This window comes from Kitasatospora sp. NPDC092039, from assembly GCF_044756065.1.
In the GTDB taxonomy this organism is placed as follows: Bacteria; Actinomycetota; Actinomycetes; order Streptomycetales; family Streptomycetaceae; genus Kitasatospora.
Genome location: NZ_JBIVSD010000015.1, coordinates 56,440 through 171,782, shown reverse-complemented (window position 1 = coordinate 171,782; position 115,343 = coordinate 56,440). Strand labels below are relative to the sequence as shown.

Annotated in this window: 91 protein-coding genes and 1 pseudogene (2 of these 92 only partly in view); 40 read left to right on the top strand and 52 right to left on the bottom strand. The window is 73.9% G+C overall.

Features of this window, described 5'->3' with window-relative positions:
• Positions 1-436, top strand: partial view of a hemerythrin domain-containing protein gene (locus tag ACIQI7_RS27235; RefSeq protein WP_401114500.1) — the 3' portion only. 125 nt of this gene lie to the left of the window's left edge; only the last 436 of its 561 coding nucleotides appear in the window; its start codon lies beyond the left edge, outside the window; its stop codon occupies positions 434-436.
• A gap of 135 nt (positions 437-571) precedes the next feature.
• Here ACIQI7_RS27235 and ACIQI7_RS27230 read toward each other — a convergent pair whose 3' ends face one another.
• The 3 genes from ACIQI7_RS27230 to ACIQI7_RS27220 all read right to left on the bottom strand — a co-directional run bounded on the left by ACIQI7_RS27230 (position 572) and on the right by ACIQI7_RS27220 (position 3,031).
• Positions 572-1,030: an SRPBCC family protein gene (locus tag ACIQI7_RS27230; protein ID WP_401114497.1), complete on the bottom strand. Its 459-nt coding sequence runs from the start codon at positions 1,028-1,030 to the stop codon at positions 572-574.
• Positions 1,031-1,169: 139 nt separating this feature from the next.
• Positions 1,170-2,099 (bottom strand): DUF5133 domain-containing protein, encoded by a 930-nt coding sequence (locus tag ACIQI7_RS27225; protein WP_401114494.1) that lies wholly within the window; start codon positions 2,097-2,099, stop codon positions 1,170-1,172.
• A gap of 182 nt (positions 2,100-2,281) precedes the next feature.
• Entirely contained in the window at positions 2,282-3,031 is a 750-nt protein-coding gene (locus tag ACIQI7_RS27220; protein WP_401114491.1) for an ANTAR domain-containing protein, read from the bottom strand.
• Between the two features lie 334 nt (positions 3,032-3,365).
• On the opposite strand from ACIQI7_RS27220, the gene ACIQI7_RS27215 reads away from it, so the two are divergent.
• The 4 genes from ACIQI7_RS27215 to ACIQI7_RS27200 are packed head-to-tail and all read left to right on the top strand — an operon-like array spanning position 3,366 to position 5,314.
• Positions 3,366-4,253 (top strand): Rieske 2Fe-2S domain-containing protein, encoded by an 888-nt coding sequence (locus ACIQI7_RS27215; protein ID WP_401114488.1) that lies wholly within the window; start codon positions 3,366-3,368, stop codon positions 4,251-4,253.
• A 38-nt stretch (positions 4,254-4,291) separates the two neighbouring features.
• Positions 4,292-4,432 (top strand): hypothetical protein, encoded by a 141-nt coding sequence (locus tag ACIQI7_RS27210; protein WP_401114485.1) that lies wholly within the window; start codon positions 4,292-4,294, stop codon positions 4,430-4,432.
• A complete protein-coding gene (locus ACIQI7_RS27205) occupies positions 4,429-5,094 on the top strand; it encodes a HemK2/MTQ2 family protein methyltransferase (protein WP_401114483.1) in 666 nt (221 codons plus the stop codon). Before ACIQI7_RS27210 ends, ACIQI7_RS27205 begins: the two co-directional genes overlap by 4 nt.
• The gene (locus tag ACIQI7_RS27200) at positions 5,078-5,314 is read left to right on the top strand and encodes a CDGSH iron-sulfur domain-containing protein (protein ID WP_401114480.1); all 237 of its coding nucleotides are present in this window, start codon (positions 5,078-5,080) and stop codon (positions 5,312-5,314) included. Before ACIQI7_RS27205 ends, ACIQI7_RS27200 begins: the two co-directional genes overlap by 17 nt.
• 28 nt (positions 5,315-5,342) lie before the next feature.
• Here ACIQI7_RS27200 and ACIQI7_RS27195 read toward each other — a convergent pair whose 3' ends face one another.
• From ACIQI7_RS27195 to ACIQI7_RS27180, 4 genes are all read right to left on the bottom strand, one after another.
• Complete coding sequence (locus tag ACIQI7_RS27195) at positions 5,343-5,648, bottom strand: hypothetical protein (protein ID WP_401114477.1); 306 nt, start codon at positions 5,646-5,648, stop codon at positions 5,343-5,345.
• Between the two features lie 67 nt (positions 5,649-5,715).
• Positions 5,716-8,160: a SpoIIE family protein phosphatase gene (locus ACIQI7_RS27190; protein ID WP_401114474.1), complete on the bottom strand. Its 2,445-nt coding sequence runs from the start codon at positions 8,158-8,160 to the stop codon at positions 5,716-5,718.
• 351 nt (positions 8,161-8,511) lie between these two features.
• Positions 8,512-9,471: a SigB/SigF/SigG family RNA polymerase sigma factor gene (locus ACIQI7_RS27185; protein WP_401114471.1), complete on the bottom strand. Its 960-nt coding sequence runs from the start codon at positions 9,469-9,471 to the stop codon at positions 8,512-8,514.
• Positions 9,472-9,732: 261 nt separating this feature from the next.
• Entirely contained in the window at positions 9,733-10,257 is a 525-nt protein-coding gene (locus tag ACIQI7_RS27180) for an ATP-binding protein (RefSeq protein WP_401114468.1), read from the bottom strand.
• A gap of 511 nt (positions 10,258-10,768) precedes the next feature.
• Between ACIQI7_RS27180 and ACIQI7_RS27175 the strand changes: the two genes are divergently transcribed.
• Positions 10,769-11,770, top strand: a complete 1,002-nt coding sequence (locus ACIQI7_RS27175) for a PHP domain-containing protein (RefSeq protein ID WP_401114465.1) — start codon at positions 10,769-10,771, stop codon at positions 11,768-11,770.
• Here ACIQI7_RS27175 and ACIQI7_RS27170 read toward each other — a convergent pair whose 3' ends face one another.
• From ACIQI7_RS27170 to ACIQI7_RS27150, 5 genes are all read right to left on the bottom strand, one after another.
• Positions 11,771-13,441, bottom strand: a complete 1,671-nt coding sequence (locus tag ACIQI7_RS27170) for a multicopper oxidase family protein (RefSeq protein WP_401114462.1) — start codon at positions 13,439-13,441, stop codon at positions 11,771-11,773.
• Positions 13,442-13,557: 116 nt separating this feature from the next.
• The gene (locus tag ACIQI7_RS27165; RefSeq protein WP_401114459.1) at positions 13,558-14,739 is read right to left on the bottom strand and encodes an ABC transporter ATP-binding protein; all 1,182 of its coding nucleotides are present in this window, start codon (positions 14,737-14,739) and stop codon (positions 13,558-13,560) included.
• 71 nt (positions 14,740-14,810) lie between these two features.
• On the bottom strand, positions 14,811-15,644 hold the full coding sequence (locus ACIQI7_RS27160; protein WP_387747252.1) for a carbohydrate ABC transporter permease: 834 nt from the start codon (positions 15,642-15,644) through the stop codon (positions 14,811-14,813).
• Positions 15,641-16,573 (bottom strand): carbohydrate ABC transporter permease, encoded by a 933-nt coding sequence (locus ACIQI7_RS27155; protein WP_401114455.1) that lies wholly within the window; start codon positions 16,571-16,573, stop codon positions 15,641-15,643. Before ACIQI7_RS27155 ends, ACIQI7_RS27160 begins: the two co-directional genes overlap by 4 nt.
• Positions 16,570-17,847, bottom strand: a complete 1,278-nt coding sequence (locus ACIQI7_RS27150; protein WP_401114452.1) for an ABC transporter substrate-binding protein — start codon at positions 17,845-17,847, stop codon at positions 16,570-16,572. The genes ACIQI7_RS27155 and ACIQI7_RS27150 overlap by 4 nt, the downstream gene beginning before the upstream one ends.
• A gap of 274 nt (positions 17,848-18,121) precedes the next feature.
• Between ACIQI7_RS27150 and ACIQI7_RS27145 the strand changes: the two genes are divergently transcribed.
• Both ACIQI7_RS27145 and ACIQI7_RS27140 read left to right on the top strand, forming a co-directional pair.
• Positions 18,122-18,979, top strand: a complete 858-nt coding sequence (locus ACIQI7_RS27145; RefSeq protein WP_401114449.1) for a universal stress protein — start codon at positions 18,122-18,124, stop codon at positions 18,977-18,979.
• 32 nt (positions 18,980-19,011) lie between these two features.
• Positions 19,012-19,575: a YbaK/EbsC family protein gene (locus ACIQI7_RS27140; protein WP_387747244.1), complete on the top strand. Its 564-nt coding sequence runs from the start codon at positions 19,012-19,014 to the stop codon at positions 19,573-19,575.
• Positions 19,576-19,792: 217 nt separating this feature from the next.
• Here the strand turns inward: ACIQI7_RS27140 and ACIQI7_RS27135 are convergent, their stop codons facing one another.
• Positions 19,793-20,212 carry a MarR family winged helix-turn-helix transcriptional regulator gene (locus ACIQI7_RS27135; RefSeq protein WP_401114445.1) on the bottom strand — a complete coding sequence of 140 codons (420 nt, stop codon included), beginning with the start codon at positions 20,210-20,212 and terminating at the stop codon, positions 19,793-19,795.
• Positions 20,213-20,311: 99 nt separating this feature from the next.
• Here ACIQI7_RS27135 and ACIQI7_RS27130 point away from each other — a divergent pair, with 99 nt between their 5' ends.
• On the top strand, positions 20,312-21,136 hold the full coding sequence (locus ACIQI7_RS27130; RefSeq protein ID WP_401114442.1) for an SDR family oxidoreductase: 825 nt from the start codon (positions 20,312-20,314) through the stop codon (positions 21,134-21,136).
• 70 nt (positions 21,137-21,206) lie between these two features.
• Here the strand turns inward: ACIQI7_RS27130 and ACIQI7_RS27125 are convergent, their stop codons facing one another.
• From ACIQI7_RS27125 to ACIQI7_RS27100, 6 genes are all read right to left on the bottom strand, one after another.
• Positions 21,207-21,659, bottom strand: a complete 453-nt coding sequence (locus ACIQI7_RS27125) for a MarR family winged helix-turn-helix transcriptional regulator (protein WP_401114440.1) — start codon at positions 21,657-21,659, stop codon at positions 21,207-21,209.
• The gene (locus ACIQI7_RS27120) at positions 21,659-23,122 is read right to left on the bottom strand and encodes an MFS transporter (RefSeq protein WP_401114437.1); all 1,464 of its coding nucleotides are present in this window, start codon (positions 23,120-23,122) and stop codon (positions 21,659-21,661) included. The genes ACIQI7_RS27125 and ACIQI7_RS27120 overlap by 1 nt, the downstream gene beginning before the upstream one ends.
• A 151-nt stretch (positions 23,123-23,273) precedes the next feature.
• Positions 23,274-23,630, bottom strand: coding sequence for a zinc ribbon domain-containing protein YjdM (locus ACIQI7_RS27115; RefSeq protein WP_401114433.1), 357 nt, complete (start codon positions 23,628-23,630; stop codon positions 23,274-23,276).
• Between the two features lie 77 nt (positions 23,631-23,707).
• Entirely contained in the window at positions 23,708-25,426 is a 1,719-nt protein-coding gene (locus ACIQI7_RS27110; protein ID WP_401114431.1) for a SulP family inorganic anion transporter, read from the bottom strand.
• Positions 25,427-25,662: 236 nt separating this feature from the next.
• Entirely contained in the window at positions 25,663-27,756 is a 2,094-nt protein-coding gene (locus ACIQI7_RS27105; RefSeq protein ID WP_401114428.1) for a HelD family protein, read from the bottom strand.
• Between the two features lie 117 nt (positions 27,757-27,873).
• Positions 27,874-29,493, bottom strand: a complete 1,620-nt coding sequence (locus ACIQI7_RS27100) for an ADP-ribosyltransferase domain-containing protein (RefSeq protein WP_401114425.1) — start codon at positions 29,491-29,493, stop codon at positions 27,874-27,876.
• Positions 29,494-29,784: 291 nt separating this feature from the next.
• Between ACIQI7_RS27100 and ACIQI7_RS27095 the strand changes: the two genes are divergently transcribed.
• On the top strand, positions 29,785-30,471 hold the full coding sequence (locus tag ACIQI7_RS27095) for a macro domain-containing protein (protein ID WP_401114423.1): 687 nt from the start codon (positions 29,785-29,787) through the stop codon (positions 30,469-30,471).
• Between the two features lie 137 nt (positions 30,472-30,608).
• Here the strand turns inward: ACIQI7_RS27095 and ACIQI7_RS27090 are convergent, their stop codons facing one another.
• A complete protein-coding gene (locus ACIQI7_RS27090) occupies positions 30,609-31,280 on the bottom strand; it encodes a TetR/AcrR family transcriptional regulator (protein ID WP_401114420.1) in 672 nt (223 codons plus the stop codon).
• Positions 31,281-31,379: 99 nt separating this feature from the next.
• Between ACIQI7_RS27090 and ACIQI7_RS27085 the strand changes: the two genes are divergently transcribed.
• From ACIQI7_RS27085 to ACIQI7_RS27060, 6 genes are all read left to right on the top strand, one after another.
• Positions 31,380-32,393 (top strand): zinc-binding dehydrogenase, encoded by a 1,014-nt coding sequence (locus ACIQI7_RS27085; RefSeq protein WP_401114417.1) that lies wholly within the window; start codon positions 31,380-31,382, stop codon positions 32,391-32,393.
• 81 nt (positions 32,394-32,474) lie between these two features.
• Complete coding sequence (locus ACIQI7_RS27080) at positions 32,475-33,071, top strand: DUF1349 domain-containing protein (protein WP_401114414.1); 597 nt, start codon at positions 32,475-32,477, stop codon at positions 33,069-33,071.
• Between the two features lie 173 nt (positions 33,072-33,244).
• Positions 33,245-36,061, top strand: a complete 2,817-nt coding sequence (locus ACIQI7_RS27075) for a penicillin acylase family protein (RefSeq protein WP_401114410.1) — start codon at positions 33,245-33,247, stop codon at positions 36,059-36,061.
• A 207-nt stretch (positions 36,062-36,268) separates the two neighbouring features.
• Complete coding sequence (locus ACIQI7_RS27070) at positions 36,269-36,823, top strand: YceI family protein (protein ID WP_401114613.1); 555 nt, start codon at positions 36,269-36,271, stop codon at positions 36,821-36,823.
• A gap of 110 nt (positions 36,824-36,933) precedes the next feature.
• Positions 36,934-38,151 (top strand): pyridoxal-phosphate dependent enzyme, encoded by a 1,218-nt coding sequence (locus tag ACIQI7_RS27065; protein ID WP_401114407.1) that lies wholly within the window; start codon positions 36,934-36,936, stop codon positions 38,149-38,151.
• Between the two features lie 192 nt (positions 38,152-38,343).
• A complete protein-coding gene (locus ACIQI7_RS27060) occupies positions 38,344-39,729 on the top strand; it encodes a hypothetical protein (RefSeq protein ID WP_401114404.1) in 1,386 nt (461 codons plus the stop codon).
• 60 nt (positions 39,730-39,789) lie between these two features.
• Here ACIQI7_RS27060 and ACIQI7_RS27055 read toward each other — a convergent pair whose 3' ends face one another.
• The 6 genes from ACIQI7_RS27055 to ACIQI7_RS27030 all read right to left on the bottom strand — a co-directional run bounded on the left by ACIQI7_RS27055 (position 39,790) and on the right by ACIQI7_RS27030 (position 56,161).
• Positions 39,790-40,845, bottom strand: a complete 1,056-nt coding sequence (locus ACIQI7_RS27055) for a zinc-binding dehydrogenase (protein ID WP_401114401.1) — start codon at positions 40,843-40,845, stop codon at positions 39,790-39,792.
• Positions 40,842-42,506: a phytoene desaturase family protein gene (locus ACIQI7_RS27050; RefSeq protein WP_387748041.1), complete on the bottom strand. Its 1,665-nt coding sequence runs from the start codon at positions 42,504-42,506 to the stop codon at positions 40,842-40,844. The genes ACIQI7_RS27055 and ACIQI7_RS27050 overlap by 4 nt, the downstream gene beginning before the upstream one ends.
• 29 nt (positions 42,507-42,535) lie before the next feature.
• Positions 42,536-44,260: a phytoene desaturase family protein gene (locus ACIQI7_RS27045; RefSeq protein WP_401114398.1), complete on the bottom strand. Its 1,725-nt coding sequence runs from the start codon at positions 44,258-44,260 to the stop codon at positions 42,536-42,538.
• The gene (locus ACIQI7_RS27040) at positions 44,247-53,492 is read right to left on the bottom strand and encodes an amino acid adenylation domain-containing protein (RefSeq protein WP_401114394.1); all 9,246 of its coding nucleotides are present in this window, start codon (positions 53,490-53,492) and stop codon (positions 44,247-44,249) included. Before ACIQI7_RS27040 ends, ACIQI7_RS27045 begins: the two co-directional genes overlap by 14 nt.
• A 70-nt stretch (positions 53,493-53,562) precedes the next feature.
• Positions 53,563-54,420 (bottom strand): sterol desaturase family protein, encoded by an 858-nt coding sequence (locus ACIQI7_RS27035; RefSeq protein ID WP_401114391.1) that lies wholly within the window; start codon positions 54,418-54,420, stop codon positions 53,563-53,565.
• Positions 54,421-54,727: 307 nt separating this feature from the next.
• Positions 54,728-56,161 carry a helix-turn-helix domain-containing protein gene (locus tag ACIQI7_RS27030; protein ID WP_401114389.1) on the bottom strand — a complete coding sequence of 478 codons (1,434 nt, stop codon included), beginning with the start codon at positions 56,159-56,161 and terminating at the stop codon, positions 54,728-54,730.
• Between the two features lie 335 nt (positions 56,162-56,496).
• On the opposite strand from ACIQI7_RS27030, the gene ACIQI7_RS27025 reads away from it, so the two are divergent.
• Positions 56,497-59,703: a M28 family peptidase gene (locus ACIQI7_RS27025; RefSeq protein WP_401114386.1), complete on the top strand. Its 3,207-nt coding sequence runs from the start codon at positions 56,497-56,499 to the stop codon at positions 59,701-59,703.
• Positions 59,704-59,849: 146 nt separating this feature from the next.
• Here the strand turns inward: ACIQI7_RS27025 and ACIQI7_RS27020 are convergent, their stop codons facing one another.
• Positions 59,850-60,953 carry a hypothetical protein gene (locus ACIQI7_RS27020; RefSeq protein ID WP_401114384.1) on the bottom strand — a complete coding sequence of 368 codons (1,104 nt, stop codon included), beginning with the start codon at positions 60,951-60,953 and terminating at the stop codon, positions 59,850-59,852.
• A gap of 607 nt (positions 60,954-61,560) precedes the next feature.
• On the opposite strand from ACIQI7_RS27020, the gene ACIQI7_RS27015 reads away from it, so the two are divergent.
• Both ACIQI7_RS27015 and ACIQI7_RS27010 read left to right on the top strand, forming a co-directional pair.
• The gene (locus ACIQI7_RS27015) at positions 61,561-62,799 is read left to right on the top strand and encodes a cytochrome P450 (RefSeq protein ID WP_401114381.1); all 1,239 of its coding nucleotides are present in this window, start codon (positions 61,561-61,563) and stop codon (positions 62,797-62,799) included.
• 145 nt (positions 62,800-62,944) lie between these two features.
• The gene (locus ACIQI7_RS27010) at positions 62,945-63,451 is read left to right on the top strand and encodes a carboxymuconolactone decarboxylase family protein (RefSeq protein ID WP_401114378.1); all 507 of its coding nucleotides are present in this window, start codon (positions 62,945-62,947) and stop codon (positions 63,449-63,451) included.
• Between the two features lie 120 nt (positions 63,452-63,571).
• Here ACIQI7_RS27010 and ACIQI7_RS27005 read toward each other — a convergent pair whose 3' ends face one another.
• Together ACIQI7_RS27005 and ACIQI7_RS27000 are read right to left on the bottom strand one after the other, a co-directional pair.
• Complete coding sequence (locus ACIQI7_RS27005) at positions 63,572-63,943, bottom strand: TetR/AcrR family transcriptional regulator (RefSeq protein WP_401114610.1); 372 nt, start codon at positions 63,941-63,943, stop codon at positions 63,572-63,574.
• A complete protein-coding gene (locus ACIQI7_RS27000; protein ID WP_401114623.1) occupies positions 63,940-64,233 on the bottom strand; it encodes a hypothetical protein in 294 nt (97 codons plus the stop codon). The genes ACIQI7_RS27005 and ACIQI7_RS27000 overlap by 4 nt, the downstream gene beginning before the upstream one ends.
• 238 nt (positions 64,234-64,471) lie before the next feature.
• On the opposite strand from ACIQI7_RS27000, the gene ACIQI7_RS26995 reads away from it, so the two are divergent.
• A complete protein-coding gene (locus tag ACIQI7_RS26995; protein ID WP_401114375.1) occupies positions 64,472-65,380 on the top strand; it encodes a UTP--glucose-1-phosphate uridylyltransferase in 909 nt (302 codons plus the stop codon).
• An 80-nt stretch (positions 65,381-65,460) separates the two neighbouring features.
• On the opposite strand, the gene ACIQI7_RS26990 is transcribed toward ACIQI7_RS26995, so the two are convergent.
• Positions 65,461-66,747: an FAD-dependent monooxygenase gene (locus tag ACIQI7_RS26990; protein ID WP_401114372.1), complete on the bottom strand. Its 1,287-nt coding sequence runs from the start codon at positions 66,745-66,747 to the stop codon at positions 65,461-65,463.
• A 376-nt stretch (positions 66,748-67,123) separates the two neighbouring features.
• Between ACIQI7_RS26990 and ACIQI7_RS26985 the strand changes: the two genes are divergently transcribed.
• The 6 genes from ACIQI7_RS26985 to ACIQI7_RS26960 all read left to right on the top strand — a co-directional run bounded on the left by ACIQI7_RS26985 (position 67,124) and on the right by ACIQI7_RS26960 (position 72,607).
• Positions 67,124-67,456 carry a hypothetical protein gene (locus ACIQI7_RS26985; protein ID WP_401114369.1) on the top strand — a complete coding sequence of 111 codons (333 nt, stop codon included), beginning with the start codon at positions 67,124-67,126 and terminating at the stop codon, positions 67,454-67,456.
• 161 nt (positions 67,457-67,617) lie between these two features.
• Positions 67,618-69,195 (top strand): peptidoglycan-binding protein, encoded by a 1,578-nt coding sequence (locus tag ACIQI7_RS26980; protein WP_401114367.1) that lies wholly within the window; start codon positions 67,618-67,620, stop codon positions 69,193-69,195.
• A gap of 14 nt (positions 69,196-69,209) precedes the next feature.
• Positions 69,210-69,704, top strand: coding sequence for a protease inhibitor I42 family protein (locus ACIQI7_RS26975; protein WP_401114364.1), 495 nt, complete (start codon positions 69,210-69,212; stop codon positions 69,702-69,704).
• The gene (locus ACIQI7_RS26970; protein WP_401114361.1) at positions 69,701-70,105 is read left to right on the top strand and encodes a hypothetical protein; all 405 of its coding nucleotides are present in this window, start codon (positions 69,701-69,703) and stop codon (positions 70,103-70,105) included. The genes ACIQI7_RS26975 and ACIQI7_RS26970 overlap by 4 nt, the downstream gene beginning before the upstream one ends.
• Before the next feature lie 181 nt (positions 70,106-70,286).
• Positions 70,287-71,117 (top strand): glycerophosphodiester phosphodiesterase, encoded by an 831-nt coding sequence (locus ACIQI7_RS26965; RefSeq protein WP_401114359.1) that lies wholly within the window; start codon positions 70,287-70,289, stop codon positions 71,115-71,117.
• A 161-nt stretch (positions 71,118-71,278) separates the two neighbouring features.
• Entirely contained in the window at positions 71,279-72,607 is a 1,329-nt protein-coding gene (locus tag ACIQI7_RS26960) for an MFS transporter (protein WP_401114607.1), read from the top strand.
• Between the two features lie 58 nt (positions 72,608-72,665).
• Here ACIQI7_RS26960 and ACIQI7_RS26955 read toward each other — a convergent pair whose 3' ends face one another.
• The 6 genes from ACIQI7_RS26955 to ACIQI7_RS26930 all read right to left on the bottom strand — a co-directional run bounded on the left by ACIQI7_RS26955 (position 72,666) and on the right by ACIQI7_RS26930 (position 79,204).
• Positions 72,666-74,396 (bottom strand): trypsin-like serine protease, encoded by a 1,731-nt coding sequence (locus tag ACIQI7_RS26955; RefSeq protein WP_401114357.1) that lies wholly within the window; start codon positions 74,394-74,396, stop codon positions 72,666-72,668.
• 98 nt (positions 74,397-74,494) lie between these two features.
• Complete coding sequence (locus ACIQI7_RS26950) at positions 74,495-76,072, bottom strand: trypsin-like serine protease (RefSeq protein ID WP_401114355.1); 1,578 nt, start codon at positions 76,070-76,072, stop codon at positions 74,495-74,497.
• A gap of 51 nt (positions 76,073-76,123) precedes the next feature.
• A complete protein-coding gene (locus tag ACIQI7_RS26945; RefSeq protein ID WP_401114352.1) occupies positions 76,124-77,740 on the bottom strand; it encodes a trypsin-like serine protease in 1,617 nt (538 codons plus the stop codon).
• 45 nt (positions 77,741-77,785) lie between these two features.
• The gene (locus ACIQI7_RS26940) at positions 77,786-78,292 is read right to left on the bottom strand and encodes a hypothetical protein (protein WP_401114348.1); all 507 of its coding nucleotides are present in this window, start codon (positions 78,290-78,292) and stop codon (positions 77,786-77,788) included.
• 41 nt (positions 78,293-78,333) lie between these two features.
• Positions 78,334-78,780: a hypothetical protein gene (locus ACIQI7_RS26935; protein ID WP_401114346.1), complete on the bottom strand. Its 447-nt coding sequence runs from the start codon at positions 78,778-78,780 to the stop codon at positions 78,334-78,336.
• A gap of 148 nt (positions 78,781-78,928) precedes the next feature.
• A complete protein-coding gene (locus tag ACIQI7_RS26930) occupies positions 78,929-79,204 on the bottom strand; it encodes a hypothetical protein (protein WP_401114343.1) in 276 nt (91 codons plus the stop codon).
• A gap of 109 nt (positions 79,205-79,313) precedes the next feature.
• Between ACIQI7_RS26930 and ACIQI7_RS26925 the strand changes: the two genes are divergently transcribed.
• Both ACIQI7_RS26925 and ACIQI7_RS26920 read left to right on the top strand, forming a co-directional pair.
• Positions 79,314-83,381: a polymorphic toxin-type HINT domain-containing protein gene (locus ACIQI7_RS26925; protein ID WP_401114341.1), complete on the top strand. Its 4,068-nt coding sequence runs from the start codon at positions 79,314-79,316 to the stop codon at positions 83,379-83,381.
• Between the two features lie 15 nt (positions 83,382-83,396).
• On the top strand, positions 83,397-83,744 hold the full coding sequence (locus ACIQI7_RS26920) for a hypothetical protein (RefSeq protein WP_401114338.1): 348 nt from the start codon (positions 83,397-83,399) through the stop codon (positions 83,742-83,744).
• Positions 83,745-83,831: 87 nt separating this feature from the next.
• Here the strand turns inward: ACIQI7_RS26920 and ACIQI7_RS26915 are convergent, their stop codons facing one another.
• Complete coding sequence (locus ACIQI7_RS26915; protein ID WP_401114335.1) at positions 83,832-84,197, bottom strand: hypothetical protein; 366 nt, start codon at positions 84,195-84,197, stop codon at positions 83,832-83,834.
• Positions 84,198-84,684: 487 nt separating this feature from the next.
• Here ACIQI7_RS26915 and ACIQI7_RS26910 point away from each other — a divergent pair, with 487 nt between their 5' ends.
• Both ACIQI7_RS26910 and tgmC read left to right on the top strand, forming a co-directional pair.
• On the top strand, positions 84,685-85,050 hold the full coding sequence (locus ACIQI7_RS26910; RefSeq protein ID WP_401114332.1) for a hypothetical protein: 366 nt from the start codon (positions 84,685-84,687) through the stop codon (positions 85,048-85,050).
• A pseudogene (gene tgmC, locus ACIQI7_RS26905) lies at positions 85,047-86,187 on the top strand (ATP-grasp peptide maturase system methyltransferase). Before ACIQI7_RS26910 ends, tgmC begins: the two are co-directional and overlap by 4 nt.
• Positions 86,188-86,407: 220 nt before the next feature.
• Here tgmC and ACIQI7_RS26900 read toward each other — a convergent pair.
• The 5 genes from ACIQI7_RS26900 to ACIQI7_RS26880 form a co-directional block, all read right to left on the bottom strand.
• Positions 86,408-86,623, bottom strand: coding sequence for a hypothetical protein (locus ACIQI7_RS26900; protein WP_401114330.1), 216 nt, complete (start codon positions 86,621-86,623; stop codon positions 86,408-86,410).
• A 160-nt stretch (positions 86,624-86,783) separates the two neighbouring features.
• Complete coding sequence (locus tag ACIQI7_RS26895; protein ID WP_401114327.1) at positions 86,784-87,311, bottom strand: DUF6879 family protein; 528 nt, start codon at positions 87,309-87,311, stop codon at positions 86,784-86,786.
• 79 nt (positions 87,312-87,390) lie between these two features.
• Positions 87,391-88,239 carry a helix-turn-helix domain-containing protein gene (locus tag ACIQI7_RS26890; RefSeq protein WP_401114324.1) on the bottom strand — a complete coding sequence of 283 codons (849 nt, stop codon included), beginning with the start codon at positions 88,237-88,239 and terminating at the stop codon, positions 87,391-87,393.
• 14 nt (positions 88,240-88,253) lie between these two features.
• The gene (locus tag ACIQI7_RS26885) at positions 88,254-88,769 is read right to left on the bottom strand and encodes a DUF6879 family protein (protein ID WP_401114320.1); all 516 of its coding nucleotides are present in this window, start codon (positions 88,767-88,769) and stop codon (positions 88,254-88,256) included.
• Entirely contained in the window at positions 88,741-88,995 is a 255-nt protein-coding gene (locus ACIQI7_RS26880; RefSeq protein ID WP_401114317.1) for a hypothetical protein, read from the bottom strand. The genes ACIQI7_RS26885 and ACIQI7_RS26880 overlap by 29 nt, the downstream gene beginning before the upstream one ends.
• A 229-nt stretch (positions 88,996-89,224) precedes the next feature.
• On the opposite strand from ACIQI7_RS26880, the gene ACIQI7_RS26875 reads away from it, so the two are divergent.
• Both ACIQI7_RS26875 and ACIQI7_RS26870 read left to right on the top strand, forming a co-directional pair.
• Positions 89,225-89,374 (top strand): hypothetical protein, encoded by a 150-nt coding sequence (locus ACIQI7_RS26875; protein WP_401114315.1) that lies wholly within the window; start codon positions 89,225-89,227, stop codon positions 89,372-89,374.
• A complete protein-coding gene (locus tag ACIQI7_RS26870; protein WP_401114313.1) occupies positions 89,371-90,549 on the top strand; it encodes a methyltransferase domain-containing protein in 1,179 nt (392 codons plus the stop codon). Before ACIQI7_RS26875 ends, ACIQI7_RS26870 begins: the two co-directional genes overlap by 4 nt.
• Positions 90,550-90,621: 72 nt before the next feature.
• Here the strand turns inward: ACIQI7_RS26870 and ACIQI7_RS26865 are convergent, their stop codons facing one another.
• From ACIQI7_RS26865 to ACIQI7_RS26850, 4 genes are all read right to left on the bottom strand, one after another.
• Positions 90,622-91,317, bottom strand: a complete 696-nt coding sequence (locus ACIQI7_RS26865) for a hypothetical protein (RefSeq protein WP_401114310.1) — start codon at positions 91,315-91,317, stop codon at positions 90,622-90,624.
• Entirely contained in the window at positions 91,314-95,498 is a 4,185-nt protein-coding gene (locus ACIQI7_RS26860) for an NEW3 domain-containing protein (protein ID WP_401114308.1), read from the bottom strand. Before ACIQI7_RS26860 ends, ACIQI7_RS26865 begins: the two co-directional genes overlap by 4 nt.
• Positions 95,499-95,521: 23 nt before the next feature.
• Positions 95,522-97,969 carry a discoidin domain-containing protein gene (locus ACIQI7_RS26855; RefSeq protein WP_401114305.1) on the bottom strand — a complete coding sequence of 816 codons (2,448 nt, stop codon included), beginning with the start codon at positions 97,967-97,969 and terminating at the stop codon, positions 95,522-95,524.
• Between the two features lie 253 nt (positions 97,970-98,222).
• Complete coding sequence (locus tag ACIQI7_RS26850; RefSeq protein ID WP_401114302.1) at positions 98,223-99,311, bottom strand: LacI family DNA-binding transcriptional regulator; 1,089 nt, start codon at positions 99,309-99,311, stop codon at positions 98,223-98,225.
• A gap of 208 nt (positions 99,312-99,519) precedes the next feature.
• On the opposite strand from ACIQI7_RS26850, the gene ACIQI7_RS26845 reads away from it, so the two are divergent.
• The 7 genes from ACIQI7_RS26845 to manA all read left to right on the top strand — a co-directional run bounded on the left by ACIQI7_RS26845 (position 99,520) and on the right by manA (position 109,478).
• Positions 99,520-100,809, top strand: a complete 1,290-nt coding sequence (locus ACIQI7_RS26845) for an ABC transporter substrate-binding protein (protein WP_401114299.1) — start codon at positions 99,520-99,522, stop codon at positions 100,807-100,809.
• Between the two features lie 111 nt (positions 100,810-100,920).
• Complete coding sequence (locus tag ACIQI7_RS26840; protein ID WP_387747114.1) at positions 100,921-101,793, top strand: carbohydrate ABC transporter permease; 873 nt, start codon at positions 100,921-100,923, stop codon at positions 101,791-101,793.
• Positions 101,794-101,796: 3 nt separating this feature from the next.
• The gene (locus ACIQI7_RS26835; protein WP_401114296.1) at positions 101,797-102,723 is read left to right on the top strand and encodes a carbohydrate ABC transporter permease; all 927 of its coding nucleotides are present in this window, start codon (positions 101,797-101,799) and stop codon (positions 102,721-102,723) included.
• Between the two features lie 42 nt (positions 102,724-102,765).
• Entirely contained in the window at positions 102,766-104,052 is a 1,287-nt protein-coding gene (locus ACIQI7_RS26830; RefSeq protein WP_401114294.1) for a glycosyl hydrolase, read from the top strand.
• A 1-nt stretch (position 104,053) separates the two neighbouring features.
• Positions 104,054-107,095 carry an alpha-mannosidase gene (locus ACIQI7_RS26825; RefSeq protein WP_401114291.1) on the top strand — a complete coding sequence of 1,014 codons (3,042 nt, stop codon included), beginning with the start codon at positions 104,054-104,056 and terminating at the stop codon, positions 107,093-107,095.
• A 140-nt stretch (positions 107,096-107,235) separates the two neighbouring features.
• Entirely contained in the window at positions 107,236-108,168 is a 933-nt protein-coding gene (locus tag ACIQI7_RS26820) for an ROK family protein (RefSeq protein WP_401114289.1), read from the top strand.
• Positions 108,169-108,188: 20 nt separating this feature from the next.
• A complete protein-coding gene (manA, locus tag ACIQI7_RS26815; protein WP_401114286.1) occupies positions 108,189-109,478 on the top strand; it encodes a mannose-6-phosphate isomerase, class I in 1,290 nt (429 codons plus the stop codon).
• 97 nt (positions 109,479-109,575) lie between these two features.
• Here the strand turns inward: manA and ACIQI7_RS26810 are convergent, their stop codons facing one another.
• The 6 genes from ACIQI7_RS26810 to ACIQI7_RS26785 form a co-directional block, all read right to left on the bottom strand.
• The gene (locus tag ACIQI7_RS26810) at positions 109,576-109,971 is read right to left on the bottom strand and encodes a DUF2267 domain-containing protein (RefSeq protein WP_401114283.1); all 396 of its coding nucleotides are present in this window, start codon (positions 109,969-109,971) and stop codon (positions 109,576-109,578) included.
• A gap of 259 nt (positions 109,972-110,230) precedes the next feature.
• Positions 110,231-110,866: an acyl-CoA thioesterase gene (locus tag ACIQI7_RS26805; protein ID WP_401114280.1), complete on the bottom strand. Its 636-nt coding sequence runs from the start codon at positions 110,864-110,866 to the stop codon at positions 110,231-110,233.
• Positions 110,863-111,060 carry a hypothetical protein gene (locus ACIQI7_RS26800; RefSeq protein ID WP_049657510.1) on the bottom strand — a complete coding sequence of 66 codons (198 nt, stop codon included), beginning with the start codon at positions 111,058-111,060 and terminating at the stop codon, positions 110,863-110,865. Before ACIQI7_RS26800 ends, ACIQI7_RS26805 begins: the two co-directional genes overlap by 4 nt.
• 371 nt (positions 111,061-111,431) lie before the next feature.
• Positions 111,432-112,394: a DUF6528 family protein gene (locus ACIQI7_RS26795; RefSeq protein ID WP_401114277.1), complete on the bottom strand. Its 963-nt coding sequence runs from the start codon at positions 112,392-112,394 to the stop codon at positions 111,432-111,434.
• Positions 112,395-112,650: 256 nt separating this feature from the next.
• Positions 112,651-114,039 (bottom strand): NAD(P)/FAD-dependent oxidoreductase, encoded by a 1,389-nt coding sequence (locus tag ACIQI7_RS26790; protein WP_401114274.1) that lies wholly within the window; start codon positions 114,037-114,039, stop codon positions 112,651-112,653.
• 107 nt (positions 114,040-114,146) lie between these two features.
• Positions 114,147-114,644 carry a flavoprotein gene (locus ACIQI7_RS26785; protein ID WP_401114272.1) on the bottom strand — a complete coding sequence of 166 codons (498 nt, stop codon included), beginning with the start codon at positions 114,642-114,644 and terminating at the stop codon, positions 114,147-114,149.
• Between the two features lie 216 nt (positions 114,645-114,860).
• On the opposite strand from ACIQI7_RS26785, the gene ACIQI7_RS26780 reads away from it, so the two are divergent.
• Positions 114,861-115,343, top strand: the 5' portion of a protein-coding gene (locus ACIQI7_RS26780; RefSeq protein WP_401114270.1) for a LysR substrate-binding domain-containing protein. It continues 411 nt past the right edge of the window; the window shows 483 of its 894 coding nt (coding positions 1-483); its start codon is at positions 114,861-114,863; the stop codon falls past the right edge of the window.

The window sequence follows — 115,343 nt, the reverse complement described above, 5'->3', positions numbered from 1 at the left end:
GCTGGGCTCCCTGCGGCGCCTCCTGTCCCCCCACCTCGTCACCGAGGAGGCCCACCTGTACCCGCTGGCCCGGCGGTGCCTCGCCACCGGGGACGCGCTCGCGGACGCCGCCGCCCGCAGCCATGCGGCGATCCGCCGGCTGCTCGACCGGGCGGAGGACGACCGGCTGACCGCCGGCGGGCGCCGTCACGCCACGGCCGTGCTGGTCGTCCTGCTCCGCGCCCACCTGCGCGGCGAGGAGGAGCGGCTGTTCCCCGCCCTGCGCGCCCGGGCCGCGCCGCCGGACCTGCGGACCTGCGAGCGCCGGATGTGCGAGTCCCGGGCCCGGCGGCCGGGCGCGCCGCTGTGGGGGCTCCCGCCGGGGACCGGGGCGATCGCGGCGCTGCGGGACCACGTCAGCGGGCACGACACCTTCGGCGACCAGCGCTCGCCCTGACGGGCACCGCGCGACCCCGGCCGGATCGGCGGCCGGGGTCGCGCGGACGTTCGGCTGACGGACGTAACGGATGCAACGGACGTAACGGACGTACAGCGGGCGGCCGGTCCACCGACCGGACGACCGGTGGCAGACTCAACCCGGGCTGATCCGCCCCCTCCAGCCGCCCTCCTCCCGGCCGCGCTCCTCGATGAACTCCTTGAACCGCTTCAGGTCCCCCTTCACCCGGCGGTCGACCACGCCCGTGACATCGGCGGCCCGCTCCGCCATGCCCTCGGGCCGGAAGTCGATGGCCATCGCGACCCGGGTGTGGCCCTCGTCGAGCCGTCGGAAGGTCACCACGCCCTTCTGGTCCACGTCGCCGTCCACGGTCCGCCAGGCGATCCGCTCGTCGGGCTCCTGGTCGACGATCTCGGTGTCGAACTCACGGGTGACCCCGCCGATGCTGGTGCGCCAGTGGTTGTGGCGGTCGTCCAGCTGGGTCACCGAGTCGACGCCCTCCATGAAGCGCGGGAACTCCTCGAACTGCGTCCACTGGTTGTAGGCGGTGTGCAGGGGCACCGCCACGTCCACGGACTCCTTCACCATGCTCATCCCGGCCTCCTCGTACGGTGCGGCCGGGGCCGTCCCGGCCGCCCCCGCGCCTGCCCGGCCCGCACCGGCGCAACCGTCCCCGCCGGTCCCGCCTCCCGGCCGGGTCCGACCGCGGCCCGGTTGCCGGGCCCGGTGCCCGCTACGGGCCGCTCCGCTCACCGGGCCCGGACCGTGCCCGGTCGCCGTCCGCCAGGTGCCGGGCCACCGTGTCGAGGTCCGTGCCCAGCCGCTGGGCGGCCCCGACCAGCAGGCCCAGCGCGGTGTGCGGGGTGACCTCGAACCGCTCGGCGGTGAGGCCGATGGCCAGGCCCGTGGCGTGCCGACGGTCCAGCAGGTCGGCCACCGCCCTGGACAGCGCGTAGCGGTCGAGGGCGGCCGACGCCTGGAGGGCGAGCACCTCGACCAGCCCGAGGGCCGGGGTGCCGGGCTCGACCGGCGTGCGCAGGTAGGCGCTGAACACGGTGCAGCCGTGCGGGTGGGTGCGCAGGTGGGCGCCGGCCACCGCCCGTACGCCGCAGCGCCGGGCCCGGTCGGCGAACCGGTCGGTCCGGCCCGGGTCCAGCCGGACCACGACCTGGCCCTCGCCCTGACGGCGGAGCCGGGGCAGCGGGCCCGTCTCCGATCCGCGCTGGGCGCGTTCGAGGGCCAGCAGGTAGGACGGGGTCGCCGCGAAGGTCTCGACCGAGCCGTCGTCGTGCCAGGTGCTCACGGCGGCGCCCACGCAGTCCGGAACGGTGATCCGGGTCAGCTGCACCACGTCGTTCAGGGTCGGCAGGGGCGCGGGCCGCAGCCGCTCGCGGGCCGCGAGTTCGCCGAGTTCGGCCAGCAGCGCCGCGCGGGTCCGGTCCGTCACCGGGGCCCCGGCCGCCGTCCCGCCCACGTCGGCAGCCCCCTGGCGGCTCAGCAGCAGGCGGGCCCGGGCGACCGCGCGGACCGCGTCGGCCTCCCCGGTGTAGACGCCGATCGTGTAGCAGACGTCGCGCAGCCGTTGCCCGGCCTCCGGCGAGCTCGACGGGGACAGGGCCTCGTACTCCGCGACCAGCCGGCCGAGGGCAGCGACATCCACCATGGGCATGAGCACCTCCGTGTGTTTACGGAAAGTATGCGCCGATCACGCAGCGAAACCGCGCCGTCGGCCTCCTCACGCTCTACACTCCGCCCCGGCGCCCGGCGCCCCCGCTCAGCGCGCCCGGTGGTCAGCCCGCCGGCGATCCGTCCCGCACCTCACCCCGCCGTCCGCCGACGATCGGATCACCGGTCCTCCTCCGTGAAGCGCAGCCGCCGCTCCACCACGTCGTGGGCGACCTCGTCGATCTCCCGGCCGTGGGCGAAGGCATGGGCCCGCAGCCGGTCCAGCGCCTCCCCGGCGGGCACCCCGAGCTGCACCATGATCATGCCGATCACCTGGTCCACCTCGACGCCGTCGAGCGCCGACCCCTCCGGCCACGGCTGCTCCGGCAGCCCGCCGGAGGGCGCCAGGAAGGAGTCCACGATCGCGAGGGCCACGGCGGTCGCGGCGACCTGGATGTCGGCGGCCTCCGCGAGCTCCGGGACGCCCGGTCGCGCGCCGTACAGGCTGAGCACGCCGATCCCGGACGATCCGAGGTGGAGCGGGGAGGCGTAGGCGCTGCGCAGCGCAGGCCCGGGCGGGGCCGCCGAGGAGGCCAGGTCGACGGCCAGGACCGGCCAGCGCACCTCCTCGGGCGACAGCAGGTCGGCGACCGCGACCGGGCCGCGGGTACGGAAGGCGTCCACGCCCGGGCCCTCGCCGAGGCCGAACTGCCGCTCCTCGATCCGCCGGGCCCGGTCGTCACTGGCCCAGACGCCGGCCCGGTGCCCGGGATCGGCCATCAGGGTGATCGCGGCGGCGTCGGCGGGCAGCGCCGCCACGCAGGCCGCGCAGAGCCGCTCGGGCAGGGAGGGCCGCTCGGGCAGGGAGGGCCGGCCCGGGCCGTTGACGGCCTCGGCCACGATCCGCGCGATGCGCGTCAGGTCGGCCATCTCCGCGCCTCGCCCTTCTTCCGTCCTGCCGCCGTCGCCCGGTGGTCGACCGGCCGGGCCACGCCGGCCGGGCCGCGGCGCGATCCTCGCGGCCCGGGCCCGCGCGGCGGGCGGACGGCGGACCGGCTCCGCACGGACGGCGGTTCGGCGTGCCCCACTCCGTACAGCACCCGGCCGTGTGACGCCGCCTTCCCGGCCGCGGTCACGCCGCGGCCAGCGCCGGCGCCCGGCCGTCACCCCTCGGACGGCCACCGACGCGCTCCTACCCGGCCCGGTCCACGACACACCCCGGCACCCGGGTTTACCGGGCCGGTGCCCGGTTAGCCGCCCGGGTATGGACACCACATCGCTGCACACCCAACGGTGGTCGCGCCGGCTGCGCCGGGCGCTGGACGCACCGGCGCGCTGGGACGTCCTCGACGCCCCGGCCCGGCCGCTCGCCGAAGCGGTCGAGGCCCTCCCGCTCGGACCGTACCGCGACGCCCTGCACGGCGTGTGGCTCGGCCACCCGCTCCACCCGGCGCTGATCCACCTGCCGCTCGGCTGCTGGATGTCCGCCGGAGTGCTGGACTACCTCCCGGGCGGGCGCCGGTCCGCCGACGCCCTGGTGGCGGTCGGTCTGCTGGCCGCCGGGCCCACCGCGCTCACCGGCTGGGTGGACTGGGCCCGGCTCGACCCGCCGCGCCGGCGCACCGGCCTGGTGCACGCGCTGTGCAACACCACCGGCGTGCTGCTGTACGGCGGCTCGCTGCTGGCCCGCTGCCGGGGGCACCGGGCGCGCGGCCGACTGCTCGGCCTGGCCGGGCTGACCGCCGTCTCGGTCGGGGCCGCGCTCGGCGGGCACCTGACCTACCGGCTGGCCGCCGGGCCGGACCGGGCAGCCGCCGTGCCCCGGCTGGGGCCGACCGACTGGGTCGCCCTCGGCGCGGTGGAGGACTTCCCGCCCGGGAAGCCGGTCCGCGCGACGGCCGGCGAGCTGGCCGTGGTGGTGGTCCGCGAGGGCGAGGACTGCCACGTGCTGGCCGAGCGCTGCAGCCACCTGTCGGGGCCGCTGTCCGAGGGCGCCGTGGTGGACGGCTGCCTGCGCTGCCCGTGGCACGGCAGCGAGTTCCGGCTGCGGGACGGCGAGGTGGTGCACGGTCCGGCCACCGCGCCCCAGCCGGTGCTGGAGACCCGGGTGCTCTCCGGACACCTGGAGGTCCGGCTGCCCGGATCGGCCTGACCCGCCGTCACCGCCCGGCCTACCCCCCAGGAGCAGCCATGACCGTCCCCAGCCCCGTCCACCCGGGCCGCCCCCGCCCCTCCGTACCCGAGCGCCGGGACCGCGCCGGGACGGCGGCGGCGGCCGGGCCGCCGAAGTCCGGTGCCCGGCCGGCCGTCACCGCACCGGGAGCGTGGTGAGCGCCGTGCTGCTGCTCCGGCCCCCCGGTGTCTATCCGCCCCAGGGGGACACCGCGCTCCTGGCCGCCTGCGTGCGCCGGGAGCCGCTGGACGGCTCCAGCCGGGTGCTCGACCTCTGCACCGGGACCGGCGCCGTCGCGCTCGTGGCGGCCCGGGCGGGGGCGCGGGTCACCGCGGTGGACCTGTCCGCCCGCGCCGTCGCCACCGCCTGGTTCAACAGCCGCCTGCACCACCGGCGCGTCCGGGTGCGCCGGGGCGACCTGCTGGCCCCGGTGGCGGGTGGGAGCTACGACCTGATCACCGCCAACCCGCCGTACGTCCCGGTCCGCGCCGGGTCGGGCGCCGCCGGCCGCGGCGCCGCCCTGGCCTGGGACGCCGGCCCGGACGGGCGGCTGGTCCTGGACCGGATCTGCCGGGAGGCGCCCGGTCTGCTCGCGCCCGGCGGCGTGCTGCTGGTGGTGCAGTCCGCGGTCGCGGACGTCCGCGCCACGCTCGTGCTGCTGCGCGCGGCCGGGCTGCGGGCGGAGGTGGCGGCGCACCGGCGGCAGGAGTTCGGTCCGGTGATGACCGCCCGGGCCGCGCTGTTCGAGCAGCGCGGGCTGATCCGGCCGGGCGAGCGCGCGGAGGAGCTGGTGGTGGTGCGCGGTGTCCTCGAACGCTGACCGGGGCGCGACCCGGGTGGTCGTCGTCCCGAACGGTCCGCTGCTGGTGGAGGGGCCGGTCGAGGTGGTCCTGCCGGACGGCACGGTGCGGCTCTCCGAGCGCCCGGTGGTGGCGCTGTGCGCCTGCCGCCGCAGCCGCACCTACCCGTTCTGCGACACCAGCCACCGGCGGCACAGCCGCCCGCAACGGGGCCCGGACGGGGTCGCCGGGCAGGCGTGAGCGTGGCGAGCCGCGACCGGCGGTACGTTCACCGCTCCTCCCCGCGGCCGTCGGCGCAGCCGCGGAGCACCGCGGAGGCGGCCGCCAGCGCCAGGGCCCAGCAGGCCGTGAGGCCCCACCGGAACGGGGCCGCCGACACCCCGAGGCCGGCGGCCAGCAGGCCCAGCGACAGCAGGGCGAGCCCGAGCACGGTCCGCGGCCGCAGGCCGCGCACCAGGTCCCAGGCGCGGCCGCGCAGACCGAGCCCGACGGTGCGCAGCAGCGGCTCCGGGGCCGGGTCGCGGCGCGGCCGACGTCCGGTTCCGTGCGCCTGCGCCCGCTCGTGTCCGACCATGCCGTCCGCCTCCTCGCCGTGCCGTCCCCCGTGATCCGCCGCAGCGATTACCCCGGATGCGCGATTGCTAACGCGCCGGGCGCGGCCGCAGCCGGACGGCCAGCAGGCAGCCGTCCCCGTCGGGGTCGGGGCCGCCGAGGCGGGCGGCGAGGTGGTCCAGGCAGTCCGCCGGCGCGCGGCCGGCGCACTCCTCGGCCGCGCGCAGCAGCCGGTCCGGGTGGACGGTTCCGTCGTCCCGCCGGTTCAGCAGGCCGTCGGTCCAGAACAGCACGGTGTCCTCGGCGGGGCGCAGCGGTAGCACGGTGTCGGAGTAGCGGGTGTCCGGCTGGGCGCCGAGGGCCCTCCCGGTGGGGCCCTCGACGAGGACGGCGGTGGCGCCCCGGACCACGGCGGGCGGCGAGTGCCCGGCCGCGCTCCAGGTGAGGGTCGCCGACCCCGGGTCGAGCAAGCCGCACAGCACGCCGGCGGTCCGGCCGCCGCCCTGGTGGCAGAGCATCGTGTTGAGCCGTCCGAGCATCTCCCCCGGCCCCTGGCCGGTGCAGCAGAGGCCGTGCAGCGCGTACCGGAGTTCGGCCGTGCCGACGGCGGCGGTCAGGCCGTGGCCGCCGACCTCGCCGACGGCGAGCAGGATCCGGCCGTCGGCGAGCGCGGCCAGGTCGTACCAGTCGCCGCCGAGCCGGGGGCGGTCCCCGGCGGGCAGGCGGCGGGCGGCGTGGTCCAGGACGCCGGGGTCGGGCTCGGGCGCCTGGGGCCCGGCCACCAGCGCGTTCTGCAGGGCGCGCACCGTACGGTGCTCTGCCCCGGCCCGGCGGCGCTGCTCGGCGAGCCGGGCCCGCGCGCCGGTCAGGGCCAGCTCGGTGCGGTGCCACCGGCTGACGTCCTGCAGGACTCCCCGGATCACCCGGGGGCGGCCGCTCTCCGGGTCCCCCGCCGCCTCCGCGGAGACCCGCACGGTGCGGGTGGCCTCGCCGGGCCACTCGGCGTCGAACTGCAGGGCCGGCGTCCGCCGCCCGGCCAGCAGACGGCGCAGGAACAGCCGGGCCGCCGGGCGGTCGGCGGGGGGCACCCGGGCCACCAGCTCGGCCGGCCGGACCGGGTCGGTGCGGTCGGGGTCGAGGCCGAGCAGCCGCAGGGCCTCCCCGGACAGCTCCGGCGGCGCTCCGGGCGCCCACTCGAAGCTGCCCAGGCCGGCCAGCCGCTGCGCCCGGTGGAGCCGGGCCTCGCGCTCGGCGCCGTGGTCGGGGTGCCAGGTGAGCAGTACGCCGTCCAGGAACGGTTCCGCCCGCAGGGCCAGCGTCCGGTCCGGCCCGGCGCCGGTGAAGTCCTCGGTCCGCCCCTCGTACCCGGTGCCGGTCGTCGCGGCCTCCAGAATCCGCGCGAAGTGCCCCGTCGCGACCAGTCCGGGGTGGAGTTCGCTCAGCCGCCGGCCGTCCGCCGCGCCGAGGCCGGCCGCGGCGTTGGCGTACCGCACCCGCAGGTCGGTGATCGCACCGCCGGGGACGGCCCCGCGCACGGCCGTGAGCACCAGGACGGGATCGAACACGGCGTCCAGCACGGCGCGGAACCAGTGCTCGCCGCCGGGCACCGCCACCACCGGCTCGTCCTCGCCCGCGCCGTTGAACCGCAGCAGGTGCTCCGCGACCAGCCCGGACAACGCGTCCACGTACCGGGTCGCCGCGCGGGCCCGGGCGGCCGGTACGTCCCAGCCGAGGCTCATCGCGCCGATGACCCGCTCGCCGGAGCGCAGCGGCACGGCGCAGGCGCTGCGACCGGGGACGATCCGTCCGCTGCCCGGGGCGCGGCCGCCGCGGTGGCCGCGGTCGAACTCCCAGACCAGGCTGCCGCCGTGGGCGGCGGCCACCAGCGGCACGCCGGTCTCCGGCGGGATGCGCTGCCACTGGCTGACCCGCCGGGGCTCCACGCCGTGGCTGCCCACCAGGAGCAGCGCGCCGTCCGGCTCCAGGCGGCCCAGCACCACGGCGACGACGCCGACCGGGGCCAGGGCCACCTGGTGCAGCAGCCGGGCCAGCTCCTCGGGCGTCTCCGCGCTGGCCAGGGCCGAGGCCGCCAGGTGGTAGCGCGCGGCGAGGCCGGGCACCGCGGCGGCCGGGGCCGCCGTCGGTGGTCCGGGGACGGGCGCGGGAGCGGGGGCTGTCCCCGGGGCCGCTGCGGGCGGCTCCGGCCGCGCCGAGGCGCCGGAAGCCGTACGCCCGGGCTCCCCCACCGGCCCCTTCGGCTCCGACAGCGGGGCGGCGAGGCCCACCAGTCCCGCGGCGATGTCCGCGAGCCGGCGGTTGGTGTCCTGCGAGAGCTGGACGAGGTGGTCGAACGCCTCCTCGGGCGTGCAGTCCAGCCGTTCGGCCAGCATGCCCTTGGCCTGTTCGATGACGCCCCTGGTGCGCATGGCCCGCCGCAGGCCTTCGGCCTCGGTGCGCAGCCGGTCGACGGCCTCCCGCAGCACGGCCGCGTCGTCGGGCGGGGCGGGCTGCTCTGGGCTCCGGTCCTCACGCACGGGCCGCCGCCACGTCCGGGCGGCGGCGCCGCACCGCGCGGGCCGAGAGGTCGTCGAGGTCCCCGCTGAGCGGGACCGCCGTCCACCCGCTGGCCGCCAGAAAGTCCTTCATCCGGGCCGTCCTCGATGCCGGGCCCGGCCGCCCCCGCCCGGGCATCCCCCCTCCCAGGCTAGGGGGTGTCCGACCGTTCCCGCCGGGTACGCGACACCGGGCCGCGCATCGCGCGGCCCGGTGGGTGGGGAGAGGGGCACGTTCCGGGGCCCGTCGACCTCCCGAAACCGCCAGAGCTGCCCGACCTGCTCAAGGCCGGCGACGGGCGGAAGCAGGGCCGGCCTACGGCCCGCTCGGGCTCAGCCGGCCTCCTCGGCCCCCTCGGACTCCTCGGCCCAGCCGGGGGCGTCCAGGTCATCCAGTTCCTGGCGCAGCCAGGCCAGGGTGGCGCTGAGCAGCCGGGAGACGTGCATCTGCGACACGCCGATCCGCTCGGCGATCCGGGACTGCGTCAGGCCGTCCCAGAACCGCAGCTTGAGGACGGTCTGCTCGCGTTCGGGCAGCCGGGCCAGCAGCGGGCGGACGGCGATGCGGAAGTCGGCGAGTTCGATGCCGGGGTCGCAGCCGCCGAGGCGGTCGAGCAGGGCGCTGCCCGACTCGTCGGTGTCCTGGTCGCGCAGCGCGTCCAGCGAGTTGGGGCGGTAGACCCTGCCCGCCGTCAGCCCTTCGGTGGCCTGCTCGACGGTGATGTGCAGGTCCTCGGCGATCTCCTCGGGCTGCGGCAGCCGGCCGAGTTCCTGCTCCAGGCGGTCCGAGCCGCGGGCGACGGACAGGTAGAGCTCCTGCATGCTGCGCGGCACCCGCACCGGCCACGAGGTGTCGCGGAAGAACCGCTTGATCTCACCGGTGATGGTCGGGATCGCGTAGGTGACGAACTCGACGCCGCGCTGCGGGTCGTAGCCGTCCACGGCCTTGATCAGGCCGATCGTGCCGACCTGGAGGATGTCGTCCATGTCCTCGGCGCGATGGCGGAAACGGGCCGCGATGAAGCGCACCAGCGGCATGTTCAGCTCGATGATCGTGCCGCGGACATAGCTGTAGGCGTGGGTCTCCCGGGCCAGCCCGGACAGCCGCTCGAACAGCGCGTCGCTCAGTTCGCGGGCCTCGGACTTCCCCATCCGGCGCAGTTCGGCGGCCGTCGGGCGCGGCGGCAGGTCGGACGGCGGCAGGTCCGACGACACGAATTCCCGGTCGGTCGTTTCCAGGTGTTCCCGGTCGGTCGTTTCCAGGTGGGTGGACACTTGATCGCTCCTGGGCATGCGGGGCAACGCCCTGCGACGCGTGCGAACTCGCACCTCGTGCGTCGCGGACCTCTTCCCCCAGGACCTGTGCCCGGCTTCTTCAAGCGCGGTCCCGGTGGCACCGTCCACGGTGCGGGAGCAGCCGGGTCGGTCACGGCCGCTGCACCACTCGTTCTACCCCTGGATCCGGTTCCGAACACCCGTACCAGTGCTTTTCCTGCGCCGTCGCCGATCGTCGGCCTCCCGGGCCGGGCACCGAACACCCCCCCGAGCGGCCGGTCAGGCCGGGCGCCCGAGGGGATCGGGCCACACGGACGGCAGCGCCACCTCCAGCCACACCTGCTTGCCCCCGCCCTCGGGCGCGGAGCCCCAGGACCGCGCGAGCCGTTCCACCACGCGCAGGCCGTGCCGGCCGGGGCGGCCCGGGTCGGCGTACGGGCGCAGCTCGGGCCGCACCGGGCTGGAGTCCGCGACCTCCACCCGCAGACGTCGCCCGTCCCACCGCAGCCGCAGCTCGTCCGGCCCGCCGCGGGTGTGCAGGCAGGCGTTGGTGACCAGCTCCGAGACCATCAGCAGTACGTCCTCGACGACCGCCGGCCGTTCCCCGTCCGCGGCCGGCAGCCAGCGCCAGGACCGCAGTGCCTCCCGACTGAAGTCACGGCCGGCCTGTACGGCGCCCGCCCGGCCGGCGAACACCAGCCGCCTGGTCTCGTCCCGGCCCGGGACCCGCATGGGCAGCGGCACTCCGAACGGGTGCGGTGCCCCGATCGGCCCCGGCAGCGGCACTCGTCCGTAGCGGTCCATGCCCGGCCTCCTCACCTCGGCCCGGACGACGACTCGGCGCGCACCCCGCCCGCCGAGTCGTCGTCCGGTTTCCCCACCGACGGTCACGTTCCGCACCGGCTCCTCCGCCGGCACCGGGCCGCGCAGACCGCCGGGCCCGTGCTCACCGGTGGTCGCGCGGGCTCCCGTCGCCCGCCTCCGTACGGGCGCCGGCCGCGCCGGCGGACCGCCCTGCCGCCCCCGGTGCCGGACCGGGCCGGTACCCGGTGCCGGCGGGGAGGGTTCGGGGGTGAGCGGGTGCGCCGCCTCGTCGTCCATGACCGACGCCTGCCCGGGCCGGCCCCGGCTACACGCCCCCTCCGGCGGGAAACGCCGAGCACCGGCCCCGGCCCGTACGGACGGACCTCTGGTGGGATTGGAACGGCCTCCCCCGGCAAAACGCCCCGCATGCGGATCGACACACCTGCCGGCCCGCGCCCCGGGACCACCGCCGCCGCCCCCGCCGCGGCGGTGCGGTGAGGCGGGCGCGACCGTGGACCCGGCACAGGCGCTGCGGCGGATCGCCTTCCTCCTGGAGTGGCAGGGCGCCTCGCCCTACCGGGTGCGGGCGTTCCACACCGCGGCCGAGGCCGTCCGCGGACTGCCGTCCGGCCCGGTGGGCGCCGACGACGTCCGCCGGCTGCGGGGCGTCGGGCCGGTCACCGCCGCGGTGATCGCCGAGGCCTCGGCCGGCGCGACGCCGTCGTACCTCGCCCGGCTGGAGGCCGAGGCCGGACCGGCCGCGTCCGCCGGGTGGGCCCTGCTGGCGGCCGCCCGGGGCGACTGCCACCTGCACTCCGACTGGTCCGACGGCGGCCATCCGTTCGAGGAGATGGCCGGCGCCGCCCGCGACCTCGGGCACGACTGGGCCGTGCTCACCGACCACTCCCCCCGGCTGACCATCGCCAACGGCCTCTCCCCCGACCGGCTGCGCCGCCAGCTCGACGCGGTGGCGGCCTGGAACGCCGGCAACGGGCCGTTCCGGCTGCTGACCGGGATCGAGTGCGACATCCTGGAGGACGGCTCCCTGGACCAGCAGCCCGACCTGCTCGACCGGCTCGACGTGGTGGTGGCCTCCGTGCACTCGAAGCTGCGCTCCGACCCCGGACCGATGACGGCCCGGATGCTGGCGGCGGTCCGCGCGCCCCGCACGAACGTCCTCGGGCACTGCACCGGCCGGATCGTCACCGGCCGCGGCCGCCCGCCGTCCCGGTTCGACGCCGAGGCGGTGTTCGCGGCCTGCGCCGACGGCGGGACGGCGGTCGAGATCAACTGCCGCCCCGAGCGCCGCGATCCGCCCGACGACCTGCTGCGCCTGGCCGCCGCGGCGGGCTGCCTGTTCGCCGTCGACACCGACGCCCACGCACCCGACCAGCTGCACTGGCTCAGCTCCGGCTACGCCCGCGCGGCGCGCTTCGGCCTCGGCCCCGAACGGCTGGTCACCACCTGGCCGCGCGAACGGCTGCTGGCCTGGACGGGCCGGGGCGGCGGCTGATCAGCCCCCGCCCGGCGCGGTCCCCCCCGTCCGCCCCGGCGCCGCCCTCCGGCCCGGCCGCCGCGGTTCGACGTACTCGACCAGCTGCATCATGCCGAGGTCCTCGTGCTGGAGCTGGTGGCAGTGCAGGACGGTGCGGCCGGTGAAGTCCTCGTACCTGACCAGGAAGGTGACGGTGTCGCCGGGCCTGCCGCCGGCCAGGTCGACGGTGTCCTGCCACACCGGCGGGTCGAGCCGCTCGCCGTTGCGGTGGGTGACCAGCACGTGGTTGGTGTGCAGGTGGAACGGGTGGTGGAAGACCGGCTGGGTGTCGTCGGTGCGCAGGGTCCACCGCTCGACGGCCCCGAGTTCCAGGGTGTGGTTGACGTACTCGGGGTCGAACATGCCGTAGGCGGGGTCGCGCGTGAGGTCGACGCCGCCCCCGTCGCCGTCGTCCGTGGTGCCGCCGTCCGTGGTGCCGGCGGCCGGGGTGGGGTGGCTGCCGAGGATGCGGTAGGCGTTGGGGTACGGCCGGTCGAAGACGCCCGGGTCGACGTGGAAGACCACCGTGCGGTCCCCGTCGGGGTTGACGATGTCGTCCTCGTCGAGGAAGGGCTTGCCCTGCGGCAGGGCGGTCGGCAGCTCCATCGGCGGGTCGACGGCCTCCCCCGCCACCTCGACCGTCATCAGCGGGTCGAAGACCCCCTGGGCGCGCAGTTCGTACGTCCCGGCCTCGCCGCCGCGCACCAGCACGTCGGCCCGGCTGCCGGGGGCCAGCTGCACCGTCCCGGCGGCGACCGGCACGGCGAAGGTCACGCCGTCCCGGGCGATCTGGTGCATCGTCATCTCGACGTCCTCGTCGACCAGTCGGAGCTCCAGCGTGGTGAACCCGGTGGCCGCCACCAGCCGCCACCGCTGGACCTCGCCGGGGCGCAGCACGAGCCCGGGGTTGACCTCGCCGTTGACGGTGAAGGTGGACGGGGCGCCGGTGAGCGAGTTGTCGGCGGTGAACTCGGGGACCGCGCCGTCCCGGAGCCGGAGTTCGTTGACGCAGACCACGAGGTCGGCGGCGGCCGCGATCTCCGGCACCTCGTCGACGTCGCCCTCGACGACGATGACCCCGGCCATCCCCCCGCCGATCTGCTCGGCGGTGGCCCCGTGCGCGTGCGGGTGGTACCAGTAGGTGCCGGCCGGGTGGTCGGCCGGGATCTCGATGACGGTCAGGTACTCCGGCTCGTCGGCGCCGGCCTCGACCTCCTCGGCCGTGCGCGGCGCGAACTCGCGCAGCACGTTGTCGGCGCGTCCGGACGGGGAGACGTGCATCCCGTGGGTGTGCAGGTTGAAGCTGTTCGCGCGGTGCGGGCGGTTGTGGCTGCCGCTGTACGGCGGGTTGGGCGGCAGGCCGTTGACCTGGGTGAGCCGCAGGGTGTCGCCGCCGCGCACCCGCAGGGTCGGTCCGGGGATGGTGCCGTTGTAGGTGCGCGTGGTGACGGTGCCGTAGCCCGGGACGCTGGTCTCGGTGAACCGCACGTCGAGCGTCTGGTCGAGCACCGCCCGCCCGGCCCCGGGGCCCCTTCGCGGACTCCGGACGACCGGCTGCGGGAAGGGGGCCGCCGCCGCGAACGCGGGCCGGGCGAGGATCCCGTCGGAGGCCGCCATGAGGACGGCGGCCGCTGGGAGGGCCTTGAGCATCGATCGGCGACTGATTCCGACATTTTCTCTCATAGCCGGGCAATGTAGGTCGACTTTCGGACACCCCTGCTCAGGCACACCGCGCGCCGCCGGGCGGTTGGGCCTTCCGTAGCACCCTAGGAACGCTCCGGATGGGTCAGGTTGGCCCCGTCGCGGGGGTCGAAGACGTGGATGCGCGTGGTGTCCACCCACAGCTCCAGCGGCCCGCCCTCGGCGGCCCGGGTGGCGGGGTTCAACCGGGCGACCGCCCCGTGCTCCCGCATGCCGGTGTCGGCCCGGCCCGAGTCGGCGGCGAGTTCGGCGAGTTCCTCGGTCGCCGCCGGTCCGCCCTCCTGCGCGAAGTGGACGAAGACGTCCGAGCCGACCGACTCCCGGACCTCGACGGTCACGGTGACGGTGATCCCGCCGGCGTGACCCTCCGACAGGGCGGCGTCCTCGAAGTCCTCGGGGCGGATGCCGACGATCAGTTCGCGCGGCGCGTCCGCGCGCTCCAGGGCGCGCCGGGTGCGGTCGTCCAGCGGCAGGTCGCCCAACGGCGTGCGCAGGGTGTTCTGCTCCAGCGCGGCGCCGAGGAAGTTCATGCCGGGCGAGCCGATGAACCCGGCGACGAAGAGGTTCACCGGCTCGTCGTACAGCTCCTGCGGCGAGCCGACCTGCTGGACGACGCCGGAGCGCATCACCACCACGCGGTCGCCGAGCGTCATCGCCTCGACCTGGTCGTGGGTGACGTAGACGGTGGTGGTGCCCAGGCGGCGCTGGAGGGCGGCGATCTGGGTGCGCATCTGCACCCGGAGCTTGGCGTCCAGGTTGGACAGCGGTTCGTCCATCAGGAAGGCCTTGGGGTCGCGGACGATCGCCCGCCCCATCGCGACCCGCTGGCGCTGCCCGCCGGAGAGGTTGGCGGGCTTGCGGTCCAGGTGCCGGGTGAGGTCCAGGATCCGGGCGGCCTCCTCCACCTTCGCGGCGACGGTCGACTTGTCGACCTTGGCCAGGCGCAGCGCGAAGCCCATGTTGTCGCGCACGCTCATGTGCGGGTAGAGGGCGTAGCTCTGGAAGACCATCGCGATGTCGCGGTCCTTCGGCGCGCGGTCGTTGACCACCTGCCCGGCGATCCGCAGGGTGCCCTCGGTGATGTCCTCCAGCCCGGCGATCATGTTGAGCGTGGTGGACTTGCCGCAGCCGGACGGGCCGACCAGGATCACGAACTCGCCGTCGGCGATGGTGAGGTTGACGTCGTGGACGGCGAGGGCGCCGTCGGGGTAGCGCTTGGTGATGCCGTCGAGGACGATCTCGGCCACGATCCGCCTTCCTGGTCCGCCGGGTGCGGCGGGCTCATCCGTCGGGCCCCGGACCGGGTCCCGCGTCCGTCTCAACCCTTGACTGCGCCGGCCGTCAGCCCGGCGACGATGCGGCGCTGGAACAGCAGCACGAAGACCACGATCGGGATCGTGATGACCACGGCGGCGGCCGCGATCGAGCCGGTCGGCTGCTCGAACTGGGAGCTCCCGGTGAAGAAGGCGATCGCGGCCGGGACCGTCCGGGCCGAGGTGGTGGAGGTCAGCGAGATCGCGAACAGGAAGTCGTTCCAGCAGAAGATGAACACCAGGATCCCGGTGGTGAACACGCCCGGTGCCGCCAGCGGCGCGATGACCAGCCGGAACGCCTGCCACGGCGTGGCGCCGTCCACCTTGGCCGCCTTCTCCAGGTCCCAGGGGATCTCCCGGAAGAACGCCGAGAGCGTGTAGATCGCCAGCGGCAGCGAGAAGGTCATGTACGGGATGATCAGCCCGGGCCAGGTGTCGAACAGGCCGAGCACCCGCTCGATGTCGAACAGCGGCGAGACCAGCGAGATCGGCGGGAACATCGCGATCAGCAGGGACACCCCGATCAGCAGCCGCTTGCCGGGGAAGCGCAGCCGGGCCACCGCGTACGCGGCCATGGTGCCGAGCACGACGGCGACGGTGGTGGCGATCACCGCGATGCCGACCGAGTTGACCAGGGCGCGGGTGAACTCCGAGGTCTGGAAGATGCCCCGGTAGTTGGCCAGGGTCCACCGGCGGGGCACGAAGTCGCCGTCGGAGAGGGTGCTCGGGTCCTTGAAGGAGAGCGCCACGATCCACCAGACCGGGAAGAGCGCGTAGAGCACGACCACCAGGTTGGCGACGCCCCAGCCGGTCAGGGTCCGGGTGTGCCGGCCGCTCATCGCCGCTCCGGTTCCGCGCCGGGTGCGGCCGTGCCGAACAGCTTGACGAAGACCAGGGCGATCAGCGCCACGCAGACGAAGATCAGCACCGAGATCGCCGAGCCGATGCCCAGGTTGAGCGCGGTGAACAGGTTGTCGTAGCCGAGGATCGACACCGAGCCGGTGTCGTTGGAGCCGCCGGTCAGCACGTAGATGTCGTCGAAGATCCGGAAGGCGTCCAGGGTGCGGAACAGCAGCGCCACCAGGATCGCCGGCTTCATCAGCGGCAGGACCACCAGCCGCAGCCGCTGCCCGGGACTCGCGCCGTCCACCATCGCCGCCCGGACGGTCTCCTCCGGGACGAGGGCCAGTCCGGCGAGCAGCAGCAGCGCCATGAACGGGGTGGTCTTCCACACCTCCGCGAGGATGATCAGACCGACGGCCGGCCACTGTTCGGTCAGCGGGGCGCTGCCCTCCGGCAGCAGGGCGGCCAGGTAGCCGGTGCCCGGCGTCCAGGCGTACTGCCAGGAGTAGGCCGCGACCACCGTGACGATCCCGTACGGCACCAGCACCGCGGTGCGCACCGTGCCGCGCCCGAAGACCGTACGGTGCATCACCAGCGCGAGCGCCAGGCCGAGCACCAGCTCGACGGCCACCGACACCACGGTGATCAGCACGGTGACGCCGAGCGCCTGCCACCACACCGGCGAGGCCAGCACCGCGCCGTAGTTGGCGAGCCCGACCCAGTGCGCCTGTTCGGGGAAGCGCAGGTCGTAGCGCTGCAGGGACAGGTAGACGGCGTAGCCGATCGGATAGGCCGTGACGGCCAGCATCACGATCACCGCGGGGGCGCACAGCAGCAGGCCCAGCCGGCGCTCCTGGCGGGCGCCGCTCGACGGCCCGGCGGGTGCCGGCACGGCTGCGGCGGCGGTCTCGGTGGACGGTGTCACGGGATCAGCCCCTTCGAACCGAGGGCGTCCCGGATCTGCCCGCGGAGGTCGGCCACGTCCTTCTCCGGGCGGATGCCGGCCGGCGGGGAGAGGGTGTGCGAGACGGCGATGGAGACGTTCTGGTAGGCCGGGGTCTGCGGGCGCACGCTGGCGGAGTCGAGGGCGGCCAGCACGTCGGCGGCGAACGGGTAGCTGGCGGTGAGCTCGGCCGTCCCGTACAGGCTGCGCAGCGAGGGCGGCAGGCCGCCCTCCAGCGCGTTGGTGAGCTGGTTGTCCCGGTCGCGCAGGCAGAGGGTGGCCTCGGCGGCGAGGTCGGGGTGCCGGCCGTAGGCGCCCACCGCGAGGTCGATCCCGCCGATGGTGACGCTGGCGGGCCGGTCGGCGCTCACCGCCGGGTACGGGGCCCAGCGGAAGTGCGGGAACAGCTCCGGCCGGTTGGCCTTCATCGACGGGTAGACGAAGGGGTAGTTGAGTTCGAAGGCGGCCGTGCCGGACTCCATGGCGAGCCGGTTCTGGTCCTCCATCTGGTTCGGCAGCGAGGGGTCGGCGGCCACGGACGCCGCCAGGTCGCGCATCACCCCGGCGGCCGTGACGGCGGGCGCCCCGAGCGAGGGCGCCTGGGCGTCCGGGGTGAGGATCGAGCCGCCCGCGCTGGTGACCAGCGTGTTGAACCAGACCGTCAGCCCCTCGTACTGGGCGCCCTGGACCTCCACCAGGTGCGGCTTGCCCTCGCGGGCCAGCCCCTGCGCCAGGGCGAGCATCTCCGCCCAGGTCCGGGGCGCGGTCGGCACCAGGTCGTCGCGGTACCAGAGCAGCTGGGTGTTGGAGTTGTACGGCACCGCGTACAGCCGGTCCCGCCAGGTCGCGGTCCGCACCGCCGCGTCCAGGGTGTCGGCGGTGGCCCGCTCGCGCATCTCCCCCGTCCACTCGCGGATCCAGCCGGCCTCGGCGAACTCGGCGGGCCAGGTGACGTCCAGGCCCAGGATGTCCACGTCGGCGTCGTGCGCCGCCATCCGGCGCACCAGCTGCTGGCGCTGGCCGTCGGCGCCCCGGGGCAGCTTGTGGTAGCGGATCGCGTAGCGGCCGCCGGACTGCCGCCCGCAGCGGTCGGCGGCCTGCTGGAGGGCGCCCGAGTCGTCCGGGAAGTTGTACCAGTTCAGGGTCACCGGGCCGCCGCTCCCGCCGCCCCCGCAACCCGCCAGGGCGGAGGCGAGCACGGCCAGTCCGGCGGCGGCGCTCGCCCACCGCGAGCGGAAAGCGGGAACCCTCGGCATCGTTCTCCCAGGCTGGGACGGACGGTCCGGCCGACCCTAGCCCGGGCACCCCCGCCCGACCCGGGCGTGCCGCGCCGCCGGCCGGCCGACCAGCCGGACGGCGGAACCGGCTCCTCCGGGGTCACCCCCCGTACGGCGGGCCGGCGCCGGGAGGCGCCGGCCGGGGGCGGCGCGGATACTGGGCCGCACCGGAACCTCCGCAGGCCGCGGGCCGTACGGGACGCCTGGCCCGGGATGCCTGGGCCGGAATGCCTGACACCTTACGGAGCACACCGTGACCGGACCCACCGGACCCGTCGTCGTCGGATTCGACGGCTCGCCCCCGAGCCTGGCCGCCGCCGCCTGGGCCGCCCGCGAGGCGCAGCGCCGCGGCCTGCGGCTGGACGTCCTCCAGGCCTGGCCCCGGCCGAAGCACCTCCCGCCGGGGACCAGCTCCGGCGACCATCCGGTCCTCGCGCAACTCGCCGATCACGAGGGCGAACTGCGGGCCCTCGCGCCGGAGGTGGCGGTCGCCGCCACGTCCGTGGCCGGCGACCCCGTCGAGGCGCTGGAGGCCGCCTCCCGGGAGGCCGCCGTCCTGGTGCTCGGCTCGCGCGGGCTGGGCACGCTACGCGGGTTCCTGGTCGGCTCGGTGAGCCAGGAGGTGCTGCGCCGGGCGGCCTGCCCCGTGGTGCTGGTCCGCGCCGACGCGGAGGAGCCCGCGGGCGCGGTGACGGTCGGCCTGGACCTGGGCCGCCCCGCGGAGGCCGTGCTGGCCTTCGCCTTCGAGTCCGCCGCGGTCCGCTCGGCGCCGCTGCGGGTGGTGCACGTCTGGTCGCCGCCGGCCGGCAGCGAGCACATGGCGTACGGGGCGATCGGCGGCCTCGAGGGCGAGGCGTCCGCGGCCGAGAGCAGCGGGCTCGAACAGGCGCTGGCGCCCTGGCGGGCCGGGCACCCCGAGGTGGAGGTGACCACCGAGCTGGTCCGGGGCAAGCCCGCCGTCGGCCTGGTCGACGCCGCGGCGACGGCCCGGCTGCTGGTCGTCGGCCGCCGCCTGCGGCGGCTGCCGCTGCTCCACCACCACCTCGGCCCGGTGGCGCACGCCGCGATCCACCACGTGCACTGCCCGGTGGCGGTCGTCCCGTACGACTGACCGGGACGGCGGGCGCGCTACAGTCCGGTCCCATGAGTGAGTCCGTACGCCCGCCCTTCGGGAACTTCGACACCGCCGTGGCCGCGCTGGACCTCGGCGCGGACCTCGCCGCGCCCGTCGCCGACGCGCTGAAGGACTGGGCCGCGCCCGGGGCGGCCGCCTCGGTGCTCCATGTGGACAGCGACCCGGCGCACGCGGACACCGCCGTGTTCTGCGCCGCCTACGACGTGCCGCCGGAGCTGTCCGCGAACTGCGTGGTGGTCGCCGCCAAGCGCGCCGGGGAGGTGACCCTGGCCGCGTGCCTGGCGCTCGCCACCACGCGCGTGGACGTCAACCGGGCCGTGCGCACCCACCTGGGCGCGCGCAAGGCGTCCTTCGCGCCGATGGACACCGCGGTCGAGCTGACCGGCATGGAGTACGGCGGGATCACCCCCGTCGGCCTACCCGCCGGCTGGCCGCTGCTGATCGACGAGGCGGTGGCCGCGGCGCCGTACGTCCTGGTCGGCAGCGGCCGACGCCGGGGCAAGCTGATCCTGCCCGGGTGGGCCCTGGCCGAACTGCCGGGCGCCCGGGTGCTGCCGGGTCTGGCCGGCTGACCCGTCGGACCGGTCGACCGGTCCGACGGCCGGGGAGCCGCCCCGTGACCGACCGCGCCGCCATACCGAGCCCCGACCCGGGCGGAGGCCGGGCGGAACGGCTCCGGACCGTCCACCCGGCCTCCGCCGTCGTTCGGACACCGTGGGGTCCGCCCACCGGTCCGGACACCACGAGGTTCGACCCGCGGCCCCCGGACCGCCCGTCCGGGGGCCGCCGTCACGCCTCCAGCACCAGCCGCAGGAGGTCCCGCAGGGACTCGCGCTGGTCCTCGCCGAGCCGGGCCAGCGGGTCGCCGGCGAAGGGCATCCGGGCACGCAGGTCGGCGGCGACCGCACGCCCGGCGGCGGTGGCGGCGACGTGCTTGACCCGGCGGTCGCCCGGGTCGACGCTGCGCTCGACCAGGCCCCGGGCCTCCAGCCGGTCGATGATCACGGTCACGTTGGACGGCTCCGCGTGCAGCCGCTCGGCGATCCGGCGGGTCGGGACCGGCGCCTCGGCGGCCAGTAGCGCCTTGGCCTGCAGCGGAGTCAGGTCGTGGACCGCCGCGGCGGCCTCGGACTCCCGGCCGTAGCGGCGGTTGACGGCCGCGAAGAGCCCGACGATCTCCCTGGTGAAGTCATCCGATGGGTGGGACATGACGACCAGGGTAGCCAGATGCTTGACAGAGTGAAATGTCAGGTCACATAGTTATGGCTCATATTGGTTATGATTCATAAACATCTGGGGTACAGCGAGATGAGCGACAGGACCGTCCTGATCACCGGCACCTCCTCCGGCATCGGCCTGGCGACCGCGGTCGCGGCCGCCCGCGACGGCTGGCAGGTGATCGCCACCATGCGGAACACCGCGAAGGCCGGCGCGCTGCTGGCGGCCGCGACGGAGGCCGGGGTCACCGTCGAGGTCCGGGCGCTGGACGTGACCGACCCGGCCTCGGTCGCGGCCTGCCTGGCCGGCCTCGACCGGCTGGACGCACTGGTCAACAACGCCGGGGCGGGCCACCTCGGCACCCTGGAGCAGGAGAGCGTGGACGCTGTCCGCGCCGTCATGGAGGTCAACTTCTTCGGGGTCCTGAACGTCACCAAGGCCGCCCTGCCCCTGCTGCGGGCGAGCCGGGGCCGGGTGCTCACCGTGACCAGCGTCGGCGGCGTGGTCGGCCAGCCCTTCAACGAGGCCTACTGCGCCGCCAAGTTCGCGGTCGAGGGCTTCATGGAGTCCCTCGCCCCGGTCGCGGCCACCGCCGGCGTGTCCGTCAGCGTCGTCGAACCGGGCGCGGTGGCCAGCGAGTTCGTCGCCAACGTGGGCCTCACGGACGACGCGCCGCGGCAGGCCGGCCCGTACGCCCCGGCCCTGGTCGCCTACCTGGACCGCACCCGCGCCGCCTTCGCCGGCGCGCAGGCGCCGGAGGACGTCGCTGCCCGCATCCTCGGGCTGCTCACCGCCGAGCGGCCCGCCTTCCGGCTGCTCACCTCCGACGCCGCCCGGGCCTTCGCCGGCACGAAGCTCAAGGACCTCGACGGCTCGGCCGTGCAGGCGCTGACCGCCGGCTGGGTCGCCCCGTGACCACCGGGCCCGGACCGCGGGATCCGTCGCCCGGACGGCCGCTGGTCCAGCGGCGGCGAGCCGGGGCGGGTCAGCCCAGGAGCTTCGCCAGCACCCGGTCGAGCACCCGGAGGTCCTCCGGGGGCAGCGCCAGCAGCGCGTCCGGCGGGGTGGTGAGGATCCCGGTGGCGAGCGCGGCCTTCGCCTCGCCCTCCTCGGTGAGGTGGACCAGCTTGGAGCGCCGGTCGGCCGGGTTGGTGATGCGTTCGGCGAGGCCGCGCCGCACCAGGTCGTCCACGATGACGCTGGTGTACGGCGGGTCGGCGGTCAGCCGCTCGGCCAGCTCCCGCAGGGTGATCGGGCCGGCGGCGAGCCTGCGCAGTGCCCGGACCCGGCCGAAGCTCATGCCGAGGGCTTCGGCGACGGTCTTGCGGCGGTCGTAGCGCTCCAGCACGAGCGCGTTCATCCCCTGCCAGACCCGGGCCGCCGTTCCGGCGTCCGCTTCGCCACCCTCCGGGTGCCCACCGGCCTCCAGGCGCTCCATCAGGCGTCCACCGTCTCCTTCGTGTCCTTGCTTCCCCCGGCCGCCTCCTCGGCGGCGAGCCGCTGCGCCGTGCGCTCGGCCGTCGCGCGGGCCCAGCGGCCCGAGGTGAGCGTACCGGTGACCAGCACGGCGACCCCGCAACCGGCGATGATCCACCACGCCGTCCGGGCCGCGCCGGTGAAGGCCGCCGGGTCCGCCTGGGCGGCCCCGGCCATCACGGCGCCGATCACCGCGACGCCCAGCGACTGGCCGACCTGCCGGCTGGTGGAGGCGACGGCGGCCGCCACCCCGGCCTGCGAGCGGGGCATCCCGGAGACGGCGGTGTTGGTGATGGGCGCGTTGACCAGGCCGAAGCCGGTGCCGAAGAGCAGGAAGGCGACGACCAGCAGTCCGCTCGGCACGTGCTCGGAGTAGCCGACCGCCTGGAGCACCGCGCTCGCGGTCAGCGTCGTCCCGGCCAGCAGCAGCGGCGTGCGCGGCCCCCGGGTGGCCACCATCCGGCCGGACAGCGGTGCGGCGAGCAGCGACATGGCCGCCATCGGCAGCATGAACAGCCCGGCGTGCAGCGGGTCGAGGCCGCGGACGTCCTGGAGGTACAGGGAGCTGAGGAACAGGAAGCCGCCGAGGCCGGCGAAGGCGGCGACCGCGGTCACGGTGGCGCCGGAGAAGGGCGCGGAGCGGAAGAACCGCAGGTCGATCAGCGGGTCGGTGCGCCGGGGCTCGTACCACAGCAGCCCCAGCAGCGCGCCGAGCGCCGCCGCCGTGCAGCCGAGCACCAGGGGCGAGGTCCAGCCGCGCTCCGGCGACTCGATGATCGCGCAGGTGAGGGCGGCGAGCAGCACGACGACCAGCAGCTGGCCGACCGGGTCCACCCGGCGGGCGCGGGCGGCCCGGGACTCCGGCACGTAGCGGGTGGTGAGGAAGAGCGCGGCCAGGCCGATCGGGACGTTGATCCAGAAGATCGCCCGCCAGCCGGCCGACTCCACCAGCGCCCCGCCGATGATCGGCCCGGCGGCCATGCTGATGCCGACCACGCCGCTCCAGACGCCGATCGCGCGGGCGCGCTGGCGGGAGTCGGTGAAGGTGTTGCTGATGATCGACATGGCGACGGGGTTCAGCATCGATCCGCCGACGGCCTGGAGCATCCGGGCGGCGATCAGCCAGCCGAGGCTCGGGGCCAGGCTGCACAGCAGGGAGGCCGCGCTGAACACCACCAGGCCGATCCGGAACACCCGGCGTCGGCCGATCCGGTCGGCCGTCGAGCCGGCGAGCATCAGCAGGCTCGCCAGCACCAGGGTGTAGGCGTCGACCGTCCACTGCAGCCCGGACACCGAGGTGTCCAGGTCGCGCCGGATCGCGGGCAGGGCCACGTTCATGATGGTGATGTCGAGGCTGACGATCAGCAGGCTCATGCAGCAGACGGCGAGCACGAGCCATGGCCGCGTTCGGGCGGCAGGGGGCATGACGGACCCTCCACAATTAGTTGTGTTGCTATCATCATTGTGAGACTACAACTAACTCGAGGCCTGCTCCACCCCCGACGGGCCCCGGCAAACGGGACGGCCGCGCCCCGCCGGTCATCCTCGGCGGGGCGCGGCCGTTCGGGCCCGCGGGTCAGGCCTTCTTGACCACGCTGGACTTGAGCTGCATGGCACCGAAGCCCTCGATGCGGCAGTCGATGTCGTGCCCGTCGACCCCGTCCACCAGGCGGATGTTGCGCACCTTGGTGCCGGCCTTGATGCCGGAGGCGCTGCCCTTGACCTTGAGCGCCTTGATCACCGTCACGGTGTCGCCGTCGCTCAGCGGGTTGCCGACCGCGTCCTTGACCACGCGCTCGTCGGCCGGCACGCCGGCCTGGTCGGCGCCGCCGGGCACCCACTCGTGGGCGCACTCGGGGCACACCATGAGGGCGTTCATCTCATAGGTGTACTCGCTGGAGCACTGCGGGCACGGGGGGAGGTTGTCGCTCATGGGTTCAGGATATCCAGGGTGTTCGAAGGGATCCGCAGGACGAGTGCGGAGGTCAGCGGGGGTGCCGGGGCCCTCGGTCAGCCGCCGGAGCCGGAGGCCGTGAGGTCGCGGCCGGCGGGCGGGGCCGCCCGGCCGGCCAGGTGGGCCCGGGCGTGGGCGATGGCTTCGGGGGTGGTCGCGAAGACGTGGCCGTCGGCGCGGAGCCGGTCGAGCACGCCGAGGGCGTCCAGTGGTCGGTGGTGTTCGTCGCGGATGCCGGAGACCAGAACGAGGGTGCCGCGTCGCCGGAGTCCGGTGATGGCGTCGCCGAGGACGGTGGCGCCGCTGGCGTCGATCGCGCTGACCCGGGACATCCGCAGGATCGCGACCTCGACCCGGGCGGAGCCGGTGAGCTCCAGCAGGAAGCGGTGGGCGGCGGCGAACAGCAGCGGCCCGTCGATGCGGTAGGCGACGATGTGTTCGGCGACCAGCGCCTGCTCCTCGGCATGGTGGTCGGCCGGGGGCAGGTCGGCGTGCAGCGGGACCTGCTCGACGCGCGCGGCCTTGGCGACGGCGGCGAGTGCCAGCACCCCGGCGACGAGCAGGCCGGCCACGACGGCGGTGACCAGGTCGAAGGCGAGCGTGGCGGCGGCCGTGAGCACCATGACCGCCGCCTCGCCCCGCCCGGTGCGGGCGAGGGCCCGCAGCGAGCCGATCTGGACCATCCGCACGGCGGTGGCGATCAGCACCCCGGCCAGGGCCGCCAGCGGGATGTCGGCGACGAGCGGGGCGGCGGCGAAGACGATCACCGCGAGGACGGCCGCGTGGACGAGCGCGGCGAGCCGGGAGGCGGCTCCGGAGCGGACGTTGACGGCGGTGCGGGCGATCGCGCCGGTCGCGGCGACGCCGCCGAACAGCGGGGCCACCAGGTTGGCCAGGCCCTGGCCGAACAGTTCGCGGTCGCTGTCGTGCCGCTCGGACACGCTCATCGCGTCGGCGGCCGTGGCCGACATCAGCGACTCCAGGGCGGCCAGCGCGGCGACGGCGAGCGCGGAGGGCAGCAGGGCGGGGACGGCCCCGAGGTCGAGGAAGCCGAGCGAGGGCACCGGCAGACCGGTGGGCAGGTGGCCGATGGTGGCCACCGGCAGGCCGGCCGCCTTGGCGGTGACGGTCGCGGCGACGACGGCGACCAGCGAGAACGGCAGCGCGGGCCGCAGCCGCACGCCGAGGAGCATCACGGCGGCGACGGCGAGGGCCAGGGCCAGGGCGGCCCAGTGCGGGGCGGCGGCGAAGTCGCGCACCGCCCGGGCCGCGACCACCGCCGGGTTGTCGCCCTCGGGCTTGGGCACGCCGAGCGCGCCGGGCACCTGCTGGAGGGCGATGACCCCGGCGATGCCGACGGTGAAGCCCTCCACCACGGGCACCGGCACGTACGCCATCCAGCGCCCGGCCCGGACCAGGGCGAGGAGCACCAGGACGACCCCGGCCAGCAGGCCGACGGTCAGCACACCGCGGGTGCCGTAGCGGGCGACGATCGGCACCAGGACCACGGTCATGGCGCCGGTCGGCCCGGACACCTGGACGTCGGAGCCGCCGAAGACGGCGGCCAGCGCCCCGGCGACGACCGCGGTGGCCAGCCCCGCCGCGGCCCCCGCGCCCGAGGAGATGCCGAAGCCCAGGGCCAGCGGCAGCGCCACGACCGCCACCGTGAGCCCGGCCGCCAGGTCCCTGCGCGGGGAACGGCCCATGGTGGCGAGGATGTCCCGGGTCGGCAGAACGGCCCGGACCCGATCGCCCAGGACGGCGGCGCGGCTCATGCCGCCCCCTCCCGGCCGGCCGTCGGCCGTCGCTCGCCGATTGCCGCGGTCACGACCGCCCCTTCCTGCGTCCGGCGGCGGCGCCCGGACGCGCCGCGTACCGGTTCAACCGATCCAACGGCACGCCAGCATGTATGAACTTGAAGAATTTTTCAAATCACTTGTTTCGCATGTGATGGATTCCGACAGTAGCGACCTCCGCGGTCAGCGCGTCCGGCGGGACCCCACCCCCACCCTCACCCGCCGAGCGGCGCGGGCAACGGGCGGGAGTGCAGGACGTCCAGCCGGGAGACGGCCCTGGTCACCACCACGTACAGCCGGTGCAGCCCGCGCGCCTCGGCCTCCACGATGGCGGCGGGCTCCAGCACCACCACGTGGTCGTACTCCAGCCCCTTCACCAGCGAGGCCGGCAGCACCGTCACCCGCGCCGTGCTCCCGACCTGTTCGGCCGCCCCGGTCGGGATGCCCGCGGCGAGGAGCGCCTCGGCGGCCTCCGCCACCGCGCCGTCCGCCGCGATCACCGCGGTCGAGCCCTCGCGCTCCAGCGCGGCCCGCACCGCCGCCACCGCCGCTCCGCCCAGGCCGCCGCCGGCCACCCGCCGCACCGTCAGCTCGCCGTCCTGCCGCAGCGACACGGCCGGCGGCACGTCCACGTCCAGGGCGCCCAGCAGGGTGTTGGCCAGGGCCGTGACGGCGGCCGGAACGCGGAAGCCGGTGGTCAGCGGCACCACCGCGGCCTGCGGCTTGCCCAGGTGGGCGAGCTGCTCGGACCAGCTGCGGGCGGCCCACGGGGCCGTCGCCTGGGCGAGGTCGCCGAGGACGGTGAGGGAGCCGAAGGCGCTGCGCCGGGCGATCGCCCGGCACTGCATCGGGGAGAGGTCCTGGGCCTCGTCCACCACCACGTGCCCGAAGCCGGCCGGGCGCTCGATCAACCCGGCCACCTCGTCCAGGAGCATCAGGTCGTGCTCGGACCACCTGGCGCTCTTCTCCGAGCGCGGCGGCCTGCGCCACAGGACCGCCGCCTGCTCCTCGGGGCCGAGCACCCCGTCGGCGGCCGCGGCCAGCACCGCCGGGTCGCTCAGCAGCGCGGCGACCACGGTCTCCGGGCGCAGCCGGGGCCAGGCGGCCTCCAGGAAGGCCGCGACCGGCTTGCAGCGGCCGGTCTTCCGCGACCAGGCGCCGGACCGGACGCCGGTCCGCCGCTCCGCCTGGTCCTGGAGCATCGCCACCACCCGGGTGCGCAGGCTCTCCCGGCCGATCGCGTACGGCGGCGCCTGCTCGCGCAGTTCGGCGACCGTCCGGTCGAGCCGCTCCGCCGACACCCGCCAGCGGTAGGAGCCGTCCGGGACGACCAGCGGCTCCGAGCCCGTCGCCCGGATCCGGCCGTACAGCGCCCGGTGCAGCACCGTCGCCATCCGCGCGTCCTGCTTGACGGCGGCGGCCCGCTCGTCGTCCACCGCGGTGACCGGCCGGGTGGCGACCAGGTCCTCGACGGTGCTCTGGGTGACGTCGATCTCCCCGAGTGCGGGCAGCACCTCGGCGATGTAGCGCAGGAAGGTCCGGTTCGGGCCGATGACCAGCAGGCCGCCGCGCCGGATCCGCTGCGGGAAGCTGTAGAGCAGGTACGCGGCGCGGTGCAGCCCGACGGCGGTCTTGCCGCTGCCGGGAGCGCCCTGCACGCAGACCGACTCGCTCAGCTCGCCCCGCACCAGGACGTCCTGTTCGGGCTGGATGGTGGCGACGATGTCCCGCATCGGGCCGGTGCGGGGCCGCTCGATCTCGGCGGCCAGGATGCCGCCCGCCCCGCCGGAGCCGTCGGCGCCACCGGCTCCGCCGGACCGGTCGGGCCCGCCGAGGAGCTCGTCCTCCAGCCCGGTCAGCTCCTCGGGCGCGCCCAGGCTCCACGGCGCCCAGCCGAACCGGCGGCGCCGCGCGAGCCCGAGCGGGGCGTGGGCGCTCGCCTGGTAGAACGCCCGGGAGACGGGGGCCCGCCAGTCGACCACCAGCGGCGGCACCGTCGGGTCCTCGGAGATCCGCCGGCGGCCCACGTAGTAGCGCTGGCACCGGTGGTCGCCGGCCTCCGCGGTGTCGGCGAAGTCGAGACGGCCGAAGAACGACGGGCTCTCCGGCAGCTCTCGCATCCGCTTGGCGCGGGTGCGCAGGTACCGGCCGAGAGCCTCCGCGCTGGCGCCGTCGCCGGAGACGTCCTCTCCGGCGACGACCTGGTGGCCCGCGTCCTCGACCTGCCGGGCCGTCGCCGCCCGGCAGACCTCCACGTAGGCCCGCTCCCGTTCCAGTTCGCCGTCGAGGGCGTGGGCTTCCGAGGTCATCGTTCGCGTCCCTTCCCGCATGACGGGCTCACCTGTCGTTCGCAGTCCAGCATAACTTAACCTAGTCAAAATACTGACTTGGTTGCCGACTCCGGGGGCAGGTCGGGCCCGGACCGCTCAGGACACCAGGGGCGCCTCCTCCAGCTCCGTCAGCGTCACGGTGCACAGGCCGCCCCGCTCGGCCCGCACCTCGGTGACCTCCAGCTGGGTACCGGGCAGCAGGATGAACTCCTCCTCGCCGGTGAACGCCGAGAAGTTCTGGATGCCGGCGGCCCGCACCGGACGCACCTCGAAGAGCGTCCGCTTGCCCCGGCTGCCGAGGAAGGCCCGCGCCACCCCGAGCTTGGAGGTGCAGGAGGAGACGCCCCACCACGTCACCGTCTTCCCGAGCGGGTACTGCCGCCGCAGGTCCAGCGACACCCCGCGCCACAGCGGCGCGGTGCGGACGGGCAGCCGCGACACCGCCGCGAACAGCAGCCGAAGGTACGGCAGGTAGGGCACCAGCCGGCCGCGGTCCGGCGAGCGCAGCACCGCGTTGATCTCCCGGTAGAACGCGGACTCGCAGGTGTACAGGTACAGCGCTGCGACCTCGTCGGCGGACAGGCCGGTGGCCGCCTCGTCGGCCCGCCGCTTGCCGAAGTCGTGCGACAGCGCGACGTGCCGGTCCAGGCCGCGCAGCAGCTCGGCGACCGGCGACACCGCCTCCCGGAAGCCCATCAGCGGGGTGTCGAACACGCCGGTGATGGCGGGCAGGACGAGGCCCTCGTCCTTCACCCCGGCGAGTCGGTCCAGGTAGAGCTGGTGCAGCTCCATGGTGGAGGCGATGAAGGCGCCCATCCGCTCGGCGACCCCGTCCGCCGCCCCGCCGTCCTGCGCCGACGCCGCGTCCCACCCGGTGCTGGGCAGCCAGTCGACCTCGTCGGCGCCGAGCGAGGCGAGTGCGGCGTTGACCGTGGCGAAGTGCTCGCCGTCGCAGAAGATGTCGCCCTGGGCCGCCGGGTTGGCGTGGTCGATGTGCCGGACCTCGACCTCGGGGTACTTCCGCTGCAGCCGCAGGACGACGTTCTTCAGGCTGCGCGCGTGCGCGCCCCACCAGGCGAAGACCACGTAGCGGTCCTCCTCGGCGGCCTGCTGCTTGGCCCTGAGGATCTCCTCCACGATCCGCTCGGCGACCGGCCGCCAGAACCCGGTGTGCTGGTCCGGCCCCATCGCGCCGTCGCCGCTCGCGGTGAGCGCCGCGTTCAGCAGCAGGACGCCCTGGGTGAGCATCGCCTGGAACCACTCCGGCGGCTGGACCGTCTCCTGCTTCTTCAGCAGCGCCCGTATGTCGGCGATCGGCGTCTTCTTGGGGATGCCGTACTTCCACATCGCCGCGGCCTTGATGAGGCAGCGGATGCTGATCACCCGGCCGAACTGGCTGTCCTTCCAGTCGTGGAAGGTGTTGTCGAACATCGCGATGCCGGTGGCGCTCTCCGGCCTCGGGTACGGGTTCTGCCCGAAGACCACGACCTTCCACTTGTGCGGCGCGTGCGGCTTGAGCGCCTGGAAGGTCAGCTCGCGGACCGGGACGACCTCCGGGCTGCGGCCGGGGCCGATGAACGAGGCCGCGCCCGGCTGCGCCTCGATGACCGGCTTCAGCAGCGGCAGCCACGGCTCGCCGCCGCCCGTGAAGAGCTCCGCGAGGGCGAGCGGGTCGTTCGGGTCGGGCTGGGTGGCGGGGGTGTCGACAGCGCTCATGGTGGTGCGACTCCGGCTGGTCGGGACCGTACGAAGAACAGACGAACGGCAGGTGATGATCCGTCAGCTTCCCTGGCGGACACCACAGTCCTACCAGCCGGGTCCGACAGTCCCGTCCGTCCCGGCCGGCCGCCCGACCAGGACGGACGGGGCCCGACGGATTGTCAGTGCGGGGCGCTAGCTTCGTCGGTGTCACCAAGGAACCGGAGCAACCGGCCACGGCCGGTCCTCCGGCCCGCCGGACCACCACCCGGCCGTCCCGGCCGACCACCCCACCGACAGGAGCCCAGCATGACCACGGACCGCACCCAGTCGCCGCTCAAGGTGGTGCTGACCGACCTCAACGCGACGGTCGTGGAGTCCTGGCGGGCAGCCTTCGCCGACGTCCCCGGGATCGAGATCCGGCACGCCTCCATCCTCACCGCGGAGGTCGACGCCTGGGTCAGCCCCACCAACTCCCGCGGCCTGATGGACGGCGGGACGGACGCGGCGATCAAGCGCCACCTGGGCGCGGGCATCCAGCTGCGGGTCCAGAAGGCGATCCGCGAGCAGCACGCCGGCAGCCTCCCGGTCGGCAGCGCCGTCTGCGTCCCGTCCGGCGCCGTCAACCCCGGGTTCCTGATATCGGCCCCGACGATGCGGTCCTCCTCGCAGAACGTCAGCGAGACCTTGAACGTGGCCCTGGCCTGCGCCGCCGCCTTCCAGGCCGTCCACCGGCAGAACCGGCTGCGGCCGGGCTCCATCGAGTCGGTCGCCCTGGTCGGCATGGGCGCCCGGACGGGCAAGGTCCCGCCCCGGGTCTGCGCCAACCTGATGTGGTCCGGCTACACCCTCTTCAACGACCACCACTTCGAGGACGACGACGACCTGCGCGCCACCCTCCTCGCCCAGCTGGACGACCTGGAGAAGGCGCCCGCCACCGAGCGGGTGCGCATCACGCCGCCCGCGCGCCGGAGTTCCCCGACCCGGCGGGCCTGACCCCACCCCGGGCGGCCTGCCCCACCCGGCCGGCCGCCGCCCTCGCCCACCGCCGCACGGCCACCGTGCGGCGGCGGCGCCGTGTCCACCCCCGCCCGCACCCTCACACCCACCCGCCCGCCGCGCGATGAGAGCCCTCAGCCCGCCGTGAGCGCGAGCCGGATCCAGCGCCCGGACTCCACGACCGCCACCCCCACGTCGAAGGCCTCCGGGGCGGCCGCGGCCTGCACCACCAGCCCCTTGAGCAGCCCGACGAAGGCGAGCGCGAAGGCCTCCGGGTCCACGCCGGGGCGCAGCTCCCCGTCCCGCTGCCCCTGCCGGACCACCTCGGCCGCCCAGCTCCGGGTCCGGGCGTCCAGCTCCGCCACCGCCGCGGTCAGCTCCGAGGCCCCGGCGAGCGCCTCGGCCCCCAGCACCACGAAGGCCCGGCCCAGGTCGGTCGGCTCGCGCACGCCCTCCAGGCAGCCGCGCGCGAACCCGCACAGCTCGTCCACCGCCCCCGCCCCGCTGCGCTCCGGCGCGGCCGCCGCCATCGCCTCCGCCAGCGCCGCCTCCTGCAGGCGTGCCAGCAGCGCGGCCTTCGACCCGAAGTAGTGGGTGGCCAGGCCCCGGCTGAAGCCCGCCTCCTCCCCCACCCTGGCGAGCGTGACCCCGGTGCTGCCGTGCTCCGCGATCAGCCGGGCGGCGGCCGCGATCAGCGCGGACTCGGCCCGGACCCGCCGTTCGGCCTGGGTACGGCGTGCCGGCGCCTCGCCGGGCCCCGCGGGCTCCCCGGACCGGCCCGTGCGGTCCTCATCGTGCGTAGACATAAGACCATGCTACGGTGAACTTGCTTGTTGGATAACAAGTAACTTCCGGAGCGGCGAGCACTCCCCCGGCCCGCCGCCCCCGCGAGAAGGGAAGTCCCGATGACCGCCACGATGCTCGCCGGCCGGCTCGACGTCGCGAAGGGCGCCTTCGCCGTGGAGGAGGTCCCCGTCCCGGCACCCGGTCCGGGCGAGGTGCTGATCAAGGTGGAGGCCGCCGGCGTCTGCCTCTCCGACGTCCACCTGATCGAGGGCATGCTCAAGCCGCTGTTCCTCCAGGGCGGCAAGGTCACCCTCGGCCACGAGGTCGCGGGCACCGTGCACACCCTCGGCGAGGGCGTCACCACCGCGGCCGTCGGCGACCGGGTGCTGCTGCAGGCCGGCGAGACCCGTGACGGCGTCGTGCACACCCGCGGAGTGGACTACGACGGCGGCTGGGCCGAGTACGCGCTCGCCACCGCCACCACCCTGGTGCCGATCCCGGACGAACTCCCCTTCGAGCAGGCCTGCTTCATCCCCGACGCGGTCTCCACCCCCTGGGCCGCGATCACCGCCACCGGCGCCGTGCGCCCGGCCGAGGCGGTCGGCGTCTGGGGCGTCGGCGGTCTCGGCGCCCACGGCGTCCAGCTGCTGCGGACCGTCGGCGCCTTCCCGATCGTCGCCGTCGACCCGCTGCCGGCCGCCCGCGAGCGCGCCCTGGCCTTCGGCGCCGACGCCGCCCTCGACCCGGCCGACCCCCGGTTCGCCGAGCTGCTGCGCGAGGCCACCGGTGGTCGCCCGCTGTCCGTCGCCTTCGACTTCGCCGGCGTCGCCCCGGTGCGCGAGCAGGCCATGGCCACCCTCGGCGAGCACGGCCGCCTGGTGCTGGTCGGCCTCACCGACAAGCCGCTGACCGTCACCAATGGCACCCTGGTCAGCTACCTGCGCCAGCAGATCCGCGGCCACTACGGCTCCGAGGGCCAGGACGTCATCGACCTGGTCAACCTGGTCCGCGGCGGCCGGCTCGACTTCGCCCGGTCGGTGAGCGGCACCTACCCGCTGGCCGAGGCGGCCCGCGCGGTCGAGGCGCTGGAGCACAAGGAGGGCAACCCGATCCGCCTGGTGCTCAAGCCCTGACCGGGCCCCCACCCCCGTCGCCGGGGCGGGCCACCCGATAGTCTTTCAGCAACTTCCGGCAAGCCGATGAAGGATGGGACCGTGCACCCGCCCCGCGACATCCCCTGGCACGAGGGCAGCTGGCTCAACGAGCCCGAGGACGCCCGGACCGACGGCGCCGACCTCCTGGTCACCGCCCGCGGCCGCAGCGACTTCTGGCGCACCACCGGTTACGGCTTCGTCCGCGACGACGGGCACGCGCTGCTCGCCGGCTTCCCGCCGGGCAGCGCCACCGAGGTCACCTTCGTCGCGGACTTCGCCGCCCTCTACGACCAGGCCGGCCTGCTGATCCGGGTCGACCCCAGGACGTGGATCAAGGCCGGAGTGGAGATGAGCGACGGCGTACCCCACCTCGGGGCGGTCGTCACCCACGGCGTCTCCGACTGGTCCCTCGCGCCGGTCCCCGACTGGCACGGCCGCCCGGTCACCGTGCGCGCGAGCCGCACCGGCGACGCCGTGACCGTTCGCGCCCGCTGCGCGGACGGCCCCTGGCGCCTGGTCCGCCTCGCGCCGCTCGCCCCCGAGGCGGCCGCCACCGCCGGCCCGTTCTGCTGCTCCCCCGAACGCGCCGGCCTCCAGGTCCGCTTCACCCGCTTCGCCCAGGGCGACGCCGACCCGGCGCTGCACCTGCCGGACTGAGCCCGGCAGGTGCGGCGCCGCCCCTCCCCGTCATCCAGCTTCCCCGGAAGCGCCGCCCCACGAGCCACAACTCCCGCCCCGCGCAGGGAAAATGGCATGCACGCCACTAGCCAACCGGCCAGTAGCGCCCCTACCGTCGACTCTTCCGTGAGACTTCGACGGAGGAGTCCGCCTTGCGTCCACGCCAACGCCCCCGCCCCCGCTCCCTCCGACTCCCGGCCGCCGCCCTCGCCTCGGCCCTGCTCGTCACCGCCGCCCTCACCACCACCCCCGCCGCCACCGCCGCCCCCACCCCCGCGACGGCGACCGCCGCCACCGACTACTGCGGCGGCCGCTGCGCCGACATCCTGCCGCCCGGCGAGAACGGCAACGCCACCCTCGCCGACATCCTGCTCAACCGGGCCTTCGGCACCCGCCCCGCGCACACCGACGACCAGCTCGGCCCCTACGCCGCCCTCGCCTCCGGCTACCCCGGCCTGACCGAGGCCAAGCTGCGCGACTTCTTCAACGACGCCTCCTTCGGCGTCCCCGCCGACCAGGTGGCCAGCACCACCAGCCCGCGCCCGGACGTCACCATCGTGCGCGACAAGGCCACCGGCGTCCCGCACATCACCGGCACCACCCGCTACGGCACCGAGTTCGGCGCGGGCTACGCCGCCGCCCAGGACCGGCTCTGGGTGATGGACCTCTTCCGCCACGTCGGCCGCGGCCAGCTGTCCGGCTTCGCGGGCGGCGCCGCCGCCAACCGCCAGCTGGAGCAGACCTTCTGGCAGGCCGCGCCGTACACCGAGGCGGAGCTGCAGCAGCAGATCGACGCCATCGCCGCCCGCGGCGGCCGGGCCACCCAGGCCCTCGCCGACGCCACCGCCTACCTCGACGGCGTCAACAAGTACACCAAGGAGTCCTACGACGCCCGCACCTTCCCCGGCGAGTACGACCTCACCGGGCACATCGACCCGATCACCAACGCCGGCTCGATCGAGCCGTTCAAGCTGACCGACCTGGTCGCCCTCGCCTCCGTGGTCGGCGCCCTGTTCGGCTCCGGCGGCGGCGGTGAACTCGCCTCCGCCCAGGTCAAGTCGGCCGCCGAGGCCCGGTACGGCAAGGACACCGGGGACGCGGTCTGGAAGTCGCTGCGCGAGGCGGACGACCCGGAGGCCGTCCAGACGCTGCACGACGGCCAGAGCTTCCCGTACGCGACCGTCCCGGACGACCCGCAGGGCGCGGCGCTGCCCGACCCGGGCTCGGTGGTGCCCGAGCGGGTGGTCTACGACGCCACCGGCTCGGCCGGCTCCGCCACCACCGCGGCGAACGGCGTCCTGCCCGGCAACCTGCTGACCGCCAAGCACGGCATGTCCAACGCCCTGCTGGTCTCCGGCGCGCACACCGACGACGGGCACCCGGTGGCCGTGTTCGGCCCGCAGACCGGCTACTTCGCCCCGCAGCTGCTGATGCTGGAGGAGATCCAGGGCCCCGGCATCAGCGCACGCGGCGCCGCCTTCGCCGGCCTGAGCTTCTACGTGCAGCTCGGCCGCGGCCAGGACTACGCCTGGAGCGCCACCTCCGCCGGACAGGACATCACCGACACCTACGCCGTCCCGCTCTGCACCACCGACGGCTCCCCCGTCACCACCGCCGCCGACTCCTACCTCTGGCACGGCCAGTGCCTGCCCTTCGACCGGCTGGAACGCAGGAACGCGTGGAAGCCGACCACCGCCGACTCCACCCCGGCCGGCTCCTACACCCTGGTGATGCACCGCTCCCGGTACGGCCTGGTGACCGCCCGCGGCACGGTCGGCGGCGCACCCGTCGCCTTCACCTCGCTGCGCTCCACCTACCGGCACGAGGCCGACTCCATCATCGGCTTCCAGGAGCTGAACGACCCGGGCGCGGTGCGCGACGCGGCGGGCTTCCAGCAGGCCGCGCAGGACATCAACTACACCTTCAACTGGTTCTACGCCGACTCCCGCGACATCGCGTACTACAACTCCGGCAGCAACCCGGTCCGCGCCCCCGGCGTGGACCCGGGCCTGCCCGTCCACGCCCGACCCGCCTACGAGTGGGCCGACTTCGACCCCGTCGCCAACACCGCCCGGTACACCCCCGCGGCCGAGCACCCGCAGTCCGTCAACCAGGACTACTACATCTCCTGGAACAACAAGCAGGCGGACGGCTACACCTCGGCCGGCTTCGGCAACGGCTCGGTGCACCGCGGCAACCTGCTGGACGACCGGGTCAGGTCCCTGCTGCGCAACGGCGGCAAGGCCGGCCGGGTCTCGCTCACCCAGGCCATGGAGAGCGCCGCCCTCGCCGACCTGCGGGCCGAGGACGTGCTGCCCGACCTGATCCGCGTGCTGCGCAGCGCCCCCGTCACCGACCAGGCCGCCCTCACCGCCCTGCAGCAGCTGGAGGCCTGGCTCGCCGGCGGCGCCCTGCGGAAGGAGACTTCACCGGGCAGCCACGGCTACGCGGACGCCGCCGCGATCCGGGTGATGGACGCCTGGTGGCCGCTGGTCGCCGACGGCGTCATGCGGCCGGGCCTCGGCGACCCGCTGTTCGGCGCGCTGACCGGCGCCCTGCAGATCAACGAGTCCCCCTCCGGCGGCCAGACCGGCGCCGCCTCCGGCCCGGTGAGTGCCAACGAGGCCATCCCGCACAAGGGTTCAGCCTTCCAGTACGGCTGGTGGAGCTACCTGGACAAGGACCTGCGCGCCGTCCTCGGCGACCAGGTGGCCGGCCCGCTGGCCCGGCCGTTCTGCGGCGGCGGCGACCTGGCGGCCTGCCGGACCGTCCTGCTGGACACCCTGAAGCAGGCCGCCGCCCGGACTCCGGCCCAGGTCTACCCGGGCGACGCGGACTGCGCGGCCGGCGACCAGTGGTGCGCCGACACGATCATCCAGCGCCCGCTGGGCGGCGTGACGGACGCCAAGACCACCTGGCAGAACCGCCCGACCTACCAGCAGGTGGTGCAGTTCCCCGCCCACCGCTGAACCCGCCCCCCGCTTAACCCCGCCACCGCTTAACCCGCCCACCGCTGAACCGGCGCGGCCGGTGCCCCCGACGCGGGGCACCGGCCACCGGTCATCCGGGCCCCCGCATAACGCGCGGCCCCGGGGAGCTGCCCCTAGCGTGGTCCGGGGACCGCCCGACCACCCCCGGGCCGAGACCCGGGCCCCGCACCAGGAGGCATGCCGACCATGACCGCCAACCTCTCCGAGCTCACCGGCGACTACGTCCTCGATCCCACCCACACCCGGATCGGCTTCGTCGCCCGCCACGCCATGGTGACCAAGGTCCGCGGCGCGTTCCACCAGTTCGAGGGCACCGCCCACCTGGACGGCGGCGACCCGTCCCGCTCCTCCGGCCAGGTGGTGATCAAGACCGACAGCATCGACACCGGCGTGGAGCAGCGCGACCAGCACCTGCGCACCAACGACTTCCTGGACGCGCCGAACTTCCCCGACATCACGTTCCGCTCCACCGCGGTCGAGGTGCGCTCGGACTCCGAGTACCGGGTGACCGGCGACCTCACCATCAAGGACACCACCCGCCCGGTCACCATCGACTTCGAGTACACCGGCAACGCCGTCGACCCGTACGGCAACCTCCGGGTGGGCCTGGAGGGCTCGGTCACCATCAGCCGCAAGGAGTACGGCGTCACCTGGAACGCGGCCCTGGAGGGCGGCGGCGTCCTGGTCGGCGACAAGGTCGTCCTGGAGTTCGACATCTCGGCGATCCGCCAGGGCGGCTAGCGGCTCGGACCAGTGCCCGACCGCCCGGAACCGGTCCGCCACGAACGGGTTCCCGCCGCGGCCACGCCAACCGCCGGACCGCGTGGCGTCCACCCGGCTAGTCTCCTGGCATGCCAACAGAAGACTCCCTCGCGACCGGCCAGCGCTCCCTCGGCGACCCCGCCCTCGACTACCCGCTCCGGCCCGCGCTCACCGCCGGCTGCCCGCGCACCAGCACCGAGGACGTCTCCTACCCCGTCGAGGTCGACTACGCCTACGACCAGGTCGACGTGGCGGCCCTGTTCGCCCCCGCCCCGGTGCGCGGCGGCCTGGAACGCTGGGCCCCGCTGCTGCCGCCGCTGCTCGCCCCGGGCCTGGGCGAGGGCGCCACCGCGACGGTGGAGATCGAGCCCGGGGTGTACGTGAAGGACGAGTCCCGCAACCCCACCTGGAGCCACAAGGACCGGCTGAACCGCTGCACCACCAGCGCCGCCGTGGCCGCCGGCGCGCCGGGCCTCGCGGTCGCCTCCTCCGGCAACCACGGCGCCTCGGCCGCCGCCTACGCCGCCCGCGCCGGACTGCCCTGCGTGGTGTTCACCGGCCCGGACGTGCCGCCGAACGTCGACTCCTTCCTCAACGCCTACGGCGCGGTGGTGCTCCCCGTGCCGTGGGAGGCCCGCTGGCCGCTGCTGCGCCTGGCGGTCGACCGGCTGGGCCTGCACCCGGTCAGCAACCTGACCACCACCCACACCGGCCACGCGTACGGCCCCGAAGGCTACAAGACCGTCGCGTACGAGATCTTCCAGGACGTCGGCCTGCCGAGCGCGGTGTTCGTCCCGACCGGCTACGGCGAGCTGCTGTTCGGCGTCTGGAAGGGCTTCACCGAGCTGCGGCGGCTGGGCCTGACCGACCGGGTGCCGCGCATCCACTCCTGCGAGACGGCCACCTCCGGGCCGCTCGCCCGGGCGATCGCCGAGGGCCTGCCGGCCGCCCACGTGACGGTCGGCCCGAGCGACGCCTACTCGATCGGCTCCCCGGTCAGCGGCTACCGGGGCGTGCTCGCGGTCCGGGAGAGCGGCGGCCGGGCGCTGACCCTGGACGACGGCCAACTCGCCGACGCCCAGGGGGAGCTGGCCCGCGCCGGGCTCTGGACGGAACTGTCCGCGGCGGCCGGCCTGGCCGGGCTGCGCAGCCTCGGCGCACCGGATCTCTCGGACGGCCCGGTGGTCTGCGTGTCGACCTCCAGCGGCTTCAAGGACAAGGGCGTCGGCACCCATCGGACCGAGCCGGTCGCCGCCGACTGGGACGCCGTCGAGCTCCGGCTGCGGGCGGCCGGCATCACCGGCTGAGCCGCGCTCCCCGACCGCGCCCCCGGGGCGGCCGACCCCGCGGCCGGGCGGCCCCGGCCGGCGCCCGGCCGCGAGGCCCGCTGTTCGCCCGCCCGTCCACGCCCGTAAGGTCGCCGTAGGGTCGGTGTTCGCCGAGCGCCACCAGGCTTGCACCCTCCGCCAACTCCCCCCACACGCCGAAGGGTTGCCACCGTGTCGCGTTCCCTCCGCCGCCTGCTGCCGCTCGCCGTCGCCGTCGCGGCGGTGCCCGTGCTCGCCCTGCCCGCCGTCCCGGCCGGCGCGGTCACCTACGGCACCCCGACGATCACCTTCTCGGCCGGGTACCTGTCCGGCGCGGTCGGCGCCACCGGCGACCCGGCCGTGACGGTGACGGTCGCCCAGTCCGGCGCCTCCGCCTCCGCGCTGACCGTCGCCGCCTCCGCCACCACCCGCAGCGCCGTCGCCCGCACCGGCGACGTCACGGTCACCGGCAGCGGCGGCACCCGCACCCTGGCGGTCGCCGCCCGGGGCGTCGGCTACGCCGACCTCACGATCAAGGTCACCGGCCTCGGCGGCAAGAGCGCCACCCGCACCCTGCACTACGCCGCCTCCCCCGCCGTCCAGTACGCCGCCACCAGCCGCTACCTCACCGGCTCCAGCGACGCCTCGGCCGCCGTGGACGCGGGCGGCGGCTACATCGTGGTCGGCGACGACGAGTCCAACACGCTGCGCCTGTACGACCGCGACCGCTCCGGCGCGCCGGTCCGCACCTGGGACTTCAGCTCGGCCCTCGGCGTCTCCAAGGAGATCGACATCGAGGGCGCCACCCGGGTCGGCGACATCATCTACTGGACGGGCTCGCTCGGCAACAACAAGGACGGCGTGATCAAGCCGGACCGGCACACCGTCTTCGCCACCACCGTCACCGGCTCCGGCGCCGGCACCCAGCTGTCCCTGGCCGGCTCGTTCGACAGCCTGCGCGACGACCTGATCGCCTGGGACGACGCCCACGGCAAGCGCTACGGCTTCGCGGCCGGCGCCGCCGACGGCCAGGCGCCCAAGCAGGTCGACGGGTTCAACGTGGAGGGCCTGGAGTTCGCCCCCGGCAGCACCAGCACCGCCTACGTCGGCTTCCGCGCGCCGCTCACCCCGGCGGTCACCGGCGGCCGGGCGCTGCTCGTGCCGGTCACCAACCTCCCGTCGTTGCTGACCGGTTCGGCCGCGCACGCCGCCTTCGGCGACCCGATCGAGCTGGACCTCGGCGGGCTGTCCGTGCGCGACATCCGCCGCAACGACCTCGGCCAGTACCTGATCGTGGCCGGGTCCTGGTCCGCCGAGGACAACTCCGCCCCGTACGCGCTCTACCGCTGGGACGGGCGGCCCGGCTCCCGGCCGACCAAGCTGACCGACCTGCCGACCAGCGACTACGGCGCCTGGGAGGCCGTCGTCGACGTCCCGGACCTGGACGCCCCCGGCGCCCGCGCCCAGCTGATCACCGACGACGGCTCCGCCGACCTCTACGGCGACGCCACCGCCGCCAAGGACCTCACCCACCCCGAGTGGAAGAAGTCCCGCAGCACCTGGTTCACGCTGAACTAGCGTTCCGGCGGGGGGCCTTCGGCGCGCCCGCCGAAGGTCCCCCGCCGCGGCCCCGCCCGCTCAGAGCTCGACCAGCACCTTGCCGCTGCTGGCCGCACGGTCCAGGTAGAGGCCGCGGTAGGCGGCCGGGATGCTGTCGAACCCCTGGTGCACGGTCTGCCGGTACGTCAGCCGCCCGCTGCGGACCAGCGGCCCGATGTCCCGCCGCAGCGCGGCCCAGTTCTCCTCGGTGAACCACTCCAGCGAGAAGATCCCGCGGACCGTGGTGCGCGGGTACATGATCATCGGCAGCAGGCGCGGCCCCGTCCAGTCCCCGCCGACCTGGCTCCCCCACTGCCAGCACACCGCCACCCGGCTCTCCACCGCGAGCATCCCGAAGACCACGTCGGTCAGCGCCCCGCCGAGGCTGTCGAAGTAGCGGTCGACGCCCTCCGGGGCGAGTTCGGCTAGCTCCTTCTCCACCGACTCCGCCGGGTCGCCGTCGCGGTACAGCAGCACCTCGTCGTAGCCCAGCTCCCGCAGCCACCCGGTCTTCTCCGGCGTCGCCGTGGTGCCGATCACCCGGGCGCCCCGCAGCTTGGCCAGCTGCCCGACCAGCGACCCGACCGCCCCCGAGGCGCCGCTGACCAGCACCGTCGAGCCGGGCCGGACGTCCAGGAACTTCTCGACCGTCCCCCAGGCCGTCATCCCGGGCCCGCCCAGGATGCCGAGCGCGGTGGACAGCGGCAGGGCCTCGTCGTAGTCCGCCGGGTCCAGTCGGCGGAGGGCCGGGAAGACCATCGGGAAGGTCCCGGTCCGCCACAGCCGGGGCTCGCCGTTGCTGACCAGGTGGCTGCGCCAGCCGGTGAAGCCCTGCACCAGGTCGCCGACCGCGAACCGCGCGGCCGGCCCGGCCTCCAGCACCTCCATGATCGAGTCCGCGCCCATGCAGTCGCCGATCGGGGTGTCCAGCGCGATCCCCTGGAGGTACGGGTCGACGGAGACGTACCGGGTGCGCAGCAGCATCTCGTCCGGGGCGAGCCGGACGTCCAGGTCCTCCACGACCTTCCGGTACATCCGCTCGACGTCCGGCACGCCGTCCACGTGCTCCTGGACGACCCACTTCTCGATCCTCACGACGTGACTCCAAACTGCCGGACGGCGGGGCCGACCGGTTCGATGAGCAGGGTGGGCGGCGGGGCGCTGTCGTCCACCTCGGCGGTGAAGGGCCTGCCGTCGTCCCGGCAGATGAACTGGACGACGTGTCGGCCGGCCGCCGCCGCCCGGATCAGACCGCCGGTGGTCGCCCACACACCGGAGAGGTAGAAGTTCGCCAGGCCGGGCAGGCCCGGGCCGTTGCGCTTGACCTCCTCCTCCAGGGTCTCGCCGCTCTCCACGAAGGGCTGCCAGCCCAGCACCGTCCCGTTGTAGTTGCCGGTGTACCGGACCTGGGTGAGCGGGGTGGAGACGTCCTTGACCGACACCGCCTCCCGCAGCCCGGGGTGGTGGCCGTCCAGGAACTCGACGATGGTGTCCCGCACCCGGCGCTTCTCCCGCTGGTACTCCCGCCCCCGGCCGACCGGCAGGGTGTGCAGCTCCTCGCCGCGCCGCACCCGGGGCTCCTGCTCCGGCCCGGTGCTCAGCTCCCGCCACGGCTCGATGTCGCAGAAGTAGCTGGCGTACACCACGGTGGTGCCGGCGGGCGACAGCTCCGGGTAGTGGCGGCTGCGGAACTGGACGTTGATGCTCGGGTGCCGGATGCCGGTGAGCCGCTCGGCGACCTCGTCCTCCAGCAGGTAGGTGGTGCACGGGTCCCCGGCCGGGAAGGGCCTGCGCAGGCCAAGAAAAACAGTCACGTAGCCGGGGAAGACCATGCCCGGCTCGGTGATGGTCTGGGTGTACAGCCGGCGGTAGGTGTCGCTCAGGTAGCGGCCCTTGAGCAGGTCCATCATGGTGGTCCGGCCGTCGCAGGCGGCCACCACGATGTCCGCCCGCACCTCCTGGCCGTCGCTCAGCCGCACCCCCACCGCCCGGTCGTCCTCGATCAGGACCTCGGTCACCTTGGTGTTGTACGAGATCTCGCCGCCCAGCCGCAGGTAGCGCTGCTCGACCGAGTTGGCCAGCCCCAGCGAGCCGCCCTCCGGCACCCCGGCCGACTGCCCGGCGTGGCAGGCGAGCTGGAAGTAGTTGGGCAGCACCGGGAAGTTGGGGTGCTTCTCGTACAGGATGAAGTTGAACGCCTCGCGCAGCAGCGGGCTCCGGAACTTCGCCGAGTAGTCGCTCATCAGCACCGTGATCGAGCGCCGGATCACGTTGAAGTACGGCAGGAACGAGGCCAGCATCCGCATCCGCTCCCACCGGCCCATCAGCCCGACCGGCTTGAGGAAGGGGTAACGGGCCAGCGCCAGGCGGAACTTGCGCAGGCCTGCGCAGAACTGCCGGATCCGGCGGGCGTCCTCCGGCGCGAGCTCCAGCAGGTGGGCCTCCAGCCGGTCCGGGTCGGAGTAGAAGTAGACCGCCCGCCCGTCCCGGGTGCGCACCACGTTGAAGACGTCGAAGTTGCGCATCCGCTTGCCCTGCAGCGCGCCGAGTTCGAGCCAGATCTGGTGCATCTCGTTGCCCGGCCCGCTGCCCAGCAGCCAGCTGACGCAGCAGTCGAAGGTGAACTCGCCGCGGTCCCAGCCGGTGCAGCAGCCGCCGGGGATCTCGTGCATCTCCAGGATCCGGGTGCGGTAGCCGTTCATCTGCGCGAAGCAGCCCGTGGACAGCCCACCGAGCCCCCCGCCGATGATGACCATGCTCCGCCGGCCGCCGGTCGTCGTCCCGCTCACTCCGCCACTCCCACTTCCGCCACTCCCAGATCCGCCACGCCCGCGTCCGGCTGCCCCACGGTGGCCCGGTCGAGTTGCGGCAGGCGGCCCCACTTGCCCGCGTGCCAGGGCTCCCGGTTGTCGCTGGGCCAGGCCCGGAAGGGCCGGCCCAGCTCCCGGCAGAGGTACTGCGCGGCGAACCGCCCGCTGGTGGCGGCCCGGATCAGCCCGCCGAGCGCGGTCCACTGGCCCGCCATGGAGAAGCCGCTCAGTCCGGGCAGCCGCATCCGGTCCCGGTTGACCAGCCGGTTGGCGGCGTCCTCGGCCTCGGAGAAGGCCTGCCAGGCGAGGATGCTGCCGTAGGTGTTGCCGGTGAACCGCTCGGTGGTCACCGGCGAGGCCACGTCGACGAGTTCGATCCGTCCGCCGAGCCCGGGGTAGGTCCGCTCCAGGAACTCCCGGACGAACGCCGCGACTTCCTGCTTGCGCGCCCGGTAGGCCCGGCGGTCCTCGGTCCGCAGGTCCTTCCAGGAGCGGTAGTCGCTGAAGTAGGTGCAGTGCAGCACCGACTTGCCCGGCGGCGCGAAGCCGTCCGCGTAGGAGGAGCGCATCTGCACCACCAGGCTGCGCTGGAGCGAGCCGGGCAGCCGCGCGCCGTCCTCGGGCGCCAGCAGGTAGGTGGTGCTGTGCGGCTCGCCCGCGGGCAGCGGGCCGTCGATGCCGACGAAGGCGGACACCACGGCCGGGTACAGGTTGCCCGGCTTGTCGAGCAGTTCGCCGTACAGCTTCTCGGTGGCGGGGCTGGAGTAGCGGCCCTCCAGCAGCCGTTCGAGCACCGTCGGGCCGTCGCAGGCGGCCACCACGTGGTCGGCGTAGTGCCGTGAGCCGTCCCGGAGCTCCACCCCGATCGCGCGCCCGTCCTCGATCAGGACGCGCTCCACCCGGCAGCGGTAGCCGATCACCCCGCCGAGCGAGGTGTAGCGCTCCTCCACCGAGCGGGCCAGCCCGAGCGAACCGCCCTGCGGGAACCCGGCGTTGCCGTTGTGGGCGGCCGCCAGGGTGTACAGGTACGGCAGCAGCGGGAAGCCCGCGGGCTCCTGGAGGAACATGTTGGGGAACGCCCGCCGCAGCAGCGGGTCCTGGAAGCGCTCGGCGAAGCCGCTCATCGGGGTGGTCGCGGTGCGCCAGAACAGCCGGAACGCGGGCAGCACGGTGCGCAGGGTGCGCAGCCGTTCCGCCGGGGTGCGCAGCGGCGGCGGGGTGAGGTCCCAGGGCAGCTCGATCGCGGCGAAGCGGCGCAGGTCCCGGCAGAAGGCCCGGATCGGCTTGGCGTCGCCGGGTGCGAGGGCCAGCAGGTGGGCCTCCAGCCGGTCCGGGTCGCCGTAGAAGGTGACGGCCCGGCCGTGTTCGTCGACGACCCGGTTGAAGGTGTCGAAGCGGGTCACCGACTTGCCGTCCAGGGCGCCGAGTTCGCTCCAGACCTGGTGCGCCCCGGTGCCCTCGGCGGTGCCGATCAGCCAGTCGATGCAGTAGTCGAACAGGTACCCGTGCCGGGACCACGCGGTGCAGCAGCCGCCGGGCAGCACGTGCTTCTCGAAGATCCGGGTCTCCAGGCCGCTCATCTGCGCGTAGCAGCCGGTGGCGAGGCCGGCCAGGCCGGCCCCGATCACGATGGCCCGGGGCGGGCCGCCGGGGGCCCGCTCCCTGGTGGACCAGTCCGGTCCGCGGTCAGCCGCGGCCATCGGCGGTCCCTCCGGCCAGGATGGAGCCCGCCAGTTCGGCGTTGCGGGCCGCGAACTCCCCGTCGAGCATCTCGGCGTGGGCGCCGTGCCCGACGTACACCGCGGTGCCCGTGGTGGAGGCGCCGTGCCAGGAGCCGGGCTCGCCGGCCACGTGCACCGAGAGCCGGTCGGATTCGCAGACCACGTCCAACTGGGCCTTCACCGTGCCGGTGTTGGGCGTTCGGCTGCTGAACTCCAGGTAGTCCCTGGCCTGTTCGAGGGTCTCCTGGGCGACGATCCGCGAGCCGGTGTGGCGGTGCAGGTGCTCGTGGAGTTCGCGCTCGAAGACGGCCAGGTGCTCCTCGCCGAGGTCGAAGGCCTCGGTGACCCGGTAGGCGTCCACCAGCAGCACCGAGGCCACCTCGCGTCCGCGCCGTTCCAGCTCCTTGGCCACCTCGAAGGCGAGGTTGCCGCCGAGCGAGTAGCCGAGCAGGACGTACGGCCCGGCGGCGTGCAGTTCCTCGACCAGGTCCGCGTACCGGGCGGTCTTGTCGTCGCCGGTCAGGTAGTTGAAGGAGGCGATCCGGTGCTCCGGGAGGTGCGCGGCGAGCTGCCGGTAGACCAGCCCGTGGCCGCCGGCCGGCGGGAAGCAGAAGACCGTGCGGTCCTCGGGCGCCCCGGCGTTGAACCAGAGGAAGGGCTCGCCGCCGGCCACCTCGCCGGTGATGATCTGCTCGACGGTGCGGGCCATCCCGTGCAGGGTGGTGACCTTGAACAGCTGGCCGACCGGGATGCTGATGTTGAACTCGCTCTGGAGGTGGTGGATCAGCTCGATCAGCCGGATCGAGCTGCCGCCGAGCTCGAAGAAGTCGTGCTGGAGGCCGACCTGCTCCAGGCCGAGCAGGTTCCGCCAGTGCTCGGCGACCCTCGTCTCGTAGAGCGTGACGGGTGGTTCGTGCTGGGCCCCGGCGGTGTCGGCCTTCGGCTCGGGCAGCGCCGCGAGGTCCACCTTGCCGTTCGGGGTGAGCGGCAGGGCGGGCAGTTCGGTGAGGTAGGAGGGGATCATCACGGTGGGCAGGTGCTCGGCCAGGTGGCGGCGCAGTTCGCGGCGGTCGAGCGCGGTGCCCTCGGCGGGCACCACGTAGGCGGCGAGGACGGCCTCGCCCCGGGCGTCCTGGCGGACGGCCACGCAGGCCTGGGCGAGTTCCGGGCGGGCGGTGAGGTGGGCCTCGATCTCGCCCAGCTCGATCCGGTGGCCGCGGACCTTGACCTGGTTGTCGATCCGGCCGAGCAGGTGCAGGGTGCCGGCGGTGTCCCAGTGGCCGAGGTCGCCGGTGCGGTAGAGCCGCAGGGGCGTTCCGTCGAGCTCCAGGGTGACGAAGCGCCGGGCGGTCTGCTCCGGGTCGTTGGGGTAGCCGGCCGCGACGCCCGCGCCGCCGATCCACAGCTCGCCGGGCACGCCCGCCGGGACGGGCTCGCCGTAGGGGTCCAGGACGTACACCGCGCTGTTCGGGAACGGCCGTCCGATCGGCACCATCCGGCCGGGTTCCAGCCGGTCGGTCGCGCCCTCGTAGTAGGTGCTGTCGACGCTGGCCTCGGTCAGCCCGTAGGAGTTGACCAGCCGGGTCCGCGGGCCGCACAGGGCGCGCACCCGCTGGTGCTCGGCGGCCTTCCAGGAGTCGGAGCCGACGATCAGCAGCCGCAGGAAGTCCAGCGTCAGGCCCTCCCGCTCGCAGTGCGCCAGCAGCGCGCGGGCCACCGCGGGCACGAACTCGCCGCCGTCCACGGACTCCTCGCGCATCACCCGGTACAGCCGGGCGGTGTCGAAGAGCAGTTCCCGGTCGACCAGTACGAGGGTGCCGCCGGTGCTGAGCGCCCGGGCGAGGTCGCCGGAGAACACGTCGAAGGCGGTTCCGGCCATCTGGAGGTGCACCCGCACCTCGGTGTCCAGCCGGTACTCGGCGCGCCAGCCGGCGGTGACGGCGGCCAGGTTGCGGTGGTCGACCCGGACCCCCTTCGGGCGGCCGGTGGAGCCCGAGGTGTGGATCACGTAGGCGGCCCCGTCCGGGTCGGCGGCGGGCAGCGCCGCGGCGCCGTCCGGCACCGGCCGGTCCAGCTCCTCCAGGGTGACCGGCCGGGCGGGCAGGTCGGCCGCCAGCGGGCGCCGCTGGTCGACCACCACCAGCTCCGCTCCGGCGTCGGCCACCTGGTGGGCGAGCCGGTCGGCCGGGTGTCCGGGGTCGAGCGGCAGGTAGGCGGCGCCGGCCCGCCAGATCGCCAGCAGGGTGGTGATCAGCTCGGGCGACTTGTCCAGGCAGACCGCGACCACCGAGCCCTCGCCGACGCCGAGTTCGCGCAGCCGTACGGCGGCGCGCCGGGCCTGCCGGTCCAGCTCGCCGTAGGTCAGCCGGCGGACGGCGTCCCGGCCGGGCGCGACCACCGCGACGGCCTCCGGCCGCTCGGCGGCGGCCTTGGCGATCAGCTCCGGCACCGGGGTGCCGTGCTCGATCCGGTGCCCGGCGCCGCTGAAGCCGGTGAGGATCTCCCGCCGTTCGGCCTCGCCCAGCATCCGCAGCCGGCCGACCGGCTCGCTCTCGGCGGCGCGGGTCATGGCGTCCAGCAGGTTGCGGTAGTGGGCGGCCAGCCGCTGGACGGTGGCGGGCTCGAAGAGGTCGGAGTTGTACTTGAAGACGCAGTGGAAGCAGCCGTCCGAACGGTCCTCGTAGGCGGACAGCGTGAGGTCGAACTGTCCTTCCTCCTCCGGAAGTTCGATGTACTCCAGGCGGTAGCCGAAGCGCTCCACGGCGACCTTGTGGGTGAGCAGGATGAACATCGCCTGGAACACCGCGGAGCGGCTCGGGTCGTGCTGGAGCCCGAGCTGCTCGACCAGCAGCGGGAAGGGGTACTCCTGGTTGTCCAGCCCGCCGAGCACGCTCTCGCGCACCCGGGAGAGCAGTTCGGCCACGGTCGGCTCCCCGGCCAGGCTCACGTGCAGCGGCAGCGGGTTGACGAAGTAGCCGTAGACGGAGGCGAACTCCTCCTGGGTGCGGCCGGTGACCGGGCTGCCGACCACGATGTCCGGCTGCCCGGACCAGCGGTGCAGCAGCAGGTAGTAGGCGCTGAGCAGCACCATGAACGGGGTGGCGCCGTTGGCGCGGGCCAACTCGTGGACCCTGGCGGTGAGGTCGGCGTCGAGCTGGAAGAACTCGGAGGCGCCGTTGTGGGTCTGCACGGCCGGGCGCGGCTTGTCGGTGGGCAGCGCCAGCACCGGCATCTCCGCCGGGAGGTGGCCGCGCCAGTAGTCGAGCATCCGCCGGGCCTCGGGGCCGGCCAGGAAGCGGTTCTGGCGGTTGAGGAAGTCCAGGTAGCGGGCGGGCACCGGGGGCAGTTCCGGGGTGCGGCCCTGGCGCAGCGCCTCGTAGACCTCGAACAGCTCCTCGATGAAGGTGAAGGTGGAGATCGCGTCCGAGACGATGTGGTGGACGGCCTTCATCAGCACCCAGCGGTCCGGGCCGCGCCGGAACAGTCGCAGCCGCACCAGCGGGTCCTCGGCCAGGTCGTACGGCCGCCGGTACTCGCGGACGATCAGGTCGTGGATCTCCTCCCACGGCCGGCCCTCGACGTCGAACAGCCCGGTGTCGGCCTCGGCGTCCTCCCGGATCCGCTGGACCGGACGGCCCTCCTCGGCGGTGAAGGCTGCGCGCAGCTCGGGGTGGCGGGCGACGAGGAACCGGAAGGCCCCGAACATCAGCTCCGGGTCGAGCTCGGCGCGGACCTCGACGGCGCCGCCGATGTTGTACGCGAAGCCGTCCGGGTGGAGCAGGCGCAGGAACCAGAGCGCCTGCTGGTTGTGGGTGAGCGGGAAGCGGGACTCGTCGGTGTACAGCTCCACCTCGGCCTCGGCCGGGCCGCCGTCGGCGGCGAGCCGCTCGGCCAGGCCCTCGGTGAGCAGGTCGACCAGGTCGCCGACGGTGCCGTTGCTGAGCAGGGCCACCACCGGGAGGGCGACGCCGAGTTCGCCGTGCACCCGGGCGCGCAGCTCCATCGCGAGCAGCGAGTCCAGGCCGTGTGCGCCGAGCCTGGTCTCCGCGTCGATCCGCTCGGCGCCGATCCGCAGCACGGCCGCGGCGGCGGCGGTGAACCGCTCGGTGACCAGCTCGCGGCGGGCCTGCGGGTCGGCGGCGCGGTAGGCGTCCAGGAAGCCGCCGGTCTCGGCCGGGGCCTGCTCGGCGGCGCTCGCCGCCAGGTCGGCGACCAGCGGCGGCGGCGCCGGGTACCAGGCCAGGAAGGTCGGCCAGTCGACCACGGTGGCGACCAGCAGCTGGGCGCGGTCCTGGCCGAGGACGCGCTCCAGGACGGCCGTTCCGGCGTCCGGTGGCAGCGAGCTCATGCCGCGGGCGTCGCGGTAGTGGGCGACCAGGCCCAGCTCCTCGATCATGCCGGTGGCCCACGGGCCCCAGTCCAGGCTGAGCCCGGGCAGCCCCTCGGCCCGGCGGTGGTGGGCGAGGGCGTCCAGGAAGGCGTTGCCGGCCGCGTAGTTGGTCTGTCCGGCGGTGGTGAGCAGCGAGGCGACGGAGGCGAACAGTACGAAGTGGTCGAGCGGTTCGTCGCGCAGCAGCCGGTGCAGCAGGTGGGCGCCGATCACCTTGGGGGCGTAGCCGGCGTCGAAGGACGGGCGGTCCATCTGGGCCAGCAGGGTGTCCTTGACCTGCCCGGCGAGGTGGAACACGCCGCGGACCGGCGGGAGTTGGCGCTGCCGGTAGTCGGCGAGCCAGTCCGCGAGGGCGGTCTCGTCGGTGACGTCGACCGGGGCGAGCAGCGGTTCGGCGCCGAGCGCCTGGAGTTCGCGCAGGAAGGCGATCCGCTCGCCGACGGGGCTGTCCGGCTCGGTGTGCGCCCACTGGGAGCGCTCGGGCAGGGCGGTGCGGCCGACCAGGACCAGCCGTCGGGCGCCGCGCCGGACGAGGGTGCGGCAGAGCAGCCGGCCGAGGGCGCCGAAGGCCCCGGTGACCAGGTAGCTGCCGTCGGGGCGCAGGACCGGCGGCAGCGGGCGGGTGAGGCCCTCGGCCTGCCGCAGCCGGCTGGTCAGCCGGCCGCCGGCCCGCAGGGCGATCTCCTGCTCGTCCCGGGCGGCGAGTTCGGCGAGCAGCGCCTCGGCCTGGTCGGCGGCGTCGACGGCCGGGTCGAGGTCGATCAGGGTGCCGCGCTGGGCGACGAGTTCCTGCTGCCAGAGCACCCGGCCGATGCCCCAGGCGGGGGCGCCGAGCGGTTCGACCCGGTCGCCGGGAGCGGCGGGCTGGGTGCCCCGGGTGACGATGTGCAGCCGGCCGTCCGGGCGGGCGGCGGGCAGGGCCTGGGCGAGGGTGATCAGGGAGTAGGCGCCGAGGGTGGCGAGCGGGCCGAGCCGGTCGGCGGTGGTGGCGGCCAGCGCGGGCTGGTCGAGGTTCCAGAGGTGGACGACGGTGGCGAACCCTCTGTCCAGGTCCGCGAAGAGCCGCTGGAGGTCCTCGGCGGAGTCGGGCCGGACGGTCGAGTGCCCCTCGTCGTGCCGGTACCCGGTGCCGGGCCGGACCAGGTGGCAGCGGGCGCCGCGCCCGGCGGCCAGTGCGGCCAGCCGCTCGGCGAGGCCGCCCTCGTCGGCGAACAGCAGCAGGTCGCCGGGGTCCTCGTCGGCGGCCGGTCCGGCGGCGGCCGTCCAGGCGACCTCGGTGAGCCAGCCGTCGATGGTGGCGAGCCCGACGGAGGCGGGGGCCTGGGCGACGTCGGCGACCCGGAAGCCGGTGACCCTGCCGACCGGGGTGCCGTCCTCGGTGTAGAGCGCGAGGTCGCCGACGAGTTCCTCGCCGGTGTCCCGGGTGACGGTGGCGTGCACCCACAGCGGGCGGTCGCCGGTCCCGTCGAGCCGGACCTCCTCGATCGAGACGGGGAGCCGGACGCTGCCGCCCTCGGGCGCCTCCAGCTGGGTGGTGAGCAGGGTCTGGAAGCAGCCGTCCAGCAGCACCGGGTGCAGGTGGTGGTCGGCCGCGTCCGGGCCGAGCTGCGCGGTCGGCCGGATCCGGGCCAGCGCCTCGCCGGGGCCGGCCCACACCTCGGCGATGGTCTGGAAGGCGGGCCCGTAGTCGTAGCCGCGCGCGGCCAGTTGCCGGTAGCAGTCCGGGCCGTCCAGGTGCCGTCCGCGGGCGCGCAGGGCGTCGGCGTCCAGCGCGGGCCCGTAGGAGCGGCGCTGGCCGGTGCGGACCCGGCCGCCGGCGTGCACGGTCGGCTCGCCGCCGGCGGGGGCGGAGGCGACGGTGAAGCGGGCGTCCTCCGGTGAGTAGCCGAGCTGGACGGGAACGGGCTCGGTCTCGGAGAGGAACAGCGCCCGGTTGAGCTCGACCTCGGCCAGCGTGACCTCGGTGCCGCCGGTCAGGGCGCGGACGGCCTGGGCGGCCATCTCCAGGTACCCGGCGGCCGGGAAGACCACCTGGCCCTCGATCCGGTGGTCGGTGAGGTAGGGCAGCCGCTCGGGGTCGAGCGTGCCGGTCCAGCCGGGCTGGGCGGCGGCGGTGCGGCGGCCGAGCAGGGGGTGGTCGAGCCGGCCGAGCCGGACCTGCGCGACCGGCGCGGGCTCCACCCAGTACCGGTCGCGCCGCCAGGGGTAGCGGGGCAGCGGCACCGGGCGGCCGCCCGGGTGCAGCGCGTTCCAGCTCAACTCGACGCCGAGGGTGTGCAGTTCGGCGAGGCTGCGGGCGAAGCGCTCGGGTTCGTCCTGCTGCCGGCGGATCGACGGCAGGGTGTGCGCCTGCTCGGCGCACTCGCGGATCGCGTGGCCGAGCACCGGGTGCGGGCCGAGCTCCAGGAACAGCCCGTGGCCGTCCTCGGCCATCCGCTCGACGGCGGCCCGGAAGCGCACCGGGTTGCGGACGTTCTGCCACCAGTACTCGCCGTCCAGCTCCGGCCCGCGGGCGAGGCCCTCGCGGGCGGTCAGGTAGAGCGGCAGTCGCGCCTCCTGCGGCTTGATGGCGGCGAGCGCGGCCACCAGCTCGTCCCGGATCGGGTCCATCCGCACGCTGTGGTACGGGACTTCGACGTCCAGCAGGCGGGCGAAGACGCCCTGCCCGCGCAGCTCCTCGGCCAGTTCGGCCAGCGCCTCGGCGTCCCCGGCCAGGGTCACCGCGGAGGGGCTGTTGACCGCGCCGAGCGAGACCAGCGAGCGGTACGGGCGGATCCGGCGCTCGGCCTCGGCCTCCGGCAGGCCGACCGCGAGCATGGTGCCGGTACCGGCCAGGCGCTGCTGGAGCCGGCTGCGGGCGAGCACCACCCGGACGGCGTCGGCCAGGTCGTACACCCCGGCCTCGTGGAAGGCGGCGACCTCGCCGGTGCTGTGGCCGACCACCGCGTCGGGGCGCAGGCCGTGGCTCCGCCAGAGCGCCGAAAGCCCCACCTGGACGGCGAAGTTGGCGGGCTGGGCCAGCCAGGTCTCGGCCATCCGGGAGTCCGCTTCGGGGCGGCCCAGCTCGGTCAGCAGCGACCAGTCGGCCTGGGCGCGGATCTCCCGGTCGACGGCCTGCACGGCCTCCCGGTAGACCGGCTCGTGCTCGTACAGCCCCCGGCCCATCCCCCACCACTGCGGGCCCATGCCGGTGAACACCCAGGCCAGTCGGCGCTGCCGGCGCTCCCGGGCGCGGCCCTGGACCACCCGGGGGTGCTCCTCGCCGCGCTCGTACGCGGCCAGCGCCTCGGCCAGGTCCTCCCGGGTGGAGTAGACCACCCCGAGTCGCTCGGGCAGGTGCTGGCGGCGGTGCGCCAGGGTGTGGCCGAGGTCGGCCAGGGACGCCCCGTCGGCGAGCTCCTGCCGTACGGCGGCGGCCAGTTCGGGCAGTCCGGCGGCGTCCTTGGTGCTCAGCGGCAGCACCGTGCGGGCCGGTTCGGCGGCCGGTACGGCGGGAACGGGCCGCGGCGGCTCCTCCAGCAGGACGTGGGCGTTGGTGCCGCCGAAGCCGAAGGAGTTGACGCCGGCGCGGGCCGGGCCCCGGTGTTCGGGCCAGTCCACCGGGGCGGTCGGGATCTCGAACGGCAGCGCGTCCAGGTCGATGCCGGGGTTGGGCTGCTCCAGGTTGAGGTGCGGCGGGATGCGGCGGTGCTTGATCGCGAGCGCGGTCTTGATCAGTCCGGCGACGCCGGCCGCCGCCTCGGTGTGCCCGATGTTGGTCTTGACCGAGCCGACGTAGCAGCGGTCCCCGGCGCGGCGGCCGATGCCGAGCACCCGGCCCAGGGCGGCGGCCTCGATCGGGTCGCCGACCGGGGTGGAGGTGCCGTGCGCCTCGACGTACTGGAGGCTGCCGGGCTGCACCCCGGCCTCGGCGCAGACCCGCTCGATCAGGGTGACCTGGGCGTCCGCACTGGGGACGGTGATGCCGTTGGTGCGGCCGTCCTGGTTGACGCCGGTGCCGAGGATGACGGCGTGCACCGGGTCCCCGTCGCGCAGCGCGTCGGAGAGCCGCTTGAGCACGACCACGCCGACGCCCTCGGCCCGGACGTAGCCGTCGGCGGAGGCGTCGAAGGCGCGCGAGCGGCCGTCCGCGGAGAGGAAACCGCCCTTCGTCTCGGCGATCGTGTACTGCGGCGCCATGTGCAGCAGGGCGCCGCCGGCCAGGGCGAGTTCGGTCTCGCCGCGGAGCAGGCTCTGGCAGGCGAGGTGGACCGCGACCAGCGAGGAGCTGCACGCGGTGTCGATCGAGACGCTGGGCCCCCGGAAGTCGAAGCAGTGCGAGATCCGGTTGGACACCATCGTCATCATGGTGCCGGTGGCGGTGTGCGCCGCGATGGTGGCGAAGTCGAGGTCGGCGAACTGGAGGATCTTCCAGTCCAGGGTGAAGGCGCCCATGTAGACGCCGACCTCCCGGCCGGCCAGTTCGCCGGGGCGCAGGCCGCCGTCCTCCAGGGCCTCCCAGCTGACCTCCAGGAGCTTGCGCTGCTGCGGGTCCATGTGTTCGGCCTCGCGCGGGCTGATCCCGAAGAAGTCCGGGTCGAAGGTGTCGAAGCCGTCGATGTAGCCGCCCCGGCCGCCGATCAGCCGCCCCGGCTTGGCCCGGTCCCTGCTGCCCAGGGTGCCGGTGTCGTAGCGGTCGGCGGGCGTCTCGGTGAGACAGTCCCGGCCCTCGATCAGGTTGCGCCAGTAGGAGCGGTGGTCGTTGGCGTGTCCCGGCAGGCGGCAGCCGATACCGGTGATCGCGATGCGCTCGCGGGGCACGGCGAAGGGCGAGGAAGTCATGATCCAATCCGAGGGTGAAGGCGTGGCGCCGGGGGCACGGGCAGGTGGGGGCGGCCTCACGGGCCGGGGTTCAGACGGACTGCTCGGTGGTCTTCGCCCGGCGCCAGGGGTGCAGCAGAGTGGCGCCGAGTTCCCCGGTGGCGGGGAACGCGGCCGGGTCGGTGAGGCCGACGGCCTTCGGCACTCTGCCGGGCCGCCAGGTGAAGCTCCCGAACACGTGGTCCCAGAGCGAGAGGTCCGAGGCGTAGTGGCCCGCTTCGGCGAGGTCGGTGCTGTGGTGCAGGCGGTGGAGTTCCGGGCCGGCCAGGACGTGGCCGAGCAGACCGATTCGGACATCGATGTTGGCGTGGACGAAATACCCCTGGGCAAGCACGAATATTCCGACCACGAACACTGAATCCGGGGAGAATCCGATCAGGGCCAGTGACAGTTGGACCACGGACTGCGCGACGAGCACGTCCAGGAAATGATTCACGCCGTTGTTCGCGACGTTCACCTTGTCCGGGACGTGGTGCACCCCGTGCAGCCGCCAGAGCCACCGGTTGCGGTGGGACCAGCGGTGCACGAGGTAGTCGCCGAGCGAGCCGACCAGCAGCGCGAGTGGGATCTCCACCGCGAACGGCAGCGCCGGGTGGGCCGGGCCGAGCACCTCCACCAGCGTCGTGACCAGCCCCTGGGCCAGTGCGCCGCCGACCATGCTCAGCACGAAGTAGACGCTGTACCAGCCGAGTTCACGTCGGCTCGGATGCCATTCGGTCCGGTACGGGATCACCCGCTCCAGGACCGCCAGATATCCGATGACGGTGACCAGGAAGAGCGGGGAGACCCGGTCCGGCGCCCAGTGGAAGTGCAGGGTCGCGACGGCCGTGCACAGCACACCCAGGAGCAGCAGCGGATGGGCGAGCCGGCGGGCAATGGCTGACAGCACGCGCCCCCCGTTCTTCGCGGACTAACGACTGGAAACGTCAGAGACTCTAGCGGCAGACACGCGTCGTGACAGTCATTCGACGTGTTAACTCCATGAATGACCCGATCGGCGGACTATACGCGCACGAAGTTGACGTCTGGACGGCGCGAAGGGGGCGCATTTTCGAGAAGAACCGGGAGTTGGCGGTGTGCGGACTCGGCTGTTCAAGCGAACGGGCGCCGGTGCGCGCCCCTTCCGCGCTGCCCTGCGCCGCCACCGATCCGGCCAACCGGACGGACGGCGCCGCGGCACCCGGGCCACCACCCGGTCAGGACCGGACCGACTCCACCAGTCGGTGTGCGGCACGGGGCGCGTGCGCCGCGAGACGGTCGCGCAGACCGCGCAGCTCGTACTCGACCAGCGCGGGCAGGGCGGTCGCGCCGGTCGCCGCCAGGGCGGGGCCGAGCAGTTCGACGGCCGTCGCCGGGTCGTGCGCGCAGACGTGGCAGTCGGCCGCCCGGACGGTGAAGAGCAGGCGGCTGGACGGCAGCTGGTCCGGGCCGAGCAGGCCGAGGGCGGTCTCGGTGGCGTCCAGCGCCCGGCGGGCCAGCCGGGGGTCGTCGGTGGCCGCGGCGAGGTCGCGCAGCGCGGCGGCGGCCGCGGACTCGACCCGCATCCGCATCGAGGCGATGGACAGCCACGGCACGTCGACCTCGTCCTCCGCCCCGATGTGGTCCAGGTGCGCCCGGGCCAGGCCGATCTGCCGGACGGTCGCCCGCACGTCGCCGGTGAGGGCGTACGCCCGGGCCCGGCTGATCCGGCCCATCGCCCCGGCCCAGTGCCGGTCCGGGGCGACCCGTTCGATCTCGCGGGCGTAGCCGAGGGCGGCGACCGGGTCCCCGTCCAGCCGGGCCAGGATGCTCATGTCGCTGAGCGTGCCGACCTGGGTGGGCTGGTCCGCGGCCAGGCCGGCCCAGGTGAGGGCGCGGTCGTAGCAGGCCATCGCGGTGGCGTTGCGGCCGTCCTGCATCCGCAGCGCGCCGGCCGCGTGGGCGTGCTCGGCGGCCAGCCGGACCAGCGGGCCGCGCTGCGCGGCGGGGGCGGCGGCGAGCCGGGCGAGCACGGCGCGCAGGGTGCGCTCGACGGCGGCGGCCAGGGCCGGCCGGTCGCCGGTCTCGCCGGATCGCAGGTGGGCGGCGAGCAGCCCGGTCAGCGCGTGCGCGGTGACGGCGTCCAGCGGGGGCGCGGCGGCCGGGTCGGCGAGTGCCTCGGGGGCGCAGAACTCGGCGTGCAGGGCGGCGAGTTCCCCCCGCTCGGGGACGGCGCAGCCCTCGGCGCCGTGCAGCGGGCAGAGCAGGCCGTAGTCGGGCAGCCGCGGCGGAGCGGGGGCCGCGGGCGGGACGGGCGCGCCGGCCGGCTCCCCGCCGGGCAGTGGGGGCCGGAGCAGCGCGGGCGAGAGGGCGTCCGGGACGTGGAGCTCGGCGCTCTCGGCGCGCTGGCAGGCGGCGCTCAACTCGCCGCCGGCGCCGAGGAGGTCGTCGATCCGGTCGGCGATCCGGGGGGTGACCCGGCGGGCGCCGTGCTCGATCCTGCTGACCGCGGTGTGGTCGTAGCCGATCCCGGCGCCGAGCTGCGCCTGGGTGAGGCCGGCCCGGCGCCGCCAGTGCCGCAGCCGGGCGCCGAACTCCCGCCAGGCGTCCTGCCCGCGGCCGGTCGGCGGTGCCGGCACCGCCGCCGCGGGGGCCACACGGTTCCGCTGCACGGCTGCCTCCCCGGGCGCGTCGTCCCCGGCGGCCGGTCGCAGGGCCTGCCGACGATTCCTGTGATTCCGACGACTCCGATGACGAGGACGGTACTCGATCGCCACCCGTCCCGTACATGACGTGGTCTCAACCACTTGAAGAAAACCCCAGCTTGACGGAATTTGCCAACCCCTTTCCCGCCGCGCACCAGGCATTGACCCGGGCATGACGCCGTGTGAGGGTTCGGGGCACCCGAGCGCGGACGGTCCGCACGGCCGTCCTCCCCATGCGGCCCTGCGGTGTGCCACCAGCCCTACCGTCCGCGGTCGAGGACCCCCACATGCGAGGAGCCTCGATGCAACGCAGGATTTCCGCGGGGAGGTTGCTGACCACGGCGACCACCCTGACCGTGCTGGCCGGCATGATCGCCGCCACCGCGGGGCCGGCCACCGCCGCGCCCGCTCCCTCCCCGGCCCCGCCGAGCGCGCTGGCCGCGGCCGTGAACGCGGCCGACGCCGCCACCGCGGCCGGCCTGGACGCCCTGGCCAAGGGCCCGGACGAGTCCTACGAACGCAAGTCCGTCACGCCCTGGGTCGCCGGCCTCTACTCCGTCGCCTACGAGCGCAGCTACCACGGCCTGCCCGTGGTCGGCGGCGACGCGGTCGTCCTCGCCGACGCCCAGGGCAGGATCCGCGGCCTGCAGTCCGCCGCCCCCGGCCCCGTCGGCGGCTCCACCACCCCCCGGATACCCGCCGACCAGGCCGAGAGGACGGCCCGCGCCGCGCTCCCGACGGTGGACGCCGCCGAAGCCCCCCGCCTGGTCGTCCGGGTCAAGGACGGCCAGGGCGCCCGCCTGGCCTGGGAGAGCGTCCTGACCGGACACCGCGGCGCCACCCCCAGCCGCCTGCACGTCTTCGTCGACGCCGCCACCGGCGAGGTGATCGACAGCTACGACGACGTCCACGCGGGCACCGTCAACAGCGAGTGGAACGGCCCGTCCCCGAGCATCAGCACCACCAGCTCGGGCGGCTCGTACTCGCTGCGCGACCCCAACCGCCCGGGCCTGTCCTGTTCCGACTACGGCACCGGCCAGGTCTTCTCCAAGTCCAGCGACACCTGGGGCAACGGCAGCGCCTCCAGCAAGGAGACCGGCTGCGGCGACGCGATGTTCGCGGCCCAGAAGGAATGGGACATGCTCCGCGACTGGCTCGGTCGCAACGGGCACAACGGCAACGGCGGCAGCTGGCCGGTCAAGGTCGGGCTCAACGACGTCAACGCCTACTGGGACGGCAGCACGGTCTCCATCGGCCACAGCCAGGCCAACAAGTGGATCGCGTCCATCGACGTGGTGGGCCACGAGTTCGGCCACGGCCTGGACCAGTACACCCCTGGCGGCGCCAACAACGAGTCCGGCCTGGGCGAGGCCACCGGCGACATCATGGGCGCCCTCACCGAGTCCTACGCCAACCAGAGCGCCCCCTACGACGCCCCGGACTACACCGTCGGCGAGATGATCAACCTGGTCGGCAGCGGTCCGATCCGCAACATGTACAACCCCTCACTGGTGAGCAACAACCCCAACTGCTACTCGGCGTCCATCCCGCAGACCGAGGAGCACGCGGCGGCCGGCCCGCTGAACCACTGGTTCTACCTCCTCGCCGAGGGCTCCAACCCCGGCGGCGGCAAGCCCACCAGCCCCACCTGCAACAACTCCTCCGTCACCGGCATCGGCATCAAGGACGCCGGCCGCGTCTTCTACGGCGGCATGCTCCTCAAGACCAGCGGCATGACCTACAAGCGCTACCGCACCGCGACCCTGACCGCCGCCAAGAACCTCGACCCGACCTGCACCTTCTTCACCCGCACCAAGGCCGCCTGGGACGCCGTCAGCGTCCCCGCCCAGAGCGGCGATCCCACCTGCACGCCGTCCGGGAACAACGACTTCTCGCTCTCCCTCAACCCGGCCTCCGGCTCCGTCCAGCCCGGCGCCTCCACCACCGCCACGGTCGCCACCGCCGTCTCCTCCGGCACCGCCCAGACCGTCAACCTCACCGCCTCGGGCCTGCCCTCCGGCGTCACCGCGACCTTCAACCCCTCCTCGGTGCAGGCGGGTTCCTCCTCGACGCTGACGCTCGCGACCTCCACGGCGGCGGTGGCCGGGACCTACCAGATCACCGTCACCGGCACCGCCGGCTCGACCAGCCACACCGCCCAGTACGGCCTGACGGTCGGCGGCGGCGGCAACCCCGGCGGGCCCGCGCCCGACATCGACGTGGCCAAGGTCCAGGCCCACCTGTCCCAGCTGAACAGCATCGCCAGCCAGAACGGCGGCCACCGCCGGGCGGGCAGCGCCGGGCACAGCCAGTCGGTGGCGTACATCAAGGGCAAGCTGCAGGCGGCCGGCTACAACGTCACCGAGCAGACCTGCACCTCCTGCACCTACCAGTCCAACAACCTGATCGCCGACTGGCCCGGCGGCCCGTCCGACCAGGTCACCATGTTCGGCGCCCACCTGGACAGCGTCTCGGCCGGCCCCGGCATCAACGACAACGGCTCCGGCTCGGCCACCCTGCTGGAGAACGCGCTCACGCTCGCCCAGCAGAACCCCAGCCTGACCCGGCACGTCCGGTTCGCCTGGTGGACCGGTGAGGAGCAGGGCCTGCAGGGCTCGCAGTCCTACGTCGGCCAGCTGAGCTCCGCCCAGCGCTCCGCGATCAAGGCGTACTACAACTTCGACATGGTCGGCTCGACCAACGCCGGCTACTTCATCAACAACATCAACTCCTCGACCTCCGCTCCGATGAAGGCCTACTGGGACTCGCTGAACCTCAAGCCGGAGGAGAACGTCGAGGGCCAGGGCCGCTCCGACGACTACTCCTTCCAGCAGGCCGGCATCCCGACCTCGGGCTACGCGGCCGGCGCCAGCGACACCAAGACCTCGGCGCAGGCGGCCAAGTGGGGCGGCACGGCGGGACGTTCCTACGACTCCTGCTACCACTCCTCCTGCGACACCACCAACAACATCGACGCGACGGTGCTGAACCGCAGCGCCGACGGCGTGGCGTACACCATCTGGAAGACCTCGGTCGGCGGCACCACGCCCGCCAACGACTTCTCCGTCTCGGTGAACCCGACCACCGCCACCGTCAAGCCCGGTGAGACCGCCACCGCGACGGTCGCCACCTCGACCACCTCCGGTTCGGCCCAGACGGTCAACCTGACCGCCTCGGGCGCCCCGGCCGGGGTGACGGTCTCCTTCAACCCGTCCTCGGTGCAGTCCGGCGGCTCGGCGACGCTCACCGTCGCCACCTCCGCCTCGACCGCCGCCGGGACCTACAACATCACCCTGACCGGGACCGGCTCGGCCACCCACAGCACCAGCTTCTCCCTGGTGGTGGGCAGCGACACGCCGAACCCCGGTGGCACCTGGGCCGCCGGCACCACCTACCAGGCCGGTGACGTGGTGACCTACAACGGGGTCAGCTACCGCTGCCTCCAGGGCCACACCGCCCAGGTCGGCTGGGAGCCGCCGATCGTCCCCGCGCTCTGGCAGCAGGTGTGATCGAGGCGCTCCGGCGCCTGTGAAGCCGCTGCGCCGCGGTCCGTCGAGGGGGACGGACCGCGGCGCAGCCGTGTGCGGGGCGTACGCGGGCCGGACGCGGGGCGAACGCGGCGCCGATGACGGACGGCGCGGGGCGCCGCCGGGCCTCAGCCGGGGTGGAAGGCGACCCGGACGGTGGCGTCGAACGGGACGATCAGCCCGTTGCCCGTCTCCCAGGTCCAGTTGCGCGGGACCAGGAACATCCGCCCGCCGGCGTGGGCGAGCAGCCGCAGGCCCTCGTAGCGGTAGCGGAACCGCGCGCCCGGCTCCACGTCGGACAGCGCCGTCTCCCGCACCCCGGACCAGCCCAGGTGGAGGCGCTCCGCGGTGTCCAGGACGACCGCCGGACGCCGGTAGAGGTGGTGGGCGAGCTGCTCGGCGTCGGCCGTGCCCTTCTGCTGGGCGTAGCCGCCGACCGCCCAGTACGAGCAGAGCACGATGATCGCCACGCTGATGCCCAGCGCCGCGCGCTCCCCGGCCAGCGGGTACGGCGCGCCGGTGCTGCGCACGTACATCATCCGGGCCAGGACCCCGAGCAGCAGGGCGCCGCCGATCAGCAGCGGGGTGCCCGTCGTACCGGCGTCGAACACCTCGAAGCCGGCCAGGAAGCCGAGCAGCAGCAGCGGCACGACCAGCGCGGTCACGGCCAGGCAGATCCACCGCACCGTCCGGGCGCCGCCCCCGCCGCCTCCGGCCGCCCTGGTCGCGAGGTGGTAGCCCAGCGCGCCGACCAGGGCGCCGCACAGGGCGACCCCGGCCGGGACGTAGAGCGCGGGGGAACTGCGGAGCAGCAGGTCCTGGGTGGCGAAGCCGATCGTGCCGGCGTCGATGCCGAAGTAGGCGTAGAGCGAGCTGGTGTAGGCGTAGCCGAAGAAGAACAGCAGCGCGGTGAGGAGGGTGGTCGGGGCGACCCAGGAGGCGAGCTTGGTGATCCAGTCGGTCCAGGAGCGCGCCTCCGGCTGCCGGGGCTCGCCCGGGGGGTCCTCCTCGGCAGGACTCAGGGGGTGCTCCCGTCGCCGGTGGCGCCGCCGCCGTACGGGCTCGACTCGCCGGTGGGGCTCCCGCCGTCGTCCGGGGTCCCGCCGTCGGTGGTGGTGGCCCCGTCGTCCGGGCTGATGATCCGCACCGAGCCATCGCCCTGGATCCGCTTGGTGGAGTCGTCGGCCGACACCGTGAGGCAGATGGTCCGGGCCGTCGTCTTCGGCTTCCACTGCGGGAGGGTGAACTCGACCGGCTCGGTCTTGCCATCGGTCACCTGGACCTTCTGCGCGGCCGGGGTGGCGTACGTCGTACTGTCGCAGTCGGCCACCTTGCTGATGACGGCCTCGAAGCTGGTCTTCGACGTGAAGGAGAGGCTGATCAGGGCGGTGTTGTCGGTGCCCTGGACGCTCGCCGAGGGCTGGCCGGCGTTACGGAACCCGCCCTGGCCCGCCTCCTCCTTGGTCCGCTGGTCGTCCGGCTGGCCCGAACCGCCGTTCCGTTCGTTCTTCCCGGTCTGGTTGGCGCCGGTCGAGCCGGAGTCGCCGCCGCCGCAGGCCGCCAGGGCCGGGACGAGCAGGGCGGCCGCCAGCCACCGGGCCGCGCGGCTGGTCCTGCCGCCTCCGAAGTGCCGGGTCCCGGGCATGCGTTCTCCCATCCGCGCAGCGAACAGGGGGCCGGTCGCCCCCGCCGCACGGTATCCGTGCGCGTACGGCCGGGCGGGCCACCGCGCCGCCCCCGGCCGGGCCCGCCACCCGTTCGGTGCAACCCTCGGACGGTCAGGGCCTACAGTCTTCCCGGAACGGACGAACCGTCAGCAGAACGGAAGGACCCCGAACCGTGAGCACGGACACCCGCCCGGTACCGGAGCTGGCCGCCGAGGTCGTCGAGCAGTGGCGGGCCGAGGAGGCCGAGCTCGTCGACCTGCTGGCCCGCGCGCAACGCGGCGTCGGCGGCGTCGCCGCCTTCCGGCTCGGCGCGACGCCGACCGTCCTGGTCACCGACCCGGCCGCGGTGCAGCACGTCCTGGGCCGCCACCCGGACCGGTACGTCAAGCGCTCGCACCGCGCCCGGATGCTCGTCGGGGACGGCGTACTGTCCGCCGCCGGAGACGCCTGGAAACGTCAACGCCGGTTGCTGCAGTCGCAGTTCACCGGCGCCGGGATGCGCCGCTACGAGCGGCGGATCGCCGCGGCGGCCCGTCGGACCGCCGACCGCTGGGAGGGGTACCGGCGCACCGGGGAGACCTTCGACGTCGGCGAGGAGATGCGCGGCTTCGCCCTGGACACCGTCTGGCGGGCGCTCACCGGGCTGCCGCTGGACGACCGGACGGATCGCGAACTCCGGTCGGTGGAACGGGTGGTGGCCGCGATGCCGACGCTGCCGACCAACGCGGCGGACGCCCGGGACGCCGTCGCCGGGGACCTCGCCCGGATCGACGCGGTGGCCCACGCGGCGATCGACGCGGCACGCTCGGCCGGGCCGACCGAGGAGCCCGGCGTGCTGCGGACGCTGATCGAGGCGGGCGAGCAGTACCCCGAGTACACCGACCGGCTGATCCGCGACGAGCTGGTCACCCTGCTCGTCGCCGGGCACGAGACCACCGCCACCACGCTCACCTGGCTCTTCCTGCTGCTGGACCGCCACCCCGGGGCCCGGACGGCCGACCCGCAGGCCCTGGTGAGCGAGACGCTGCGGCTCTACCCCTCCGCGTGGCTGCTCCCCCGGCACGCCGTCGAGGACGACGTCGTCGCCGGGCACCGCATCGCCGCCGGGACGGACGTGCTGGTCTGCCCGTACCTCACCCACCGCGACCCGGCGCTGTGGCCCGACCCGGAACGCTTCGACCCCGCCCGCTTCGCCCCCGGTGCGGACCGACCCGGGCAGCTCGGTGCCTACTTCCCGTTCGGCCTCGGCGCCCGTGCCTGCCTGGGCGCCCAGTTCGCACTGCGCGAGACCACGGCACTGCTGGAACTCCTGCTGCCGATGGGGCGGTTGTCGTTCCGGTCGTGGCCCGCGGGCGCGGCGTACAGCATCACCGTGCGGCCGGACGGGCCGACGCCGGCGGTACTCGGCTGAGGCGGGGCCCCGGGGGCGACGTCAGACCGCGTCGGACGGCGTTCGACGGCGTTCGAGGAAAACGGGCTCCGGCTGTCACACATCCGCGCCGCGATCCGTCGGACCGGTGACCGCACGGTTCACCCGCGAGAAGAGGAACGCCACGATGAACGCCCGCCCGATCACCGCCGAGATCCCGCTGCGCCCGCGCATGGCCCAGGACCCGGTGGAGCTCGTCCCCGAGATCTCCGAGGTCTCGGCCGCCCTGTTCAAGGCGACCGGCAACAACTCGGTCCCCCGCAGCACCATCAGCCTGATCCAGCTGCGGGCCGGCCAGATCGCCGGCAGCACCTACCTGACCGTCCTGCACACCGGCTTCCTGCGCAAGGCCGGCGAGTCGGAGGAGCGGATCGCCTCGGTGGCCGGCTGGCAGGACTCCCCCTGGTTCACCGCCCCCGAGCGCGCCGCACTCGCCCTGGTCGAGGCCGTCCTCCAGCCCAACCCGCACGGTGAGCGGGTGTCGGACGCGCTGTACGCCGAGGTCGCCGGGTACTACGACGACAAGGCGCTGACCACGCTCATGCTCGCCATCGGCCAGGTCAACTTCTTCACCGCCATCGCCCTGATCGCCAAGCCCGTCCCGGGCCGCTCCTTCACCGACCCCTGGGCCTGACCGGCCCCGGGGCCCGGCCCCGATGGCCCGCCCGGCCGAGCGCCGGGCGGGCCGTCCCGCTGTCGACCGGTCCGGTGGTCCGGCATAGGCTGATCCGCGCCCGAACGGACCTTCGACCGGTCATCGGGCCTGCGGGCCGACATGCCGGAGGGGGCGTGCCCGCGGCACACACGGGATCGCAGGGGGGACGGAACCATGCCCGGGGAGCCGGCTGGGGGCGATCAGCCGGGACGCGAGGTCGGTCGCGGGCTCCGCGTCGACCGCCGCCTGGAGTTCGAGCGCGAGGTCGGCGACGATGTCGCGGGCCGGGTGCCGGACGATGTCCGCCAGGTTCTCGAAGTGCCGGTAGAGCGCCGCGGGGGTGACCCGCACCCGCCGGGCGATCTCTGCGAGGCTCAGGGCGTCGACCCCGCGCGCTGCCCGCGTGCGCGCCGGGGCGCGTACGCGGGGTGGTGGCGGCGAGCAACTCCATTGGTGCCAGCGGGTGTTCAGGGGGATCCTGCCCCGCCGCGGATCAGGCGGAGGTTCGGCAGGCCGGGGTACGGCGGGGTGTGCTCCGCCTCCCGGTCGGTGATCAGGTCGGCCAGCATCCGGGCGCCCCTCGCCCGGAACGCGGCCTTGCGCTCCTCGTCGGCCTCCTCCTCGCCGGGGTAGAGGGTGATGTGGACGGCTCCCTCCTCGTCCTCCCAGGTGTAGCTGCGGTACGGCGGCAGCTCGGGTTCGTCCGGCTCGGGCCCGTCCGGCGCCTCGGGCTCGTGCGGCATTTCCGGCTCGTCCGTCATGGGAACCTCCGGTGGTCGTCCTCGGGTGGTCTGCCACCGTGGGCAACGAGCCGGGAGCAAAAAGGGCCCGGTCCGGCGGCTCGCTCCTCCGCGCCCACGGCACCGCCGGACGGCTGCCGGGGGGCCAACTTCCGTACGCCGACCGTCCACTTAACGACAGGTCGGACCTTGATAGCGTCGGCACCGTAACGCCGCGTCACCACGGCGCAGCAGCACCGACGAAACGAGAGGGCGTCACATGGCCCCCAGGACGATCCGCCGAGCCGTCATCCCCGCCGCCGGCCTCGGCTCCCGCCTCCTGCCGCTGACCAAGGCGACCCCCAAGGAGATGCTGCCCGTCGGTGACAAGCCGGTGATCGAACACACCGTGCGGGAACTGATCGAGAGCGGCATCACCGACATCACCATCGTCGTGAACGGCGACAAGGGCCTGATCCAGGAGCACTTCCGCCCCAACCCCGTCCTGGTCGAGCAGCTGCGCCGGGACGGCAAGACGGCGTTCGCGGCGGCGGTCGAGGAGGTCGGCGAGCTGTCCCGCAAGGGCCACATCAGCTACCTCTACCAGCACGGCCCGTACGGCAACGGCACCCCGGTGCTCAACGCCGCCCGCCACTTCGGCGACGAGCCCTGCCTGGTGCTCTGGCCCGACGACGTCTTCGTGGCCGAGGTCCCCCGCGCGCAGCAGCTGATCCGGGCGTACGAGCAGACCAACGCGCCGGTGCTCGCGCTGATGCCGATGGCGCCCGAGGACTCCTACCGCTACGGCGTGCCGGTGGTGAAGGAGGACCTCGGCGGCGGCTCGCTGCGGATCACCGGCCTGGTCGAGAAGCCGAAGCCGGACGACGCGCCCTCCTCCTACGCCGCGATCGGCGGCTACGTCATCACTCCCGGCATCGTCGACGAGCTGCGCGAGCTGACCCTCCGGTGGGCCGAGAAGCCCGAGGACGAGGTGTACCTGACCGACGCCATCAACGCCTACGCGGCCCGGCGCGCGGTCTACGGGCAGGTCATCGACGGCACCTGGTACGACACCGGCAACCCCGCCGCCTACCTGCGCGCCCAGTTCGCCGCCGCGCTCGCCAACCCCGAGTACGGCCCCGAGCTGCGCCGGCTCGCCGCGGAGCTCTCCCCGCCCGTCGCCCGGTAGCGGCGCGGGACGGGCCGTACCCGACGGACGGGCCGACGGGCCGTACCCGGCGACCGGGCACGGCCCGTCGGCCCGGTCGGTCAGTAGTCCGGCAGGTCGAAGGCGAGGGCCGCCTGGTGGAGCGCCTCCAGCCTCGGGTCGGCCAGTCCGAGGTTCGCGACCATCTCGGACCGGGCCTTCCGGTCCCCGGTCACCTCCAGGATCGCCTGGTTGGCGGCCACGTGGTCGCGCAGCCGCCGCTCGTAGGCCGGGTAGGCCGTGTGGTGGTCGCCGTCGGCCGCGTGCAGTTCGCCCGCCAGCACGTAGGCGGCGGTCAGGGCCACGCTGGTGCCCTGGCCGGTGGCCGGGGAGCAGCAGTAGCCCGCGTCGCCGAGCAGGACGACGCGGTTCTTGGACCAGCGGTCCATCCGGATCTGGGCGATGACGTCGTAGTGGAAGGACGCCCCGGGCTCCTCCATCGCCTGGAGGAAGCGCGGCACCTCCCAGCGGGCGTGGGCGGAGCGCTCGGCGACCAGCGCGCGCTGCCGGGCGGGCTCGCGCGGGAGCATGTCGTCGAGCGGCTCGTCGCTGTGGAAGCCGACGAAGACGCGCAGTTCGCTGTTCTCCCGGACGGTCATCGCCATGCAGAACCAGTTCGGGTCGGCGCCGTCCCGGAAGGCGACCTCCCAGCGGTCGAGGCCGAGGTGGTTGGGCGCGCTCCAGCCGGCGAGGTAGGTGCCGATGGGGTGCAGGTAGTCCGCCTCGGGGCCGAAGACGAGGCGGCGGGTGTTCGAGTGCAGGCCGTCGGCGCCGACGACCAGGTCGAAGGAGCGCTCGGTGCCGCTGCGGAACCGCACCTCGACGCCCTCCGGGTGCTGCACCAGGGTCTCGATCGCGTCGTCGAAGCGGTACTCGACGCCGGGCCCGGCGCTCCCCGCGGTTCCGGCCGCTCCGGCTGCTCCGACGGCCCCGGTGGTTCCGACGGCTCCGGTGCCCTCGGCGGTCTTCTCCGCTCCGACGATCAGCTCGGCGAGTTCGTCGCGCAGGATCTCCACGTCCGGGCCCTCGATCGGCCCGCCGCTGGCCGTCCACTCGGTGCTGCGGTTCAGCTCTCGGCCGTCCGCGTCGACCACGGACATCCCGAGCAGCCCGGTCCGCCGGGCCCGGACCTCCTCCAGCAGCCCCATCCGCTCGACCACCGTCAGGGCGGTGCCGCGGATGTCCACCGCCTGCCCGCCGCCGCGCAGCGAGGGGGCCCGCTCCACGACGGTGACGTGGAAGCCGTAGCGGTTCAGCCAGTAGGCGAGCGCGGTGCCGGCGATCCCGGCGCCGGAGACCAGGACCGAGGTGGTGCGCGGGCCGGAGTTCGGCCGGGTGCTGTTCGACATGGTGACCTCCCATGGGTCGTCTGCCTCGTTTCGACCCCAGCCTGGGACGGGCCGCTTGCAGGTGGTGGACAGGACGCTGTCACCGCTGACAGGTCACCGGCACCGCGCTGACAGGACGGTGTCTTCGCCGGGCCGGTGCGGCACCGGCGGCAGCCGTCGCTCGGCGCCGCACCGGCCGTGGACGGGGCGTGGACGGGCCGTGGGCGGGCCGTGAACGGGCGTCGGCGGCGGTGGTCACCGGATGGTGGACGGTGTGTCATGAAACGGCAACACCGCTCCGACCAGGCGCGATACGAATTGCCCGGGCACCGGAGGGCCCGTATGGTGCTCGGACGCCGTCGCGCGGACGGCTCGGGGGACGCACGAGAGGTGAACCATGGCGCAGGGGTCGGGGTACGCGATCCAGGCCGGCGGGGCCGAGGGGCAGGCGAAGGCGCTGGACAAGGCGTCCGGCGACGAGGGCAGGATCGGGGCGGCGATCAGCGACCCGATGTGCTACACCGCGGACGTGTTCGGAGGTGAGGACGTCGACCCGGCGTACCAGAACTTCAGCAGCGCCTGGCAGGCGGAGAGCGCGACGATCAAGAGCGCGCTGAGCGAGCTGGCGGGCAAGGTGCGGAGCTCCTCGGTCGGCTACCAGTCGGCCGACGGCACGGTGGTGAAGGACCTCGCCGCCGCGGGCAGCGGCGAGTACCGGCCCTTCGGCTGAGGCCGGACGGCCGACGGACGGCTGACGGCTGACGGCTGACAGCTGACAGCTGACGGGCGGCTGACGGGCCGCCGACAGCAGCCGACGGGCAGCGGTGAGAACGAGCAGCACCAGCAGGAACCACACCACGGGCAAGGAAGCAGGGGGGCGAACGAGCCGCCATGGCAGGGGAATCCACCACCCAGCGCTGCAAGGCGCTGAGCGAACGGCTGAAGGACGTCCGCGGGGCGGACAGCAAGAACGGCCTGATCTCCGCGATCAAGGGCGCCCTCGCGGTGCACGCCCCGGTCGGGGACGTGGGCACCATCGAGGCGACCGGCAACCGCTACAAGACCGCGGCGGCCGACTCCAGCCAGCTCCACCAGGACGTCCTGGCGGTGTCCACCTCCGGGCTGCCGGACGTCTGGACCGGTTCGACGGGCGCGAAGGCCGCCGAGGTGGTGGCCGCCGCCGCCCGGGCCGTCGACCAGCAGACCACCGCGCTGCACAACGGCGGGATAGCCCTGCTCCGCCTCGCGGACGCGCTGCGCACCGCCCAGAGCCAGGACGGCGCCGCGCGCTCCGGGCTCCAGCAGGTGCTGAGCTCGCTGGGCGGCGAGGACGGCTGGTTCGACGACATGGTCGAGTACGACGACGAGGAGGCGGAGCGCAAGAAGGCCCAGCAGGCCGCCGCCCCGTACGTCGAGTCGATGCTGGCCGCCGCCAAGCACGCCGACGAGGCCGCCCGGGCCGCGGCCCGCGACCTGAACAAGCTGGCCTCCGAGGCCCGCGCGGGCAAGATGAAGACCAACGCGGTCACCGCGGCCGACAAGATCGTGCTCGCCGAGACCTCCGGTCCGGACGGTCCGACCGAGCTGAACGAGCTGCTGACCGCCAACGACATGAAGCGGTCCGGCGAGTACCTGGACAAGATGAACGAGAAGGACCGGGCGGACTTCGAGAAGCTGCTCGCCGACTCCAAGTCGCCGCAGGAGCGCGCCTATCTGATGAAGGCGCTGGCGGCCGGTCACAACATGGACGAGATCCGCACCTTCCAGGGCAAGATCCACGGCAAGGACCCGGAGTGGCTCCGGACGCACCTGACGCCCGTCCACACCGAGGACGACGACACCAGCAGCGGCGGGACCAACGACGACGGTTCCAACCGGAACACGGATGAGGTGACCTTCGACGGCGCCCGCTGGCAGCAGGCGAACACCGAGGGCACCTGTGTCGCCTCCTCCACCGTCACCGCCCGGGCGATGGTCGACCCGCTCTACGCGCTGGACCTGACCGGCGGCCCGACCGGCCAGGAGGACGACCCGGCGGCGTTCCAGCGGCGGCTGCTCGCCGAGCAGCACCGGGTGCACCAGGAGGGCGACGGCGGCGACAACTGGGACGGCATGGGGCCGGACGGCAAGGAGAGGGTGCTGGAGCACGAGGTCAGCCCGCACACCGGCGCCGAGTTCGACTACAAGAAGATGCCGGACGCCGACTCCCGGCGCGAGCTGCTGCCGGACATCGAGAAGTCGGTCGCCGACGGCAAGCCGGTGCCGGTCGGGGTGGAGGGCTACGACAAGGACGGCAAGCGGTCGGGCCACGCCATGATGATCGTCGGCCAGGAGGGCGACATGCTGCAGATCTACAACCCGTGGGGCACCACCACCTGGGTCAGCGAGGACGACTTCGTCAACGGCCGCATGGGCGGGGCCTCGGACAACCGGCTGCCCACCGCCTACGCCGTCCACATGCCGAAGTGACCGGGGTGGCAAGGGTGTTCACCAGGAGGCCGGTGCGGGCGGCGGCGCTGGCGGCCGTCCTCGCCGCCGGGCTGACGGTCGGGCTGACGGCCTGCGGACAGGACGGGGCGGCCGGATCGGGCGGGCCGAACGGATCGGGCGGATCAGGCGGATCGGGCCGCGGCCGGCTGCTCGGCCCGGAGGAGCGCTCGGTGACCCTCGCCGTCGGCGAGCGCTTCACGGTCGCCGTCCGGGACAACTCCTCGGCCGGCGACCGCTGGAGCGTCGCGGACCCGAAACCGGACGCCGCGGTCGCGGCCCTGGCCGACGAGCAGCTCGACCTCCCGAAGGAGTCGAAGACCTCGGACGGCGTCGGCGGCACCCGCTTCTACACCTTCGAGGCCAAGGGCGGCGGGACCACCGCCGTCACCCTCCTCAACTGCTTCCGCGGTTACTGCAACCTCCCCACCACCGGCGAAGAGAACAGGAAACTGGTCGTGCGCAACACCTACACGGTGACGGTCCGATGAGCCCCGACGACCGCTTCCGCCCCAAGGGCGACGACGAGCTGCTCCGGCTCGACGTGGCCGCCATGCTCCGCTACGGCCTGGCCTTCGCCGGGCCGCACCGGGCCGCACTGTTCGGCGAGGGCGCCGTCGCGGCCGCCCTGGCCGCCGACCGGCTGGGGGTGCTCCCCCGGTCGCTCACCTTCCTCGCCGAGGTGGTGCGCAGCGGCGGCGCCCGCTACGCCGCGGACCTCGCCGAACCTCTGCCCGGGGCGGAGCCGGCCCGGCTCGCCCGCGACTGGCTGGGCTCGGCGGCCACCACCGTCACCACCGTCGACGGCGACCAGCTGCTCGCGCGCTGGCTGGAGGCCGTCGCGGAGATCCTCGGCATGCGCCGGGACGCCCGGGCGGGGGCGGGCGGCTGAGCGGTGGGTGCTGTGCGCCGGGGGTCGGGGCGCGATGGCGGGAACGGGGACCGGGGACCGGCCCGGGGCCGAGTGATCGTTACTGCTTGACAGGGTGCGTAATACTGTAACGCGCTGGTACGCCCACGGATCCCGGCCTCGCGGGCCCGCCGGGTCCCCTCCCCGCAGCTCGGAGCAGCACATGCACCCCTTCCTCGACCACCCCGGGCCGCTCGCCTTCGCACACCGGGGCGGTGACCTCGGGCGCCCCGAGAACTCGCTCGCCGCCTTCGAGGCCGCCGTCGCGCTCGGCTACCGCTACCTGGAGACGGACGTGCACGCGACCGCCGACGGCGTGCTGGTGGCCTTCCACGACTCGCGCCTCGACCGGGTCACCGACCGCACCGGCGCCGTCTCGGAGCTGCCCTGGGAGGCCGTCAGGCGGGCCCGGATCGGCGGGACCGAGCCGGTGCCGCTGCTGGAGGACCTGCTCGGCGCGTTCCCCGGGGCCCGCTTCAACATCGACGTCAAGGCCGCGCCGGCCGTCGCGCCGCTGGTCGAGGCGATCCGCCGGACCGGCTCCTGGGACCGGGTCTGCGTCGGCGGCTTCTCCGACACCCGGCTGGCCGCCGTCCGGGCCGCCGCCGGGCCCCGGCTGGCCACGTCGCTCGGCCCGCGCGAGGTGGCCCGGCTACGGCTGCGCTCGCTGGCCAAACCGTTCCTGCCGTCGCCCGCGCGCGGTCCACTCTCCCGGCGCCCGGGAGCGCCCTTCACCGGGCTGTGCGCGCAGGTGCCGGAGCGGCACCGGGGCGTCCGGGTCGTCGACCGGGCCTTCGTCCGCACCGCCCACCGGCTCGGGCTCCAGGTGCACGTCTGGACTGTGGACGATCCCACACGGATCAGGGCTCTCCTCGACCTGGGTGTGGATGGCATCATGGCCGATCGCATCGACGTCCTGCGGGACGTCCTCGGCGAGCGCGGCTGCTGGACGGACGGCAGCACGGGCTCCAGCACGGTGATGGGAACCCCATGAGCTCCACGAACTCGGCGACGCACCTGCCGGACGACCCACCGACCGACCCCACGGCCGCCGACGCGGCCACCACCGCCTCCGCCGCCTCCGGCTCCCCTGCTTCCCCTGCCGCCTCCGCTTCCCCCGCCTCCTCCGCCGACGACGCCCGCTCCCTGCGTCGGATGCAGTTCGGCTGGTACGTCAACGACTGGGCGAACGCCGCCTTCTCGGCCACCGTCCTGACGGTGTTCCTCGGCCCGTACCTGACCACCGTCGCCAAGGAGGCCGCCGACGCGGCCGGCAACGTGCACCCGCTCGGCCTGTCGATCCGCGCGGGATCGTTCTTCCCGTACACGGTCTCCTTCTCCGTGCTGCTCTCGGTCGCGGTGATGCTGCTGACGGGCACCGTCGCCGACCGCACCGGGCGCCACAAGGAGCTGATGTGCGGCTTCGCGTACGTCGGTTCGCTCGCCACAATGGGGATGTTCCTCCTCGACGGCGACCGCTACCTGCTCGGCGGCGCGCTGCTGGTGGTCGCCAACATCTCGTACGCGACCTCGGTCGCGCTCTCCTACGCCTACCTGCCCGGCCTGGCCTCCCCCGACGAGCGCGACAAGGTCTCCTCCACGGGCTGGGCCTACGGCTACGCGGGCGGCGGACTGCTGCTGATCGCCAACCTGGTGCTGTTCCAGGGCCACGACGCCTTCGGCCTGGACTCCGGCACCGCCGTCCGGATCTGCCTCGCCTCGGCCGGCCTGTGGTGGGCACTGTTCACCGTCGTCCCGATGCTGCGGCTGCCCTCCCGGGCCGGGGTCGCCCCCAGCCGCGCCGCCGAGGGCCCGGCCGCGGCCGGGGACGGCGAGCCCGCCGGCGGCAGCCTGCGCGAACTCGCCCGCACGCTGCGCGGCATGCGCAAGCACCCGCTCACCCTGCTCTACCTCGCCGCCTTCCTCTGCTACAACGACGGCATCCAGACCGTCGTCTCCCAGGCCTCGCTCTACGGCAGCGAGGAACTCGGCATGGACCAGACCTCGTTGGTCACCGCCGTGCTCCTGGTCCAGGTCGTGGCGATCGGCGGCGCGCTGCTGCTCGGCCGGATAGCCCACCGGTACGGCGCCAAGCGGACCATCCTCGGCTCCCTGGTCGGCTGGGCCGTCACCGTCGCCCTCGGCTACTTCATGCCCGCCCACCAGCCCGCCTGGTTCTACGCCCTGGCCTGCATGATCGGCCTGGTCCTCGGCGGCAGCCAGGCGCTCTCCCGCTCCCTGTTCTCCCACCTCATCCCGCCCGGCCGGGAGGCCGAGTACTTCAGCTTCTACAAGGTCAGCGACCGCGGCACCAGCTGGATGGGCCCGCTCGTCTTCGGCCTCGCCTACCAGCTCACCGGCAGCTACCGCTCGGCGATCATCTCGCTGCTGGTCTTCTTCGTCATCGGCTTCGCCGTCCTGCTGAAGGTCCCGGTCCGCCGGGCCATCGAGGCCGTCGGCAACCCGGTACCCGAGCGCCTCTGACGTCCCCGACGGTGCGGCCCGCCCGCGCGGATGCCGGGGCGGGCCGCACCGGGGCAGGTCAGGGAGCGGAGGGGCCGCCGTGGAAGCGGACCCAGCCCGGGCCCTGCGGGTCGACCGACCACAGCGTGTTGTTGACGTCCCGTACGTACGTGACCAGGTGCTTGGTGGCCGGGTCGAGGACGGTCTGCGGGACGGCGTCCGCGGCCAGCTCGGTACCGGCCGGGGTGGGGTCGAACTCGGTCCACGTCCCGGTGGAGAAGTCCAGCGCGTGCAGCCGGTTGTTCGGGCCGTTGACGTACACCACGGTCCGGTTGCCGTCCTTGTCGGCGACCGCGACCGGGTCGGTGGCGGCCATCACGCCCCAGTCGCGCCAGCCCGGGCCCCACGGGTCGACGGACCACAGGTGGTTGGCGGCGTCGCGGACGAACGTGGTGAAGTGCCCGGTGGCCGGGTCGACCACGGCCGAGGGGACGGCGTCGGGCGCCAGGGCCGGCGGAACGAACTCGACCCGGCCCGCGCCCTTGCGGTCGACGGAGTTCAGTCGGTTGTCCGGCCCGTTGACGTACACCACGATGTGGCCGTCGTTCGGATTGACGACCGGAACGGGATCGGTGGCGGCCAGCCCGCCGTAGTCGTACCAGCCCTCGCCCTGCGGGTCGACCGACCACAGGTGGTTGGCCGTGTCGCGGACGAAGGTCACCAGGCGGCCGGTGGCCGGGTCGACGACCGTGCGCGGCACGGCGTCGGGGGCCAGCACCGTTCCCGACGGGGTGGGGACGAACGCGGTCCACTGACCGGTGGTGCGGTCGTAGGACCAGAGCTTGTGGTCCGGCCCGTTGACGTACACCTTCACGTGGCTGTCGGCCGGGTCGACGATCGCGGTGGGGCGGGCGGCAGCGTAACCGCCCAAATCGAGCCAGCCCTCGTTCCTCGGGTCGACCGACCACAGGTGGTTGGCGCTGTCCTGCACGAAGGTCAGCGGGTGGCCGGTGACCGGGTCCACGACGGTGAACGGCGAGGCCTTCACCACCGTCCCCGACGGGGTGGAGTGCCGGACGTTGGTGATCCACTGGCCGAGATCGTCGACCCGGGAGCCGTACGCGCCGGTGCGGGTCTCGCTGGCGGGCACGCCCAGGCAGCCGCCCTGCCAGGAACGGGACGCCACGGCCACCAGCTCGGCCTTCCCGTTGACCTCCCGGACCACCGGAGCACCGGTGTCGCCCTTGCAGACCGCCGCACCGCCCGTCCCCGTGAGGCCGACACCGGCTGGGCTCACCGTGTCGAGGCCGAACGCCCCGGCGTGCGGCGTGTTCGGGATCCACTCCGACTTGGTGCGCCCGAAGCCGGGCACCCGCAGCGACTGCCCGGCCGTCGGCGCGGTGGTGGCGACCGCCAGCGGCACAACGTCCTCGACGGGCGTCGCGAGGCGGGCCATCACCAGGTCGCGGTCCTGCCGCGGCACCAGCTCGACCACCTGGGCCGACTTCGCGCCGACCGTGGCGACCGTCCCCCACTTGGGTGCGCCGGCGGCCAGCGCCTGCGGCTGCGCCGGGTCGTCGGCGAAGCAGGAGGCGGCGCCGATCACCCAGTACTGGTCGATCAGCGCGCCGGTGCAGGCCCGCAGGTTGTCGCCGATCAGCAGGCGCGCGGTGAAGGTGTACGAGCCGGCGGCCGTCGGGTCACCGGTCACGGCGCCGGCCGGGGCGAAGGTGCTCAGAGTGCCGGCGGCGGCCGCGACGGCGGCCAGCACTCCCGCTCGCCGGGAGCGGTACTGGGACTTACGGGACATGCGGAATCCCCTTCGGGTGGGTCTGCGGGAGGCTGCGGGAGCCCCGCGGGGGCCGGCGCTCGTGCGCCGGCGGCCCCTGCGGGGAGGGGAGTTGCGGGTCAGCCGGTCACGGTGGCGGCGAGGCCGTGGATGTCGCTGCTGGCGACCAGGCCGAAGCTGGTCCAGCTGCCGTCGGCCTTCTTGTCTGCGGTCCAGATCCGGTCGTCGCCGCCGATCGCGAACAGCCGCACGGTGTCACCGATGGTGGTGGTGGCCACCTGCTTGACGGCGTGGCTGCCGGGAACCGGGTCGAAGGCGGTCCAGGGGCCGTTGCCGGTGCTGTCGGTGGTGAAGACCCCCTGGTCGGAGCCGACGGCGAACACGCGCACGGTGTTGCCGATCGTGGTGGCGGCGATGTGCCGGATGCCGCTGCTCTCGATAGCCTCGAAGGTGCTCCACGTACCGGCGGTGTAGTCGCCGGTGGTGGTCCAGACCCGGCTGTCGCCGCCGATCGCGAACAGCCGCACGGTGTCGCCGACGACGGTCGCCGTCACCTGCTTGATGGCGCTGCTGGGCAGCGCCTCGAATCCGGACCAGGTGCCGGCCGCGTAGTCGCCCGCCGCGGTGTAGATCCTGCCGTCGCCACCGACGGCGAACAGCCGGACCTTGTCGCCCATGGCGACGGCCGTCACCTGCTGGATGCCGCTGTTGTCCGGCACCGCCTCGAAGGGGCTCCAGGTACCGGTGACGGTGTCCTTGCTGGTCGTCCAGATGCGCTGGTCAGAGCCGATCCCGAACAGCCGGATCCGGTCGCCCATCGTGACGGCGCTGACCTGCCGGATGCCGCTGCCGTTCGACACGGACTCGAAGGTGCCCCACACGTCCGTGGTGTACGAGCCCTCGTTCGCCCAGACCTTGCTGTCCCCGCCGACCGCGAGCAGCTCGCTGCCCGGACGGGACGCCTTCACCTGCTTCACCCAGCCGCCGAGGTCGTCGACCCGGGATCCGTACGCGCCGGTGCGGGTCTCGGTGGCGGGCACGCCCAGGCAACCGCCCTGCCAGGAGCGGGAGGCGACGGCGACCAGCTCGGTCCTGCCGTTGACCTCCCGGACCGCCGGGGCGCCGGTGTCGCCCTTGCAGACCGCCGCGCCGCCCGTCCCCGTGAGGCCGATGCCCGTCGGGCTCACCGTGTCGAGGCTGAACACGCCGGAGTGGAGCTGGAGCGGCACCCACTCGTCCCTGGTCCGGCCGGCGCCGGGGACGCGCAGGCTCTGCCCGGGGGTCGGCGCCGTGGCGGCCAGCGGCAGCGGCGCGACGCCGTCCACGGCCGTGGTGAGGCGGGCCAGCACCAGGTCGCGGTCCTGACGCGGCACCAGCTCGGCGATCTGCGTGGTCCTGCCGCCGACGGTGGCGGTGGTCGCCCACTTCGGCGCGCCGGCCGCCAGTGCCTGCGGCTGCGCCGGGTCGTCGGCGAAGCACGACGCCGCGGTGACCACCCAGTAGCGGTCCACCAGCGCGCCCGTGCAGCCGCGCAGGTGGTCGCCGATCACCAGGCGTGCGGTGAAGGCGTGGGAACCGGCGGCAGCGGCGTCGCCCACCACGGCCTGGGCCGGGGAGAAGGTGCTCAGCGTGCTCGCGGCAGCGGCCGCGACCAGCACGCCGGCCCGTCCGAAGCGGGACTGGGACTTGCGGGACATCGGGAATTCCCCCTGGTGAGTACGAGAAATAGGACGCGGTGCGTGCTCGGATCAGCCGGTGGTCGCGGCCGTGACGGCCTTGACGCCGGTGGCGCCGCCGGGGACCTCGCCCCAGGCGGTCCACTTGCCCGCGTTGTAGTCGGCGTCGCGGTTGTAGACCCTGTCGTCCTCGTTGACGGCCACGACGTGGACGACGTTGCCCTCGGCGCTGCTGCTGATCGCCTTCAGGTGGTTGTCGCTGACCTTCTCCCAGTTCTGCTCCCAGCGGCCGAGGTCGTAGTAGCCGTAGGTGGTGAACAGGGAGCCGTCGGAGCCGATGATCTGCAAGTCGACCGTGTTGCCGCGGGCGGCGGCGGTGATGCCCTTGACGTCGAGCGCGTCTCCGGGGATCTCACGCCACGACGGCGTCCACTGGCCGTCGGTCCCGTTGTCCCGGACATAGACGCGGCCGTCCTCGTTGACGGCGAGGACGTGGAGGACGCCGTCGGCGGTGGCGGCGCTGGTGATGGCCTTCAGGTTGTTGGTGCCGACCTTCTCCCAGGTCGGCGCCCACTGGTGTGCCGCGTAGTCGGCGTAGGAGCTGTAGAGCGAGCCGTCGGAGCCGATGATCTGCAGGTCGACCCTGCTGCCGCGGACCGCGGCGGTGACGCCCTTGGCACCTCCGGCGCCACCGGGCACCTCCTCCAACGCCGTCCACCCTTCGCCGACCCTGCCGTCGCGGGTGTAGACCTTGCCGTCGGTGCCGACGGCGTAGACGTACACCTTGTCACCGATGGTGACGCTGTCGACGGCGGTCAGCTCGACGCTCCTGAGCGGCGACCAGTTGCCGAGCCAGCCGCTGCCGGCCCGGTAGCCGGCGACGGTGTCCCACAGCTTGTCGTCCGAGCCGACGATCTGCACGTGCAGGCCGCTCTTGACCTCCGCCGTGTCGTAGCGCAGCTCCTTCACCCACTCGCCGAGGTCGTCGACGCGGGAGTTGTAGGCGCCGGTGCGGGTCTCGGTGGCGGGCACGCCCAGGCAACCGCCCTGCCAGGAACGGGAGGCGACGGCGACCAGCTCGGCCTTGCCGTTGACCTCGCGGACCACCGGGGCGCCGGTGTCGCCCTTGCAGACCGCCGCACCGCCCGTACCGGTGGTGCCGATGCCGGTGGCACTCACCGTGTCGAGGGAGAAGGCGCCGGTGTGCGGCTTGTCCGGGATCCACTCGCCCTTGGTCCGGCCGAAGCCGGCGACGCGCAGGCTCTGCCCGGTGGTGGGTGCGGTGGTGGCCAGCGGCAGCGGCGCGACGCCGTCCACCGGCGTGGCGAGGCGGGCCATCACCAGGTCGCGGTCCTGCCGCGGCACCAGCTCGGCGATCTGCGTGGACCTGCCGCCGACGGTGGCGGTGGTCCCCCACTTCGGCGCCCCGGCCGCGAGTGCCTGCGGCTGCGCCGGGTCGTCGGAGAAGCAGGAGGCGGCGGTGAGCACCCAGTAGCGGTCCACCAGCGCGCCGGTGCAGGCGCGCAGGTTGTCACCGACGACGATCCGGGCGGCGGAGGTGTAGCTGCCGTCACCGACGGCGTCACCGGAGACGGCGCCGGCCGGGGAGAAGGTGCTCAGCGTGCCGGCGGCAGCGGCCGCGACCAGCACACCCGCCCGCAGGTTGCGGGCCGAGGACTTGCGAAGCATGAGGTGGTGTTCCCAACGTGAGCGACGGATGCGGGGCGGCGGCGGTCAGCCGGTGACGGTGAGTTCGACGAGGCTGGCCGCGGTGCCGGTGTTGCCGATGCCGACGGGCTTGAAGCCGTTGGTGGGGACGTCGACGGTCTGCGAGGTGCCGCCGGTGGTGAGGCCGGCGCGGACCGAGCGGCCGCCGCTGGTCTGGAGGTAGAAGACGTCGGACAGCTGCAGGGAGAGGGTTCCCGTGGTGCCGGCGACGGTGAAGCAGATCTGGTTGTCCGGGTTGCCCGGGGCCAGGGTGCCGATCTGGATCTGGGTGGGCTGCTTGCAGTCGGCGAGCAGGATGTGGCCGTCGCCGCGCAGCAGTCTGACCTTGGTGATGGCGGCGGCGCCGGGGTAGGTGAAGTCCTCGACGGCCGGTGGTGCGGCGGAGTTGTCGGCGGGCGGCGGGGTGGTGTCGGCGGAGGCGATCGCGGTCGCGCCGCCGAGGGCGGCGGCGGTCACGGCGGCGGTGGCCAGCCACCGGCGTGCGGTGGCGGTGCGCAGGGGGTTGTGGGTCACCTGGGCTCCAGGGGGAGGAGGGGAAGGCGGGCGGTGGAGGGTCAGCCGGTGACGCGCAGTTCGAGGAGGGTGGCGGGCTTGCCGTTGCCGGTTCCGCTGCCGATGCCGACGGGGACGGCGGTGCCCTTGGCGATGTCGACGCTCTGGGAGACGCCGTCGCTGGTGAGCTTGGCGTTGATGGAGTAGTCGTCGGTGCGGATCCGGAAGACGTTGGGCACCTCGACGGCGAGGTAGCCGGTGCTGCTGGTGGCGCGGAAGCAGATCTTGTTGCCGCTGCTGTTGGGCAGGTCCCAGCTGAGCACGCTGATCTGGTCGTCGACGGCGCAGTCGGACAGCACGATGTGGCCGTCGCCGCGCAGCAGCTTCACGTTCGGGAACGGGGCCGCGCCCGGGTGCATGAAGTCCTCGACCGCGGGCGGCGCGGCCGAGTTGTCCGCCGGGGAGCCGTCGGCCGACGCGAGGGCGGTGGCACCGAGCGTGGCGGCCACGGCGACTGCTCCGCCAACGATCCAACGAGACAAGTGCTTTGGCATGGCTATTCCTCTTCGTTCGTCTGGTGTTGACCTGGTCGACAGATCCGCGGAATGGGACGAAGACCCCGGATGGCAGGCGAACCGAGCACGACGTGATAAAGCGTCATGAACCTTGAGCGAAAGCCCTGGAGACGCCCGACCACCCCTTCGACCACGAGCGGAAACCGCCCCATCGAACCAGATCGACCCAGACCTCGCCAACCCCCATTTCAGCAGGTAGGACGAACGACTTGTCATGGTTTAGAAGGCATTCGATCACAAGCTGACGGTGCGACACATTTGCCGAAATATGAACCGACTGAGGAGCGTTTTTACTGCGGCGTACAGCTCGCTCAACGCTCAACTGACCAATTTCATGGGCATTCTGTTGTACGGTCATTTATCGTGGGGCTCCACTGCGGCCGGGATTCGGCCGACGTCGACAGTGGAGGTTTCCCGTGCATCCTTCGATATCCCGTTCAGAACGGCGAGGGAGGGGGAGGCCGCCATTGCCGGGCAGGTTCTCCCTGGGCCTGCTGCCCCTCGCGCTGACGGCCGGCCTGGTGGGGTCGGGCGTGCAGACCGCCGCCGCGGTCGAGCCCGGGAGTGGGCAGGTCCAGCCGAGCTCCCGTGAGCGCGCCCTGCAGGCGTGGCTCAACGGCGGCCCCCGGCTGCACGCACTGGCCGAGACCGCGCTGGCCGGGTCCGACCAGGACGTGCAGCGGTTCGTGGACAACGAGCTCGCCGGCGCCCAGCACGCGGACGACCTGCTCGCTGCCACGCAGATCTCCAGCGTGGGCGGGCCCAAGGTCCGCGAGGCCGCCGACAAGGCCATCGACGGCACCGCCGAGGAGCTGCGCGCCTTCCTGGAGGGCGGCTGGCAGTCGGCCCTCGACGCCGACCGACGGCTGTGGATCACCCGGATCACCGACCCCGCGATGGGCGCCGGCAGCAGCCTGCAGGCCGCCGGCGACGCCGCGCTGCGCAGCAACACCAGCGACGACCTGCAGAAGTTCCTGACCGAGACCCAGTTCACGGCCAAGGACGCCGACGACCGGGTCAAGCTGGTCCGGATCTACAGCACGGGCGGCGCGAACACCCAGGCTGCGGCACGCATCGCGCTGAACGGGTCGATCGAGGACGTGCGCGAGTTCCTGGCGACCGGCCAGTACATCGCGCAGAGCCGTGACATGGAACGCGCGAGCATCGCGCAGCTCGCCCAGCAGGCGAAGGACGCGGGCGCGCAGGCGGCCCAGGAGACGGCCGCGGCCATCGAGGCCAAGGACCAGGCGGTCAAGAACTCGGAGCTGGCCAAGGCCGATGCCGCGCGGGCCGCGCTCGAGACCCAGCAGGCCGGCAGTGACACGGCCAAGGCGACCGAGGCGGCGAACAAGGCCGCGAGTGCGGCCGAGCGCGCGGGTGCGGCGGCGCAGACGGCGATGACCGCCGCCCGTGCGGCCAACGCCTCGGCGCGGTCCGCCGCCGTAGCGGCGTCGAACGCTGCCGCCGCGGCGGCCGGGGCCCAGCGGGCCGCCGCCAACGCCCGGACGGCCGCGGCTGCGGCGGCCGGTGACGCGACCAAGGCGCACGAGGCGCGGGTGGCGGCCGATGCCGCCGACGCGGCCGCGAAGATCGCGGCGGACGCGAACGCCACGCTCGTCAAGGCGAACGAGGCCGCGGCGCGGAGCGGGGAGGCGGCCGGGGCCGCCCTCAGCGCCAAGGGCAATGCCGATGCTGCGGCGGGTTCGGCCGAGCAGGCCGGTGCCTACGCGGACAGCGCCGGCGGCCAGTCGGCCAAGGCCAAGCAGGCGGCGGCGGCGACGCGTCGCCAGGCCGCCGAGGCCGGGCGTGCGGCCGCGGCCTCGCAGCAACTGGCCGGCGAGGCCGCGACCCAGGCCGAGGCCGCCAAGACGCTGCTGGCGTCCGCGGCTTCGCACGCCGCTGCCGCCGCGCAGGCCGCGCGGGACGCCGCCGACCACGCGGGCGAGAGCGCGAACGCCGCGCAGCTGTCAACCGACCACGCGAACGCCGCCTCCGGTTTCGCCGTCGACGCCCAGAACGCGGTCGACAAGGCGAACGCCGTCCAGGACCTGACCCGCCGCACCGAGGCCGAGGACCTGGCCAACCGCACCGCGGCAGCGGTGGAGAAGGCCCGCAAGGCCAAGGCCGACGAGGCCGAGAAGCAGGCGCAGACCGACCAGGCCGCCCAGCAGGTCCAGCAGGCGAAGACCGAGGCCGACCGCCTGGCCCAGCTCACCAACCAGCCCGGCGCCACCCCGGCACAGGTCGCCACCGACGGCCGCAAGCTCGCCCTCGTCTCCCGCAAGATGGCCAGCACCTGGGGATCAGCGGCAGCCGACGCGGCCCTCACCGGCCCGGACACGGCCGTGTTCTCCTACGTCAAGGCCGGTCGCAGGCAGGCCGAGGAGCACGACGCCCGCGACCGCGCCACCAAGATCTACTCGGACTCGGAGAGCGACGCGGTCCGCACCGCGGCCTACGCCGCGCTGCAGGGCGACACGGCCCAGGTCGGCGCGTTCGTGAACAGCGGCCAGTACGAGGCCGCCGCGCCGGAGAACCGGCTGACGATCACCCGTCTGAGCGACAATGCGGGCCCAGCCGTCAAGGCCGCCGCCGACGAGGCGCTGCGGGTCAACACTCCCGCCGCGCTGCGGGACTTCCTCGGCAAGGGACTGGCGGACGCGCAGGCCGCCGACGACCGGCTCACCGCCACCCGGCTGGAGGACGCCCCGGCCACCGAGCCCGAGCTCAAGGCCGCGGCGAGGATCGCCCTCGAAGGCACCGTGCAGGACCTGCGCGCCTTCGTCGCCAAGGGTCAGTACACCGCCCAGCAGCGCGACCGGCTCACCGCCGTCCACGTCGCCGACGTCAAGGGCCTGATCGCCCAGGCCACCGCCGCCGCCGCGACCGCCGCCCAGAACGCGGCCACGGCCCAGGCCGCCGCCGCCGTCGCCCGCAACGCCGCCGACGAGGCCAAGGGCTACGAAGCCGCCGCCCAGGCGTCGGCCAACACCGCCGCCGACCAGGTCACCAAGGCCCAGGCCGCCGCCGACGCCGCCCAGGCCGACGCCACCAGGGCCGCGGCATCGGCGAAGAGCGCGAACGCCGCGAAGGCCTCCGCCAACCGCGACGCCGCCAAGGCGGTGTACTCCGCCAACAAGGCCGAGGGTTCGGCGCGGCAGGCCCGGTGGTCCGCGGCCGAAGCCAACGACTACGCGAGCTCCGCCCGCTCCTCCGCCGAGGCGGCGGGCAAGGACGCGACGGCCGCACAAGCCGCCGCCGACGACGCGCACGCCGTCTACCAGGTGAGGCAGGAGGCCGAGGAGAAGGCCCGGCTGGCCAAGCTCGAGGAGGCGCGCAAGGAGGCCGAGAAGCAGGCGCAGGCTGAGAAGGAGAAGCAGGATTCGATCGCGGCGATCGAGGAGGAGATCAAGAAGGCGAAGGAGGACAGCGAGAACATCAGCTTCCTCTACCACCTCTTCTCCGAGAGCATCCACCTCACCCTCGACGTCATCGGCGGTGCGGGCGGCGTCATCGCCCCCGGCCTCGCCGACATCGCCGACCTCGTCAACTGCGCCTACTACGCCGTCGAAGGCCGCACCACCGAGGCGGTCACCTCATGCATCGGCGCGATCCCCTTCATCGGTGACGGCGCCGCCGTCGCCAAACTCGCCCAGTGGGCGAAGAAGTTCGGCTCCTGGGGCGAGAAGGCCGTCGAGTTCATCCAGAAACTCGTCACCCGCGTTCCACCGGCCTGCCCGCTGAACAGCTTCCCGGCGGGCACCCGCGTCCTGATGGCCGACGGCTCCGCCCGTGCCATCGAGACCGTCAAGGTCGGCGACGAGGTCCTCGCCACCGACCCCACCACCGGACTGACCGGACCCCGCAGGGTCTCGGACACCATCTACACCCCGGACGACCGCGACTTCACCGACCTCTCCCTGGGCGCCGGACGGACCCTGACCAGCACCGACCACCACCCCTTCTGGTCCGAGAACCGGAAGAACTGGGTCGATGCCGCCGCCCTCGAGCCCGGCGATGAACTGCGCGACCCGACCGGACAGCCCCGGCGAATCGAGGACGTCCGGCACTGGAACACCCTCCAGCCCGCCTACAACCTCACCGTCGATGACGTCCACACGTACTACGTGCTCGCGGGCGAAGTGCCGGTGCTGGTCCACAACGCGAAGAACTACTGCCCGAAGCGGCTCGCCCTCGGTGTGACCACGGACGCCGAATCCAATATGGTGCTGGACAATTTCGCCAAGAACGTCGTCAAGGCGAAGTCGTACCACGACTTCCCCGACGGCACGGACTGGAGGGAGACCGTCCGCGAGGCGCTCACGCCGGGGAAGAAGACCGAGATCTTCTTCAACCTCGACCACATCGGGAAGGACAAGGCCCGGGAGTGGGCCGAGAAGTACACGGGGACCGGAGACCCCAAGGAGCACTTCACGGCCTGGGAGCTGCTACAGATCAAGAATGCGCCACCGGACGTGCGGGCACGCGTGAAGTGGTACGAGAACGGTGTAGAGACGACAAGCCCCTTCGACTGAAACGAGCCTCTCCGAATGAGCAGTGGGACGACGTTCCTCGCCGGACTCAAGGATCTGCCCCTGCGGACCGAGCGGGCGTTCCGCCCCTGGTCCTATTCGGTGTCGCACCGCCGCCTGGTGCTGCGCACCTGGGAGGACGACCAGAAGCCGGTCCTGGAAGTGGAGTTCGAGAACGTCACGGGCATGAAGCTCCGACAGACCTTCGCAGATCTGTACATCTCCGAGGCCCGTACGGTCCCCGAGATCGACGAATTCGTGGACATCCCGAAGGTGGGCCGTAGGCTGTATCGGACCCTGCTGTTGTCCGACGGCACTCACGAGGGCTTCGTCGTGTGCAGCCGCATGCAGCTCATGCGGCTGTGACACGACGCTCCTGATCCAGGAGCACGAAGGCGTCCCGCCGGATCCGTCCGGCGGGACGCCTTTCGTCGTTCGGCCGCGCGGTCGGCGTCAGCAGCCGATGGAGCGCATGCTGAGGCTGGTGAAGCGGGTGCCCGAGGGGGCGTGGAGGGTGATGGCGCGGGACTTGCCCTTGCCGCCGGCCCAGTCGCTGTCGACGTAGCCGCCGTTGGAGAGGCCGCCGCGCACGTAGGGACAGCGGCCGTCCGCCTTGGTGTCGTGCACCGTGCCGACGACCTTGGTGTCGTAGTTGCACCACTTGCCGTTGGCGTAGCCCTGGCCGGAGCTGATGCTCCAGTTCTGGGTGCAGGAGTCGGCGGGCGGCGCGGCGTGGGCGCCGGTGAGCGGGACGAGCAGGGAGAGGAGGGCCAGAGCGGCGACGACGGCTCCGTGGACGGCGAAACGGTGCTTGGACATGGCGGTACCTCCACACGGGTGCGCGGGTGGTCATCCGGGCCGGGTGTCGGGACGGCGCGGCGGTTCAGGGCGCGGCTGACTGCTCACGGTTGACGGTTCTCGGCTCCGCAGCGCGTGACACACGGCGCACGTGGCTCGCGGCGAGCGGTTCGCGGCCCGGCCGACGGGCCCGACCTCGGCGGTACATCGAGCGTGACGCAGGCGACTGACTGCCGTCAACGGCGGTCCGAGGGAGGGCGTTGGCGCGATACCTCGGGGGCACCGGCGTGGCACGGGCGACCCAGGGGTACACCCCGCACCATCGGGACGGGTCGGGCGGTCGGCCGTCTGCGCGAGTGTCGGCCCGGAGTTCGGCCTCACGGCCGCTCGCCAGCGGGCACCCTGCGCACGGTAAGCCGGGAGATCGACACCATTCGGATCCGGTCCGTCTGGGTGCGTCGGCCCTCGCCCTACGAGGGGCCGCAGGAGCTGAGCGACCAGGACCGCCGTGTCGGTCCGCCCGCACATGTTCCAGGCCAAGGTCGACAAGGCGTTCGACGTACGGGTGACCGCGATCGGCGACCGACTGTTCGGGGTCCGGATCGACAGCCCCGATCTCGACTGGCGCTACCGCCAGGAGCTGATGACGTGCACACCGATCCAGGTACCCGGGTCGGTCACCCGTCCGATCGCCGCCTACCTGGCCGAACTCCGTTTGACGTACGGCGCGTTCGACTTCGCCGTTACCGCCGCCGGCGACTGGTACTTCCTCGAGTGCAATCCGAACGGCCAGTGGGCGTGGCAGCCGACGGAGACCACCACGGCGATCGCCCACGCCATCGCCGACCAGTTGGAGAAAGGCCCCGACACGTGAACACGGCAACCCGGCTTCGCGCCGCCCTGGCGGACAGGCTCACCGAGGACGGCACCCTCACGGACCCCGAATGGATCAGCGCCGTCAGAGCGGTGCCCCGCGAACTGTTCACCGGTTCCTGGTTCCGGCCGGTGGCGGGCAGCGTCCCCACCAGCTACCGGCCCGTCCGCGAGGGCGAACCCGGATGGCTGGAGGGTATCTACGCCGACGAAACGCTGATCACTCAACTCGACGGCCGCACCAGGCCCGACGACGTGACCGAGGGGGCCGTGCACGGTTCCCCCTCCTCGTCGTCCACCCTGCCCTCGCTGGTGCTGCGCATGTGGCACCGGCTCGGCGCCGAGCCCGGACACCGGGTGCTGGAGATCGGCACCGGGACCGGCTACTCGACCGCCCTGCGCGTACCGCCTCGGGGACGGCGACCTCACCAGCATCGAGTACGACCCCGTGGTGGGCGCAGCTGCCGCAGCGGCACTCAAAGCGGCGGGCTTCGCGCCCCGGCTGCTCATCGGCGACGGGCTGCGCGGTGACCCGGGGGGCGGGCGGTACGACCGGCTGATCGCCACCTGCTCGGTCCGGTACATCCCGTTGCCGTGGCTGCACCAGGTGGAGCCGGGTGGAGAGATCCTGGTCACCCTGTCCGGATGGAGTTACGCCAACGCCCTCGCGCTGCTCGACGTGACCAGCCCGGGAGAGGCCACCGGCCGCTTCCTGCCCGGCTGCACCAGCTTCATGATCGCCCGCCCCCACGACCGGCCGCCCCGTCCGACGTTGGCGCTCCTCCCCGGGGAGGAGCGCCCGAGCCGGATCGACCCCGCGAAGCTCGACGACTGGACCGGCGGTTGGATCGCCTAGCTCGCGGCGCCCTCGGCCGAACGCCTGGGGGCGGGAGCGGAACAGATCCTCTGGGACGTGTCCACCGGTTCCCAGGCCCGGACCGCCCGCGACCACGACGGCGGCTGGACCGTCGTCCAGCGCGGTCCCGTCCGCCTGTGGGACCGGGTCCAGCAGGCGGTGCACCGCTGGCAGGCCGCCGGCGAACCGCGCCAGGAGGAATTCGGCATCACGGTCTCACCCACCGGCCAGCGGGTCTGGCTCGGCGCCGAGGACGGCCCCGGCTGGGACCTCCCGATCTGACGCACAGCGGCCCGGCCGGGCCACCCCACAGAACCCGAACTTCCTCGGCCCCGCCGCACTCGGCACGAGCGCGGCGGGGCGAGATCGGATGCGGACCGCCGGTCCGAGTCGAACGACTCGGCCCGGCCTGGCCGTTGGCACGATCAGCCGAGTGCGCGCCCGGTCGGGTCCTGGCTCCGTCGCTCCGGGACGACCACACCGAGGGCGGCGGTGCCGGGGTTCATCCGCGTTCTCCCTCCGGGCCGGGCGGGAGGTCGAGGAGGTTCAGCAGGGTGCTGACCGGCGCATGGCCGAAGTCGACCAGGACGCGGCCGTCGAGGGTGGACTCGCCGGCCGAGGCGGCGCGCCTGTGCAGTTCGCCCAGGAGGGCCGTGATCTGCGGCCCGGTGTAGTCGCACATCCCGGGGTCGTCCGGCGCGACGGGTTCGCGGGTCACGCGAGCGATTCCAGCTCGTACCAGACGACCTTGCCGGTCGACCACCACGCCAACTGACTCGGCGGCCCTTCGCTCCTGGAGCGAAGGGCCGCCGATGTGTCGGTCTGGTCGCCATTGACGAAGGAGCTGTGGGCATAGGCCGGCTACCCGTTGCTGACGGTCAGACCGTGTAGTTCTCGTGCGGGACGGCTCGCTCCCACACCGCCTCGAACGCCTCGGCGCAGAGCTTCGCCACGGCGGGGTCCGCACACATCTCCGGCCCGCCGGACGCACCGTCGCCGGTGAAGTGGTTGAACCGGACGATCCTGCCGTCGAACAGCCAGAAGTCGTTTCCGGGCAGTGCGACGTCGGATGCCTGGCGACGAGGGAGCCACCGGACCTGCTCACCGGCCGCGAGGTTCACGACGGTTCCGGCATGCTCGTACCGGACGTAGTCCGTCACCGGCTCTGAAACGATCCGGGCTCGGCGCACCGTTACACCCCGGGCGACGGCGTCCCGGATCATCGCAACCCAGCCGGACCAGCCATCGGAATCGGGGTCGACATCGCGGCGGACCCCGGTCCGTTTGAACTGTGAGAACCCCTCGGCCTCGCTGGCGATGCCGTAGGAGTCCCGCATCTCCAGGTGCACCGCGGAGTGCTGGGCACCGGCCAGCAGCTCGGAGAAGTCCGGTACGTTCTGCATCATCGAGCGCCTTCCTGATGGCCGCCGCCATGCGCAGCGGGATACGGGTCACGTTCTCGTGGCCGTGCGACCTTCCCAGATATCAATCCAGGCATGCCAAAGCGCTTGTGATGCGTGAGCGCGCCGGGGCGCCCCGCACTGCTACCTGTGAGAGCCGATCGAACGCGCGGGCATACAGGTCTACCTGACTGGGCTGCGTGAGCGTGGACGCGGCATCCAGCGTGTCTGCATGGACCCTGGTTGCATCGAAGATCGTGAAGGTCGGCATGGGCCACACGGTCCGCTGCACCGTGAACGGGACGACGCCCAGGGCGACGTTCGGGAGATCCATGACTGCCAGTAGATGGCCGAGTTGAGCCGCCATGGTCTCGGTGCCGCACACGCGGTACCGCAACACGGCCTCCTCCAGTACGAACGAGAACCGGTGTGCACCGTTGTTCAGCACCGCCTTGCGCTTCATGCGGGCCGCCACCGCGTCACTCACGTCGTTCGGGGTTCCCCGGAAGTCAGCGATGGACGACAGCAGGGCGGTGGCGTACCCGGGTATCTGAAGGAAGCCGGGGATCACGTCGGAGACGTAGACCCGGAACACCTTGGTCTGCTGGTACAGGTCCGCCGTGGACTCCTGCAAGCGACGAAGCCCACTTCGCTGGAGTCGCTTCCACTGCACATGGGCTTCGCCGGACTGCCGGTTGGCGGCAATGAGGTCCAGGACTTGATCGTCGGCACCGCAGGCGCGGCACCATGCCCTGATGTCCGTGTCGGAGGGAGGTGTCTTGGCGTTCTCGATTCGAGACGACTTCGATTCCGACCAGCCGCATCTGATGGCCAGCTCCCGCCCGCTGATCCCGAGGTCCTTCCGAATCTCGCTCAGCCGACCGGCGAGGACTTCGCGGGCCTTCTGGACACTCGGAGAGGGGTGCGCGGGCATGGAGCTGGCTTTCGTCAGATTTCGTACAGGTGGTGCGGGACAGCGAGGTCCCAGACTGCTTCGAACGCGGTCGTGCACAGTTTCACGGTCGCCGGATCTGCCGTGATCTCATCCTCGACCACCGCGCCGTCTCCCGAAAAGTGGTGTACCCGAAGCAGCGCACCGTCGAACAGCCAGAAGTCGTTCCCCGGCAACGGGATGCTCGTGGCATGCCGTCGTGGCAGCCAGCGGACCTGTTCACCCGCCGTGACGTTGGCGTGAGTGACGTAGTGCTCCCACCGGATGTACTCGGACACGGGCTCCGAAACGACCCGGGCTCGACGGACGACCACGCCCCGGGCCACTGCATCGGTGATCAACTGGTCGTAGGGATGCCACCAGGACCGGCGGTCCTCCCAGTCGATCCGCTCGCCGCGCTGCCATGCCTCGAACCGCTCCGTCGGGGCGTACGAGTCCCGCAGCTCCAGATGGACGGCGGACTGTCGGCACTGCTCAAGCAGCTCAGCGAAGCTGGGCACGCCCGATGACATCACACGCCTCCCTGATCATGGGCACCATCCGGGCCGGAAGCCTGACGATGGCCTCACCGTCGGGCACCGCACCGTTCGCGGGGCTACTCGCCTCGCACTCCGCCTGAGTGTCGGGGTGCGGTTTCCACCCCTGGAAGAGGATCTCCTGCGCCTCCGCGTCCACCCACACGGTGGGGCAGTGGTCCCGGTCGGTGTTGGGGTCGATGCCGACGAACTCCACGGCCATGGCCGGCTCCCTGGTCTGAGTGCTTGCTTGCTCGGGCTTGCAGAGCTTCTCCGAGCAGCGATGTTTCCGTCAATACCCCTATCTGGTGGAGCAATTGATGTGCAAGCTCCTGCAAGTTCGTAGAGATCGATGCCTGGCCGTCCGTAGCCTCACCAACACGTACGGGTCAACGAGGCACACGACAGGCCCAGGGAACCACCCCAGCCTGTCCGACGGAGAGGGAACGAACATGGCCAAGCACGGAGGCGGTTCCGGCGATGGCAAGGGCGGCGGTCAGCAGGACGACAGCAACAAGGGTGCCGGACACGGCGGTGGCGGTTCCGACGAGGGCGGCAATACCTCGGACGGTTCCTCGCCGGCGGGCGGAAGCGGCAAGTGACCAGCGAGACGCACACGGAGGCGAGTCCCCAGGGGCTCGCCTCCGCGCTGGTAGCCAGCAGCGCACTCTCCTCGGACTGGCTCCCCTCCTTCGAAGCCGTACCCCGAGAGCTGTTCGTCCCGGACCGCATCTGGCCCGGCATTGCGGACGGCACCCGGCAGAACCCCGTGGTGTACCGGTCCCAGGACCCCGGCAGCTGGCGGCGCGCGGTCTACTCGGACGTCCCGCTGACCACGCAGTGGGACGACGGCGAACACGAGGGCGACGGGCTCGGCACGACGCCGACCTCGTCCAACTCCATGCCCACCATGGTGTTCTCGATGCTCCAGGACCTCGACGTACGTCCGGGCAACAGGGTGCTGGAGGTCGGAACCGGAACCGGGTGGAACGCGGGCCTCCTGGCCCACCGCCTCGGCAACCCCAACGTGGTGACCGTCGAGTTCGACCCCGACATCGCACGCGGCGCCCGGGAGAACCTGGCCAAGGCCGGACTCTCCCCGACCGTGGTCGAGGGCGACGGACGGCAGGGCTGGCCGGACGGCGCTCCCTACGACCGGATCATCGCCACCTGTTCCCTGCTGGAGATCCCCCCGGCGTGGCTGGAGCAGACGGCCGCCGGTGGGATCATCGTGGCGCCGTTCGGCACCGAGTACGGCGGCGAGCAGATCGTCCGGCTGACCGTGAACGATGACGGGACCGGCGCGAGTGGCAGGTTCACCCGTGGTTCGGCGTTCATGCGGTTGCGCCAGCAGCGCACGGACCGCCCGCCGTTCGAGGAGTACCTGCACGGGCAGAAGTGGCCTGCGGACGGGGTGCGAAGCACTACCGCACTGGCCCCTCCCGACACCGGCGGGTGGTTCGAGCAGTTCGTCATCGGGGCGGGCGTGCCCGGTGCGTTCTGGCGGGCGGAGCGCTACGACAACGGCGCGTACACGCTGTGGCTCTACAGCCGCGACACCCTGTCGTGGGCCTCCGCCGACTACGAGCGGGGCCGCACGGAGTACGAGGTGTACCAGTCCGGCCCTCGGAACCTCTGGGACGAGGTGGAGACCGCTTGGCGCTGGTGGGACGACCAGGGCCGCCCTGGCTTCGAGCGGTTCGGCCTCACGATCGCCTCAGGTACCCACGCCGTGTGGCTCGACTCCCCGGACAACCCCGTGCCACTCCGAGGATGACGCCTACTGCCTGGGCGGCCCTTCGCTCCACGGGGCGAAGGGCCGCCCGGAAGGGGCGTGCTCAATGGGTGCTCAGTGGCGGTGGTGGTTGTCGGGTTGGGCGGGGTCGCCCGGGTGTTCCAGGCCCTCGACCAGGGTGAGGCGGTGGGCACGGGCTTGGTCGAGCCAGCGGACGAAGGCGGCTCGGCGGGCGGCGTCGCGGAGGACGGGGGTGGGGTCGGGGGCTTCCGGGGGCGTGGTCACGGCGAGGAGAGCGGCTGTCCAGGGGCCGACGGTGACCCACTCGCCCTCCGGCGCTGTGCGGAGGGCCTCGACGAGGGCCTTCGGGAGGGTGTCGGGGTCGGCCTCGAATTCTCCGTCGGGGAGGGCGAGGTGCCAGCGTTCCGTTGTCGGCCGGGTGGTCATGGTGCGGTAGTGGGCGACGTCGGTGGGTGAGGGCTCGATGTCGGCCGACACGGAGTCGTAGACGGCTCGGACGGCCGCACTGCCCTCGTAGGCGGCCGCGGTGATGGAGCCGAGTTCGACGGCGGCCTGTTGGTCGAGGTGGGCAGGAAGCGAAGACCCCACGGGCAGGTCGCGTTCGGCGGCCACCGTCTCGCACAACGCCTCGGTCAGCAGGACCTGGGCGACCCACCGGGTGAGCTGGCGGTCCTCCGAACTGCCGGGCTGCGGCAGGGCGGTGGCGCGCGGGCCGGTCCGCAGGGCGGCGAGGCGGCGGTCGAGCGCCGTACGCGGGAGGGGGCGTCCGTCGAGCAGGCCGAGGGTCATGCCTCCACCACCAGGGCGACGGTCGGGGCGTACTGGCAGCGGCCGAACCACATGACCTTCGCCAGGGCCCAGTACGAGCCCGGGTCGGTGGATTCGGGGACGGCGACGGCGAATTCGACCACCGTGGAGGAGCCGGCCGGGACGGTGAAGCCGCGGACGGGTTCGGCGATGGCCTCCCAGGTGCCCCACGGGGAGACCAGCTGCAGCTCGCCGCGGATCTCGCCGCGCGTGCGGTTGGTCAGGGTGAGGGCGAGGGTGGCCCGGCCGCCGGGGGCGAGCCGCAGGGTCTCGGCTGCGACCTCGACGGTCAGGCCGGTGTCGCGGCCGGTGGTGGCCTTGGTGCCCTGGGCGATCGTCCAGTCCTCGGGGGTGTCGCCGGGGGCGGGCAGCAGGTCGGGGAGGTCGCCGACGGCGATGGTCACCACGTCCTCGATCTGCTGGCCGTCGTGCTCGATCCGCACCGCCGCGAAGTGGAGCCCGGGCTCGGCGCCGGCCGGCGGGGTGAGGGTCACCGGGAAGCGCAGGTGCCCGTCCGCCTCCAGCCGGTACGGCCGGCTGCCGAGGCTGGTAGTCCACCCCTCGGGCGGCAGCACCACGGCCGTGCCCTCGACCGCCGCGTCCCGCAGCTGGGAGGAGAGGGCGACCGAGAGCGTCACCGGCTCCCCCGCCGTCCGCAGCAGCCCGGGCGAGGCGCCGACCGACACCGGCAGGTAGCCGAGCGGTGCCGGGCCCCGGTTGTGCAGCCAGTAGCGGGCGTGGACGGGTTGGGCGACCTCGGCTGCCGGGCCGAGGTCCGTCGAGCCCGCCGGAGCCGAGACGGCGGGGGTCGCGAGCAGGGTGGCGATCTGCGACCCGGCGAGGTCGAGCCCGGATCCACCCGAAGGAAGCGGCCGTTCCAGCAGGTCGGCGGCCTGGAACGAGCCCAGCCCGAGCGCGCCGCCGAGCCGCGCCGTCCGACCGAGGCCGGTCGACTCGACCAGGCGGACGGCCAGCTCCGGGCCCACCGGCGCCGCCGACCCGCGGGCGATCGGGTTCCCGGCCGGCTTGAGCGCCCCCAGCAGCACCTCGCGCTGTGGTTCGACCTTCAGCCACGACAGCGTGGCCGGCAGCGGCCCCTCCTGGGCCTCGGCGATCCGGGCGTACAGCGGGTGGTTGAACTCCTGGCCCTGGGCGGGCAGCGTCTGCGAGCGCCAGTCACCGTCCCCGCCGACCAGCGCGTAGCTGAACTCATGCGTCCAGTGCTGGAGTTGGAAGGAGACGCCGTCGGGAAGGGTGCGCCGGGGCGGGTCGATCCAGACGCCCGAGGGCCAGCCGGTGCAGGAGCGCATCAGCGACAGGTGCAGAGCTCCGGTGGTGTCGACGGCGAAGCCGGGCAGGCCGAAGCTCAGCAACGCCACGGTGTGGTCCGCGAGTTGGTCGGAGACTGCTGCCGGGCAGACGGCGGTGATCCGGGCGTCGGCCAGGTCGTCGACCAGGGCGGAGGCGTCGCAGACGACGAGCGCCGGCAGGGCCCGCAGGTCGCGCAGGTCGGCATCCGGCCGCCAGACCTCGGCGAGCGGCGTCAGCGCCGGCACCCACACCGCGCCGTGCGCCTTCAGGGCGGCCGCGTACTCCTCTCCTGCCGTCGAGATCAACTCCCGCGCCGCCTCGTTGACTTCGGGGCCGCCGACGACGATCCGGAAGTCCGGCAGGTTGGAGTCCACGTCCAGCCAGCCGTACCGCGCCCAGTCCGCCCCCGAGGTGGTGGCCGTGACGCCGACCCGGGCGAGCGCGACGACCAGCGGACGGGCGTCGGCGGCGTCGTCCAGCGCGGGGACGACGACCTCCGCCACGCCGAGGGCGCGGGAGCCGACGGCCGTCCCGGCGGTGTCGGTCAGCTCGATCCGCGCGGTGGCGCCGAGGCCGAACCAGGTGTTGGCCGGATTGTCCAGGGTCCACGGCGCTTCCGCCGAGTCCACGTCCGGCATCGCGAAGCCGCGTCCGACGACCGCGCCCGCGACCTCGCTGACCGGCAGGCCGCCGGGGACGTCCACCGGGAAGCGCAGTCGCAGCAGCCGGTCGGCGCCGGAGTAGTCCACAACCCGGGTGCGGCAGTCGACCCGGTCGAGGCCGCGCCAGAGCGTGACGGTCTGCTCGTACCGGAGCGCGTCGACCGTCCCCTCGATCACCAGGCGCTCGCCGAGCGGCCCGGTCTCCCGGCGGACCGACGCCACGCCGTCCCCGGAGCCGACCACCGGGCCGCTGGGCACCAGGTGCCAGGGGCCCTCGCCGAAGTCGGGGTGCTGCGGGTACTCCTCGTACACCCGCAGCTCGTTGCCGATCCGGCCGTCCTGGATCAGCTCCCGGTCGTGCCGCAGGTCCCGCACCGAACACAGGCCGCCGCCGCGGGCCGGGTCGGCGGTGACGCGGTACCGGTCGCCTTCGATCACGAAGCCGTCGGCGGCCGTCCACGGCTGTTCCGCGGCGCCCTCCACCAGCCGCCAGGTGCGCCAGCCGAGCGCGGGGACGTCGGCGGCCAGGAAGCGCAGCGTCCCCCGGTCGACGGCGCTCGGCACCGCCTCGCCCCGATCGTCCAGCACCCTCACCGACCGTACGTCGGACGGGAGTTCGACGGCGACGAGGTCGGTCCGGTCGAAGGAGAGCGGGTTGGTCACCACGATCGCCCGGCCCGGCCCCGCCGTGGAGATCCGCGCCGCCAGGGCGTCCAGCGCGGCGTCCCGGACGCCGGAGGCCAGGTCGTAGGCCTCCCGCCAGCCGCCGAGCAGGTCCAGGTAGACCTGGTCGGACTCGGAACCGGTGATCGCGTCGTGGTGGGCGCCGTAGGCGAGTTGGCGCCAGACCTTGTCCAGGGCGGCGGCCGGGTAGCGGCCGAGGCCGTGGACGGCGGCGAGGGTGGCGAGCTTCTCGGCGTCCACGGCCGCGACCTCACCGGCCCGTTGGGCCTGCTTGGTGTCGATGTACGAGACGTCCTTGCCGGTGTACACCGGGTTCATGTCGCGGGTCTGCGGGCTGGGCCGGCGTCCGGTGTCGGCGAGTTCGGCGCGCACGGCGTCGAGGAAGTCGCGCGGGACGGCGCAGACGAACCGCGGCCAGAGGTACTTGGCGGCCCAGGAGCGGTGGATCTCGGTGACCCACTTGTTCGGCGGGGTGTAGTCCGTCCCGACCGGCAGCAGCAGGTTCTTCGTCGCGCCCACCGGCTTGAGCTTGCGGTACAGCTCGTAGACGGCCTGTTCTGCGGTGGCGAGGTCGGCGGAGGAGTCCATCCACCAGCCGGCCGAGTAGTGGTGCGGCATGTAGTGGGTGAGCACGCCCTCGCCGCCGGGGGCGATCCACTCGAACTCGCTCGGGAACTGCATCACCCGGGCGTCGTCCTTGGCCTCGCGGAAGTTCTTCTGGATCGGGCCCCACTGGTGGAAGGGGCCGCGCGCCCAGGCGCTGCCGGTCAGGCCGGCCGCGGCAAGGTGGCCGGGGAACTGCGGGTCGTGCCCGAACACGTCGAGCTGCCAGGCGGTCCGCGGGTCGCCGCCGAGGATGTCGCGCTGGTAGCCGATGCCGTGGACGATGTTGCGGATGGTGGTCTCGGCGCCGGTGAGGTTGGTGTTGGGCTCGTTGTAGGTGCCGCCGACGAGTTCGACCTGGCCGCGTTCCAGCAGCTGCCGCAGCGTCTCGCGGCGCTCCGGGTGCTGGTCGAAGTAGGGCTTCAGGTAGTCGACTTCGGCGAGCACGAACTTGTACACCGGGTCCCGCAGGGCGAGGTCCAGGTGGGCGTCGACGAGGGCGAAGCCGTTGCGCTCCCACAGCGGCCGGGTGGTGGCGTCGGCGGAGAGCAGCTCCCACGGGGAGGTGTAGGCGGCCTGGGTGTTCCACCAGACCGGGTCGTAGTGGAAGTGCGAGACCAGGAACATCGTCCAGCCGGGCTCGGCCACCTCCACCGAGGCCTCCACCGAGGAGCCGGTCTCGGCGCTCACGGCGACCGGGATCCGGTCGCCGGGCGAGGCCCCGCTGATCTCCAGCGGGACCTCGACCAGCCCCGTGCCGGTCGCCTCGCCGCGGACACCCGGGCCGCTGACGGTGATCCGGGCGGCCGGGCCCTCCAGCCGCACCCGCAGCACTTGGCGCGGGGCGTGCTCGGGGCCGACGAACAGGTCGGTGCTCTCGACGGCGGTGATGGTGACCGGCACGGGGTGCTTCCTTTCCTACGGGGCTACGCGCCCCAGGCCTCGAACTCGTAGATGCGGGCGGCCGGGTCGGTGGTCTGGGTGGGCTTGGTGACCACCAGCCGGACGTAGCGGGCGGTGGTGTTCACCGGGTGGCTCGTCGTGCCGGCCGTGTTGCCGGTGACGTCGGCGACCGTCGTCCAGGGGTCGTTCACGCCCGACCGGACCTGGATGGCGAAGTCGCGGGTGTTGTACGAGGCGCTCTCGCCGCCCGCCGCGGCGTGCTTGACCACGAACCTGGACAGCTGCTTCGCCGAACCGAGGTCCACCTCCAGCGTCTTGGTGGTGGTCAGGGCGCACCACTTGTCGCCGTTCCCGCCGCTGACGCTGCCGTTGACGGCCTTGGCCGGGCCCTCGTCGGCGTTGCACTGGCCGGAGGCGGTGGCCGGGCGGTTGAGCGCCAGGTTGCTGGAGGTCGACGGGGTCCCGTTCCAACTCACCGTGGTGGAAGCGGCGGTGGAGCGCCCATAGGTGGTGGACACCGCCTCGACGTCCAGCGTGGCGGCGCTCTCGGTCCCGGCCCGGTCGAGCCGCCCGACGAAGTAGGCGTCGTTGGGCGTGGCGCCGAGGAAGGTGCGGCTGCCGTCCGGGTTGCGCCGGTACACCTCGTAGTGGTGCACGTTGCCGCCGGCCGCCGCCGTCCAGGACAGCCGCAGGGACTGGCTGGAGCCGGGCGTGACGTCGCTCGCGCCGAGCACGGTGAGGCCGGACGGTGCCGCCGGGGTCTCCACCGATCCGTCGTAGAGGGCGACCTGGCCGACCCGAAGGTCGTACGCCGGGTCGCTGCCCTCGACCCGCAGGGCGATCTGGGCGACGGTGCGGCCCGCGTACGGGGAGAGGTCGAGGGTGTGCCGCTCCCAGCCGGTACCGGAGTTGGAGCCGACGTCGATCGTGGTGAAGCTGCCCGGCGCGTCGGTGAAGGAGACGGCGGCCTTCAGCCTGGTCGGCCCGGCGGCCGGGGCCTTGACCACCAGGTCCAGCTTGGTGTTCGCGGCGACCGCCAGCCTGGTCTGGTACAGCCGGACGGTGTTGGCGGCGTCCAGCTTTCCGCTCAGCCGCAGCGAGGAGCCGCCCTGGTAGGCGTCGGTGAAGTCGACGGACGGGGTGAGCCTGCTGCCGCTCGACTCGACCACCCAGCGGTAGGTGGGCGGGACGTCCTGGAGCGAGAGGTTGTTCCAGCCGCCGGTGGCGACCCGGGTGCCGGCAGCGTTGTAGAAGTCGCCCTGCCCGGTGTCGAAGTTGGTGACGAAGGGCTTGGCGGTGACCGGCGAGGACTCGGCGACGTAGCCGGCCAGTCCGGGCCAGCTCGCCGAGAGGTCGATCCTGGACGGGTCGTTGGCGGCGCCGACCCAGTAGCGGGCGTCCTTGGCGTAGAAGTCGGCGCGGTCGGCGGCGGACTTCCAGGTCCACTCCGGGCGGTAGAGGCCGAGCGAGGTGGTGTGCGGCCGCCCGGACGGGAAGAGGGCGTTCCAGTCCACCCCGGTGTTGTAGCCGGCGGCCTCCGTGTCGATGCCGGTGTAGAGCTCGTACTCGCTGCGGCCCAGCTGCCGGGCCAGTGTGCGGGAGGAGGCGAGGCCGCTCGCCGACCAGTTGAAGTTCAGGAACATCGAGTCCGAGGTGCGCTTCGAACCGTCCTGCAGGAAGGGCGAGTTGGCCGAGGTGAGGGCGTTCTGCCAGTTGACCGAGCCGGAGGTGGTCATCGCGTCGTACCACATGAACTCGGTGCCGCTCTGCGCCTTGGTGTACTGCATCAGGTTGCGCACCTCGGCCGCGAGGGTCGAATCGCCGCCGCCGGTCTCCTGGTTGATGAACCAGCCGTCGAAGCCGTAGTACTGCGCGGCCTGGACGAGCTTGTCGGCGACGGGGTAGCGGCTGCCGGACTTCTGGACGAAGTCGCGGACCCACTGGAGCTGGCCGCCGTACGCGCCGGGCGGGAAGAAGACCGTGCCGTACACCTTGACGCCGTTGCGGTGGGCGGCGTCGATCACGGTCGGGTTGGGGGCCAGGATCAGGCCCTCGCCGGCCGAGCCGCCCCAGAACACCAGCTTGTCGACGTACTGCCAGTAGCCGAAGGCGTAGTAGTTCGGGTCGGCGGAGCCCTGCGAGGGGTTGTTGGAGGTGGGGCCGAAGGAGACCAGCGAGGCGATCTTCCCCTCGCCGCTGCGGGCGTTGGGGTTGGCCCGCAGCGCCGGGTCGCCGGTTCGCGGCTGGAGCGGGACGCGGGAGCGGTTGAAGCGGGCGTCCGGGTCGGTCGCCGGGTCCCAGTTCAGGATGCTGTTGGGGTACCAGTACGAGGCGAAGGGCTGGCTGCCGGTTCCCGCGGCCGACGCGGCGGGTGCCGCGGCCGGTACCGGGTCGGCCCAGGCCGCGGGGGCGGTGGTCAGCGCGGCCGACGCGAGGACGGCGCTGAGCAGCAGGGGGAGGCGTCGTGACATGCGGTGGCTCCGATCGAGCGGAGGAGGGTGGGGGCGGGCCCGCCGTCGCGGACGGGCCCGGCTGCATGCGGGCGTGCCGGTGCTGGATCGAGTGGGGGTCGTACCGCTGCCGCCCTCGGCCGGGAGCCCGGACGGGCATCGGGCTTCCGCGGTGCGCCGGGGGGCGACGGCGGAACGGGGAGCGGATCGGGCAGCGGGAGCCGGGCGTGGTGCGGCGGAGCGCGCCGAGCGGGTCCCGCTCGGCGCTGCGAGGCTAAACCGGTTCAGAACCGCTGTCAACGATGCGCGCAGCAACCACCCCGGCGGGGGAGACGGCCGGGCCGACCGCCCCGGGCGGCGAGGTGGACTCCCGTACGGTCAGCCGCGGCGTGGGCATCTGCAGGTCGCGCCCCGGCCCCGGCCCGTCCAGCGCCGCCAGCAGGCTGCGCGCGACCTGCTCGCCGAGCGCGAAGGTGTCCCGGCTGAGCGCGGTCAGCGGCGGGTGGACGATCCGCGCGAGCACCGAGTCGTCGAAGGAGACGATGGACAGCTCGCCGGGCACCGCGACGCCCATCTCCCCCGCCACGCCGAGGCCCGCGACGGCCATCACGTCGCTGTCGTAGACGATCGCGGTGGGCCGCCGGGACCGGGACAGCAGCGTCCGGGTGGCGGCCGCGCCCTCGGCGTCGCTGAAGTCGGTGGGCACCGACACGGCCTCCTCCAGCCCCAGCCGGCGCGACGCGTCGCGCAGCGCGCGGATCCGCCGCTGGGTGTGCTGGAAGTGCGGCAGCCCGGCGAGGTGGGCGATCCGGCGGTGCCCGACGGCGGCCAGGTAGTCCACGATCGACAGCATCGCCTCCCGGTCGTCGGCCCAGATCCGCAGCTGGTTGCCGCCCTTGCCGGGCCCGCCCAGCACCACGGCGGGCAGCCCGAGTTCGTCCAGCACGGGCAGCCGCGGGTCCCTGACCTGGAGGTCGACCACGATGAAGCCGTCCACCCGGTGCTCGGAGGCCCAGCCCCGGTAGACGTCGATCTCGGCGGCGGTGTCCTCGACCACCATCAGGTGCAGCGCGATCGAGCTGGCCGAGAGCACCGCCTGGAGCCCGGACAGCAGTTGGCTGAAGAACGGCTCGACGCCGATGGTGCGGGCCGGTCGGGCGATCACCAGGCCGACGGCGTCGGCCCGGGCTCCGCCGAGGGCCCGCGCGGCACTGTGCGGGCGCCAGTTCATCTCCTCGGCGACCCGCAGGATCCGGGCCCTGGTCGCCTCGCTCACGCCCGGCCGGCCGTTGAGCGCGAAGGACACCGCGCCCTTGGAGACACCGGCCTGGCGGGCGATGTCGGCGATCGTCGGTCTGCCCACAGAACCCGACTCCTCTCTTGACATCCAAGTTTAGGCGGGAGCATAGTCCCTGGCATAGCTAGACCGGTTTAGTTAGTCAGGTTCCGGAACCCGGCACAACCCCGTCGTGCACGACCCCCGTCGCGCGACCCGGTTGGGCCGGAACCCGCAGGCACCACCCCCGAAGTGCGCACGATCCCCCACCCACCCCCAGGAACGGGAGACCCTCATGCGAAGAATCTGGGCGGCACTGACCACGACCGCGCTCGCCACCGCCGCGCTCAGCGGCTGCGGGCTCGGTTCCGGCGACGCCAAGGACAGCGACGCGGTGGCGAGTGCGGCCGCCACCGGCGAGGTCAAGGGCAAGGTCTCCCTCCAGACCTGGGCGCTCAAGCCGAAGTTCACCGACTACATGCAGGGCGTGATCGACGGCTTCAAGAAGAAGTACCCCGGCGTCGAGGTCGAGTGGCTCGACCAGCCCGGCGAGGGCTACTCCGACAAGGTGCTCAGCCAGGCCGCCGCCGGCACCCTGCCCGACGTGGTCAACCTCCCGCCGGACTTCGCCTTCCCGCTGGCGAAGAAGGACGTCCTGCTGGACGTCGCCAAGGCCGACCCGAAGCTCGCCGAGGAGTACGTCTCCGGCGGCGTGGACGCCTACCGGTTCAACGGCCACCAGGGCACCTTCGGCTACCCGTGGTACCTCAACACCGATGTGAACTACTGGAGTTCGGAACTCCTCACGAAGTTCGGACTGGACCCGCAGAAGCCCCCGACCAGCCTGGACGAGCTGATCGCCCAGGCCCGGGTGATGAAGGAGAAGTCCGGCGGCCAGACCTACCTGATGAGCCGCAAGCCGGGCATCGGCGACCTGTACAACATCGGCGTGAAGATCATGTCCGACGACGGCAGGACCTTCACCTTCAACACCCCCGAGGCCGCCGCGCTGCTCGACAAGTACCGCGACGCCTTCAAGGAGGGCCTGATGCCGAACGGGGTGCTGACCGACACCTACGCCGGCAACTCCAAGCTCTTCAGCTCCGGCACCGCGGCCTGGACCACCGGCGGCGGCAACTTCATCACCAGCCTCGCCACCGACAACCCGACCCTCGCCCCGAAGGTCGTCCCCTCCGCCGCGATGGGCACCCCGCCGCTGTACGTCCAGGGCCTGTCCATCCCGAAGAACACCAAGAACCCGGCCGCCGCCGTGGCGCTCGCCCGCTGGGTGACCAGCCCCGAGAACCAGGCCGCCTTCGCCCACCTGACCAGCGTCTTCCCGTCCACCAAGGCCTCCGCGAACGACCCGTTCTTCAGCAAGGGCGACGGCACCAACGCGGGCGACGCCAAGGTGATCGCCTTCACCTCGCTCGCCAAGGCGAAGCTGATCCAGCCCGTCGAGGTGGACGACGCGATGGCCACCGTCATCAAGCAGCAGTTCGCCCTGGCCATCAGCGGCGAGACCAGCTCCAAGCAGGCGCTGGACACCGCCGTCGAGCAGTGCAACAAGCTGCTCAAGGGCTGACGCCCGACATCCGGGCATCACTCCGCGTACCGGCGCGGGCGGCGGGCCTCCCCCACCCGCCGCCCGCCGGGAGCCACCCGCACCACCCCCAGGCCCCAGGAAGGCAACGGCATGACCCACCGGCGTTGGTTCACCCCCTGGCTGCTCGCCGGCCCCGCGATAGTCTGGCTGGCCGTCTTCAACCTCTGGCCGGCCGTCAACACGGTGATCCTCTCCTTCACCAACGCCAAGCCCCTGGGCGGCGGGCAGTTCACCGGCCTGGAGAACTACGGCCGGCTGCTGGACGACGAGCAGCTCGCCGACGCCCTGCTCAACAGCATCGTGTTCATGCTGGTCTGCCTGCCCCTGCTGACCGTCCTGCCGCTGCTGCTCGCCCTGCTGGTGCAGCGCAGGATCCCCGGCATCACCTTCTTCCGCACCGCCTTCTACACCCCGGTGATCGCCTCCGCCGTCGTGGTGGCGCTGATCTGGGGCTGGGTGCTGGACGACCGCGGCCTGGTCAACGGCCTGCTCGGGCAGTCCGGGCTGGCCGACTCCCCGGTCCCCTTCCTGACCGACCGCTGGCTGCTGCTGTTCAGCGCGATCGCCCTGACCGTCTGGAAGGGCCTCGGCTACTACATGGTGATCTACCTGTCCGCCCTCGCCAACGTCCCGCGCGAGCTGCACGAGGCCGCGGCCGTGGACGGCGCCGGCCCGCTGCACCGGTTCCGGCACGTCACCCTGCCCGGGGTGCGCCCGACCATGGTGCTGATCTCCGCGCTGATCTCGGTGAGCTCGCTGCGCGTCTTCTCCGAGCTGTACGTGCTCTCCAACGGCCTGGGCGGCCCGGGCGGCCGGGACATGTCGGTGGTGATGCTGATCCAGATGTACAGCCGCGGCTTCAACGGCCACCTGGGCTACGCCTCGGCGCTCAGCCTGCTGCTGTTCGTCATCACCCTCGGCCCGATGCTGTTCCTGATGCGCCTGAACCGGAAGGCGGCCTGACCCATGACCACCGTCCGCACGAGGGCCGCCGGGCCCGACGACCCGACCGGGCCCGACCGCGCGCCCGGGCCCGTCAAGCCGACCGGGCCCGCCCGGGGCTTCAACACCCCCTCCACCGCCCAGACCGTCGCCCGCTACCTGCTCCTGGTGCTGGTCCTGCTGCTGGTGATCGGCCCCTTCCTGTGGCAGCTGTCCACCTCCCTCAAGGGCCCCGCCGAGGACGTCTACACCCGCACCCCGAGCTTCCTGCCCGACCAGCCCACCCTGGGCAACTACGGCAAGGTCGCCGACGTCATCCCGGTGTGGACCTACGCGCTCAACTCGGTGATCGTCGCCGCCGTCTGCATCACCGGCAACGTGGTCGGCTGCACCCTGGCCGGCTACGCGCTCGCCCGGCTGCGATTCCGCGGCGCCAAGCTCGTCCTGGGCCTGTTCCTCGCCACCCTGATCCTGCCCGGCGAGGTCACCATCGTCTCCCAGTACGTGCTGGTGCGCGGCCTCGGCCTGGCCGACACCCTGGCCGGCGTCGCGCTGCCGGGTTCGATCGCGATGCTCAACGTGCTGCTGATGCGCACCGCCTTCGCCGCCGTCCCGGTCGAGCTGGACCAGGCCGCGCTGGTGGACGGCGCCAACGTCTGGCAGCGGCTGTGGCACATCGGCCTGCCGAACGTGCGCGGCATGCTCAGCGTGATCGTGATCTTCACCTTCATCGGTGCCTGGGACGACTTCCTGTGGCCGCTGATCGTGCTCAACGACCCGCAGAAGTACACCCTCACCGTCGGGCTCCAGTACCTCAACGGCACCTTCTCCGCCAACCCCCGGCTGATCGCGGCCGGCACCATGATCGCCTTCCTGCCGATCGTCGTGGTGTTCGCCGTCTGCCAGCGCTTCTTCTTCAAGGGCGTCGAGGAGGGAGCCGTCAAGGGATAGCCCACCGCCCGTACGCCCCGAACCCGTTGAGGAAGATGCCCGATGACCACCGCTCCCCGTTTCGGTGTCAACTACACCCCCAGCGCCGGCTGGTTCCACCACTGGCTCGACTTCGACCTCGACGCCGTGCGCGCCGACTTCGACTCCATCGCCGCCCTCGGCCTGGACCACGTACGGGTCTTCCCGCTCTGGCCGGTCTTCCAGCCCAACCGCACCCTGATCCGCCCGCGCGCCGTCGAGCAGCTGACGGCCCTGGTGGACGCGGCCGGCGAGCGCGGGCTGGACGTCGCGGTGGACGGCCTGCAGGGCCACCTGTCCAGCTTCGACTTCCTGCCGTCCTGGACGCAGACCTGGCACCGGCGCAACATCTTCACCGACCCCGAGGTGCTCGACGGCCAGGCCGCGTACCTGCGCACCCTCGCCGGAGCGCTGCGCGAGCGGCCCAACTTCCTCGGGATGACGCTCGGCAACGAGATCAACCAGTTCTCCGGCGCCCCGCACCCCGACCCCGACCGGGCCACCCCCGCCGAGGTTGAGGCCTGGCTGCGCCGGATGCTCGACGCCTGCGAGCAGGGCGCCCCCGGCCGGCTGCACCTGCACGCCTCCTACGACGCGGCCTGGTACCTGGACGAGCACCCGTTCACCCCCTGGCACTCGGCCCGGATCGGCGCCGCGACCGCCGTGCACTCCTGGGTGTTCAACGGCACCGCCCAGCGCTACGGCGCCCACTCCACCGCCACCGCGCAGCACGCCGCGTACCTGGTCGAGCTCTCCAAGGCCTGGGCGGACGATCCGGCCCGCCCGGTCTGGCTGCAGGAGGTCGGCGCGCCCGCCCCGCACATCACGGCGCAGGACGCGGCGCGCTTCACCGGCGCCACGGTGGCGGCCGTACTGGACTGCCCCGACCTGTGGGGCGTGACCTGGTGGTGCTCGCACGACGTGGACCGCTCGCTCGCCGACTTCCCCGAACTGGAGTACAGCCTCGGCCTGTTGACCACCGACCGGACGGTCAAGCCGGCCGGCGCCCGGCTCGCCGAGGCCGCCGCCGAGGCCCGCCGGTCCTGGCAGCCGCCGAAGCCGCGCAGCACCGCCGTGGTGGTCGCCACCGGCGACGAGGTCACCTCGCCGCGGCGCGCGGTCTGCGGCCCCGGCGGTCCGGTGTACGAGGCGTTCATGCGCCTCGCCGAGGACGGCGCCCGGCCGACCGCGGTGCTCGCCGAGCACGCCGAGGACCGCGAGCACCTCGCCGCGCGCGGCATCACCGAGGTGGTCCACCCCTCCGACGTACCCTCCCTCCAACCGTCCCCAGCCCGCAACGGAGCCCGCTGACATGCACGATGACCGCACCCTGGTCGAGTCCCGCCTCAAGCGCGTCCTGGACGAGCGCATCCGCCCGGCCGTCTACCCCGAGTCCGTCCCGCTGGAGGTCGGCATCTGGACGGCGCCCGGCGAGCCCGTCCCGGTCGCCGAGGGCCTGGCCGCCCCGCGCACCCCGATCGCGGTCGGCGACGCCTGGGGCGCGCCCTGGGGCACCAGCTGGATCACCGTGACGGGCACCGTGCCCGAGTCCTGGGCCGGGCGCACCGTCGAGGCGCTGATCGACCTCGGCTTCGACGCCAACATGCCCGGCTTCCAGTGCGAGGGCCTGGTCTACCGCCCGGACGGCTCCCCGGTGAAGGGCCTCAACCCGCAGAACCAGTGGGTGCGGATCGCCGCGCCGGCAGCCGGCGGCGAGCAGGTGCTGCTGCACGTCGAGGCCGCCTCCAATCCGGTCATCCTGGACTACCACCCCTTCCTGCCGACCGAGTTGGGCGACAAGGAGACGGCCGGCGACCAGCCGCAGTACAAGCTGGCCCGGATGGACCTGGCCGTCTTCGACGAGACGGTCTGGCAGCTGGTGCTGGACCTGGAGGTGCTCGGCGAGCTGATGGCCGAGCTGCCGGTGGAGGGCCCCCGCCGCTGGGAGATCCTGCGCGCGGTCGAGCGGGCGCTCGACGCGGTCGACCTCCAGGACGTCAACGGCACGGCCGCGGCCGCCCGTTCGCAGCTGGAAGGGGTGCTGGCCGCGCCCGCCGTGCCGTCCGCGCACCGGATCAGCGCGATCGGCCACGCCCACATCGACTCGGCCTGGCTCTGGCCGCTGCGCGAGACCGTCCGCAAGGTGGCCCGCACCACCGCCAACATGACCGCGCTGCTGGAGGACGAGCCGGAGTTCCGCTACACCATGTCCCAGGCGCAGCAGTTCGCCTGGATCAAGGAGCACCGGCCCGAGGTGTACGCCCGGGTCCGGAAGGCCGTGGCGGAGGGCCGGTTCGTGCCGGCCGGCGGCATGTGGGTCGAGTCCGACACCAACATGCCGAGTTCGGAGGCGATGGCCCGGCAGTTCGTGCACGGCAAGCGGTTCTTCCTGGACGAGTTCGGGGTGGAGAACCACGAGGCGTGGCTGCCGGACACCTTCGGCTTCACCGGCGGCCTGCCGCAGATCATCCGCAACGCGGGCTCCAAGTGGCTGCTGACCCAGAAGATCTCGTGGAGCCAGGTGAACCGGTTCCCGCACCACACCTTCCTCTGGGAGGGCATCGACGGGACCAGGATCTTCACCCACTTCCCGCCGGTGGACACCTACAACTGCTCGATGAAGGGCAGCGAGATCGCCCACGCGGCGAGGAACTTCAAGGACAAGGGCGTCGCCCGGCACTCGCTCGCCCCGACCGGCTGGGGCGACGGCGGGGGCGGCACCACGCGCGAGATGGTCGCCAAGGCGGCCCGGATGAGGGACCTGGAGGGCTCGGCCACCGTCCGCTGGGAGGACCCGGCCGAGTTCTTCGCCAAGGCCGAGGCCGAGTACCCGGACCCGCCGGTCTGGGTCGGCGAGCTCTACCTGGAGCTGCACCGCGCCACCCTGACCAGCCAGGCGAAGACCAAGCAGGGCAACCGGCGCAGCGAGAACCTGCTGCGCGAGGCCGAACTCTGGTGCTCCACCGCCGCGTTGCGCACCGGCGCGGCGTACCCGTACGAGCAGCTGGACCGGATCTGGAAGACCGTGCTGCTGCACCAGTTCCACGACATCCTGCCCGGCTCGTCCATCGCCTGGGTGCACCGCGAGGCCGAGGCGACGTACGCCGCGCTGGCCGCCGAGCTGGAGGGGCTGATCGGCGCGGCGCAGCAGGCGCTGGCCGGGGCCGCCGACGGCGGGCGCGAGCTGGTGTTCAACGCGGCGCCGCACGCCCGCTCGACGGTGCCGGCGGGCGGGGCCGCCGTGGTCGCGTCGCCGGGCGCCGGCTGCGAGGCGGTGGAGCGGCCGGAGGGCGGCTTCACCCTGCACAACGGCCTGCTGGAGGTCGTCGTGGACGCGGACGGCCTGATCGCCTCGGTGGTCGACCTCGCGACCGGCCGGGAGACCGTCGCGCCGGGCAGCCGGGCCAACCTGCTCCAGCTGCACCCCGACTTCCCCAACATGTGGGACGCCTGGGACGTGGACCAGTTCTACCGCAACACCGTCACCGACCTGACCGGCGTGGACTCGCTCACCGCCACCTGCTCCCCCGACGCGGCCTCGGTGCGGATCGCCCGCTCCTTCGGCTCCTCCACCGTCGTCCAGACCCTCACCCTGCCGGCCGGCGAGCAGCGGCTGGACATCGACACCGAGGTCGACTGGCACGAGACCGAGAAGTTCCTCAAGGCCGCGTTCCCGCTGGACATCCACACCGAGCGCTACGCCGCCGAGACCCAGTTCGGCCACCTCTACCGGCCCACCCACACCAACACCAGCTGGGACGCCGCCAAGTTCGAGGCCTGCAACCACCGCTTCGTCCACCTCGACGAGCCAGGCTGGGGCGTCGCCCTGGTCACCGCCTCCACCTACGGCCACGACGTCACCCGCGCGGTGCGCGCCGACGACGGCGGGACGACCACCACCGTCCGCTTCTCGCTGCTGCGCGCCCCGCGCTTCCCCGACCCGAAGACCGACCAGGGCCTGCACCGCTTCCGGCACGCCCTGGTGCCGGGCGCGGCGATCGGCGACGCCGTCCGCGAGGGCTACCGGATCGGCCTGCCCGAGCGGCGGGTCACCGGCAGCGCCGAGCAGGTCGCGCCGCTGGTGGAGGTGGACGACGACGCCCTGGTGGTGAGCGCCGTCAAGCTCGCCGACGACCGCAGCGGGGACCTGATCGTCCGGGTCTACGAGGCCGGCGGCGGCCGCGTCCGGGGGCGGCTGACCACCTCCTTCCCGCTGGCCGGCGCCGTCCCCTGCGACCTGCTGGAGCGGCCCTGGGACGGCACCCGTGGGGAGGTCGCGGTCGAGGACGGCGCGGTGCGGCTCGCGCTGCGGCCGTTCGAGCTGGTCACGCTGCGGCTCAGCGCGGCCCGCTGAGCCGCAGGGCCACTGACCCGCTGGCCACTGGCCACTGGCCGGGCCGCGGGTCCGTCGGTCCGCTGGTCCACGTACGCTGTTCGGCGCCTCGGCCGCCTCGGCCGGGGCGCCGCCCCCATCGACCGCTTCTGGAGCCCACCGTGCCCGTCACCCCGCTGTTCGCCGCCGTCGACGTCGGCGGCACCAAGATCGCCGGGGCGCTGGTCGACGCCGACGGACGGCTGCGGCACCGGCTCCAGCTGCCCACCCCGGCCGCCGAGCCGGGCGCGGCCGTGCTCGCCGTGGTGCACCGGGTGCTGGAACGGCTCGCCGGGACGGCCGACTGGGCCGCCGTGACGGCCGTCGGGATCGGCAGCGCCGGCCCGGTCGACCTCACCGACGGCACCGTCAGTCCGGTCAACATCCCCGGCTGGCGCGGCTTCCCGCTGGTCGCCGAGGTCGCCGCGCACCCGGCGGTGGCGGCGCGCGCCCTGCCCGTCCACCTCGCCGGGGACGGCGTGGCGATGGCCGCCGCCGAGCACTGGCAGGGCGCGGCCCGGGGCGCCGCCAACGCGCTCTGCCTGGTGGTGTCGACCGGCGTCGGCGCCGGGCTGGTGCTCGACGGCGTGGTGCGCCCCGGCCCCAGTGGCAACGCCGGCCACCTCGGCCACATCACCGTCGACCTGGACGGCGAGCCCTGCCCGTGCGGCTCGCGCGGCTGCCTGGAAGGCCTCGCCAGCGGCACCGCGATCGCCCGCCGCGCGCTCGCCGAGGGCTGGCGGCCCGTGGACGGCGACCGGACGGCCCGCGCCGTCGCCGCCTCCGCCGCCGCGGGCGACCCGGTCGCGCTCGCCTCCTTCGACCGCGCCGCCCAGGCACTGGCCGCCGGGATCGCCGCCACGGCCGCCCTGGTGGACCTCTCCCGGGTGGTGATCGGCGGCGGCGTGGCCGCGGCCGGGGACGTGCTGCTCGCCCCGCTCGCCCGCCACCTGGACCGCTACGCCGCCCTCTCGTACATCCGCGGCCTGGACGTGCGCCGCGCCGAACTCGGCACCGACGCCGGGCTGATCGGCGCGGCCGCGGTCTGCCGCTGACCCTCCCCGGAGCCACCCGCATGCCGCCGCCCGCCCTCCCGCCGTTCCCCCTCCCCCCGTTCGCCCTCCTGCGCAATCCCGTCCGCCGCTACGCCTGGGGGTCGGCCACCGCCATCCCCGCGCTCACCGGCGCCGCGCCCGACGGCACCCCGCAGGCCGAACTCTGGCTGGGCGCCCACCCCTCGGCGCCGTCCCTGCTGACCGTCGACGGCCGCGGCGGCGGGGGCGGCCCGCGGCCGCTGGACCGGCTGATCGACGCCGACCCGGACGGCTGGCTCGGGCCGGACACCGTACGGCGGTTCGGACCGGCGCTGCCGTTCCTGTTCAAGGTGCTGGCCGCCGAGCGGGCGCTCTCGCTCCAGGTCCACCCCACCCGCGCCCAGGCCGAGGCCGGGTACGCGGCGGAGCAGGCCCGCGGCATCCCGCTGGACGCGCCGGAGCGGGTCTTCAAGGACCGCGGGCACAAGCCCGAACTCATCTGCGCGCTCGGCGACTTCGAGGCACTGTGCGGCTTCCGTCCGACCGCCGGCACCGCCCGGCTGCTGGCCGCGCTCGACGTGCTCCCCGACTGGGCCGCCGCGCTGCGCACCCGGCCCGCCGAGGCGGTGCTGCCCGGGCTGCTGCGCGCCGGGCTGAACGCCTCCGACGACGAACTCGCCGCCGTCACCGGGGCGTTGCGACGCACGGCGGCCGCCGGCGGACCGTACGCCGCGAGCTGCGCCGCGTACGCCCGCCTCGCCGAGGAGTACCCCGGCGACCGGGGGCTGCTCGCCGCGCTGCTGCTCAACCACGTCCGGCTCACCGCCGGGCAGGCGCTGTACCTGGACGCCGGGGTGCCGCACGCCTATTTGCGGGGCGTGGGCGTTGAGTTGATGGCCAATTCGGACAACGTGCTGCGCTGCGGGCTCACCCCCAAGCACGTCGACGTGGACGGCCTGCTGGCGGTCACGTCCTTCCGCCCCGGGGAGCCCGAGGTGCTCCTGCCGCGTCCGCTCGGGAGCGACTCCGGCAACGGCTCCGGAACCGGCACCGGAAACGGAAACGGAACCGGAAACGGAACCGAGGAGCGGTTCCCCTCGCCCGCCGAGGAGTTCGGCCTCTCCCGGCTGCGCCCCGGAGCCGCCGCCGTCCGGGTCGACCTCCCCGCCCCGCAGATCCTGCTCTGCGTCTCCGGCCGGGCCCGGCTGCGGGCGCCCGGTGGCGCCGAACTCCCGCTTCCCGCGGGCGCGTCGGCCTATCTGCGCCCGGGCGCCGGGCCGGTCGAGCTGACCGGCCCGGGCGCGGAGCTGTTCCGGGCCACCACGGGGTAGACGGCCGCCACGCGGTCACGGCCGCCACGGGATCGCGGCCGCCCCGGAGTCGACGGCGCGGCTCCGGGGGCACGGGCGGGTTCGGGCCCGGGCGGGTTCAGGCCCGCGCGGGATGGCCGAACAACAGGTCGTAGCCTTCCGGGAGTTGCTCGATCACCCGGTCCACCAGTACCCCCGGAACCAGGTCGGCGACGGTGCTGAGCACGGCCCCGATGTCCCACTGCGCCGTCGCCGGGGTCGCCCCGTCGATCCACCCCACCACGGCCTCCACGAAGCGCTCGGCGGTCAGCGGCTCGGCCGCGGGCGCGGCGTCGCGCAGCAGCGACGCGTAGGTGACGGGCAGCGCGTCGGCGAGTTCGTTCCGCTCGGACCCCACCAGGTGCTCGCCGAGCAGGGCGAGCACGACCCGGGCGGCATGGTCCGCCTCGGCCTCGCCCCGGTACTCGCCGCGCTCCACGACGCGGGCGAGGAAGTCCTCCCAGGAGATGGTCATCGCGTCCTCCTTCCGGTCGGCGGCGCCGGCCGGACCGGCGGCGGCCTGCTCGCCCTGAGCCGGGAGGGGAGTCGCAGCCCGTGACCACCGCGGGACGTACCGGTGCCCGTGCTGCTCAGGGTAACTCGCCCCGGCGCTTCCGGAACCGGCCTGCCACGACGGGAACGCGGGACCGTACGGCCCGCCCGGGCCCCGGGGGTTCCGGCCGGGCGGACCGACGCCGTCGTCGATCACGCCACCGGCCGCCCGCGCCGGCGGTTCAGCCCGCCGAGGCGTGGCACCGCCTGCGCGGCCGCCGGGACGGCAGCAGCCCACCGGTGGCCGCACCGGCCGCTACGCGCTGCGCCGGGGCCGTCGCGCTCACCGGTGCCGCGGCCGCCGTCACCGGCGTCCCCGTCGGCACGGTGGCCGCCGTGGTCACGGTCGTCGCCGCGGTCACCGTGGTGGCCGCCAGGGCGGCCTGGGCGCGGGCCCCGTCCGTCATAAACGCCGAGAGAAAGACCCGCTCGGCCGGGCTGAGCGCCCGCGAGCGGCCGGATTCGCGGTCCCGCGCGACCACCACGGTCCGCGCCCGCATAAAGGTCAGCCGATCCCGGCAGACATTCACCTCGACCTGCGCGGAACTCCGTCCGAGCCGCTCCACGGTGAGCCGCACCGCCAACGGCTCCGGCCGGTGGTGCAACTGCTCCAGGTAGTCGATCTCGTGCCGCGCGATAATGAATCCGGACGGGAACAGCGACTCCCGTACGGCGGTTTCGTGGTGGCAGAACAGGTCGTAAATCCCCTCCTGGATGTAGCCGACCAGGCGGGCGTTGTTGATGTGCCCGTTCTCGTCCACGTCGCTCCACCGGGTGGGGCAGGACAGCACGTGCACGCCCGGCTGGACCGCGCTCACTGCCGGGTCAGCCCGGCACCGGCGGGGAGCAGCGCGCGCTGCAACCTGGCGTAGTAGCCGGAGTGTTCGGCCGCCATCCGGGCCGCGGTCCACCCCTCCTCGGCCGCCTCGGCGGCGGCCTGGACGACCAGACTGTCGAGCACGGCGTCGACCGCGCGGCACAGGTCGTGAACGGCCGCGAGCCGCTCGGTCACATCCGCCCCGCTCCCCGCGTTCCGGGACGGGAAGGCTGCCAGGGATTCCATCGCGAGCTGAAGGTCGTCAACTCCATCCGGCCGGGTTTCCACAGGGAAATTCCGCATGTTTTTCTCCATGACTCATTCGGCCTTTACGGCCCAGTAGCTAGCGTTCGAATACACCGGATCGGTGTCGACCCCCCGACCCCACGACGCTATCCCAGCCGACCGGGGTCGACGGATGGTTTGCGGACCGCGACGGAAAACTGACCTCCATCGGAGTAGTTTGTCGGTGTACACAATATGCCCCATCAGCCGAATGCCGTCCGCAATTCGGGTGGTATCTCCGACGCGCGCCCCGAGATCGACCCCTCAGGGTCCAAAATCTGCTACCGGACACTCCACCACCTCGCCTTGTAGAGGTGCGTGCCGCGCAGCACCCGCGCTCCCTCCGGCCGGTGCAGGGTGATCACCGAGGTGCACCAGTCGCACGGAGCCGTGTGGTCGGGCGCCACCGTGAGCAGCCGGCCGGTGCCGGGCTCGTCACCGACGCTCTTGAGGTCCCGCTCGGCCGCCGGATCCGCCAGGTGCACGGCGGTGAAGCGGTCGGCCGCCGGGTCGTAGCGCCACAGGCCGGCCGACGTGGTCACCCAGAACCGTCCGGGGGACGCCGACACGGCCGCCAGGTCGTGCCCGCCGGGCGCCGGCAGCGGGGTGCTGCGCACCTCGGCGAGGGTCGGCGCGGCCGGGGTGCCGCCGACCCGCAGCGCGGTCAGCGACGTGTCGCCGAGCACCAGGAGCAGGCCGGTCCGGGCGTCCCGGTGCACCCCGTGCGCGCCGGGCAGCGGGAACTCCGCGTACGCCGCGGCCCGCGGGCCCTGCGAGGCCGCGTACAGCCGCACCCAGCCGCCGCTGCTCGCCGCCACGGCCACGTTGCCGTCCGGCAGCAGCTCGATGCTGTGCGGATTGGCGGCCGCCCCCAGGTCCGCGGCCCAGTGGACGCGGCCGGTGGCCGTCTCCACGACCGCGGCCAGCCCGCCGGAGGCGGTGGTCAGCAGGTAGCGACGGCCCTGGCGGACCCGGGACTTCGCCTCGTCCGGACCGGTCCAGCTGCGCGCGGGCGCCAGATCCGCCAACTCCGGTGCCCGGTCGGCACTCCAGGCCCAGACCACCGGCAGCCGGTCCGGGCCCCGGTAGGCCATCAGCTCCTCGGCGCTCTGCAGCACCAGCACGCTGCGCGAGGCCTGGTCCACGACCGCCACCTGCCGGCCCGGCGACCCGGCCCACGCGCCGTTCCCGGGCACGCAGAGCAGCAGGGCGACCGCGAGGGCCGGCGGTGTTCTCCTCAGCACGCCTTCACCGTCGGTGCTGGGGGCCGACTCCGCTCGGCGGCACGTCCGAACGGACGATCGACATCGTAGGGCGGGACGGCGACTCCGGGGGTCCGCCTCGTCCACTGCCGGGTGCGCGGTCCGTCGACCACGCCCCTTCCGCCCCGCGGACGTTCAACACCGGTGGCTCAGACCCGGCGGTTCAACGGCCATCGGCTCGGCACCCGGCGACTCGGCGCCCAGCGGCTCGGCCCCCGGTGACTCGGCGCCCAGCGGCTCAGCGCCCGGCGACGAGGTCCGCGACCCGGGCGATCGGCGAGGTGGTGGACCGGCCCGCCGCCTCCTGCCGGTCGGCGGCGTGGTACGCGGCGTACATCGCGTGCACGCCCAGCCAGCGCAGCGGCTCCGGCTCCCAGCGCCGCACGGTGTGGCCCACCCAGGGCAGCCGCGTCAACTCGGTGTCCCGGCCGAGCACCAGGTCCCGCAGGGTCCGGCCGGCCAGGTTGCTGGTGGTCACCCCGCTGCCGACGTACCCGCCCGCCCAGCCGAGCCCGCTCACCCGGTCCAGCTCGACGGTGGCGCACCAGTCCCGGGGGACGCCGAGCACGCCCGCCCAGGCGTGGTCGATCCGGGCCTGCGCGGCCGCCGGGAAGAAGCGATCGAGGATCCGGCGCAGCCGGCGCACCGTCTCCACCTGGGTGCCGCCGTCCGAGTCCGTCCGCGAACCGAACCGGTAGGGCACGCCGCGACCGCCGAGCGCGATCCGGTCGTCGGCGGTGCGCTGGGCGTACATGTAGGCGTGCGCGAAGTCGCCCAGCACCTCCCGGCCCTCCCAGCCGACCTCCGCCCAGAACCCGGCGGGCAGCGGCTCGGTGGCGACCATCGCCGAGTTCATCGGCAGCCAGGTCCGCCGCTCGCCGCGCAGCCCGGCGGTGAACCCCTCGGTGGCGCGCAGCACGTGGTCGGCGGTGACGGTGCCGTGCGGGGTGACGGCGCGGGGCTTGCGGTAGCCGGAGCCGGGCAGGATGGCGGTCACCGCCGTCCCCTCGTACACCTCGACGCCCGACTCGCGCACGGTGCGGGCGAGTCCGCGGGCGAGCTTGGCGGGCTGGATGCGGGCGCCGTACCGGGTCCAGCAGCCGCCGAGGGTGCCGGCGACGGTGATCCGGTCCCCCGCCTCCTTCGCGCCGAGCAGCTCGACGCGGCCTTCGCCGTAGGCCCGCTCACCCTCGACGTGGGCCCGCAGGCGCTCCAACTGCGGCCTGCTGCGGGCGACTTCGAGGACCCCGCCGCGGACGACGTCCGCCTCGATCCGCTCCGCCTCCGTGACGTCGACGACCTCCCCGACCGCTTCGTCCATCAGCCGCTGCATCGCGGCCGCGCGCCGCAGCCCGTACGTCCTCGCGAACGCGCCGCGCCCGGCGAAGCCGTTGTACAGCCAGCCGCCGTTGCGCCCGGAGGCGCCGTAGCCGCAGAAGCGCTGTTCGAGGACGGCGATCCGGACGCCGGGGTCGGCCTTCTTCAGGTAGTAGGCGGTCCAGAGCCCGGTGTACCCGCCGCCGACGACGCACACGTCGACGTCCCGGTCCCCCGGCAGCCCGGGCCCCGCCCCGGGCACCCCGTCCGCCGCGTACCAGAACGACACCCCACCGTTGACCGCCGCCACCGGAAACCTCCCGCACCCTCGCTGACCTGCCCGGACGCTACCTCCGGAGGTCCCGCGGGGGCCACCCCCCACACTGCCAGGATCCGCGCGCCGCACCAGCCACCCTGTCAGTCCCGCAGCAGCCCCAGGGCCCGCGTCCAGTCGTACGGGCCCGGCGTGGAGTCCGCGATCCGCACCCCCATCCGGCGCAGCTTCGCCAGGCTCTCCGCGTACGCCGGGTGCGCCGACTGCGCCGCGCTCAGACAGGGCTGCACGGCGACGGGGACGCCCCAGCCGTACGACTCGCAGAGGATGCCGAGGGCGAGGGTGTCGGAGATGCCCAGGGCCCACTTGTTGATCGAGTTGAAGGTGGCCGGGGACACCACGATCGCGTCCGGGTCCGGCAGCGGCCGGGGCTCGCCCGGCCTGCGCCAGGCCGAACGGATCGGATACCCGGTCTGCGCGACGATCGCCCCGGCGTCGATCATCGGCACCGCATGGGGCGTCGCCACCACCCCCACGTCCCACCCCTGCCCCTGCGCCGCCGCGATCAGCTCCCCCACCCCGCCCGCGACCCCCGCCGCGCACACCACCACGTACAGCACCGGCTTCTTCGCCTCGGACACCCTCGGACTCCCCACTCCCGGCCCACCTGCGGACCCCAGAACAGTAAGCCGTCCGCCTGGTCCGCTCGCCGGTGCGCGGCCCCGGCTCCGGGCGGCGCGCCGCCGAGGCGTCCGACGCCGCGTCCGCGCGTGCGCCTGCGCAGGGGCGGGGCGGGGGCGGCCTGCCCCGGCCTGGGACGATGGGGGCGTCGAGGGCCGATCGAGCAGGGGGACCGCATGGAGCTACGGCAGCTGCACTGCTTCGTGGCCGTCGCCGAGGAGCTGCACTTCGGACGGGCCGCCGAGCGGCTGCTGCTCGGGCAGCCCGCGGTGAGTCAGCAGGTCCGGCGGCTGGAACGGGAGTTGAGGGTCGAGCTGTTCGACCGGTCGCCCCGGTACGTCCGGTTGACCCCGGCCGGCGAGCGCTTCCTGGGCGCGGCCAGGGACGTGCTGGCCGCCGAGGCCGCCGCCCGGGCCGTGGCCGCCGACCTGGCCGCGCCCGCCACGCTCCGGCTCGGCACCGTCACCGGGCTCGGTGAACGGCTCGACCTGATCCTGGACACCTACCAGCGGCGGGCGCCCGAGGTGCGCGTCGAACTGCAGGACGCCCCGGTGCGGGAGCGGCTGGCCCGTGTGGCGGACGGCCGCCTCGACGCCGCGTTCGTCCGGGGCGCGATCGCCGAGGACAGCCCGGAGCTCCGGTTCCTGCCCGTCTGGCAG

Coding starts and splice junctions, on each gene's coding strand:
- ACIQI7_RS27230 (WP_401114497.1), bottom strand. CDS start 1,030: ATGAGCATGGTGAAGGAGTCCGTGGACGTGGCGGTGCCCCTGCACACC.
- ACIQI7_RS26880 (WP_401114317.1), bottom strand. CDS start 88,995: ATGGCCGTGGAGTTCGTCGGCATCGACCCCAACACCGACCGGGACCAC.
- ACIQI7_RS26845 (WP_401114299.1), top strand. CDS start 99,520: ATGCGAAGAATCTGGGCGGCACTGACCACGACCGCGCTCGCCACCGCC.
- ACIQI7_RS27125 (WP_401114440.1), bottom strand. CDS start 21,659: ATGGAGCGCCTGGAGGCCGGTGGGCACCCGGAGGGTGGCGAAGCGGAC.
- ACIQI7_RS27195 (WP_401114477.1), bottom strand. CDS start 5,648: ATGGTCGGACACGAGCGGGCGCAGGCGCACGGAACCGGACGTCGGCCG.
- ACIQI7_RS26810 (WP_401114283.1), bottom strand. CDS start 109,971: ATGACCATCTCCTGGGAGGACTTCCTCGCCCGCGTCGTGGAGCGCGGC.
- ACIQI7_RS26965 (WP_401114359.1), top strand. CDS start 70,287: ATGCACCCCTTCCTCGACCACCCCGGGCCGCTCGCCTTCGCACACCGG.
- ACIQI7_RS27130 (WP_401114442.1), top strand. CDS start 20,312: ATGAGCGACAGGACCGTCCTGATCACCGGCACCTCCTCCGGCATCGGC.
- ACIQI7_RS27040 (WP_401114394.1), bottom strand. CDS start 53,492: ATGACTTCCTCGCCCTTCGCCGTGCCCCGCGAGCGCATCGCGATCACC.
- ACIQI7_RS27150 (WP_401114452.1), bottom strand. CDS start 17,847: ATGCCGAGGGTTCCCGCTTTCCGCTCGCGGTGGGCGAGCGCCGCCGCC.
- ACIQI7_RS27120 (WP_401114437.1), bottom strand. CDS start 23,122: ATGCCCCCTGCCGCCCGAACGCGGCCATGGCTCGTGCTCGCCGTCTGC.
- ACIQI7_RS27180 (WP_401114468.1), bottom strand. CDS start 10,257: ATGGACCGCTACGGACGAGTGCCGCTGCCGGGGCCGATCGGGGCACCG.
- ACIQI7_RS27095 (WP_401114423.1), top strand. CDS start 29,785: ATGACCACGGACCGCACCCAGTCGCCGCTCAAGGTGGTGCTGACCGAC.
- ACIQI7_RS27100 (WP_401114425.1), bottom strand. CDS start 29,493: ATGAGCGCTGTCGACACCCCCGCCACCCAGCCCGACCCGAACGACCCG.
- ACIQI7_RS27085 (WP_401114417.1), top strand. CDS start 31,380: ATGACCGCCACGATGCTCGCCGGCCGGCTCGACGTCGCGAAGGGCGCC.
- ACIQI7_RS26855 (WP_401114305.1), bottom strand. CDS start 97,969: ATGTCACGACGCCTCCCCCTGCTGCTCAGCGCCGTCCTCGCGTCGGCC.
- ACIQI7_RS26950 (WP_401114355.1), bottom strand. CDS start 76,072: ATGTCCCGCAAGTCCCAGTCCCGCTTCGGACGGGCCGGCGTGCTGGTC.
- ACIQI7_RS27225 (WP_401114494.1), bottom strand. CDS start 2,099: ATGGTGGATGTCGCTGCCCTCGGCCGGCTGGTCGCGGAGTACGAGGCC.
- ACIQI7_RS26840 (WP_387747114.1), top strand. CDS start 100,921: ATGACCCACCGGCGTTGGTTCACCCCCTGGCTGCTCGCCGGCCCCGCG.
- ACIQI7_RS26960 (WP_401114607.1), top strand. CDS start 71,279: ATGCAGTTCGGCTGGTACGTCAACGACTGGGCGAACGCCGCCTTCTCG.
- ACIQI7_RS26890 (WP_401114324.1), bottom strand. CDS start 88,239: ATGCCCGCGCACCCCTCTCCGAGTGTCCAGAAGGCCCGCGAAGTCCTC.
- ACIQI7_RS26895 (WP_401114327.1), bottom strand. CDS start 87,311: ATGATGCAGAACGTACCGGACTTCTCCGAGCTGCTGGCCGGTGCCCAG.
- ACIQI7_RS27025 (WP_401114386.1), top strand. CDS start 56,497: ATGCAACGCAGGATTTCCGCGGGGAGGTTGCTGACCACGGCGACCACC.
- ACIQI7_RS26830 (WP_401114294.1), top strand. CDS start 102,766: ATGACCACCGCTCCCCGTTTCGGTGTCAACTACACCCCCAGCGCCGGC.
- ACIQI7_RS26865 (WP_401114310.1), bottom strand. CDS start 91,317: ATGACCCTCGGCCTGCTCGACGGACGCCCCCTCCCGCGTACGGCGCTC.
- ACIQI7_RS27135 (WP_401114445.1), bottom strand. CDS start 20,212: ATGTCCCACCCATCGGATGACTTCACCAGGGAGATCGTCGGGCTCTTC.
- ACIQI7_RS27215 (WP_401114488.1), top strand. CDS start 3,366: ATGGACACCACATCGCTGCACACCCAACGGTGGTCGCGCCGGCTGCGC.
- ACIQI7_RS27000 (WP_401114623.1), bottom strand. CDS start 64,233: ATGACGGACGAGCCGGAAATGCCGCACGAGCCCGAGGCGCCGGACGGG.
- ACIQI7_RS27045 (WP_401114398.1), bottom strand. CDS start 44,260: ATGGCCGCGGCTGACCGCGGACCGGACTGGTCCACCAGGGAGCGGGCC.
- ACIQI7_RS26985 (WP_401114369.1), top strand. CDS start 67,124: ATGGCGCAGGGGTCGGGGTACGCGATCCAGGCCGGCGGGGCCGAGGGG.
- ACIQI7_RS26875 (WP_401114315.1), top strand. CDS start 89,225: ATGGCCAAGCACGGAGGCGGTTCCGGCGATGGCAAGGGCGGCGGTCAG.
- ACIQI7_RS26825 (WP_401114291.1), top strand. CDS start 104,054: ATGCACGATGACCGCACCCTGGTCGAGTCCCGCCTCAAGCGCGTCCTG.
- ACIQI7_RS27105 (WP_401114428.1), bottom strand. CDS start 27,756: ATGACCTCGGAAGCCCACGCCCTCGACGGCGAACTGGAACGGGAGCGG.
- ACIQI7_RS26835 (WP_401114296.1), top strand. CDS start 101,797: ATGACCACCGTCCGCACGAGGGCCGCCGGGCCCGACGACCCGACCGGG.
- ACIQI7_RS26930 (WP_401114343.1), bottom strand. CDS start 79,204: ATGACCGTACAACAGAATGCCCATGAAATTGGTCAGTTGAGCGTTGAG.
- manA (WP_401114286.1), top strand. CDS start 108,189: ATGCCGCCGCCCGCCCTCCCGCCGTTCCCCCTCCCCCCGTTCGCCCTC.
- ACIQI7_RS26990 (WP_401114372.1), bottom strand. CDS start 66,747: ATGTCGAACAGCACCCGGCCGAACTCCGGCCCGCGCACCACCTCGGTC.
- ACIQI7_RS26945 (WP_401114352.1), bottom strand. CDS start 77,740: ATGCTTCGCAAGTCCTCGGCCCGCAACCTGCGGGCGGGTGTGCTGGTC.
- ACIQI7_RS26915 (WP_401114335.1), bottom strand. CDS start 84,197: ATGTCCAAGCACCGTTTCGCCGTCCACGGAGCCGTCGTCGCCGCTCTG.
- ACIQI7_RS26995 (WP_401114375.1), top strand. CDS start 64,472: ATGGCCCCCAGGACGATCCGCCGAGCCGTCATCCCCGCCGCCGGCCTC.
- ACIQI7_RS27115 (WP_401114433.1), bottom strand. CDS start 23,630: ATGAGCGACAACCTCCCCCCGTGCCCGCAGTGCTCCAGCGAGTACACC.
- ACIQI7_RS27090 (WP_401114420.1), bottom strand. CDS start 31,280: ATGTCTACGCACGATGAGGACCGCACGGGCCGGTCCGGGGAGCCCGCG.
- ACIQI7_RS27160 (WP_387747252.1), bottom strand. CDS start 15,644: ATGAGCGGCCGGCACACCCGGACCCTGACCGGCTGGGGCGTCGCCAAC.
- ACIQI7_RS27050 (WP_387748041.1), bottom strand. CDS start 42,506: ATGGTCATCATCGGCGGGGGGCTCGGTGGGCTGTCCACGGGCTGCTTC.
- ACIQI7_RS27070 (WP_401114613.1), top strand. CDS start 36,269: ATGACCGCCAACCTCTCCGAGCTCACCGGCGACTACGTCCTCGATCCC.
- ACIQI7_RS27220 (WP_401114491.1), bottom strand. CDS start 3,031: ATGGCCGACCTGACGCGCATCGCGCGGATCGTGGCCGAGGCCGTCAAC.
- ACIQI7_RS26970 (WP_401114361.1), top strand. CDS start 69,701: ATGAGCCCCGACGACCGCTTCCGCCCCAAGGGCGACGACGAGCTGCTC.
- ACIQI7_RS27110 (WP_401114431.1), bottom strand. CDS start 25,426: ATGAGCCGCGCCGCCGTCCTGGGCGATCGGGTCCGGGCCGTTCTGCCG.
- ACIQI7_RS26980 (WP_401114367.1), top strand. CDS start 67,618: ATGGCAGGGGAATCCACCACCCAGCGCTGCAAGGCGCTGAGCGAACGG.
- ACIQI7_RS27065 (WP_401114407.1), top strand. CDS start 36,934: ATGCCAACAGAAGACTCCCTCGCGACCGGCCAGCGCTCCCTCGGCGAC.
- ACIQI7_RS26920 (WP_401114338.1), top strand. CDS start 83,397: ATGAGCAGTGGGACGACGTTCCTCGCCGGACTCAAGGATCTGCCCCTG.
- ACIQI7_RS27185 (WP_401114471.1), bottom strand. CDS start 9,471: ATGCCCAGGAGCGATCAAGTGTCCACCCACCTGGAAACGACCGACCGG.
- ACIQI7_RS27010 (WP_401114378.1), top strand. CDS start 62,945: ATGAACGCCCGCCCGATCACCGCCGAGATCCCGCTGCGCCCGCGCATG.
- ACIQI7_RS26955 (WP_401114357.1), bottom strand. CDS start 74,396: ATGTCCCGTAAGTCCCAGTACCGCTCCCGGCGAGCGGGAGTGCTGGCC.
- ACIQI7_RS27170 (WP_401114462.1), bottom strand. CDS start 13,441: ATGCTCAAGGCCCTCCCAGCGGCCGCCGTCCTCATGGCGGCCTCCGAC.
- ACIQI7_RS27210 (WP_401114485.1), top strand. CDS start 4,292: ATGACCGTCCCCAGCCCCGTCCACCCGGGCCGCCCCCGCCCCTCCGTA.
- ACIQI7_RS27140 (WP_387747244.1), top strand. CDS start 19,012: ATGAGTGAGTCCGTACGCCCGCCCTTCGGGAACTTCGACACCGCCGTG.
- ACIQI7_RS26885 (WP_401114320.1), bottom strand. CDS start 88,769: ATGTCATCGGGCGTGCCCAGCTTCGCTGAGCTGCTTGAGCAGTGCCGA.